Annotated in this window: 110 protein-coding genes, 2 pseudogenes and 1 riboswitch (2 of these 113 cut by a window edge); of the genes and pseudogenes, 38 read left to right on the forward strand and 74 right to left on the reverse strand. The window is 69.6% G+C overall.

The features are described 5' to 3' along the window. From pyk to ACYVLQ_RS14020, 10 genes are all read right to left on the reverse strand, one after another. A protein-coding gene (gene pyk, locus ACYVLQ_RS13975) for a pyruvate kinase (protein WP_460697877.1) crosses the window boundary here: on the reverse strand, window positions 1–524 show its start. Its footprint begins 898 nt before the window's first position; 524 of the gene's 1,422 nt are visible here — the first part of the coding sequence; its start codon is at window positions 522–524; its stop codon lies off the left edge, out of view. A 104-nt stretch (window positions 525–628) separates the two neighbouring features. Next, window positions 629–1,297, reverse strand: coding sequence for an amino acid ABC transporter permease (locus ACYVLQ_RS13980; protein ID WP_460697878.1), 669 nt, complete (start codon window positions 1,295–1,297; stop codon window positions 629–631). Between the two features lie 3 nt (window positions 1,298–1,300). Beyond that, a complete protein-coding gene (locus ACYVLQ_RS13985) occupies window positions 1,301–2,098 on the reverse strand; it encodes a transporter substrate-binding domain-containing protein (protein ID WP_460697879.1) in 798 nt (265 codons plus the stop codon). Between the two features lie 246 nt (window positions 2,099–2,344). Beyond that, a complete protein-coding gene (locus tag ACYVLQ_RS13990; protein WP_460697880.1) occupies window positions 2,345–2,830 on the reverse strand; it encodes a TM2 domain-containing protein in 486 nt (161 codons plus the stop codon). Window positions 2,831–2,906: 76 nt separating this feature from the next. Next, window positions 2,907–4,154 (reverse strand): prolipoprotein diacylglyceryl transferase, encoded by a 1,248-nt coding sequence (gene lgt / locus ACYVLQ_RS13995; protein ID WP_460697881.1) that lies wholly within the window; start codon window positions 4,152–4,154, stop codon window positions 2,907–2,909. 68 nt (window positions 4,155–4,222) lie between these two features. Next, window positions 4,223–5,035, reverse strand: coding sequence for a tryptophan synthase subunit alpha (gene trpA / locus ACYVLQ_RS14000; protein ID WP_460697882.1), 813 nt, complete (start codon window positions 5,033–5,035; stop codon window positions 4,223–4,225). Further along, window positions 5,032–6,306, reverse strand: a complete 1,275-nt coding sequence (gene trpB, locus ACYVLQ_RS14005) for a tryptophan synthase subunit beta (RefSeq protein WP_460697883.1) — start codon at window positions 6,304–6,306, stop codon at window positions 5,032–5,034. The genes trpA and trpB overlap by 4 nt, the downstream gene beginning before the upstream one ends. Next, window positions 6,303–7,127, reverse strand: a complete 825-nt coding sequence (gene trpC, locus ACYVLQ_RS14010; RefSeq protein ID WP_280267422.1) for an indole-3-glycerol phosphate synthase TrpC — start codon at window positions 7,125–7,127, stop codon at window positions 6,303–6,305. Before trpC ends, trpB begins: the two co-directional genes overlap by 4 nt. Window positions 7,128–7,277: 150 nt before the next feature. After that, entirely contained in the window at window positions 7,278–7,997 is a 720-nt protein-coding gene (locus ACYVLQ_RS14015) for a TIGR02234 family membrane protein (RefSeq protein WP_460697884.1), read from the reverse strand. Beyond that, window positions 7,994–9,556 (reverse strand): anthranilate synthase component I, encoded by a 1,563-nt coding sequence (locus ACYVLQ_RS14020; protein WP_460697885.1) that lies wholly within the window; start codon window positions 9,554–9,556, stop codon window positions 7,994–7,996. The genes ACYVLQ_RS14015 and ACYVLQ_RS14020 overlap by 4 nt, the downstream gene beginning before the upstream one ends. A 325-nt stretch (window positions 9,557–9,881) precedes the next feature. Between ACYVLQ_RS14020 and ACYVLQ_RS14025 the strand changes: the two genes are divergently transcribed. The 4 genes from ACYVLQ_RS14025 to ACYVLQ_RS14040 all read left to right on the forward strand — a co-directional run bounded on the left by ACYVLQ_RS14025 (window position 9,882) and on the right by ACYVLQ_RS14040 (window position 11,989). Beyond that, window positions 9,882–10,106 carry a hypothetical protein gene (locus tag ACYVLQ_RS14025; RefSeq protein WP_460697886.1) on the forward strand — a complete coding sequence of 75 codons (225 nt, stop codon included), beginning with the start codon at window positions 9,882–9,884 and terminating at the stop codon, window positions 10,104–10,106. Window positions 10,107–10,196: 90 nt separating this feature from the next. Beyond that, window positions 10,197–10,658 (forward strand): peroxiredoxin, encoded by a 462-nt coding sequence (locus ACYVLQ_RS14030; RefSeq protein ID WP_460697887.1) that lies wholly within the window; start codon window positions 10,197–10,199, stop codon window positions 10,656–10,658. 58 nt (window positions 10,659–10,716) lie between these two features. Next, window positions 10,717–11,322, forward strand: a complete 606-nt coding sequence (locus tag ACYVLQ_RS14035; RefSeq protein ID WP_460697888.1) for a permease — start codon at window positions 10,717–10,719, stop codon at window positions 11,320–11,322. Between the two features lie 157 nt (window positions 11,323–11,479). After that, window positions 11,480–11,989, forward strand: a complete 510-nt coding sequence (locus ACYVLQ_RS14040) for a MarR family winged helix-turn-helix transcriptional regulator (RefSeq protein WP_460697889.1) — start codon at window positions 11,480–11,482, stop codon at window positions 11,987–11,989. Between the two features lie 3 nt (window positions 11,990–11,992). On the opposite strand, the gene hisI is transcribed toward ACYVLQ_RS14040, so the two are convergent. Genes hisI through priA form a run of 4 tightly spaced genes read right to left on the reverse strand, consistent with a single transcriptional unit; the run spans window position 11,993 to window position 14,857 of the window. Further along, complete coding sequence (gene hisI / locus ACYVLQ_RS14045; RefSeq protein ID WP_460697890.1) at window positions 11,993–12,340, reverse strand: phosphoribosyl-AMP cyclohydrolase; 348 nt, start codon at window positions 12,338–12,340, stop codon at window positions 11,993–11,995. A 21-nt stretch (window positions 12,341–12,361) separates the two neighbouring features. Next, complete coding sequence (hisF, locus tag ACYVLQ_RS14050; RefSeq protein WP_460697891.1) at window positions 12,362–13,135, reverse strand: imidazole glycerol phosphate synthase subunit HisF; 774 nt, start codon at window positions 13,133–13,135, stop codon at window positions 12,362–12,364. After that, window positions 13,132–14,118 carry an inositol monophosphatase family protein gene (locus ACYVLQ_RS14055; RefSeq protein WP_460697892.1) on the reverse strand — a complete coding sequence of 329 codons (987 nt, stop codon included), beginning with the start codon at window positions 14,116–14,118 and terminating at the stop codon, window positions 13,132–13,134. Before ACYVLQ_RS14055 ends, hisF begins: the two co-directional genes overlap by 4 nt. Before the next feature lie 4 nt (window positions 14,119–14,122). Continuing rightward, complete coding sequence (gene priA / locus ACYVLQ_RS14060) at window positions 14,123–14,857, reverse strand: bifunctional 1-(5-phosphoribosyl)-5-((5-phosphoribosylamino)methylideneamino)imidazole-4-carboxamide isomerase/phosphoribosylanthranilate isomerase PriA (RefSeq protein ID WP_460697893.1); 735 nt, start codon at window positions 14,855–14,857, stop codon at window positions 14,123–14,125. 231 nt (window positions 14,858–15,088) lie between these two features. On the opposite strand from priA, the gene ACYVLQ_RS14065 reads away from it, so the two are divergent. Continuing rightward, entirely contained in the window at window positions 15,089–15,568 is a 480-nt protein-coding gene (locus tag ACYVLQ_RS14065; RefSeq protein WP_460697894.1) for a hypothetical protein, read from the forward strand. A gap of 223 nt (window positions 15,569–15,791) precedes the next feature. Here ACYVLQ_RS14065 and hisH read toward each other — a convergent pair whose 3' ends face one another. The 10 genes from hisH to ACYVLQ_RS14115 all read right to left on the reverse strand — a co-directional run bounded on the left by hisH (window position 15,792) and on the right by ACYVLQ_RS14115 (window position 26,261). After that, complete coding sequence (hisH, locus tag ACYVLQ_RS14070) at window positions 15,792–16,421, reverse strand: imidazole glycerol phosphate synthase subunit HisH (RefSeq protein ID WP_460697895.1); 630 nt, start codon at window positions 16,419–16,421, stop codon at window positions 15,792–15,794. Then, window positions 16,418–17,032, reverse strand: a complete 615-nt coding sequence (gene hisB, locus ACYVLQ_RS14075; RefSeq protein WP_460697896.1) for an imidazoleglycerol-phosphate dehydratase HisB — start codon at window positions 17,030–17,032, stop codon at window positions 16,418–16,420. The genes hisH and hisB overlap by 4 nt, the downstream gene beginning before the upstream one ends. Further along, window positions 17,029–18,162, reverse strand: coding sequence for a histidinol-phosphate transaminase (locus ACYVLQ_RS14080; RefSeq protein WP_460697897.1), 1,134 nt, complete (start codon window positions 18,160–18,162; stop codon window positions 17,029–17,031). The genes hisB and ACYVLQ_RS14080 overlap by 4 nt, the downstream gene beginning before the upstream one ends. Beyond that, on the reverse strand, window positions 18,159–19,496 hold the full coding sequence (gene hisD / locus ACYVLQ_RS14085) for a histidinol dehydrogenase (protein WP_460697898.1): 1,338 nt from the start codon (window positions 19,494–19,496) through the stop codon (window positions 18,159–18,161). Before hisD ends, ACYVLQ_RS14080 begins: the two co-directional genes overlap by 4 nt. Before the next feature lie 200 nt (window positions 19,497–19,696). Further along, window positions 19,697–20,299, reverse strand: a complete 603-nt coding sequence (locus ACYVLQ_RS14090; protein WP_460697899.1) for a maleylpyruvate isomerase family mycothiol-dependent enzyme — start codon at window positions 20,297–20,299, stop codon at window positions 19,697–19,699. Between the two features lie 453 nt (window positions 20,300–20,752). After that, a complete protein-coding gene (locus ACYVLQ_RS14095; protein WP_460697900.1) occupies window positions 20,753–20,911 on the reverse strand; it encodes a putative quinol monooxygenase in 159 nt (52 codons plus the stop codon). A 165-nt stretch (window positions 20,912–21,076) separates the two neighbouring features. Further along, entirely contained in the window at window positions 21,077–22,639 is a 1,563-nt protein-coding gene (locus ACYVLQ_RS14100; protein ID WP_460697901.1) for a serine/threonine-protein kinase, read from the reverse strand. Window positions 22,640–22,882: 243 nt separating this feature from the next. Then, window positions 22,883–24,640 (reverse strand): penicillin-binding transpeptidase domain-containing protein, encoded by a 1,758-nt coding sequence (locus tag ACYVLQ_RS14105; RefSeq protein WP_460698251.1) that lies wholly within the window; start codon window positions 24,638–24,640, stop codon window positions 22,883–22,885. 101 nt (window positions 24,641–24,741) lie between these two features. Further along, window positions 24,742–25,275, reverse strand: a complete 534-nt coding sequence (locus ACYVLQ_RS14110) for an arylamine N-acetyltransferase family protein (RefSeq protein ID WP_460697902.1) — start codon at window positions 25,273–25,275, stop codon at window positions 24,742–24,744. Then, window positions 25,263–26,261 (reverse strand): alpha/beta hydrolase family protein, encoded by a 999-nt coding sequence (locus ACYVLQ_RS14115; protein WP_460697903.1) that lies wholly within the window; start codon window positions 26,259–26,261, stop codon window positions 25,263–25,265. Before ACYVLQ_RS14115 ends, ACYVLQ_RS14110 begins: the two co-directional genes overlap by 13 nt. A 218-nt stretch (window positions 26,262–26,479) precedes the next feature. Here ACYVLQ_RS14115 and ACYVLQ_RS14120 point away from each other — a divergent pair, with 218 nt between their 5' ends. Together ACYVLQ_RS14120 and ACYVLQ_RS14125 are read left to right on the forward strand one after the other, a co-directional pair. After that, on the forward strand, window positions 26,480–27,652 hold the full coding sequence (locus ACYVLQ_RS14120; protein ID WP_460697904.1) for a winged helix DNA-binding domain-containing protein: 1,173 nt from the start codon (window positions 26,480–26,482) through the stop codon (window positions 27,650–27,652). Between the two features lie 199 nt (window positions 27,653–27,851). Next, on the forward strand, window positions 27,852–28,229 hold the full coding sequence (locus ACYVLQ_RS14125; protein WP_460697905.1) for a tellurite resistance TerB family protein: 378 nt from the start codon (window positions 27,852–27,854) through the stop codon (window positions 28,227–28,229). 5 nt (window positions 28,230–28,234) lie between these two features. Here ACYVLQ_RS14125 and nadC read toward each other — a convergent pair whose 3' ends face one another. The 3 genes from nadC to nadA are packed head-to-tail and all read right to left on the reverse strand — an operon-like array spanning window position 28,235 to window position 31,920. Next, window positions 28,235–29,095, reverse strand: a complete 861-nt coding sequence (gene nadC, locus ACYVLQ_RS14130; RefSeq protein ID WP_460697906.1) for a carboxylating nicotinate-nucleotide diphosphorylase — start codon at window positions 29,093–29,095, stop codon at window positions 28,235–28,237. Window positions 29,096–29,126: 31 nt separating this feature from the next. After that, the gene (locus tag ACYVLQ_RS14135) at window positions 29,127–30,878 is read right to left on the reverse strand and encodes an L-aspartate oxidase (protein ID WP_460697907.1); all 1,752 of its coding nucleotides are present in this window, start codon (window positions 30,876–30,878) and stop codon (window positions 29,127–29,129) included. 16 nt (window positions 30,879–30,894) lie between these two features. Further along, window positions 30,895–31,920 (reverse strand): quinolinate synthase NadA, encoded by a 1,026-nt coding sequence (nadA, locus tag ACYVLQ_RS14140; RefSeq protein ID WP_460697908.1) that lies wholly within the window; start codon window positions 31,918–31,920, stop codon window positions 30,895–30,897. 76 nt (window positions 31,921–31,996) lie between these two features. Here nadA and ACYVLQ_RS14145 point away from each other — a divergent pair, with 76 nt between their 5' ends. Both ACYVLQ_RS14145 and ACYVLQ_RS14150 read left to right on the forward strand, forming a co-directional pair. Beyond that, window positions 31,997–32,755 (forward strand): NUDIX hydrolase, encoded by a 759-nt coding sequence (locus tag ACYVLQ_RS14145; RefSeq protein ID WP_460697909.1) that lies wholly within the window; start codon window positions 31,997–31,999, stop codon window positions 32,753–32,755. Between the two features lie 66 nt (window positions 32,756–32,821). Further along, entirely contained in the window at window positions 32,822–33,097 is a 276-nt protein-coding gene (locus tag ACYVLQ_RS14150; protein WP_460697910.1) for a hypothetical protein, read from the forward strand. 65 nt (window positions 33,098–33,162) lie between these two features. On the opposite strand, the gene ACYVLQ_RS14155 is transcribed toward ACYVLQ_RS14150, so the two are convergent. The 5 genes from ACYVLQ_RS14155 to bioB form a co-directional block, all read right to left on the reverse strand. Continuing rightward, window positions 33,163–33,732: a P-loop NTPase family protein gene (locus ACYVLQ_RS14155; protein WP_460697911.1), complete on the reverse strand. Its 570-nt coding sequence runs from the start codon at window positions 33,730–33,732 to the stop codon at window positions 33,163–33,165. A gap of 34 nt (window positions 33,733–33,766) precedes the next feature. Further along, entirely contained in the window at window positions 33,767–34,303 is a 537-nt protein-coding gene (locus tag ACYVLQ_RS14160) for a DUF1353 domain-containing protein (protein ID WP_460697912.1), read from the reverse strand. Window positions 34,304–34,388: 85 nt separating this feature from the next. After that, on the reverse strand, window positions 34,389–35,066 hold the full coding sequence (locus tag ACYVLQ_RS14165) for a DUF2567 domain-containing protein (RefSeq protein ID WP_460697913.1): 678 nt from the start codon (window positions 35,064–35,066) through the stop codon (window positions 34,389–34,391). Further along, window positions 35,066–35,308 carry a biotin synthase auxiliary protein BsaP gene (bsaP, locus tag ACYVLQ_RS14170; protein ID WP_460698252.1) on the reverse strand — a complete coding sequence of 81 codons (243 nt, stop codon included), beginning with the start codon at window positions 35,306–35,308 and terminating at the stop codon, window positions 35,066–35,068. Before bsaP ends, ACYVLQ_RS14165 begins: the two co-directional genes overlap by 1 nt. Before the next feature lie 84 nt (window positions 35,309–35,392). Next, window positions 35,393–36,412: a biotin synthase BioB gene (bioB, locus tag ACYVLQ_RS14175; RefSeq protein ID WP_460697914.1), complete on the reverse strand. Its 1,020-nt coding sequence runs from the start codon at window positions 36,410–36,412 to the stop codon at window positions 35,393–35,395. 104 nt (window positions 36,413–36,516) lie between these two features. Here bioB and ACYVLQ_RS14180 point away from each other — a divergent pair, with 104 nt between their 5' ends. The 4 genes from ACYVLQ_RS14180 to ACYVLQ_RS14195 all read left to right on the forward strand — a co-directional run bounded on the left by ACYVLQ_RS14180 (window position 36,517) and on the right by ACYVLQ_RS14195 (window position 40,217). After that, window positions 36,517–37,101: a TetR/AcrR family transcriptional regulator C-terminal domain-containing protein gene (locus ACYVLQ_RS14180; RefSeq protein ID WP_460697915.1), complete on the forward strand. Its 585-nt coding sequence runs from the start codon at window positions 36,517–36,519 to the stop codon at window positions 37,099–37,101. 12 nt (window positions 37,102–37,113) lie between these two features. Beyond that, window positions 37,114–37,324, forward strand: a riboswitch (cobalamin riboswitch). Further along, window positions 37,284–38,315 (forward strand): FecCD family ABC transporter permease, encoded by a 1,032-nt coding sequence (locus ACYVLQ_RS14185; protein WP_460697916.1) that lies wholly within the window; start codon window positions 37,284–37,286, stop codon window positions 38,313–38,315. (Overlaps the previous riboswitch by 41 nt.) Window positions 38,316–38,439: 124 nt before the next feature. Beyond that, the gene (locus tag ACYVLQ_RS14190) at window positions 38,440–39,195 is read left to right on the forward strand and encodes an ABC transporter ATP-binding protein (RefSeq protein ID WP_460697917.1); all 756 of its coding nucleotides are present in this window, start codon (window positions 38,440–38,442) and stop codon (window positions 39,193–39,195) included. Next, window positions 39,192–40,217: an ABC transporter substrate-binding protein gene (locus ACYVLQ_RS14195; protein ID WP_460697918.1), complete on the forward strand. Its 1,026-nt coding sequence runs from the start codon at window positions 39,192–39,194 to the stop codon at window positions 40,215–40,217. The genes ACYVLQ_RS14190 and ACYVLQ_RS14195 overlap by 4 nt, the downstream gene beginning before the upstream one ends. Window positions 40,218–40,227: 10 nt before the next feature. On the opposite strand, the gene ACYVLQ_RS14200 is transcribed toward ACYVLQ_RS14195, so the two are convergent. The 4 genes from ACYVLQ_RS14200 to ACYVLQ_RS14215 form a co-directional block, all read right to left on the reverse strand. Continuing rightward, complete coding sequence (locus ACYVLQ_RS14200) at window positions 40,228–41,373, reverse strand: alpha/beta fold hydrolase (protein WP_460697919.1); 1,146 nt, start codon at window positions 41,371–41,373, stop codon at window positions 40,228–40,230. 221 nt (window positions 41,374–41,594) lie between these two features. Continuing rightward, window positions 41,595–42,275, reverse strand: a complete 681-nt coding sequence (bioD, locus tag ACYVLQ_RS14205; RefSeq protein WP_460697920.1) for a dethiobiotin synthase — start codon at window positions 42,273–42,275, stop codon at window positions 41,595–41,597. Beyond that, window positions 42,272–43,417: an 8-amino-7-oxononanoate synthase gene (locus ACYVLQ_RS14210; RefSeq protein ID WP_460697921.1), complete on the reverse strand. Its 1,146-nt coding sequence runs from the start codon at window positions 43,415–43,417 to the stop codon at window positions 42,272–42,274. The genes bioD and ACYVLQ_RS14210 overlap by 4 nt, the downstream gene beginning before the upstream one ends. Window positions 43,418–43,634: 217 nt before the next feature. Continuing rightward, window positions 43,635–44,903: an adenosylmethionine--8-amino-7-oxononanoate transaminase gene (locus tag ACYVLQ_RS14215; RefSeq protein WP_460697922.1), complete on the reverse strand. Its 1,269-nt coding sequence runs from the start codon at window positions 44,901–44,903 to the stop codon at window positions 43,635–43,637. 168 nt (window positions 44,904–45,071) lie between these two features. Here ACYVLQ_RS14215 and ACYVLQ_RS14220 point away from each other — a divergent pair, with 168 nt between their 5' ends. From ACYVLQ_RS14220 to ACYVLQ_RS14235, 4 genes are all read left to right on the forward strand, one after another. Continuing rightward, a complete protein-coding gene (locus tag ACYVLQ_RS14220; RefSeq protein ID WP_460697923.1) occupies window positions 45,072–46,007 on the forward strand; it encodes a bifunctional helix-turn-helix transcriptional regulator/GNAT family N-acetyltransferase in 936 nt (311 codons plus the stop codon). A gap of 181 nt (window positions 46,008–46,188) precedes the next feature. Further along, a complete protein-coding gene (glgX, locus tag ACYVLQ_RS14225) occupies window positions 46,189–48,321 on the forward strand; it encodes a glycogen debranching protein GlgX (protein ID WP_460697924.1) in 2,133 nt (710 codons plus the stop codon). Then, window positions 48,318–50,738 (forward strand): malto-oligosyltrehalose synthase, encoded by a 2,421-nt coding sequence (treY, locus tag ACYVLQ_RS14230; RefSeq protein WP_460697925.1) that lies wholly within the window; start codon window positions 48,318–48,320, stop codon window positions 50,736–50,738. The genes glgX and treY overlap by 4 nt, the downstream gene beginning before the upstream one ends. Window positions 50,739–50,964: 226 nt before the next feature. Then, window positions 50,965–52,407, forward strand: a complete 1,443-nt coding sequence (locus ACYVLQ_RS14235; protein ID WP_460697926.1) for a S1 family peptidase — start codon at window positions 50,965–50,967, stop codon at window positions 52,405–52,407. Window positions 52,408–52,429: 22 nt separating this feature from the next. Here the strand turns inward: ACYVLQ_RS14235 and ACYVLQ_RS14240 are convergent, their stop codons facing one another. Beyond that, window positions 52,430–53,626, reverse strand: a complete 1,197-nt coding sequence (locus tag ACYVLQ_RS14240) for a DUF2235 domain-containing protein (RefSeq protein WP_460697927.1) — start codon at window positions 53,624–53,626, stop codon at window positions 52,430–52,432. A gap of 393 nt (window positions 53,627–54,019) precedes the next feature. Next, window positions 54,020–55,144, reverse strand: a complete 1,125-nt coding sequence (locus ACYVLQ_RS14245) for a TDT family transporter (protein ID WP_460697928.1) — start codon at window positions 55,142–55,144, stop codon at window positions 54,020–54,022. 178 nt (window positions 55,145–55,322) lie between these two features. Between ACYVLQ_RS14245 and ACYVLQ_RS14250 the strand changes: the two genes are divergently transcribed. Further along, window positions 55,323–56,228, forward strand: a complete 906-nt coding sequence (locus tag ACYVLQ_RS14250) for a LysR family transcriptional regulator (RefSeq protein WP_460697929.1) — start codon at window positions 55,323–55,325, stop codon at window positions 56,226–56,228. A gap of 25 nt (window positions 56,229–56,253) precedes the next feature. On the opposite strand, the gene ACYVLQ_RS14255 is transcribed toward ACYVLQ_RS14250, so the two are convergent. Then, window positions 56,254–56,709 (reverse strand): hypothetical protein, encoded by a 456-nt coding sequence (locus ACYVLQ_RS14255; RefSeq protein ID WP_460697930.1) that lies wholly within the window; start codon window positions 56,707–56,709, stop codon window positions 56,254–56,256. Window positions 56,710–56,946: 237 nt separating this feature from the next. On the opposite strand from ACYVLQ_RS14255, the gene dnaE reads away from it, so the two are divergent. Beyond that, window positions 56,947–60,492, forward strand: a complete 3,546-nt coding sequence (gene dnaE, locus ACYVLQ_RS14260) for a DNA polymerase III subunit alpha (protein WP_460697931.1) — start codon at window positions 56,947–56,949, stop codon at window positions 60,490–60,492. A gap of 7 nt (window positions 60,493–60,499) precedes the next feature. Here the strand turns inward: dnaE and ACYVLQ_RS14265 are convergent, their stop codons facing one another. From ACYVLQ_RS14265 to ACYVLQ_RS14280, 4 genes are all read right to left on the reverse strand, one after another. Further along, window positions 60,500–61,108 (reverse strand): MspA family porin, encoded by a 609-nt coding sequence (locus tag ACYVLQ_RS14265; protein WP_460697932.1) that lies wholly within the window; start codon window positions 61,106–61,108, stop codon window positions 60,500–60,502. Window positions 61,109–61,165: 57 nt separating this feature from the next. Further along, on the reverse strand, window positions 61,166–62,239 hold the full coding sequence (locus tag ACYVLQ_RS14270; protein ID WP_460697933.1) for a LacI family DNA-binding transcriptional regulator: 1,074 nt from the start codon (window positions 62,237–62,239) through the stop codon (window positions 61,166–61,168). Next, window positions 62,236–62,469 (reverse strand): hypothetical protein, encoded by a 234-nt coding sequence (locus ACYVLQ_RS14275; RefSeq protein WP_460697934.1) that lies wholly within the window; start codon window positions 62,467–62,469, stop codon window positions 62,236–62,238. The genes ACYVLQ_RS14270 and ACYVLQ_RS14275 overlap by 4 nt, the downstream gene beginning before the upstream one ends. Window positions 62,470–62,928: 459 nt before the next feature. After that, a complete protein-coding gene (locus ACYVLQ_RS14280; RefSeq protein ID WP_460697935.1) occupies window positions 62,929–63,171 on the reverse strand; it encodes a hypothetical protein in 243 nt (80 codons plus the stop codon). A 90-nt stretch (window positions 63,172–63,261) separates the two neighbouring features. Here ACYVLQ_RS14280 and ACYVLQ_RS14285 point away from each other — a divergent pair, with 90 nt between their 5' ends. Further along, window positions 63,262–63,696 (forward strand): nitroreductase family deazaflavin-dependent oxidoreductase, encoded by a 435-nt coding sequence (locus ACYVLQ_RS14285; protein WP_460697936.1) that lies wholly within the window; start codon window positions 63,262–63,264, stop codon window positions 63,694–63,696. Between the two features lie 233 nt (window positions 63,697–63,929). Then, window positions 63,930–65,285, forward strand: a complete 1,356-nt coding sequence (ilvA, locus tag ACYVLQ_RS14290) for a threonine ammonia-lyase IlvA (RefSeq protein WP_460697937.1) — start codon at window positions 63,930–63,932, stop codon at window positions 65,283–65,285. 11 nt (window positions 65,286–65,296) lie between these two features. On the opposite strand, the gene ACYVLQ_RS14295 is transcribed toward ilvA, so the two are convergent. Further along, the gene (locus ACYVLQ_RS14295; RefSeq protein ID WP_460697938.1) at window positions 65,297–66,550 is read right to left on the reverse strand and encodes a serine hydrolase domain-containing protein; all 1,254 of its coding nucleotides are present in this window, start codon (window positions 66,548–66,550) and stop codon (window positions 65,297–65,299) included. 164 nt (window positions 66,551–66,714) lie between these two features. Between ACYVLQ_RS14295 and ACYVLQ_RS14300 the strand changes: the two genes are divergently transcribed. Further along, window positions 66,715–68,106: an alpha/beta hydrolase family protein gene (locus ACYVLQ_RS14300; RefSeq protein WP_460697939.1), complete on the forward strand. Its 1,392-nt coding sequence runs from the start codon at window positions 66,715–66,717 to the stop codon at window positions 68,104–68,106. Window positions 68,107–68,359: 253 nt separating this feature from the next. Here the strand turns inward: ACYVLQ_RS14300 and ACYVLQ_RS14305 are convergent, their stop codons facing one another. Both ACYVLQ_RS14305 and ACYVLQ_RS14310 read right to left on the reverse strand, forming a co-directional pair. Then, complete coding sequence (locus ACYVLQ_RS14305; protein ID WP_460698253.1) at window positions 68,360–68,746, reverse strand: DUF3459 domain-containing protein; 387 nt, start codon at window positions 68,744–68,746, stop codon at window positions 68,360–68,362. After that, window positions 68,674–69,260: pseudogene (locus ACYVLQ_RS14310) on the reverse strand (alpha-amylase family glycosyl hydrolase); the annotation flags it as partial. The gene ACYVLQ_RS14305 and the pseudogene ACYVLQ_RS14310, both read right to left, overlap by 73 nt. 108 nt (window positions 69,261–69,368) lie before the next feature. On the opposite strand from ACYVLQ_RS14310, the gene ACYVLQ_RS14315 reads away from it, so the two are divergent. After that, complete coding sequence (locus ACYVLQ_RS14315; RefSeq protein ID WP_460697940.1) at window positions 69,369–69,986, forward strand: class I SAM-dependent methyltransferase; 618 nt, start codon at window positions 69,369–69,371, stop codon at window positions 69,984–69,986. A gap of 43 nt (window positions 69,987–70,029) precedes the next feature. Here the strand turns inward: ACYVLQ_RS14315 and ACYVLQ_RS14320 are convergent, their stop codons facing one another. Together ACYVLQ_RS14320 and ACYVLQ_RS14325 are read right to left on the reverse strand one after the other, a co-directional pair. After that, on the reverse strand, window positions 70,030–70,731 hold the full coding sequence (locus ACYVLQ_RS14320; protein ID WP_460697941.1) for a response regulator: 702 nt from the start codon (window positions 70,729–70,731) through the stop codon (window positions 70,030–70,032). Continuing rightward, the gene (locus tag ACYVLQ_RS14325) at window positions 70,713–72,440 is read right to left on the reverse strand and encodes a sensor histidine kinase (protein ID WP_460698254.1); all 1,728 of its coding nucleotides are present in this window, start codon (window positions 72,438–72,440) and stop codon (window positions 70,713–70,715) included. Before ACYVLQ_RS14325 ends, ACYVLQ_RS14320 begins: the two co-directional genes overlap by 19 nt. 306 nt (window positions 72,441–72,746) lie before the next feature. On the opposite strand from ACYVLQ_RS14325, the gene ACYVLQ_RS14330 reads away from it, so the two are divergent. The 5 genes and pseudogenes from ACYVLQ_RS14330 (at window position 72,747) to ACYVLQ_RS14350 (ending at window position 76,494) form a co-directional block, all read left to right on the forward strand. Continuing rightward, entirely contained in the window at window positions 72,747–73,577 is an 831-nt protein-coding gene (locus ACYVLQ_RS14330) for an ABC transporter ATP-binding protein (protein WP_460697942.1), read from the forward strand. Next, on the forward strand, window positions 73,567–74,454 hold the full coding sequence (locus tag ACYVLQ_RS14335) for an ABC transporter permease (RefSeq protein ID WP_460697943.1): 888 nt from the start codon (window positions 73,567–73,569) through the stop codon (window positions 74,452–74,454). The genes ACYVLQ_RS14330 and ACYVLQ_RS14335 overlap by 11 nt, the downstream gene beginning before the upstream one ends. 3 nt (window positions 74,455–74,457) lie before the next feature. After that, window positions 74,458–75,507: an ABC transporter substrate-binding protein gene (locus ACYVLQ_RS14340; protein ID WP_460697944.1), complete on the forward strand. Its 1,050-nt coding sequence runs from the start codon at window positions 74,458–74,460 to the stop codon at window positions 75,505–75,507. 450 nt (window positions 75,508–75,957) lie between these two features. Further along, window positions 75,958–76,074 (forward strand): annotated as a pseudogene (locus ACYVLQ_RS14345) (TetR/AcrR family transcriptional regulator); the annotation flags it as partial. A gap of 6 nt (window positions 76,075–76,080) precedes the next feature. Then, window positions 76,081–76,494: an acyl-CoA-like ligand-binding transcription factor gene (locus ACYVLQ_RS14350; protein ID WP_460697945.1), complete on the forward strand. Its 414-nt coding sequence runs from the start codon at window positions 76,081–76,083 to the stop codon at window positions 76,492–76,494. A 16-nt stretch (window positions 76,495–76,510) separates the two neighbouring features. Here ACYVLQ_RS14350 and ACYVLQ_RS14355 read toward each other — a convergent pair whose 3' ends face one another. The 3 genes from ACYVLQ_RS14355 to ACYVLQ_RS14365 are packed head-to-tail and all read right to left on the reverse strand — an operon-like array spanning window position 76,511 to window position 77,213. Continuing rightward, window positions 76,511–76,708 carry a hypothetical protein gene (locus tag ACYVLQ_RS14355; RefSeq protein WP_460697946.1) on the reverse strand — a complete coding sequence of 66 codons (198 nt, stop codon included), beginning with the start codon at window positions 76,706–76,708 and terminating at the stop codon, window positions 76,511–76,513. Then, window positions 76,705–76,962: a hypothetical protein gene (locus tag ACYVLQ_RS14360; protein WP_460697947.1), complete on the reverse strand. Its 258-nt coding sequence runs from the start codon at window positions 76,960–76,962 to the stop codon at window positions 76,705–76,707. The genes ACYVLQ_RS14355 and ACYVLQ_RS14360 overlap by 4 nt, the downstream gene beginning before the upstream one ends. A gap of 8 nt (window positions 76,963–76,970) precedes the next feature. Continuing rightward, window positions 76,971–77,213: a hypothetical protein gene (locus ACYVLQ_RS14365; protein ID WP_460697948.1), complete on the reverse strand. Its 243-nt coding sequence runs from the start codon at window positions 77,211–77,213 to the stop codon at window positions 76,971–76,973. Between the two features lie 286 nt (window positions 77,214–77,499). Here ACYVLQ_RS14365 and ACYVLQ_RS14370 point away from each other — a divergent pair, with 286 nt between their 5' ends. Both ACYVLQ_RS14370 and ACYVLQ_RS14375 read left to right on the forward strand, forming a co-directional pair. Further along, window positions 77,500–78,387, forward strand: a complete 888-nt coding sequence (locus ACYVLQ_RS14370) for a helix-turn-helix domain-containing protein (protein WP_460697949.1) — start codon at window positions 77,500–77,502, stop codon at window positions 78,385–78,387. Next, window positions 78,384–78,596: a DUF397 domain-containing protein gene (locus tag ACYVLQ_RS14375; RefSeq protein WP_460697950.1), complete on the forward strand. Its 213-nt coding sequence runs from the start codon at window positions 78,384–78,386 to the stop codon at window positions 78,594–78,596. The genes ACYVLQ_RS14370 and ACYVLQ_RS14375 overlap by 4 nt, the downstream gene beginning before the upstream one ends. Before the next feature lie 175 nt (window positions 78,597–78,771). Here ACYVLQ_RS14375 and ACYVLQ_RS14380 read toward each other — a convergent pair whose 3' ends face one another. The 3 genes from ACYVLQ_RS14380 to rarD form a co-directional block, all read right to left on the reverse strand. Next, the gene (locus tag ACYVLQ_RS14380) at window positions 78,772–79,167 is read right to left on the reverse strand and encodes a VOC family protein (RefSeq protein WP_460697951.1); all 396 of its coding nucleotides are present in this window, start codon (window positions 79,165–79,167) and stop codon (window positions 78,772–78,774) included. A 132-nt stretch (window positions 79,168–79,299) separates the two neighbouring features. Further along, window positions 79,300–79,515 (reverse strand): hypothetical protein, encoded by a 216-nt coding sequence (locus ACYVLQ_RS14385; protein WP_460697952.1) that lies wholly within the window; start codon window positions 79,513–79,515, stop codon window positions 79,300–79,302. A 103-nt stretch (window positions 79,516–79,618) separates the two neighbouring features. Then, window positions 79,619–80,515, reverse strand: a complete 897-nt coding sequence (gene rarD, locus ACYVLQ_RS14390; protein WP_460698255.1) for an EamA family transporter RarD — start codon at window positions 80,513–80,515, stop codon at window positions 79,619–79,621. A 237-nt stretch (window positions 80,516–80,752) separates the two neighbouring features. On the opposite strand from rarD, the gene ACYVLQ_RS14395 reads away from it, so the two are divergent. After that, on the forward strand, window positions 80,753–80,908 hold the full coding sequence (locus tag ACYVLQ_RS14395) for a hypothetical protein (protein ID WP_460697953.1): 156 nt from the start codon (window positions 80,753–80,755) through the stop codon (window positions 80,906–80,908). Between the two features lie 13 nt (window positions 80,909–80,921). On the opposite strand, the gene ACYVLQ_RS14400 is transcribed toward ACYVLQ_RS14395, so the two are convergent. Next, entirely contained in the window at window positions 80,922–81,530 is a 609-nt protein-coding gene (locus tag ACYVLQ_RS14400; RefSeq protein WP_460697954.1) for a TetR/AcrR family transcriptional regulator, read from the reverse strand. A 144-nt stretch (window positions 81,531–81,674) separates the two neighbouring features. On the opposite strand from ACYVLQ_RS14400, the gene ACYVLQ_RS14405 reads away from it, so the two are divergent. Next, entirely contained in the window at window positions 81,675–82,781 is a 1,107-nt protein-coding gene (locus ACYVLQ_RS14405) for an FAD-dependent monooxygenase (protein WP_460697955.1), read from the forward strand. Continuing rightward, on the forward strand, window positions 82,778–84,427 hold the full coding sequence (locus ACYVLQ_RS14410; protein WP_460697956.1) for an MFS transporter: 1,650 nt from the start codon (window positions 82,778–82,780) through the stop codon (window positions 84,425–84,427). The genes ACYVLQ_RS14405 and ACYVLQ_RS14410 overlap by 4 nt, the downstream gene beginning before the upstream one ends. Before the next feature lie 60 nt (window positions 84,428–84,487). Here the strand turns inward: ACYVLQ_RS14410 and ACYVLQ_RS14415 are convergent, their stop codons facing one another. The 5 genes from ACYVLQ_RS14415 to ACYVLQ_RS14435 all read right to left on the reverse strand — a co-directional run bounded on the left by ACYVLQ_RS14415 (window position 84,488) and on the right by ACYVLQ_RS14435 (window position 89,319). Beyond that, window positions 84,488–84,805: an SDR family oxidoreductase gene (locus ACYVLQ_RS14415; RefSeq protein ID WP_460697957.1), complete on the reverse strand. Its 318-nt coding sequence runs from the start codon at window positions 84,803–84,805 to the stop codon at window positions 84,488–84,490. Continuing rightward, window positions 84,802–85,098 (reverse strand): SDR family NAD(P)-dependent oxidoreductase, encoded by a 297-nt coding sequence (locus ACYVLQ_RS14420; RefSeq protein WP_460697958.1) that lies wholly within the window; start codon window positions 85,096–85,098, stop codon window positions 84,802–84,804. The genes ACYVLQ_RS14415 and ACYVLQ_RS14420 overlap by 4 nt, the downstream gene beginning before the upstream one ends. A 71-nt stretch (window positions 85,099–85,169) precedes the next feature. Further along, a complete protein-coding gene (locus tag ACYVLQ_RS14425) occupies window positions 85,170–85,988 on the reverse strand; it encodes a PhzF family phenazine biosynthesis protein (RefSeq protein WP_460697959.1) in 819 nt (272 codons plus the stop codon). Between the two features lie 124 nt (window positions 85,989–86,112). Continuing rightward, on the reverse strand, window positions 86,113–88,536 hold the full coding sequence (locus ACYVLQ_RS14430) for a cation-translocating P-type ATPase (protein ID WP_460697960.1): 2,424 nt from the start codon (window positions 88,534–88,536) through the stop codon (window positions 86,113–86,115). Window positions 88,537–88,743: 207 nt separating this feature from the next. Continuing rightward, window positions 88,744–89,319, reverse strand: a complete 576-nt coding sequence (locus tag ACYVLQ_RS14435) for a helix-turn-helix domain-containing protein (RefSeq protein WP_460697961.1) — start codon at window positions 89,317–89,319, stop codon at window positions 88,744–88,746. A 13-nt stretch (window positions 89,320–89,332) separates the two neighbouring features. Here ACYVLQ_RS14435 and ACYVLQ_RS14440 point away from each other — a divergent pair, with 13 nt between their 5' ends. Next, window positions 89,333–89,851, forward strand: coding sequence for a GNAT family N-acetyltransferase (locus ACYVLQ_RS14440; protein ID WP_460697962.1), 519 nt, complete (start codon window positions 89,333–89,335; stop codon window positions 89,849–89,851). 113 nt (window positions 89,852–89,964) lie between these two features. On the opposite strand, the gene ACYVLQ_RS14445 is transcribed toward ACYVLQ_RS14440, so the two are convergent. The 3 genes from ACYVLQ_RS14445 to lspA are packed head-to-tail and all read right to left on the reverse strand — an operon-like array spanning window position 89,965 to window position 92,211. Continuing rightward, window positions 89,965–90,654, reverse strand: a complete 690-nt coding sequence (locus ACYVLQ_RS14445; protein WP_460697963.1) for a hypothetical protein — start codon at window positions 90,652–90,654, stop codon at window positions 89,965–89,967. After that, window positions 90,647–91,573: an RluA family pseudouridine synthase gene (locus ACYVLQ_RS14450; protein ID WP_460697964.1), complete on the reverse strand. Its 927-nt coding sequence runs from the start codon at window positions 91,571–91,573 to the stop codon at window positions 90,647–90,649. Before ACYVLQ_RS14450 ends, ACYVLQ_RS14445 begins: the two co-directional genes overlap by 8 nt. Further along, window positions 91,570–92,211, reverse strand: coding sequence for a signal peptidase II (lspA, locus tag ACYVLQ_RS14455; protein ID WP_460697965.1), 642 nt, complete (start codon window positions 92,209–92,211; stop codon window positions 91,570–91,572). The genes ACYVLQ_RS14450 and lspA overlap by 4 nt, the downstream gene beginning before the upstream one ends. 191 nt (window positions 92,212–92,402) lie before the next feature. Here lspA and ACYVLQ_RS14460 point away from each other — a divergent pair, with 191 nt between their 5' ends. Together ACYVLQ_RS14460 and ACYVLQ_RS14465 are read left to right on the forward strand one after the other, a co-directional pair. Beyond that, on the forward strand, window positions 92,403–93,299 hold the full coding sequence (locus tag ACYVLQ_RS14460; RefSeq protein ID WP_460698256.1) for a hypothetical protein: 897 nt from the start codon (window positions 92,403–92,405) through the stop codon (window positions 93,297–93,299). 149 nt (window positions 93,300–93,448) lie between these two features. Then, on the forward strand, window positions 93,449–93,907 hold the full coding sequence (locus ACYVLQ_RS14465) for a VOC family protein (protein WP_460697966.1): 459 nt from the start codon (window positions 93,449–93,451) through the stop codon (window positions 93,905–93,907). Window positions 93,908–93,917: 10 nt separating this feature from the next. Here ACYVLQ_RS14465 and ACYVLQ_RS14470 read toward each other — a convergent pair whose 3' ends face one another. From ACYVLQ_RS14470 to ACYVLQ_RS14480, 3 genes are all read right to left on the reverse strand, one after another. Then, window positions 93,918–97,196, reverse strand: coding sequence for an arabinosyltransferase domain-containing protein (locus tag ACYVLQ_RS14470; protein WP_460698257.1), 3,279 nt, complete (start codon window positions 97,194–97,196; stop codon window positions 93,918–93,920). A 152-nt stretch (window positions 97,197–97,348) separates the two neighbouring features. After that, window positions 97,349–97,861 (reverse strand): hypothetical protein, encoded by a 513-nt coding sequence (locus tag ACYVLQ_RS14475; RefSeq protein WP_460697967.1) that lies wholly within the window; start codon window positions 97,859–97,861, stop codon window positions 97,349–97,351. Between the two features lie 99 nt (window positions 97,862–97,960). Beyond that, a complete protein-coding gene (locus ACYVLQ_RS14480; protein ID WP_460698258.1) occupies window positions 97,961–99,340 on the reverse strand; it encodes a DNA polymerase IV in 1,380 nt (459 codons plus the stop codon). A 428-nt stretch (window positions 99,341–99,768) separates the two neighbouring features. Between ACYVLQ_RS14480 and ACYVLQ_RS14485 the strand changes: the two genes are divergently transcribed. Beyond that, window positions 99,769–100,647: a UTP--glucose-1-phosphate uridylyltransferase gene (locus ACYVLQ_RS14485; protein ID WP_460697968.1), complete on the forward strand. Its 879-nt coding sequence runs from the start codon at window positions 99,769–99,771 to the stop codon at window positions 100,645–100,647. Between the two features lie 242 nt (window positions 100,648–100,889). Here ACYVLQ_RS14485 and ACYVLQ_RS14490 read toward each other — a convergent pair whose 3' ends face one another. The 3 genes from ACYVLQ_RS14490 to pruA all read right to left on the reverse strand — a co-directional run bounded on the left by ACYVLQ_RS14490 (window position 100,890) and on the right by pruA (window position 104,885). Further along, entirely contained in the window at window positions 100,890–101,432 is a 543-nt protein-coding gene (locus tag ACYVLQ_RS14490; protein ID WP_460697969.1) for a C40 family peptidase, read from the reverse strand. Between the two features lie 734 nt (window positions 101,433–102,166). After that, window positions 102,167–103,132: a proline dehydrogenase family protein gene (locus ACYVLQ_RS14495; protein ID WP_460697970.1), complete on the reverse strand. Its 966-nt coding sequence runs from the start codon at window positions 103,130–103,132 to the stop codon at window positions 102,167–102,169. A 97-nt stretch (window positions 103,133–103,229) separates the two neighbouring features. Then, entirely contained in the window at window positions 103,230–104,885 is a 1,656-nt protein-coding gene (gene pruA / locus ACYVLQ_RS14500) for an L-glutamate gamma-semialdehyde dehydrogenase (protein WP_460697971.1), read from the reverse strand. An 88-nt stretch (window positions 104,886–104,973) separates the two neighbouring features. Between pruA and ACYVLQ_RS14505 the strand changes: the two genes are divergently transcribed. Next, window positions 104,974–106,632 carry a PucR family transcriptional regulator gene (locus tag ACYVLQ_RS14505; protein ID WP_460697972.1) on the forward strand — a complete coding sequence of 553 codons (1,659 nt, stop codon included), beginning with the start codon at window positions 104,974–104,976 and terminating at the stop codon, window positions 106,630–106,632. A gap of 301 nt (window positions 106,633–106,933) precedes the next feature. Here ACYVLQ_RS14505 and ileS read toward each other — a convergent pair whose 3' ends face one another. The 5 genes from ileS to ACYVLQ_RS14530 form a co-directional block, all read right to left on the reverse strand. Then, window positions 106,934–110,089, reverse strand: coding sequence for an isoleucine--tRNA ligase (gene ileS / locus ACYVLQ_RS14510; protein WP_460697973.1), 3,156 nt, complete (start codon window positions 110,087–110,089; stop codon window positions 106,934–106,936). A gap of 314 nt (window positions 110,090–110,403) precedes the next feature. Then, complete coding sequence (locus tag ACYVLQ_RS14515) at window positions 110,404–110,607, reverse strand: hypothetical protein (RefSeq protein WP_460697974.1); 204 nt, start codon at window positions 110,605–110,607, stop codon at window positions 110,404–110,406. Window positions 110,608–110,718: 111 nt separating this feature from the next. Next, the gene (gene wag31 / locus ACYVLQ_RS14520; protein WP_460697975.1) at window positions 110,719–111,552 is read right to left on the reverse strand and encodes a DivIVA-like cell division protein Wag31; all 834 of its coding nucleotides are present in this window, start codon (window positions 111,550–111,552) and stop codon (window positions 110,719–110,721) included. A gap of 78 nt (window positions 111,553–111,630) precedes the next feature. Beyond that, the gene (locus ACYVLQ_RS14525; RefSeq protein ID WP_460697976.1) at window positions 111,631–111,927 is read right to left on the reverse strand and encodes a YggT family protein; all 297 of its coding nucleotides are present in this window, start codon (window positions 111,925–111,927) and stop codon (window positions 111,631–111,633) included. Between the two features lie 125 nt (window positions 111,928–112,052). Beyond that, window positions 112,053–112,545 carry the 3' portion of a cell division protein SepF gene (locus tag ACYVLQ_RS14530; RefSeq protein WP_460697977.1) on the reverse strand. It continues 314 nt past the right edge of the window, so only the last 493 of its 807 coding nucleotides appear in the window; its start codon lies off the right edge, out of view — the gene reads right to left on this strand; its stop codon occupies window positions 112,053–112,055.

The following is a 112,545-nucleotide window of genomic DNA, read 5'->3' on the forward strand; positions in this document are numbered from 1 at the left end:
GCGATGTCCTTTTCGGACAGGGCCGGGACCGATACGTCCATGCCGGGCAGCGAGACGCCCTTGTTGTTGGAGACCGGGCCGCCCTCGGTGACGCGGCAGACCACGTCGTTGCCGTCCACGCGGACCACGGTCAGGCCGACCTTGCCGTCGTCGACGAGCAGGCGGTCGCCCGCCTTGGCGTCCTCGGCCAGCTGGCCGTAGGTGGTGGAGACGCGATCGTGGGTGCCCTCCACGTCGTCGACGGTGATGCGCACCTCCTCCCCCGTCGCCCAGGTGGTCTTGCCTTCGATGAATCTGCCCAGCCGGATCTTCGGTCCCTGCAGATCCGCGAGAATGCCTACGGCGCGGCCCAATTGGTCGGCGGCCTTGCGGACCTTCCGGTAGTTCTCAGCGTGATCGGAGTGCTCGCCATGGCTGAAGTTCAACCGGGCCACGTCCATGCCGCTTTCGACAAGTTCGCGAATCCGGTCCTCGGAGGCGGTAGCCGGTCCGAGGGTGCAAACAATTTTTGTCCGTCGCATCACGAGTCGAGCGTAGTCCTGCCGAACGAGCCGCGCTGACTGGGCATACCCTTCGCTATCAATAGTGCGAACCTATGATCCCGGTCACTGGACCTATATGACCGGCGTCACCTGGCGACATGCCGCGCAAGCCGGGTTTCCAGGCGCGTTTGCGCGAATCCGAGGATGAGGCAGATTACCCAGTAGTAGATTGCCGCGACCCCGTAGAGAGCGAAGAAATCGAAGGTCGGCGCGGCCGCCAATTGCGCCGTCCGCAACAGTTCGGTTACCAGGATGGTGGAGGCCAGCGACGTGTCCTTCACCAGCGAGATGAGCGTGTTCGACAGCGGCGGCACCGCGATGCGCGAGGCCTGCGGCAGGATGATCGAGCCCAGGGTCTGCGCCTGCGACAGGCCCAGCGCCTGCGCCGCCTCCCACTGGCCGTGCGCGACCGACAGAATCGCCGCGCGAATCACCTCCGCCGCGTAGCCGCCTACGTTGAGGCTGAAGGCGATCACCGCCGCAGGGAACGGATCGATGACGATATTCAGCTGCGGCAGCGCGTAGAACACGATGAACAGCTGCACCAGCAGCGGCGTGCCGCGAATGATCGAGATGTAGAACCGGGCCGCCGCCGCAACCGGCCACACCTTCGACATCCGCGCCAGCGCCACGAACAGCGCGAGCACCAGGCCGATCGAGAAGCTGACGGCGGTCAGCGGCAGGGTCTTGGTGACCGTCGCCTGCAGCATCGGCTGCAGGTTGTGGCGAATGAGTTCCCAGGTGGCGGGGTCCATGCGCTACTTGCTGACGTCGGTTCCGAAGTACTTGTCGGAGATCCGCGCCAGGGTGCCGTCGGCGCGCAGCGCGTCCAAGGCGCCGTTGACGTCGGTGGTCAGGCCGCCGGAATCCTTGCGGGCGGCGAAGGCCTGGCGGCTGGTCTCGCCGGTCTTGCCCGCGACCTTCACGCTGCCCTGGCCGTTCTGCTTGGTGTAGGCGCCGACCGCCAGCGTGTCGTTGACCGTGGCGTCGACGCGGCCGTCCTTCAGCAGCTGGACGGCCTGCACGAAGCCCTCCACCGCCTCCACCTTGCAACCGACGCCCGCGGCGACCTTGCTCCAGTTGCTGGTCGAGGACTGCGCGCAGGTCTTGCCGTTGAGGTCGCCGAGGGCGGCGATGCCGGAGTTGTCGGCGCGGGTGACGATGACGCCGTCGGAGGTGGTGTACGGCTGCGACAGCGAGTACTTCTGCTCGCGCTCGGGGCTCAGGGTCACCTGATTGGCGACCAGGTCGAAGCGCTTGGACTCCAGGCCCGCGAAGATGGCGTCCCACGGGGTCTGCACGAATTCGACGCGCTTGCCGAGCTTCCCGGCGACCGCCTGCACCACCTCGACGTCGTAGCCGGTGAGATTGCCGTCGGGCCCCTGGAAGCTGAACGGCGCGTAGGTGCCCTCGGTGCCGACCTTCAACACGTTCGGGTCGTTGCTGCTACAGGCGGCGGTCAACCCCGTGGCGGCGGCGATGGCGAGCACGGCGGCGAACAGCTTGCGGCGCAATGGGGTACCTCTCCAGCGGGCGCGGGCAGTCCCCACGCGCACGACACAGAACCGCCACAGCCTACGACATGCGACAACACCGACACACAATTACACGCACCCCGAGCGATTCAGCCACACACACCCTGAGCGATTCGGCTACACACCCGAGCCATTCGGCCACACACCCCGAGCCACACGGCCACTCAATCTCTTGCATTCCCCGCCTCTCGGCCCCCTGGGGCCGTGAGGCGGGGATCAGGTTACTCACGCGGCGCAGGTACGGGGGACGCTCAGCGCCGGACCCGTTCAGCTTTCCTGGAGGGGCCTGCCGTATTGGTCGCGGACCTTGCCGGTCAGGATCATGATGCCGTCTATGAGGGGCCAGATGCCGCCGAGACCGCAGGTCAGCCAGGTGACCGCGATCTGGCCGACGGCCAGGCCGGGGTAGCCGAGATAGAAGCGGCCGACGCCGAAGCTGCCGAGGAAGATCTGCAGCAGGCCCGCCACCATCTTCGACTTGTCGGAGTACGGCTCGCCGTACATATTGCGGCCGAACGGCGCCTCCGGGTCCATGCCCGGCATGCCGTACGGCGCGGGGGGATAGCCGCCGGGCGCGCCGTAGGGCTGGCCGTACTGCGGCTGCCCGTAAGGGTTCGGCTGGCCGTACGCATCCATGGGCGGCCCGGCGGGTTGCCCCATCGGCTGCTGCCCGGGCTGCCCCATGCCCGGGCCGGTTCCGGGCGCGCCGTACTGCGGCCCGTATCCCGGCTGCTGCTGGTAGGGGTCGGTCACTCAGGTCCTCCTAGTTTGCCCGGGCCCGCCTCGACGGCCCGGTCTCCCGTCCCGCCGCACGGCCGCGGCAGTCGGGTCAAAGCTTGCCCGACTCCGGCGGTTTCGTCGCGCCGGACGCCCCACCGTGGGCGGCATTCGCTGAATTATCGCTGGCGTCGGCGGAATCGTTGCGGTCGGTCGTGGACTCGGCCACTCCGCCCTCGGACTCGGCCGCTCCGTCTTCGGACTCAGCTGTTCGGCCCTCGGGCTCGCTCGGCCGGTCCGGCTCGGCAGCGTCGTTTTCGGATGCCTCGGGGCCGGGCCCCGCCGACTCCTCCGAGGTCTTCTCGTCTTCGATCGAACCAGCCTCGGGGGCAGTAGCTTCCGATTCCGCACCCGCCCGGCGGAGGGCGCCGAGCTGCCATGGCCACGGGCGGTGGCCGCCGGGCTCGAGCTGCGCGGCGGTCTCGCGGCCCTTGGTGGCAAGCGCGAAATAGGCGATGGCGCACAGGAATACCACCGCCGAGGTGAAGGAGTTGATGCGAATTCCGGCGATGTGCGTGGCCTCGTCGTCGCGCAGCAGTTCCACCCAGAACCGGCCGAAGCAGTAGATCGCGACGTACAGCGCGAACAACCGGCCGTGGCCGATGCGGTAGCGCTTGTCCACCCAGACCAGCACCAGCACGCCGAGCAGATTCCACACCAGCTCGTAGAGGAACGTCGGCTGCACGGTCTTTTCCACCACGCCGGTGGAGACGCCGTTCATCATGTCGAGCTGACCGTTGTCGTCGAAGCGCAGGAAGATCTGAAGGCCCCACGGCGCATCCGTGGCGCGGCCGTAGAGCTCCTGGTTGAAGTAGTTGCCGAGGCGGCCGATCGCCTGCGCCAGCAGGATCGCGGGGGCGATCGCATCGCCCAAGGCGGGCAACGGGATTCGGTACACCCGGCAGCCGATCCAGGCGCCGACGCCGCCGAGGAACACCGCGCCCCAGATGCCGAGGCCGCCCTCCCAGATCTTCAGCGCGTTCATCGGATGGCCGTCGTCGCCGAAGTACTTCTGCCAGTCGGTGGCGACGTGGTAGAGCCGACCGCCCACCAGCCCGAAGGGCACCGCGAACATGGCGACGTCCAGCACCGCGCCCGGCTGCCCGCCGCGCTCGCGCCACCGCCGCTCGCCCCACCAGATCGCGGCGACGATGCCCACGATGATGCACAGTGCGTAGGCCCGCAGCGGGAACCCTCCGACGTACCACACCCCGCGCGGCGGGCTGGGTATATAGGCCAGCACCGCGGCCTGCGCTCCACCGTGCGCAACAACACTGTCTGCCAGGACTGCAAAAGTCACGGCCCCACCGTAACGGAACGGAAGCCGAGAGCATGTGCTGCCCTGCACTCGGCGCGGAAACGGTTAGCTCAGGACGAGACCGGGGCCGAGCGCACGCCCTCGGCGAGTTCGGCGGTGAGGGCGCGGATCCGATCCATGCCCTCGCCGGCCGCGGAGACCAGGGCCGAGCCGACGATGACTCCGTCTGCGTACGAGGCGATTTCGGCGGCCTGTGCGCCGCTGCGCACGCCGAGACCGACGCCGATCGGGATGTCGGAGTGGGCCCGGACGCGCGCACACAGCGCGGGGGCCGCGGAGGACACCGCGTCCCGGGCCCCGGTCACGCCCATCGTGGAGGCGGCGTAGACGAATCCGCGGGTGGCGTCGAGGGTCTTGGCGAGCCGCTCCTCGGTCGAGGAGGGCGCCACCAGGAAGATGCGGTCGAGGTCGTGGGCGTCGGAGGCGGCCATCCACTCGTCGGCCTCCTCGGGAATCAGGTTCGGCGTGATCAGCCCGAGCCCGCCCGCGGCCGCGAGGTCGCGGGCGAAGGTGTCGACGCCGTACTTCAGCACCGGATTCCAGTAGGTCATCACCACGGCCTTGCCGCCCGCGTTGCTGATCGCCTCGACCACGGCGAACACGTCGCGCACCCGCACGCCGCCGCGCAGCGCCTGTTCCGTGGCGGCCTGGATGGTGGGCCCGTCCATCACCGGATCGGAGTAGGCGATGCCGACTTCGATGATGTCGCAACCGGATTCGACCATCGCTGTGCACGCGGCGATGGAGCCGATCAGGTCCGGGTACCCCGCGGGCAGATAGCCGATGAGAGCGGCGCGGCCCTCGGCGCGGCAGGCGACGAAGGTACTGCCCAAGCGACTCACGGCCGTCGCACGCTCGCTCACTTCGCGTCCTCTCCGTACAGCCCGAACCATTTGGCCGCGGTATCCATGTCTTTGTCACCACGCCCGGACAAGCTAACGAGAATGATTGCGCCCTCGCCCAATTCGCGGCCCAGCTGCAGCGCGCCCGCCACCGCGTGCGCGGACTCGATGGCCGGGATGATGCCCTCGGCGCGGGAGAGCAGCAGCAGCGCGTCCATCGCCTCGGTGTCGGTGATCGGCCGGTACTCGGCGCGGCCGGTGTCCTTGAGATAGGCGTGCTCGGGGCCCACCCCGGGATAGTCCAGACCCGCTGAGATGGAATGCGATTCGATGGTCTGGCCGTCGGAATCCTGCAGCAGGTACGAGTACGCACCCTGGAACGCGCCCGGGGCGCCGCCGGTGAAAGTGGCCGCGTGCCTACCGGTTTCGACACCGTCGCCCGCCGCCTCGTAGCCGACCAGCCGGACGCCGGGATCGTCGACGAAGGCGTGGAAGATGCCGATCGCGTTGGATCCGCCTCCGACACAGGCGGTCACGGCGTCGGGCAGTCGCCCCGTCCGGTCCAGCACCTGCGCCCGCGCCTCCAGGCCGATGACACGCTGAAAATCGCGCACCAGCAACGGGAACGGATGCGGGCCCGCGGCGGTGCCGAAGCAGTAGTAGGTGTCGTCGGCGTTGGTCACCCAGTCGCGCAACGCCTCGTTGATGGCGTCCTTCAGCGTCTGCGAGCCCGTGGTCACCGAGACCACCTCGGCGCCCAGCAGCCGCATCCGCGCCACGTTGAGCGCCTGCCGCGCGGTGTCGACGGCACCCATGTACACGATGCAGTTCAGCCCGAGCAGCGCGCAGGCGGTGGCGGTCGCCACGCCGTGCTGACCGGCGCCGGTCTCGGCGATGACCCGGGTCTTGCCCATCCGCTCGGCGAGCAGCGCCTGCCCGAGCACATTGTTGATCTTGTGTGAACCGGTGTGATTCAGGTCCTCCCGCTTGAGCAGGATCCGGGCGCCCCCGGCGTGCTCGGCCAGCCGCGTGCACTCGAACACCGGCGACGGGCGCCCGGCGTAATCGCGCTGCAGGCGGTCCAGTTCGGCGAGGAACCCCGGATCGACCCGGCATTTGTCGTACTCCGCGGTGACCTCCTCGATCACCGCCATCAGCGCCTCGGGGACGTGCCGCCCGCCATAGACGCCGAAGTGGCCGCCCAGGTCGGGCTCGTGGCTGCGCTGGGCGACGCCCGCGCTGGCCGGAGGCAGCTCCCCGGTGGTGTTGCCCGGTTCCTGCGTGCGAGTCATCGCGCCGCACCCCGGCGCAGCGGCCGCGGGCAGGAGGGATGGGTTCCGGCGGTCACCAGCTCCGAGACCGCGGCGCGCGGGTCGCCGCTGGTCACCAGGCTCTCGCCGACGAGCACCGCGTCCGCTCCCGCCCCGGCGTAGGCCAGCAGGTCGGCGGTGCCGCTGATGCCGGATTCGGCGATGCGGATGACCTCGGTCGGCAGGCCGGGCGCGATGCGGGCGAACACGTCGGTGTCCACCTCGAGGGTCTTCAGATTGCGGGCGTTCACCCCGATGACCGACGCTCCGGCCTCCAGCGCGCGGTCGGCCTCCTCCTCGGTGTGCACCTCGACCAGGGCGGTCATGCCCAGCGATTCGGTGCGATCGATCAGCGAGGACAGCACGTCCTGCTCCAGCGCGGCCACGATCAGCAGGATGACGTCGGCGCCGTGCGCGCGCGCCTCGTGGATCTGGTACGGCCCGACGACGAAGTCCTTGCGCAGGATCGGCACGTCGACCACCGCGCGCACCGCGTCCAGATCGTCCAGCGAGCCGTTGAAGCGGCGGCCCTCGGTGAGCACGCTGATGATGCGGGCGCCGCCGTCCTCGTAGGCCTTGGCGAGGCTGGCCGGGTCCGGGATGTCGGCCAGCTCGCCCTTGGAGGGACTGGCGCGCTTGACCTCGGCGATCACGCCGACACCGTCCTGATGCAGGGCGGCGTACCCGGGACGGGGCGAGGGCGCCGCGGCGGCGGCCTTCTTGACTGCCTGGAAATCCAGGACGGCTTCCCGAGCGGCCACATCCGCGCGGACCCCGTCGAGAATCGAGTCGAGTACCGTCATCTGGCTCGAATCCTTTCTGGGGAGACCGACTTGCTGCCTGAGAATCCCCCAAGGCGCTGTCTCACCGATGCAGGTAAAGAGTAAATGGCTAGGTTCCCGACACCGACGGCGGGGTGTTCCGCATCGCATCCGTCCCGACTGGGATAATGCTCACCTTCCGGGCTGATCGTCGGTGGGGTCGGCGCCCGCGTCGAGGGCGTCCCACAGCACACGTTCGGAGAGCTGGTCCGGTGCGGCGGAGTCCGGCTGGGACGCCCCGGCTTTCGCGTCCCCGCCCGGCTGCCGCTCCGCGGTTTTCGCCTGCTGCGCCGCCACCTGGTCGGCGGCCGCGGCGCGCCGGAACACCGGGTTGTCGTACTTGCCCGACAGCCGCGCCGTCTCCCGGGGCATGCGGGCGAGCAGCACGCCCGCCCCGAACGCCGCCACCGCGCCGACGAGGCTCAGCACCGCCGGGAACGAGGCCGAGGTCACCTGGTCCACCTGGGCGCGGGCGGGCAGTTCGGCCAGTGTGGCGGCCCGTTCGGCGAGCTGGCCCCGGCCGGTCACCAACGCGTAGCCGGGCACGGCGGCCACCGCGGCGAGCAGCGCGATCACCACGCCGAGCACCCGGCGCAGCCAGCCGCGCGTGGCGAATACCGCGGCGATCGCCGCCACCAGCACCAGGGCGAGCGGTGTCAGCGCACCGAACCATTCCCCGCCGTTCAACCTGTGCGTTCGAGGCTGCGTGAGCCCGTCGGACGAGACCAGCGTCACCCACGCCATCCGCGAGGACGCCCACAGCGCGATCGCGGCCACGGCGAGCAGGAATGCGGGGCCGACGGGGTATTTGCGCGGAGGCGCTTGCGCCGGTTCGGGTTCCGAGGAGTTCATAGCTGCTTACCGTCGGGGTGGTCGGGGGTGAAGACGCGCACGGTCTTGGCCGCGGCAATGGCTTTCAACACAGCCATCGCCTTGTTGCGGGCCTCGTCGTCCTCGTATTCGGGCACAGAGTCGGCGACGATGCCCGCGCCCGCCTGGACGTAGGCGGTGCCGTCCTTGAACAGCGCGGTGCGGATGGCGATCGCGGTATCGGCGTCGCCCGCGAAGTCGAGGTAGCCGACCACCCCGGCGTAGGTGCCGCGGCGGGTCGGCTCCAGCTCCTCGATCAGTTCCATCGCGCGCACCTTCGGCGCGCCCGACAGCGTGCCCGCCGGGAAGCAGGCCCGCACGGCGTCCAGGGCGATCTTGCCCGGCGCCAGCCGCGCCGACACCGTCGACACCAGGTGCATGACGTGGCTGTAGCGCTCCACGTGCCGGTACTCGGTGACGCGCACCGAGCCCGGCGCGCACACCCGGCCCAGATCGTTGCGGCCCAGGTCGACCAGCATCAGGTGCTCGGCGTTCTCCTTCTCGTCGGCCAGCAGGTCCTTCTCCAGCAGCTGGTCGTCCTCCTCGGTGGCGCCGCGCCACCGGGTGCCCGCGATCGGATGGGTGGTGGCCACGCCGTCCTTCACCGTGACCAGCGCCTCCGGGCTGGAGCCGACGATCGAGAAGGCTGTGCCGCCCGCGCCGTCCGGGATGTGCATCAGATACATGTACGGGCTCGGGTTCGACGCCCGCAGCATCCGGTACACCTCCAGCGGACTGCCGTCGTAGTCCATCTCGAACCGCTGCGACAGCACCACCTGGAACGCCTCGCCCGCCTCGATCTCCTTCACCAGGCGGCGCACCCCGGCGCCGAACTCCTCGGTGGTGCGCCGGCGGCGGTAATCCGGTTCGGGCCGGTCGAACACCGACACCGTGGAGGCGGCGGGGGCGGCCAGCGCGGCCGTCATCCGGTCCAGCCGGGCCACCGCGTCGTCGTAGGCCTCGTCGACCCGCTCGTCGGTGCCGTTCCAGTTGACCGCGTTGGCGATCAGCGTGATCGCGCCCTCGTGGTGGTCGAACGCGGCCAGGTCGGTGGCCAGCATCAGCACCATCTCCGGGAGCTGCAGGTCGTCGGTGGTCAGCTCGGGCAGCCGCTCCATACGGCGCACGATGTCGTAGCCGAGGTAGCCGACCAGGCCGCCGGTCAGCGGCGGCAGGCCCGGCAGCCGCTCGGTGCGCAGCAGCTCCAGCGTCTCGCGCAGCGCGGCCAGCGGTTCGCCGCCCGAGGGCGCGTCCGCGGGGGTGGTGCCCAGCCAGGCGGCCTGCCCGTCCACGACGCTCAGCGCGGCCCGGCTGCCCGCGCCGATGAACGACCAGCGCGACCACGATCGGCCGTTCTCCGCCGACTCGAGCAGGAACGTCCCCGGCCGTTCCGCGCCGAGCTTGCGATAGGCCGACAGCGGAGTCTCCGAGTCGGCCAGCACTTTTCGGGTGACCGGAACCACGCGGTGCTCGGCCGCGAGCGCGCGGAACCGCTCACGAGTCGTAGTGGTCCCCGGGCCGTCGGTTGCTGCGCCGTGCATCCCCTCATCATTTCAGGCGGTATGCCGTGCCGACGTGTGCGGGGTGGCCCCGCCGGTCGCCAGGCTACAAATCGGCCACGGTGGCCAGCCACGCCGCACGCGGCCCCGAATGACTGGGGCGAACCGCCGTGCCGAGGCGCGGCAATTCGGCATCGCCGCGCTCACTAGACTCGCGACGTTCCAAGTCGCACGCGGTATCCCTTGCAACGAGAGGAGTTCAACACAGATGTACCCCTCGCAGCCGGTCGCACCGGAGGGTCCCCGGCACGCAGCCCCACCCACGATCGGAGGCCCCCTGCCCGGTCAGCCGCCCCGGATGGTGAACATGAACCACTCCTCGAGCGGCCAGAACCCGGGCAAGCACAATGCGCTCGCGTCGTTCGTGACCTACGTCAAGGCCATCGAGAACCTGGACCGCAACCGGTTCCCCGACGAGTACGCCGAACACACCGACCGGATCCGGGAGCTCAAGCCGTTCCTGAAGGCGCACGGCATTCTCGACGTCATGCAGATCAAGAACCCGGAGGTCGCGGGAATCCTGGGCGTCTGATTCCGGCCAGAAGCATGCCGGAATGACGGGACGCCGTACGGCCCTGCCGACAGTACCGGGCGCATTCGGGGCCCGGTACTGTCGCTTCCTATGAAGGCTGGCCAGCGCGCTCCCCAGTTCGATCTTCCCGACCAGGCCGGGATCGCCCGCTCTCTGGATTCCCTGCTCTCCGGTGGCCCGCTGGTGCTGTTCTTCTTCCCCGCCGCCAACACCCCGGTCTGCACCGCCGAGGCGTGTCACTTCCGGGATCTGGCGGGCGACTTCGCGGCCGTGGGCGCCTCCTGCGCCGGTATCAGCGCCGATTCGGTCGACACCCAGGCGGGCTTCTCCGACAAGCAGCGGCTGGGCTATCCCCTGCTGTCCGACCGCGACGGCGCGGTGGCCGAGCGGTTCGGGGTCAAGCGCGGCCTGCTCGGCAAGCTGGCCCCGGTCAAGCGGCAGACGTTCGTCATCGATACCGACCGAACGGTCCTGAAAGTGATCACCGGTGAACTCCGGGCGAATATCCACGCCGATCACGCCCTGAGCTTCCTGCGCGATCGAAACCGCTGATCCGAAACGCCGGGCCGAGACATTCCCCCGCACCGGGCGGTGCACATACGCTGTTGCTATGACTTCGCGGAGTGTGGAGCAAACGTCCGGCACTAAGCCCGCCTCAACCACGTGGCGCAACCGGATCATTGCCGGGGTCGCCGTCGTGGCGGTACTCGTGGCCGCCTACTTCATCCTCGCGGCGTTCATTCCGCGCTGGTGGGCACAGCGCATCGCGAACATGTCCGGGCACGGCAGCTTCGCCAAGGGCATCTGGTCCGGGTTCGCGCTGGGCTTCGTGTGCACCCTGGTACCGCTGCTGCTCCTGCTGTTCGCGGTCACCGTCTGGAAGCGCCGGGGCGGCCGGTTCCTCGCCGGTGTGGCGGCGGTGCTGGCGGTGGCCGCGGCGCTGCCCAACCTGATGACCCTCACCATCGTGCTGGGCGGCAACAACGCCGCACACGCGGGCGAGCGGATCCTCGATGTGGACGCCCCCGGCTTCCGCGGCGCATCCCTGATCGCTGCGATCGTCGCGGCGGCGATCTTCCTGCTGTTCGTCTTCGTGGTCGTCCGGCGCCGTTATCGCAAACACCGCGCGGCCAAGCAGGCGCAGCGGCCACAGCCCGCCGAGCCGACCCCGCCCACCGAGGGTTTCCAGCCCCGGGAAGACCCGCCGACGCACTGAGGACCCACGTGATAGGTGTCACGTCATTGACTACACTCGTGACCCTCGAGCGAAATCATGGCAAACTTGATATCTGCCGGTGACCGATTTGAAGTTTCAATTTTCGCTAGCCCTGCTAACGAATAGGCGTCACGCGGCTGCATTGAGAGGGCGCGATGTGACGAAGTGGCTGAATCCCATCGAACAGCGAGCTTGGCGGACTCTTGTCGCGCTGACGACTCGGCTACCAGCAGCGATGGATACGCAGCTGCAGCGCGAGTCCGGCGTGACGCATTTCGAGTACTTCGTGATGGCACTGCTGTCGGAAGAAGCTGGCCATCGGCTGCAACTGAGCGAGCTGGCCTACAAAGCAAATGCTTCGCTATCTCGACTGTCCCATGTGGTAACAAAGTTGGAGCGTCTCGGCTGGGCGCGCCGGGAAACCATGCGCGGACGACGCGGCGCCTACGCAGTCCTCACCGACGCCGGGTACCGCAAGGTGGAGGACGCCACGCCCGGATACCTCGAGGCGGTCCGCGGGCTGGTGTTCGACGGTCTCGACGCCGAGCAGACCGAGCGGCTGGTCCAGCTCGGCGAGGCGCTGGTGGATCAGATGGAAGCCGGGATCAACCGCGGCATCGGCCGGTCGAACGGCCATCCGGGCCCGCCGGACGACGGCCAGGAGTAGCGATCACGCCTGGGCGGTCAGCAGCACGTCGCCGTCCCAGCAGGTGTGGGTGCCGGTGTGGCAGGCCGCGCCCTCCTGGTCCACGATCAGCAGCACGGCGTCGCCGTCGCAGTCCAGGCGCACCTCGTGCACGTACTGCGTGTGCCCCGAGGTCTCGCCCTTGACCCAGTACTGCTGCCGGGACCGGGAGTAGTAGGTCGCCTTGCGGGTTTCGAGGGTTCGGGCCAGCGCCTCGTCGTCCATCCACGCCATCATCAGCACGTCGCCGGTGCCGCGCTCCTGCGCGATCGCGGCGACCAGCCCGGCCTCGTTGCGCTGGAGACGGGCGGAGATAGCAGGATCCAGACTCATGCAGACCTTTATATCAATGCGTCAGCGGACGATGATTCCGTCGACCCGCATCGCGTCCTTGACCTGGCCGATGGTGAGGTCGCCGAAGTGGAAGACGCTGGCGGCCAGCACGGCGTCCGCGCCGGTCCGCACCGCCGGGGCGAAGTGCTCGACGCCGCCCGCGCCGCCGCTGGCGATGATCGGCACGGAGACCGCCTTGCGGACCGACGCGATCATCGGCAGGTCGAATCCCGCCTTGGTGCCATCGGCGTCCATCGAGTTCAGCAGGATCTCACCGACGCCCAGTTCGGCGCCGCGCAGCGCCCATTCGATCGCGTCGATGCCGGTGCCGCGCTTGCCGCCGTGGGTGGTGACCTCCCATCCGGACGGCGTGGGCGGATTGCCGTCGGGCACCAGGCGCGCGTCGACGGACAGCACGATGCACTGGGAGCCGAACCGCTGCGACATCTCGCGCAGGATCTCCGGATTCGCGATCGCCGCGGTGTTGACCGAGACCTTGTCGGCCCCGGCGCGCAGCAGCCGGTCCACGTCGTCGACGGTGCGCACGCCCCCGCCGACGGTGAGCGGGATGAAGATCTGCTCGGCGGTGCGGGTCACCACGTCGATCATGGTGCCGCGGTCGCCGGTGGAGGCGGTGACGTCGAGGAAGGTCAGCTCGTCGGCGCCCTGGGCGTCGTAGGCGGCGGCCAGTTCGACGGGATCGCCCGCGTCGCGCAGGTTTTCGAAGTTCACGCCCTTCACGACGCGGCCCGCGTCGACATCCAGGCACGGAATCACGCGTACCGCCAGTGTCATGGCGCCTCCGAATTCTCCGAGTCGTTGTCCTCGCGCCCTGCTCCCCCGTCGTCCTCGCGCCCCGCTCCCCTGTCGTCCCGGCGAACGCCGGGATCTTCGTGCTGCACGGTGTCACCCGGCGCGACTCCCGGGGGACGGGTCACGGCCGCGCTGTCGATCAGTTCCAGCAACTCCCCGTGCACCCCGGGCGCGGCGGCGAGCACCGACCCCGAGGTGATGGTCCACGGTTCGCCGCGCAGATCGGTGACCACTCCCCCGGCCGCGCGCACCAGGGCGACGCCCGCCGCGTTGTCCCAGGGGTGATGGCCGAATACCACCGCGCCACCGAGCACCCCGGAGGCGGTGAACGCCAGGTCGATTCCGGTGGAGCCGTGCATGCGCACCCGGCCCGACAACCGGCTCAGCGCCCCCAGCAGGTCGAAACGGAAGCGGCCGGGGATGCGGCCGTGACTGTCGATATTGAACGCGCCGAAGCCGATCATGGCGTCCGAGAGCCGCCCGGATTCCAAGGGCGGCAGCGGTTTTCCGTCGAGCAGCACCGGGCCGCCGACCGCCGCGGCGTAGCGGCGTCCCAGCAGCGGCAGCCAGGTCAGCCCGAGCACCGGTGCGCCGCCGTCGACCAGCGCCAGCAGCATCCCCGACAGCGGATGTCCCGCAGAGTAATTGAAGGTGCCGTCGATCGGGTCGAGGACCCAGGCGGTGCCCGAGGTCAGCTCCGGGCCGCCGAATTCCTCGCCGTGCACCGGGATTCCGGTCCGCTCGCGCAGCTGTGCCGAGAGCGTGCGCTCCAGCTCGAGATCCAGTTCGGTGGCGAAGTCGCCGCGACCCTTGGCGACCGCGCTCGGCGCGCCGACGCCCTCGACGAAACGCGGTGTGGCGGCATCCAACAACTCGCTCGCGACGGCGAGCAGTCCGTCGAGGTCGGCGCCCGCGCGCCCCGGGTGTGAGTCCACGTCCGCGTGCCCGTCGCTTGCCTCGCCCATACCCTCAGCTCACCGCTGCGAGCGCCTCGGGCAGCGTGAATCGCCCGGCGTACAGGGCCTTTCCGACGATCGCGCCCTCCACGCCCTCGGGTACCAGCCCGGCGATGGCGCGCAGGTCGTCCAGGGTGGAGACGCCGCCGGAGGCGATCACCGGGGCCTCGGTGGCATTGGTGACCTCGCGGAGCAGGTCGAGGTTCGGGCCGGTGAGGGTGCCGTCCTTGGTGACGTCGGTGACGACGTAGCGCGCGCAGCCGTCGCGCTCCAGGCGTTCGAGCACCTCCCACAGGTCGCCGCCGTCGCTGACCCAGCCGCGCCCGCGCAGCCGGTACTCGCCGTCGTCGATGATCCGCACGTCCATGCCGACGGCGATGCGGTCCCCGTATTCGGCGATGGCGCGGGCGCACCACTGCGGGTCCTCCAACGCCGCGGTGCCGAGGTTGACCCGGGCGCAGCCGGTGGCCAGGGCCGCCTTCAGCGACTCGTCGTCGCGGATGCCGCCGGACAGCTCGACCTTGACGTCGAGCTCGCCGACCACCTCGGCGAGCAGATCCCGGTTGGAGCCGCGGCCGAAGGCGGCGTCCAGATCGACCAGATGTACCCACTCGGCTCCGGCCTGCTGCCAGGCCAACGCGGCCTCGCGCGGCGATCCGTAGCTCGTTTCGCTGCCGGCCTCGCCCTGAACCAGGCGCACGGCCTCACCATTGGCGACATCGACGGCAGGAAGCAGCACTAAACTCACGCCAGTAGCCTACTGGGCAGCGTTCCTGGTCCCGGCGCCGGGATGACGCAAATAGGACGCCGGTCACGGCCGTGTGGCGCGATCTGCGAGGTTTGCCCGGCCCTCCGGCGGGCTATACGAACAACGTTGTGCCGACCCACCGGCGAAAGTCCGGTCACACGCCGAGCGTGCGTATCCTGGGGTCCGGCCACCCATAGGTCCCATGTACGTCGACGAACAAGGATTTCAGTCATGCCCCGGATCACGCTGCGCCGCTTCGTGATTGCGCTGCCCGCGGCGGCGGTCGCGGTGGCCGCGCTGACCGTGGTTCCCCCGGCGGCCGCCGCGCCCACCGACCCCGCCCAGCTGGCCGCGTGCGATTTCGGCCGCCAGCTCAGCACGTTCGACTTCAACGCCTACGACGACTACGACCGGCGCGTGCTGGACCGTTCCACCGGCCCGTTCCACGAGCAGTTCCAGGCCTCCGCCGCCGAGCGCCGCGCCCGCGCCACCGGATCGCACACCATCGCCGAGGCGCGCACGGTCGAATGCCGCACCGAGACCTCCGATCCCGAGCACGCCGAGATCATGGTGACGGTCGACCAGTCGACCCGCAGCGACGTCACCCTGGGCCTGCCGCAGCCGATCCGCTCCAGCATGCGGGTGTACCTGGACAACGTCGAGGGCCGCTGGCTGGCCAGCCGGGTGGACCCGGTGCAGGCCATGCGGTAGTACCGGCCGGAACCCTCCGGAGTCAGGAGTCGGCCGAGCCCGTAGCGATGTAGCCCACCCATCGGGGGATGTCGAACAGGGTCGCGAGCAGTGCCGGAATGTCGCCCATGGCAGTCCCTTTCCCGCTGTGTCGTGCCTCGTCCCCGCGACGATAGCGGATCGGTAGCCGAAAGGACCGTAGCCCCACGCGGGGGTGCGTGATGTGGCTGCCCCGATCGAATCGCTAGAGCGACTTCACCCAATTGCGGAGGAGTTGCGCGCCCGCGTCGCCGGACTTCTCCGGGTGGAACTGGGTGGCGCTGAGCGGGCCGTTCTCCACGGCCGCGAGGAACGGGCCGCCATGTTCGGACCAGGTGAGCTGGGCCGGGGCGAGGGGGCCGCCCTCCGGCAGCTCCCAGGCGCGGGCCGCGTAGGAATGCACGAAGTAGAAGCGGGTCTCGGGATCCATGCCGCCGAACAGCACCGAATCCGCCGGTGCGCGCACCGTATTCCAGCCCATGTGCGGCAGCACCTCGGCGGGTAACCGGTCCACGGTGCCGGGCCATTCCGCGCAGCCGTCGGTTTCCACGCCGAATTCGACGCCGCGCTCGAACAGGATCTGCATGCCCACGCAGATCCCGAGCACGGGTCGCCCACCGGCGAGGCGCTTGCCGATCAGGCGATCACCGCGCACCGACAACAGCCCCGCCATGCACGCGGCGAAGGCGCCGACGCCCGGAACCACCAACCCGTCCGAATTCAAGGCGATTTCCGGATCCGCGGTCACCGTGACGTCGGCACCGGCGCGGACCAGGGCGCGATGGGCGGAGTGCAGGTTGCCGGAGCCGTAATCCAGCAGCGCCACGGTCGTCACAGCGTTCCCTTCGTCGACGGCACCCCGGTCACCCGCGGGTCGAGCTCCACCGCGGCGCGCAAAGCCCGTGCCACGGCCTTGAATTCGGCCTCGGTGACGTGGTGCTGGTCGCGGCCGTAGAGCACCCGGACGTGCAGTGCGATGCGGGCGTTGAGCGCGATCGACTCGAAGACGTGGCGGTTGAGCACGGTCGAGTAGGGCGCGCCCGGGCCGTTCGTCGGGACCACCGTGTGCAGCAGGTGATCCGGCTCGCCGGTGTGCACGCAGTACGGCCGCCCCGATACGTCGACGGCGGCGTGCGCGAGGGTCTCGTCCATCGGGATGTAGGCGTCGCCGAAGCGGCGGATGCCCTGCTTGTCGCCCAACGCCTGGGCCAGCGCCTGGCCGAACACGATCGCGGTGTCCTCGACCGTGTGGTGCGCCTCGATCTCGATATCGCCCTCGGCCCGCACGGACAGGTCGAAGCTGGCGTGTGCGCCCAATGCGGTCAGCATGTGGTCGTAGAACGGGACGCCGGTGGCGATATCGGTGCGGCCGGTGCCGTCGAGGTCCAACTCGACGACGATGCTGGATTCCTTGGTGGTGCGCTCCACCCGTGCGGTTCGGTTCACAGTCGCCCCTCCAGTGCCGTGGCGGCCAGTTTCGCGCTGACGCGCAGGAATACGTCGTTCTCGGCGGCCAGCCCGATGGTGACCCGCAGGTGCCCGGGGATGCCGACATCGCGGATCAGCACGCCCTCGTCGAGATATCGCTGCCAGGCGGCGGGCGCGTCGGCGAAGTGGCCGAACAGCAGGAAGTTGGCGTCGCTGGGCGAGACCCAGTAGCCCATCTCGCGCAGCGCGGGCACCACCCGGTCCCGCTCGGCCGCCAATTCCGCGACGCTGCCCAGGGTTTCGTCGGCGTGCCGCAGCGCCGCCCGCGCCGCCGCCTGCGTGACCACCGACAGGTGGTAGGGCAGCCGCACCAGCAGCATCGCGTCGATCACGGCCGGGGCGGCGGCCAGGTAGCCGAGGCGGCCTCCGGCGAAGGCGAAGGCCTTCGACATCGTGCGCGTGACAACCAGTTTCGTCGGGAACCGGTCGATCAGCTCCATCGCGCTGGGCGCGCCGGAGAATTCGCCGTAGGCCTCGTCCACCACCACGAGACCCGGTGCGGCGTCGAGGATTCGGACCAGGTCGGGCAGCGCGATGCTGTGCCCGGTCGGATTGTTCGGGCTGGTCACGAAGACCACGTCGGGGCGGCGTTCGGCGATCGTCAGCACCGCGTAGTCGATATCGAGGGAGAAGTCGGCGCTGCGCTTGGCCTCCACCCATTCGGTATCGATGCCCTCGGAGATGATCGGGTGCATCGAATACGACGGTACGAACCCCAGCGCGCTGCGCCCGGGCCCGCCGAAAGCCTGCAGCAGCTGCTGCAGGATCTCGTTGGAGCCGTTGGCCGCCCACACGTTCGCCACGTCGAGGACCACCCCGGTCTGCCTGGTCAGGTACGCGGCCAGGTCGGTGCGCAGGGCGATCGCGTCGCGGTCCGGGTAGCGGTGCAGATCGGCCGCCGCGGCCCGGATCGACTCCGCGACATCGTCGATCAGGGCGCGAGTCGGCGGATGCGGGTTCTCGTTGGTGTTCAGCTGCACCGGCACGGTCAGTTGCGGTGCGCCGTAGGGCTTCTTGCCGCGCAGGTTGTCCCGCAGCGGCAGATCGTCGAGCGTGATGACGGCGCCCGGAACCGGCTGCGCGGTCACGACAGCGCCTCGAACCGCGCCCGCACGGCCTGGCCGTGCGCGGGCAGATCCTCCGCGTTGGCGAGCGCGACCACGTGTCCCGCAACGTCTTTCAGCGCGGTCTCGTCGTATTCGACGACGTGGATGCCGCGCAGGAACGTCTGCACGCTCAGACCCGAGGAGTGCCGGGCGCATCCGGCGGTCGGCAGCACGTGGTTGGAACCGGCGCAGTAGTCGCCCAGGCTCACCGGGGACCAGGCGCCCACGAAAACCGCTCCGGCACTGCGGATCCGGGCCGCGACGGCGGACGCGTCGGCGGTCTGGATCTCCAGGTGCTCGGCGGCGTAGGCGTTCACCACGCGCAGCCCCTGCTCGATATCGTCGACGAGGACGGTGCCGGACTGCTTGCCGGACAAGGCTTCCGCCACCCTGTCGCGGTGTTTGACGACCGCCAGCTGGGTGGTGATCGCGGCATCGACGGCATCGGCCAGCTCGGCGCTGGCGGTGACCAGCACGCTGGCGGCCAGCACGTCGTGCTCGGCCTGACTGATCAGGTCGGCGGCCACGTGCACCGGATCGGCGGTGGCGTCGGCGAGGATCGCGATCTCGGTCGGCCCGGCCTCGGCGTCGATGCCGACCAAGCCGCGGCACAGGCGCTTGGCGGCGGTGACATAGATATTGCCCGGGCCGGTGATCATGTCGACCGGCGCCAGCTGGGCGCCGTCGGTATCGGTGCCGCCGTAGGACAGCAGCGCGACCGCCTGGGCCCCGCCGACCGCCCAGACCTCGTCCACGCCGAGCAGCTTCGCCGCCGCGAGAATGGTCGGGTGCGGGAGCCCGCCGAACTGCCGCTGCGGCGGCGAGGCCACCACCAGCGACTCGACACCGGCGGCCTGGGCGGGCACCACGTTCATCACGACGCTGGACGGGTAGACGGCATTGCCGCCGGGCACGTACAGGCCGACGCGCTCGACCGGCACCCACCGCTCGGTCACGGTGCCGCCGGGAACCACCTCGGTGGTTGTGTCGGTGCGCCGCTGGTCCGCGTGCACCGCGCGGGTGCGCGCGATCGCGACCTCGAGCGCCGCGCGCACCGGTGGATCCAGTTGCTCCAGCGCCCGGTCCAGTTCGGCGGCCGGGACGCGCACCGACGTTGGCGCCACGCCGTCGAACTTCTCGCTGAACTCCTGTGCCGCCTCGACACCCCGGTCGCGAATCGCCTCCACGACCGGCCGCACATGAGGCAACACCGAGTCGACGTCGACTCCCCCGCGCGGCAGCGCGGTGCGCAGCTCGGCGGCGGTGGGAGTGCGACCGCGCAGATCGACGCGGGCGAGCTCGATGCGGGATGTCATAGCGGCGCGGAATCCTTGTCTGTGCTGGTCATCACACCGAAGCCGGAAGGCCTCGGGCCGCCTACCAGACTATCGGGTCGGCCCAGTGATCTATCCCGCCGCCTCCGAACTTCCCGCACCCCGCGTTCGCCCACGCACCCCCTACAACGCTTGTAGGGGGTGCGTGGGCGTGCCAGGGGTGCGGGAAGTGTGTGCGCCGGTCAGGTGAGGCGTTGGCGGAGGGTGGGGATGCCTTCGCCCTCGAGGTCGGGCAGGGCTGCGGGGCGGCCGACCATGGCGAGTGCCAGGGCCTCGGCGGGGCCGCGGACCTCGGGGCCCGCGCCCTGGGTCCAGTCGAGGTCGGTGGCGGCGAAGCGGAGGCCTCGGGTGTAGCGGCGGGGGAACGCGAAGGGATCGGGATTGGCCAAGACGGCCCGGAGCCGTTCCGGCGGGACCTCGCGTTCGCGGCCGAGCGGGCGGCGGATGTCCTGCTGGTGCACGAAGGTGTCGGCAAGGGCCAAGCCGGGCGACATGCGCGAGAACCAGCCATCGGGGCCCGCGAGCCGGTCGGTCAGGGTCGCGGTCGGCAACGAGGCCATCTTGCGCACCAGGAGCTCGTTCACCCGGTCGACCGAGAACCGCCCCCGCACCAGGAGCGCGGTGTAGGACGACAGCGTGACCGTGTCGGTCTGCAAGTGCGCCACCACATCCCGCACCCGCCAGCCCTCGCACAGCGATGGCGACTCCCACTCCTCCTCGGACAGGCTGCGCAGCAACGAGACCAGCTCGGCACGCTCCGCCCTGAGCATCAGCCGTGTATTCATCACGAAAGGCTAACCGGCGCAACGAGTTGGGCGATACCCATGGCGCTTCCGGGAGTGGGCGAGATCCCGTCGTCGCGGCCCCAGGGGGCCGCGACGACGGGAAATGAGGGAGCCGGACGGGGCGCACCAGGGAGTTGGGCGTGTCCGAGGGGAACGGGCGTGTCGGAGAGGAACGGGCGTGTCCGAGAAGAACGGGCGTGTCCGAGAAGAACGCACGTGTCCGAGAAGAACGCACGCGCACGAGAAGAACGCACGCGCACGAGAAGAACGGACGTGTCGGAGAAGAACCGCACGCGCACGAGAAGAACAGACGTGTCCGAAGGGAGCAGACGCGCCCGGGGGTATCCGAGGGGAGCGGGCGCGTGTCCGAGGGGAACGGGCGTGTTCGGGAGGAGCGGATGGGTTGGGCCGGGAATGAGGGAGTCGGGGGGAGCGGGTGGGCGGGGTGTTGGGTTACTCGGGGTGAGGCGGTGGAATACCAGGTTCGGCCAGGATCTCGTTGAACACCTTGGTTGCGTGGTGGAAATGCTGGGTGGTGGAGTGGGCTTCCAGGGCGGCGGCGTCGGTCCACTCCTCGACCACGATCAGGTGCGCGGGGGCGTTCGGGTTCATGAACGGCTGGTAGCAGGTAGGAGGACCCACGCCGAAAAGAAGGCAGGAGGACCCCACGCCGGGGTGAGGGTAGGAGGACCCCACGCCGGGGTGAGGTAGGAGGGCCCTACGTCGGGGTGATCCTGTCCTGAATTTCCGGCGCGCTCTTGGCCGGAATCCCTACCCCTACTTGGTGTCGCTGTCGATGAGGAGGCGGCCGCCGCCCGCGTCGACGACGCGCAGCTGTGCTTCCTTACTCTTGCCGCCGTAGCTGACATTGGCCACCGACATGTCCACGGAGCCATCGGAATTGGTGCTGCTGCCGCCGCGGGCGCCCTCGATGGTCGAGTATCGCGTGATTCGATTCTGCGTCCAGTAGGTCGAGAAGGCCTGCTGGCTGCCGTAGACCTGCTGGGCCGCCGGGGTCAGCCGGTTCCAGGCATCGGAGAACTGCTGTTCGACGAGTTCGCCGTAGAACTTGTCGATCATGTCGGCGGCTCCGCCGACCGTGGCCTGCCCGACGCTCTTGGTCTGCCCGAGCGCGCCCGAGTTGGGCGCGCTGCTGCGGGCGGGGGCGCTGGTGGCGGCCGAACCGCCCTGCGACGGGCTGGTGCCGGTGTTCGGCGGGGAGAACAGGAAATACAGTGCGGCCGCGACGATTCCGAGGCCGACAACGAATCCGCCGACCAGCGCCCACCGGCGGCCGGGGGCGGGAGCGGCGGGGGGCGGCGCGGAGGGCACCGGATTCGAGCGGGTGGCCGGATGCGCACTGCCGCGGGCGGGCCGCACCGGCGGCAGGTCCGGCTCGGAAACCGGTGCGGCCGTGGCCATCATCTCCGCGGTGGAGATATCGGCCTGGGCCGCACGGCGATCCAGGGTCGGGGTGGCGTGGCGGCGCGCAGTGGTCCGGTGGGTGGCCAGCATCCGGGTGGTCTCGTCGCCCGCTCCGAATTCGGCGAAGTCGGCCAGCTCGTCGCGCACCTCGGTCATGCTGGGCCGGTCCTCGGGCTCGAAGCTCAGCAGCGACAGCAGCAGATCGGTGAGCGGGCCCGCATTACGCGGCTCGCTGAGCTGACCGTTGGCCGCGGCGTACAGCAGCGCCAGCGGATTCGGGTTGGTGCCGTAGGGGGGTTCACCCTCCAGCGCGTGGAAAAGCGTTGCGCCCAGGGCGAATACGTCGGCGGCGGGGGTCGGCTCCGCACCGCGGGCCACCTCGGGCGCCAGATACGCGGCGGTGCCGGAGATCAGGCCGGTGGCCGTGAGGGTGACATCGCCCTTCGCCTTCGAGATGCCGAAGTCGGTGATCTTCACCGTGCCGTTCTCGCCGAGCAGCACGTTGCCCGGCTTGACATCGCGGTGCACGATGCCCGCTCGATGCGCGGCCACCAGGGCCGAGGCCACCTGCTCACCGATCCGGGCCACCTGCGGCAGCGGCAGCGTGCCCTGCGACGACAGCACCACCGCCAGGCTCTGCGACGGCAGGTACTCCATGATCAAGCAGGGATCACCGCTGTGATCGGTGATGTCGAAGACGACGATCGCGTTCGGGTGCTGGAAGCGGGCGGCGTTGCGAGCCTCACGGGAGGCACGCTGCCGCACGATCTCCTTCTCGCCCGGCGGCAGGCTGGGCTGGGTGAGGATCTGCTTGATGGCGACGGACCGTTCCAGCCGCTCGTCGACGGCACGCCAGACGACGCCTGTGCCGCCGCTACCAATCCGCTCGACCAGGCGGTAATGCCCTGCGATCACTTGGCCGGTTTCGATGGCACTACTCCGAGTTCTCCGCGATCCGTGACTTACCGCGCACGGGGTTGCCCGCGCGTTCCTCGGACGAGTGTAGCGGGCCGGACGGGCGGGTCTGTCGCCGGAGCGACATCCGTGTGAAATATGTACGAATGCGCTGAGATGCGGGTGAGATCACCGTGCGACAGAGCTGAGATACGGTGTGTCCTATATCACTTTCGGGTCACTGTTGCTCTGAGATCACAGGAGTCAGCGCTGGGCCCGCAGGAAGCGGCCCGCCGCATCCACCGCCGTGCCGGAACTGCCCGCGTCGCTGACGAATACGGCCACCGCCAGATCGCCATCGATGCCGACGAACCAGCCGTGCGCGTGTTTGTCATCGATGTACTCCGCGGTGCCGGTCTTGCCGAGCATGCCCGGGATATCGCGCAGCTGGGTGGCGGTGCCGTCGGTGATCGTCTCACGCATCATCGCCTTCACCTGATCGGCGACGGTCCGCGGGAGGGGTTCCGGGGTCCGGTCGGGTACGCCCGGCCTGCCCGCGACGATGGCCGGGGCGGGCACCGAACCGTGCGCCAGCGACGCGGCCACCAGCGCCATGCCGAACGGTGTGGCGGTCACCTTGCCCTGTCCGATCCCCTCCTCGACGCGCAGGGCGGGGGTGTCGGCGACCGGCACCTTGCCGGTGACGGTCGTCATGCCGGGCGCCGTGTAGTCGATGCCGAGCCCGAGCTGAGCGGCCGCCTCGGTGAGGCCGTCCGGCGGCAGGTTCACCGCCAGCCGCCCCATCGTGGTGTTGCAGGACCGGGCGAACGCCGTGTGCAGCGGCACCGTGCCGAGGTCGAAATTGTTGTCGTTGGGGATCTGGCGGCCCTCGATGTTCGAGGTACCGGGGCAGGCCACCATCGTGTCGGGGGTGACCTGGCCGGTCTGCAGCGCCTCCGAGACGGTCACCGTCTTGAAGGTCGAACCCGGCGGGTACAGACCGGTCAACGCGATCGGGCCCTGGGCGTCGGCGGGCGGGTTCTGGGCGAGGGCGAGCAGACTTCCGGTCGAGGGCTGCATGACCACCATGGCCGCCGGGGTCGGGATCGGCGCCAGGGCCGCGTCCGCGCTGCGCAGCATGCCGGTATCGAGGGTGCTGGGGATGTCGGCGACCGGTTTCGGATCCTCCCCACCGACCCGCTGCGTACCGCCCGCGGTCGTGGCACGCACCGCCCAGCCCGACGCCGCGTCGGTGTTCTGCTGCCACAGCTCCGACAACCCCGACAGCGTCGGCGAGTTCAGCTCCTTGTCGGCGGCCAGCAGCCGGGTCTGCGGGGCCAGGGTGACGTTCGCCAGCGCGGCCAGCCGGTCCTGGATCGGATCCAGGTCGGCCTGGCGCAGCGTAACCGCGGTGACCGGTTTGCCCTGCGCCCCGGCCAGTTCCGACTGCAGCGACGCGGCGCTGATGCTGGAGTCGAGCGGATTCAGCAGCGCCGCAACGGCATTCACGTCGGCGCCCGGAGCGACGTTGACCAGGGTGACGACCTGCTCGGTCAGCAGGTCGGCGCCGGTGCGATCGGTTACGCGCGCAGCGGGATTCGGGGCCACGGCGCTGTAGCTCAGTGGCCCGGCGTCCGAGCCGGGGGCGACGGTCGCCGGATTCCAGCGGATCTTCCAGTCGTCACCGGACTCGTCGGCCGCGCCGGTGGTTCGATACGTCCACTGGTTCTTGCCGTCCGGGCCGAGCTTCCAGGTGGCGGCGAGGGAGAAGGTGGCTCCCCCGTCGGCCTTCTCGATCTTGTCGACCTGGAAATGCACGTCTCTGCCGAGGCTGTCGTACAGCTTGGCGAGGGTGTCCGACGCCCGCGCCGGATCGGAGGTGACGGCCGCCGCGGCGGCGGCATCGTTACGGTTGAGGGCGTCCGCGAAATCGTTCACGGTGCTGTCGAGGCGGTCGGCGGACTTGTCCGAGCAGGCGGCCAGGGCCAGGACCGGGGTGGCGAACAGGGCGAACAGTTTCATACCGGTGCGCACGCGCCCGACCCTACCGGCTGAACGGCCCGTGCCCGGGAGCGCTCGCTGGGTGCCACGCGATCAAGTCGGTGGTCCAGCCCACGCTCGGCTCAGTGGTACAGCGCGGGCGACGCGACGAGCGTTGCGATGTCGGCGTCGTCGAGTTCGATGGCGAAGACCTCGGCAAGCGTCTTCGGCAGCTCGGACGGTTCCAGTTCGCGAGACTGCGCGCTGCCGTCCGGGTACTCCGACATCCAGGTGGTGCCGTCGATGACGTGATGCACCTCGGGCAGGAAACGCTGCACGTAGGGGCGGGTCACGAACGGTGACCGCGGTGAGGTGGAGACGAAGTGGTTGCCGACCACGTAGTCGATACGGTACTGCGGGTTGGTCGTGAAGGTGTAGCGCGCGACCCAGCCGTCGCGCGCGAAGTGGTGCACGGCCCACAACTCGCTGTCGAGTTCACCGCGAGCGCGCTCCACGCGCAGCCGCCACTCCCCCGCCTTCACCTCGCCACGGTCGGAGTTCAGTTCCAGCGGCTCGAGCGGTCCGGCGCCGAAGCCCACGTCGCACAGCCACACTCGGTCGTCGTCGGCCGCGGTGACCCGCGCCAGCGCGTGGGTGGCCGGTGTCAGGCTGCGCATTTGGCGGCGGGTGGTGGCGGTGGCGCTGTGGTGATGTCGCGGGCGATATCGATGAGGTAGTCGCGGTTGCCGCCGTCGATCGGTTCAGTGTCGCCGAGGAGGCACTCGACGACGCAGCCGCTCTCGAAGAAGGGCGGGCCCACGCCGTGGTCGCCGGGGACCACCGTGCCGGACAGGTCGGTGCCTGTCGCGATCGTGTAGAGGGAGGTCGGCCTGCCCGCCGCGGTGAGTGCCGCGCGCATTTCCAGGCTGTTCTCATAAGGCACGAGGCTGTCGGCGGTGCCGTGGACCATGAAGGCGCGGCGGACCTCGATCTTGTGGGCCTGCAGGGCGGGCGAGCGGTCGGCGTAGGCCTGCGGGCAGGCTACCGGCGGGCAGCCTCCGGCATCGCGTTCGATCTGCCCACGCAGGTCCGGGGCGATCCGGTCGGCACGGGCCCAGGCGGTGAAATCGTCTGCGGGACCGAAGGCGTCGACCCAGTAGTCGAACAGGCCCGGCGGTGCGGACGCCGCGGCCAAACCGCTCGTGGCGCCGCCCTGGCTCCAGCCCCACAGCACGGTCCGCGCGATCGAGGGGTGCTCCTCACGGTAGCGGCGGGTGGCGGCGAGCACGTCGTCGCGGCCCGCGCGCAGGTTCCAGTCGCCGGTACGCCAGACGCTGTCCGCGCTGCGCATATCCATCGACAGCAGCGGCGTCTCGGTGCGCCGCACCAGCGCGCCGAGATAATCCGCGAAGTCGGCGGAGGTGTTGTCGTGGCCGTGCACCGCCACGACGAGGCCCCGGGGCGCCGTATCGCCTTCGGCGCATCTGTATGGCTCGTAGACACGGCCCGTGGCAGGTTCACCGTCCACGGTGACCGTCACCGGCCGCACCGCGACCCGCACCGCACACCCGGGTTCGGCCGAAGCCTGAGGCGCCACAACGCCTGTCACCGCCAGCACAGCCAACAGCAGCAACCGCACCGGTCTGCCGTATCCACGCCTCACGACCGCATCATCGCACCCGGAGCCACCGGCACCGACACGACTCGACCCGGCGTGCCTCTACCCCTGCGTTATTTCCGGCATGCTCTTGGCCGGAATCCAGGTGCACGGCAGGATTCCGGCCGAAAGCGCGCCGGAACGACGATGGGCGACCAGGACCGGTCCCCGTGGATGTTCCTGGTGGGTGACGAGCGCGGGTGTTGTGCGCTTAGGATTCGTTCATGCGTTCGATGGACACTGGGCAGCGGCGGGCACGCGTCGGCGTGCGGCATTTGCTGGCGCATGCGGCGAGGGTTGACGATGCCGCCGCAGTTGCCGAGGCGATGGTGGCGTTGCATGCCACCGATCCGGCGACGGTGTACCTCTCGGTGGCCGCACGCAGCCGCGGGCTCGAGCCTTCGCACGTGGAGCGGGCGCTCTACGAGGATCGGACGCTGCTGCGCATGCTGGCCATGCGGCGCACCATGTTCGTGGTCCCGGTCGATCTGCTGCCCGCGCTGCAGTCCGCGGTCGCCGACGGGCTGGCGGACAAGCAGCGTCGCACCTATGGGCGCTATCTGGAACAGGCCGTCGACGGCGATATCGCGAGCTGGCTGGCGGAGGTGGAGCAGGAGACACACCGCGAGTTGCTGGCCCGCGGCAGCGCCACGGGCGCGCAGCTGTCCGCCGCCGTGCCGCGGCTGCGGACCCAGGTCGACACCGCGCCCGGCAAGGCGTATTCCAAGCCGACCAACATCACCACCTGGGTGCTGGTCATGCTCGGCTGCGCGGGACATATCGTGCGGGGCCGCCCCAACGGCAGCTGGGCGAGCAGCCAGTACACCTGGGCCCCGATCGAATCCTGGCTGCCCGCAGGGGTTTCCGCGGTTCCGATCGAGCGGGCCCGCACCGAACTCGTGCGCCGCTGGCTGCACGCCTTCGGACCGGCGCCGATCACCGACCTGAAGTGGTGGACCGGATGGTCGCTGGGCGACGTGCGAAAGTCCCTGGCGCACCTCGACATCGCCGAGGTCGACCTCGACTGCGGCACCGGCATCGCACTGGCCGACGACCTCGAGCCGGTGGCCGCGCCCGAGCCGTGGGCGGCGCTGCTGCCCGCGCTGGATCCCACGCCGATGGGCTGGCAGTCGCGCGACTGGTTCCTCGGCCCGCACGCACCCGCGCTGTTCGACCGCAACGGCAATATCGGCCCGACCGTGTGGTGGGACGGGCATATCGTCGGCGGATGGGCGCAGCGCAAAGACGGCGAGATCGTGTGGCGGCTACTGGAAGACGTCGGCGCCGACGCGCGGGCGCGGATCGCGGCGGAGTCCGAGCGCATGGGCGCGTGGTTCGGCGAGGTGCGCGCGATACCCCGGTTCCGCACGCCGCTGGAGCGCGAGCTGACCGCCTGAGCCGAGACCGATCGCCCCGCAGCGAGCGCGCTTGTGGCCGGGAGGCTCGGCGCCCCCATAACATCCGGGCTTTTCCTGTCGGTGATCTCTGTTAGCGTCTGCCTGTCGATGTTCAGGTCCGATAGCCAGGTCATGCGGGGTCACCGGGCAGATCCAGGGGGTTAGTACCATGCCGCTTGCCAGCGCTACTCCGAAAGTCTTGCGCAACACCATGTTCCGCGACGCCGCCGTGGGCGTGTGCGCCCTGGTCAGTGCCACCGGCGCCGACCCGGCCGATCGGAGGCGGGTCGCCCACCGTGTCGGCGCCGCACCGGTGCTGGACCACTTCCCAGCGCAGGACCTGCGAAACCTGTTCGAGGACAACTGGCTCCGGCTCACCCTCGATCCCGCCTTCGGGCGGGCCTATGTGCTGCACCAGGTCGCCCGGGTCACCGAGCGCCCCGTCCAGGCTCGCGCGGCGGTCCGGGCGGGTATCGAAATCACCGAATCGACAGGCGCGTTCGACGCCCGCGAGACCGCCGCCCTGCGCGAATGCTGCGGCGTACTGCGACTGGCCCCAGGCGAGTTCGGGCTCTGAGCGGGCTACATGTCGAGCCCGAGGTCGAGCACGCGCACCGAGTGGGTGAGCGCCCCGACCGCGAGGTAGTCCACGCCCGTGCGGGCGTAGTCCGCGGCGACGTCGAGCGTCAGCCCGCCCGAGGATTCGAGCTTCGTCCGCGGCGAGCGGGCGTCGCGACGCTGCACCGCCGCCTGGGTGGCCCACAGCGGAAAGTTGTCCAGCAGCACCAGTTCCACGTCCTCGGCCAGCACCTCATCGAGCTGCTGCAGGCTGTCCACCTCGACCTCGCAGGCGATATCCGGGGCCAGCTCCCGCACCGCGCGCAGCGCCGCGACCACCGAACCGGCGGCGACCACGTGGTTGTCCTTGATGAGCGCCGCATCGCCGAGGCCCATCCGGTGGTTGACCCCGCCGCCGGCGCGCACCGCGTACTTCTGCAGGGAACGCAGGCCCGGCAGCGTCTTTCGGCTGTCGCGGACCCGGCAGCGCGTCCCGGCCACCGCCTCGACCCACGCGGCGGTGACGGTGGCGATGCCGGACAGGTGACACACCAGGTTCAACATGGTGCGCTCGGCGGTCAGCAGCCCGCGGGTCGGCGCGACCAGATCCAGCACCGCATCCCCGGGCGCCACCCGGGCGCCGTCGGAGACCCGTTCGGTGATCTCGTAGGCGCCCGCGCCGATCACCTCGTCCAGTACCAGCAACCCCACGTCCAGACCCGCCACGGTCCCGTGCTGTCGCGACACCATCGACGCCTTCACCGCGGCGTCCGCGGGAACCGTTGCCGCCGTGGTGATATCGGGTCCGTACCGCAGATCCTCGTCCAGCGCGGCGCGGATCAGCGCCAGCACCTCGTCCCGGTCGAGTCCGGCATCCAGGGCCATTACTGCACTCCTTTGTTCCACTGCGGGCACGTCACACTCGCGACGCCGCGAGGTGATCGGGTTCGCCGGTCGGCCCCGCCGCGTCGGTGGCCAGTTGCGGGCGGCCGTCCGGCCCGAGACGGACGGGGAGGCTGCGGCGCAACTCATCGCGGGTGTCGGCGTGATCCGAGCGGGTGTGGCAGCCCCGGCTCTCGGTGCGGGCCGTCGCGGCGACCAGGAGTGCGCGGGCGGCAAGGGTGAGGGCGGCATCCTCCAGTGCGGTGACCACCCGCGCGGTCGCCCCGGCCCCGTCCGGTTCTGTCCGCTCCCTCGAATTACCTTCCACCCGTGCGTCCTCCGATTCCCGAATCGCGAGATCGCGCCCCTGGGAAACGACCCGAGCACCGGATCCCCGACCCCGGCGGTCGGCATCCGCCACCGGGGACAGGCTGATCGGCTCCGACAGCAGTTGCAGCAGCCGCAGCACCGCCGAGCGCAAGCCGTCACCGTCACGCACGACCGACGCGTGCTCGGTCATCAACTCCCGCAAGAACTTCCGATCCGCCCGGGGGAAGGTGACCGCACCGAGTTCGCTGATGCGCCCCGCACCGCCGCGCCGCTCCGCCGCCGCGGCACCGGCACGCTCGCCGACCACCAGGCCTTCGAGCAGACTGTTGGACCCGAGGCGATTGCCGCCGTGCAGGCCGGTCCGGGCGACCTCCCCCGCGGCGTAGAGCCCGGGCACCGCGGTGCGGCCGTGGGTATCGGTGACCACGCCGCCGCACTGATAGTGCGCGGCCGGTGCCACGGGGATGAGATCCGTACGCGGGTCGAGCCCGGCGGCCGCACACGACGCCGTGATCGTCGGGAACCGCCGCGCGAAGCCGTCGATCATTCGTGCGTCGAGAAAGACGTGATCGGCGCCGAGCGCGTGCATGCGCGCGGCGATCGCCCGCGACACCACATCGCGCGGGGCCAGGTCGCCGCGCGGATGCACACCGGCGGTGACCGACCTGCCCTCCGCGTCGACGAGGACCGCGCCCTCGCCCCGCACCGCCTCGCTGATCAGCGGCCGCTGGCCGAGCCCGCCGGCGGCGAACAGCACCGTCGGATGGAACTGCACGAACTCCAGATCGGCCACCGCCGCACCGGCCCGCAGTGCCAGCGCGATCCCGTCCGCGGTCGCACCGGCCGGATTGGTGCTGCACGCGTACAGCTGCCCCAACCCCCCGGTCGCCAGCAGCAGCGCCGGGGCGTGTACGACACCGAAACCCTTGTCCGACACCGCGATCACGCCGCGCACGCCCCCGGACCCGGTGACGACATCCACCGCGGCGGCGCCGAACAGCACCGGCAGCCCGGCCGTATTGAGTGCCCGCTGCACCTCCGCGCCGGTGGCATCGCCGCCCGCGTGGATGATGCGCCGGGTGCTGTGCCCGCCCTCGCGCGTGCGCGAGATCTGGCCGTCGCGACCCAGGTCGAACACCGCCCCGAGATCGGTGAGCGCGGCCACCGCGTCCCGGCCGCCCTCGACGATGGAGCGCACCGCCCCCGGATCGCAGAGGCCGACGCCCGCCGCGAGGGTGTCCTGCACATGCGCGTCCACCGAATCACCCTGCGGCGCGACGACGGCGATGCCGCCCTGGGCGTACTGCGTGGAGGTGTCGGCCGGGCCGCCCTTGCTCAGGGTCAGCACCCGCAGTCCGCGCAGCGAGGCCGTGCGGGCGGCGGTGAGGCCGGCGACCCCGCCGCCGACCACCACCAGGTCGGCGTCCGCCTCCCAGGCGATCGACGGGATACTCATCGCGCGGACGCCCTGTTCACTCGCCGCCGCCGGGATTGCCGATGGCGATCATCCGCCGCACCGAGCTGCGGCCCAGCGCGGCGGTCTCGGGATCGACGTGCACCTCGTCGCGGTTCTCCACCAGGCAGCGCAGCAGTGCCGCCGGGGTGATCATCTTCATGTACTTGCAGGAGGCGCGGTCGTTGACCGCCTGGAAGTCGATTCCCGGTGCGGCCCTGCGCAATTGGTGCAGCATGCCGACCTCGGTGGCGACCAGCACCTGATTCGACTTCGCCGCCCGGGCCGCGTCGATCATGCCGCCGGTGGACAGGATGTGCACCCGGTCGGCCGGGAAGGCGCCCTCGCCAGCCAGGTACAACGCCGACGTGGCGCAGCCGCATTCGGGATGCACGAACAGTTCCGCGTCCGGGTGGGTGCGCGCCTGCTCGGTCAGCTCATCCCCGTTGATGCCCGCGTGCACGTGGCATTCACCGGCCCAGATGTGCATGTTCTCCCGCCCGGTCACGCGCTTGACGTGCGCGCCCAGGAACTGGTCGGGCAGGAACAGCACCTCGCGGTCCGGGTCGATGGACGCCACCACGTCCACCGCGTTCGAGGAGGTGCAGCAGATGTCGGTGAGCGCCTTCACCGCGGCGGTGGTGTTCACGTAGGACACCACCACTGCGCCGGGGTGTTCGGCCTTCCATGCGCGCAGATCGTCGGCGGTGATGGAGTCGGCCAGCGAGCACCCGGCCCGCTGGTCCGGGATCAGCACGGTCTTCTCGGGACTGAGGATCTTGGCCGTCTCCGCCATGAAGTGCACGCCGCAGAACACGATGGTGTCCTCGGGCGCCTCGGCCGCGATGCGCGACAGCGCCAGCGAGTCGCCGACGTGGTCGGCGACGTCCTGGATCTCGGGCAGCTGGTAGTTGTGCGCCAGGATGGTCGCGTTGCGCTCGCGCGCGAGGCGCTGGATCTCCTGCGCCCACTCCGGGCCGGCCTCCACCCCCGAATATCCCGACGGACCGTCCGTGACGCGCCCGGCAAACGTCATAGTCGCCATGGCATGGCTCCTTCCTCATGCGCTCGGCAGCCTCGCCGATTCGCATCCACCAGGTTTTCGACTTACAATCGAAAACGTGGCCCATGGTAGCACCATTCACGAATCGCTCACCGCGGTGTTCCAGGTTCGTCGCTTCCCCGACACCATCACCGCAGGTCAGGACGCCAGTGCACCGGTAGACCCCGAGGTGCCGCGGTGTGCGCCGGGCTGGCACACCGAACTGGCGGTGTTGCTATGGGAGCGGGCGATGGAGCCGCAGACCGGCACCTGGTCGCTGCCCGGCGGCCGCCTGCGCGACGACGAGGATCTCGACGTCTCGGCTCGCCGACAGCTCGCCGAGAAGGTCGACGTGCGCGAGCTGTGGCATATCGAGCAGTTGTCGGTCTTCAGCGATCCGGACCGCGTTCCCGGCCCGCGCCGCATCGCCTCGGCCTATCTCGGGCTGGTGCCGCTGTCCGCGGACCCGCACCTGCCGCCGGACACCCGCTGGCAGTCGGTCTCGTCGCTGCCGAACATGTCCTTCGACCACGGCACGGTCGTCCATCACGCCCGCACCAGGCTGGCGGCCAAGCTGTCCTACACCAATATCGCCTTCGCCCTGGCCCCTTCGCGTTTCACCATGTCGACGCTGCGCGAAATCTATTGCGCCGCCTTGGGATACGAGGTGGACACCACGAACCTGCAACGAGTCCTGAGCCGCCGCAAGGTGATTACACCCACCGGCGACACCGCCTCCCCCGGCAAGGCGGGCGGCCGACCCGCCGCCGTCTACCGTTTCACCGACGACGAGATCCGGGTGACCGACGAATTCGCCGCCCTGCGACCGCGCGGCTGAACCTTTTTATCTCGCCATATTCTGATGTACCGTTAACTAACGGCACAATAAGCGTCAGGAGGCGAAATGCTCGGTCTGGAACGTCGGCTCGGCCGACGGCGGCAACCAGGTCTGGAACATCGGCTCGCCCAGCTCATCGAGGAGACGAGACGCTCGGGCGACGGGGCGACCGTCGAGCGGGTGAGGGGTCTGCGGGACACCCTCGGCTTCCTGGACCAGGAGCTCGCGGCCACGACCGGCACCACCGCGCGGCGTCGCGAACTCGGCAGGCTGCGCCGGGAGGTGGGGCTACTGCTGGCCGAGGCCCACGCCCGCGCGGTGCTGGCGCGCGATTTCGGGTGAGCGGGATCCCGCAGGATCCGCAAGCAGCCAGCGATTTTCGGACCGTCGTGTCCGCCGGGGGCGGTTCAGCGGTCGCGGTCGACGCGTCGCGGCTCCTCGAGCCCGACGAGAAATGCCTCGGCATCACGGTGTGACCGCAGCCGGACGAACTCGAGGTGCCGGTAGGCCGGGTCGGCCTGCGCCGTCGCGTAGCGGACGCGATTTCTGGCGTGCGTTGTCCAAGCCCACATGATCACCGATCGTTCGGGGTTGGGCGACAACATGTTTCGCCAGTATTCTCGATTACCGTTCCACAGTTCACGGCCGGTCAGCGATCGACCCGCGGTGCGCTTGACGATCTGCAGCATGACCTGCGGGCGCGGCAGGTCGAACCAGACCACCGTGTCGGCGCGGCGCCACACCAGGTCTCCGAGCTTGCCCTGGTAGTTGCCGTCGACCACCCATGCGCCATGCGCGATCCGCGCGGCGACCGCGGCCCGGAACTCGGCCTCGGGCATCGGCGTCCAGTCCGCCTGGTGATGGATGGCGTCCAGCTCGATGTGCGGGATCCCGAGCCGCTGCGCGATACGGCGAGCCAGCGAACTCTTCCCGGAACCCGACGTACCGACCACCGAGATCCGACGCTGTACGGTCACCGACGCATTATCCACTCGGGCGCCCGCGCGCCACTCAGGTGGTCATGCGGACTCGGGGTTTCGGGGGTGGGGTGGTCGTGCGGCCGGTGAGGCGGCCTGCCGACCAGAAAATCGCCTCCACCACCCAGAACAGCAGCAGCCAGAGTTGGACGACGAGCACCGGGATCGCCAAGAAGACGGTGGACGGGATCGCTATGAGGAGGACCAGGGCGATGTCACCCGCGGTGGCGCCGCGCAGACCCGAGGCCAAGCGCACCGCGGCCCACATCATCCAGCGCTGCGGGACCGTCACGCCGGTCTCGCGCAGGGCGCGCCGGAACAGTCCGTCGGCGTCCGCGCGGCTCACCTCGCCGCCGCGGGTCAGATAGTCGTGCAGGATGGCGGCGCGGGTGAAGGCGCCATAGCGCGGGACCAGCCACACCAGGGCCCGGGGCACGGACGCGAAGTCGGTGCGGAATCCGGTGGGGACGATGAAAGTCTGGTACTCGCCCCGGTATTCGATGGGTTCGCGGACGCGCCAGGACTCGGCGTCGATGGCCTCGACGACCGGTCCGGTCCCGATGAACCCCACGGCCCGCCGCCTTTCCGAGGGTGGTGTGACTTCAGCCTACGGCGCGCCGGGAAACCTTCGGCAACGGATCGGCCGCGGCCCGGCGTCAACGCGGCGAACCGGAGTCGGCGCCCTGGAACGGACCGAGATGTATGGCCTGCGAGACCGGCGTGCCGTACGGCCCGTAGGTGACGTCGGACGCGTAAGGCCGCGCGCCGTCGGCCGACTCGCCGGTGCGTCCCGCGCCGGAGCCCAGGTCCTCGGAGGTGCTGAGCGCGGCCAGCACCAGCACCACCAGCGAGGCGATCAGCGGCTGCACCGCCAGCTGGGTCCAGCCCGTGACCTCCGAGGGCACGATCGCCGGGGCCAGCTCGACGATCGCCTGCACGGGCGGGTTCGCCGGGCGCGGATGCAGCAGGCCCGCCACCTGGTCACCGACCCAGGACATCAGCCAGGCACCGGCCAGCGATCCGAACAGCAGGCCGCCCTGCAGCAGCGGACCGCGCAACCGGCGCAGCCGCCACACCGCCGCGGCGCTCAGCAGCCCGGCGATCGCACCGGCGCAGACGAAGATCGCGACGGCGTCGAATCGGTGCGCGCTCTCCCCCGGCAGCGCCGCTCCCCTACCCGGCTCGACCACGAGCACCTTCTCCACGGGCGCCAGCACGCCCCACACCGCGCCGCCGATCGCGCTCACCAGCAGCACGGCCGCCGCCACCCACAGCACGGCGCGCAGCTCGCGGCGCCGGGTGTCGGACGGCTCGACCGCGCTCTGATGCGCCATCACCGATGTTGTTCCAGGCTCGTGGAATCCACCACCCCGTGCCGGGAGCACTTGGCCCACCAGCCGTCCGGGCTGACTTGAACGACCATGCGCCGTCCGCACTGCTCGCAGAAGCGCGGCGGCTCGAGACCCAGCAGCGCGGCCGCCGGTACCGCATCGTGCAGGTTCGGAACGATCCGCTTACCCGTGAACGGGTTGTAGCGCTCCGCCGAGGGATCGGCCCCCGGCTGTCCGGCTTCCATGATGTCCACGATCACCTCGAAACGTGCAGCTCCTGGGCTGCCGACAATACCTGAACCGCACCGATTCTCCGCGCAGCGGTGCGGTCACAGCGTCTCGTTGAGCGCCTTGATCGGCATCTTCAACTCGCCGAGCAGATCCAGGTCCGCTTCGGCCGGGCGGCCCAGGGTGGTCAGGTAGTTGCCGACGATGACGGCGTTGATGCCGCCGAGGATGCCCTTCTTGGCGCCGAGATCGCCCAGGGTGATCTCGCGGCCGCCCGCGAAGCGCAGCATGGTGCGCGGCAGCGCCAGCCGGAACGCGGCAACGGCCCGCAGCGCGTCGGCGGCGGGCAGCACCTCGAGGTCGCCGAACGGAGTGCCCGGGCGCGGGTTCAGGAAGTTCAGCGGCACCTCGTCGGGCTCCAACTCGGCGAGGTTGGCCGCGAATTCCGCACGCTGCTCCAGGGTTTCGCCCATGCCGAGGATGCCGCCGCAGCAGACCTCCATACCCGCCTCGCGGACCATGCGCAGGGTGTCCCAGCGCTCCTCCCAGCTGTGTGTGGTGACCACGTTCGGGAAGTGCGAGCGCGAGGTCTCGAGGTTGTGGTTGTAGCGGTGCACGCCCATCGCGGCCAACTGGTCGACCTGTTCCTGGGTGAGCATGCCCAGTGAGCAGGCCACCTGGATGTCGACCTCGTTGCGGATCGCCTCCACACCCGCGGCGACCTGCGCCATCAGCCGCTCGTCCGGGCCGCGCACGGCCGCGACGATGCAGAATTCGGTGGCGCCGGTCTTGGCGGTCTGCTTGGCCGCCTCCACCAGGCTCGGGATATCGAGCCACGCGGCGCGCACCGGCGATTGGAAAAGCCCGGACTGCGAACAGAAGTGGCAGTCCTCCGGGCAGCCGCCGGTCTTGAGCGAGATGATGCCCTCGACCTCGACCTCCGGCCCGCACCACCGCATCCGCACCTCGTGCGCCAGCGCCAGCAGTTCCTCGAGCCGGTCGTCGCCGAGGCGCAGCACCTCGAGCGTCTGCTGTTCGTCGAGGCCGACGCCGCGGTCGAGCACCTGCTCGCGGGCGGTCGCCAGAATGTCGGTGTCGGTCCTGACGGGTGCCTGGGTCATGCGCACGAATCCCTTCGTCCGGCCGGGTCGGCCGTGCAACTTGAACGGTGTTCAGGCTAGGGTAGCGTGGGACGCGAGTCAAAGCACGAAAGGGTTGTCGCCAAGTGCAACTGCATCGCACCGACGTCGTCGACGGCGCCATCGCCATCCTCGACCAGTACGGGCTGGCCGATCTCACGATGCGGCGCCTGGCGACCGCGCTGCATGTGCAGCCCGGCGCGCTGTACTGGCACTTCCCCAACAAGCAGGCCCTGCTGGGCGCGGTCGCCGACCGCATCCTGGCGCCGCTGGACGAGGCCGTCGCCGACGACGAATGGTCCGCGCAGGTGGGCGAACTGGCGCACCGGATGCGCTCCTGTCTGCTCGCCTACCGCGACGGCGCCGAACTGGTCTCGGCCACCTACGCCTCCCGCCTCACCACCAGCAAGGGCCGCGAGCGCGTCGCGGGGGCGCTGATCCGCGGCGGCATGACACGCGAGGAGGCCGATCTGGCCGCGTACACACTGCTGTACTACGTGCTCGGCGAGACCGTCGACGAGCAGTCGCGGATGCAGATGGATTCGGCGGGCGCGCTGGCGGAGGAGTCGTCGCCGCTGTATGAGAACACCAGCGCCACCGCCCGTTTCGACTTCGGGCTGCAGCTGTTCGTCGGCGGTGTCCGGCACCTGCTGGGCAGCCGGGTGCGCTGACGCAATGAACCGGACGGTAAAGTTCGTTTCCGTCCCTGCCGGGGAGTGCGGGAATCCGGTGTAATTCCGGAACGGTCGCGCCACTGTGACCGCGGGCGGCACCCGAGTGCGCCGCGGAAGTCAGACCTCCCTCACCCGGCACAGCTCTGCAGAGGTCGCGAGGTGCCCATGGAGTATCGGCGATGATCCGTGCGCGGATATCGGTGGTAATCCCCGTCGTCACGGCGATGCTGGCGGTCGCCATGGTCGCGGCGACCGGGTTCGGCGCCGAAAACCTGCCTCTCGCAACGGTGTTCGAGGTCTTGCGCGGCCATCTCACCGGCCCCGCCGGAGCCGACCCGGGCATGGACACCATCGTCTGGGAACTGCGGGTGCCGCGCACGGTGCTGGCCGCCGTGGTCGGCGCGGGCCTGGCGCTGGCGGGTGCGGCGATGCAGACGCTGGTGCGTAATCCGCTCGCCGATCCCTATCTGCTCGGGGTGTCGTCCGGAGCCGGGGTCGGGGCGGCGGGGGTGATCACGTCCGGGCTGTTCGCCGGGGCCGGGGTGTGGGCGCTCTCGGGCGGGGCGCTGGCGGGCGCCTTCGTAGCGGCCGCGCTGGTCTTCGCGATCTCCGTCGCGCAGGGCGGGCTCACGCCGCTGCGGCTGGTGCTGACCGGCACCGTCCTCGGATCGGCCTTCGCGGCCCTGAGCAGTTATCTGATTTTCCGCAGCTCGGATCCCGCGGCGGCGCAGTCGGTACTGTTCTGGCTGCTGGGCAGCCTGGCGGGCGCGGACTGGACGCGTATCGCGCTGCCCGCGTGCGTGGTCGGTGTCGCCGCGGTGGCGCTGCTGGCGGCCAGCGGCTGGTTGGATGCCCTGAACCTCGGTGCCGATACCGCGGCCTCGGTGGGAGTTCCGGTGCGCGCCTTGCGGATCGCGTTGTTCGTGGGGCTGGCGATCCTGGTCGGTGTGCTGGTGGCGGTGTCGGGTGGCATCGGGTTCGTCGGGCTGGTGGTGCCGCATGCGGCGCGGCTGCTGGTCGGGTCGCCGCATCGGTTGCTGCTGCCGGTCTGCGCGCTGTGCGGGGCGCTGTTCCTGGTGGCGGCGGACGCCGCGGCCCGAGTGCTGGTGCGGCCCACCGAGATTCCGGTGGGCGTGCTGACCGGGCTGATCGGCGCGCCGGTGTTCCTGGTCCTGATGGGGCGGCGGCGCTACAGATTCGGTGCGTCGTGATCGCGGGGAGGTTCAGCGGCGCGCGGGGAACGAGCGGGCTGCGATGAGACAGAACACCCCTGCCGCCGCCCTCGAGACTCGCGGCCTCGGTTGTGGCCCCGGGCGATGGGCAGTGCTCGAAGACGTGTCTTTCACGGTCCGGGCCGGTGAGACCATCGGCATCGTCGGGCCGAACGGCAGCGGGAAGACCACACTGTTGCGGACGCTGGCCGGGCTGCTGCGACCGCATCACGGCAACGTGCTCGCCGATGGTCGTGACCTGCACCAGCTTTCGCCGCGGCGGCGGGCGCACATGGTCGCGCTGGTCGCCCAGGACGAGCAGCCGCCCGACGATCTGCGGGCCGGTGAGGTGATCGCGCTGGGCCGCACGCCGTATCTGCCACCGTGGGGCCCGGGTGGTCCCCGCGAGCGCCAGGCGGTCGAAAGCGCCCTGCACGCAGTGGATCTCGACGGCTTCGCCGACCGCCCGGTGCACCGGATGTCCGGCGGTGAGCGGCAGCGGGTGCTGCTGGCCCGGGCGCTGATCCAGTCCACTCCCCTGCTGCTGCTCGACGAGCCGACCAACCATCTCGACATCACCCATCGGCTGGCGCTGCTGGAACAGATTCGCACCCTGGACCGGACCGTGGTGCTGGCACTGCACGATCTGACCCTGGCGGACCGCTACTGCGACCGGGTGCTGGTGCTGCGCGACGGCCGGGCGAGCGCGCTGGAGCCGCCGGAGGTCGCACTGACCCCCGACATGCTGAGCACCGTGTTCGGTGTCCGGGCCGCGCGAGTGCGCCACCCGGATACCGGCGCGGTCCATCTGCTGCTCGACTCGAACCCGGCCCATCGTGATCCGGCTGAGGCGTCCACCCTTACAGAAAGGCAGCCATGAGACACGCAACTCTGGCCCTCACTCTCCTGACCACCGCCCTGACGGTGGCGGCATGCGGCCCGTCACCGACGGCCGGCGGCAACCTCACCGTCCGCAACTGCGGACAGGAGGTGCGCTTCCCGTCGCCCGCGCGGCGCCTGTTCGTCAACGACAGCAATATGATCTCGATGGCGCTGGCCTTGGGCGCCCAGGACTCGGTGGCCGCGGTGTCGAGTATGGGACGCGACGCCGACACCCTGCGACGGCACTACGGTGACGTGGTCGACCGGCTGAAACAGGTTGCGCCCCAGAAACCCTCGCGGGAGACGGTGCTGGCCCAGCATCCCGACGTCATGGTCGCGGGCTGGAACTACGGATACGAGGAGGCCACCGACCTCACCCCGGACTCGTTGCGCAAGAACGGTATTGCCGCCTACGTACTCACCGAGAGCTGTCGGCGGGCCGGGAGCGAGCGGGCCCGCGGGGTCGTCGAGCCGTGGACGGCGCTGCGGACCGACCTGGACAATCTCGGCGCGATCACCGGCCGCACCGAGCAGGCGAAGGGGCTGCTCGCGGACCTCGATCGGCGGCTGGAAGCCCTGCACCGGGCGCCGCAGGCCCCGCGCCGCCCGAATGTCTTCGTCTTCGACAGCGCCAGCGACACCGTCTTCTCCAGCGGAAAATTCGGTGGGCCGCAGGCGATCCTGGATGCCGCGGGCGCGCGCAACATACTCGACGACGTCAGCGACACCTGGACCAAGGTCTCGTGGGAGCGGCTCGCGAACTCCGACCCGGACGCCATCGTCTTCGTCGACTATCCGCCGCAGTCGTTCCAGGAGAAGGTCGATCTGCTGCGCGCCAAGCCGGGCATCAACCAGCTGCGCGCGGTCACCGAGCAGCGCTTCCTCAATCTGCCCTACGCGCTGTGGACCAGCGGGCCGCTCAACATCGACGCCGCCGAGCAGATCCGCGCGCAGCTGGAGCGCTGGAACCTGCTGCCGCCCTCGGACATCCGGCCCCGGATCGACGACACGGTGCGCTGACCCCTGCTCGTCATCGGGCCGTCGAGACCAGCTCCTGGCTGCGTACCAAACGCATGAACGGCACCACCTGCTGCTCGACGACCTTGTTGTACTCGCCCGGCTGCTGCCGCGGGTTGGCGTGCCCGGTGCCGCGCGTGAGCACCACCAGCAGCGTCCCGTTGACGCCGCCCGCCTGTTCGATCAGCACGCGGTGGGTGGCCTCGACGTCGACGACCGGGTCGCGTTCGGGATTGTGCGGCCGGATGAAGGCGATCGCCGGTCGCGGCTTGCCGTGCGCGGGCTTGGCCAGGGCGCGCAGATCGTCGACGGCGCCCCCGGCCACGATCGCCCGGAACTGCGATTCGATCAGTCCGTTGCTGGCCGCGTCGCGGCTGGCGATCTTCTGCCGCAGCACATCCTGGACCGCGTCCCGGAACCTGTCGGCGCGGATCCCCGGCGGAAAGGTGGACTGGTCGACGAAACGCTCACGGCGGGCATAGGTTTCGGCGATGATCCGCAGGCCGCGGCTCTCCCGTGTCCCGGGCAGCCATCCGGTCCACCGCAGCAGGTCCTCGCCCTGGTCCCGGCTCTCCGGGCGGACCGCGTTCAGGTCCACCGGCGTGCAGTCCAGCAGGATTCCCGCGAGGGTCTTGGGGCTGTCGGCGTGGATGTGCTTGCCGATCTCGAGCGCGATGACGCCGCCCATGCTGTGCCCGACCAGCACCACGTTATCGATCTTCGCGGCCTCGGTGACCTTGAGGATGAGGTCGCTGATGACCTTCGTATCGATACCGGAGTTGTCGTAGCGCACGGCCCACACCGAACCCAGTCGGGTCAGCGACGGGAGGGCGCGCGCGGTATCGGTGGCATCCAGCGTGCCCAGGCCGGTCAGATCGAAGACGGCGGTGTTGCGGGCCTCCGGTGCGGGGGCGGCGATCGGCAGCACCGCCGGTTCGGTCCTGGCCAGCCGGGCGCGCTCGGGGGCGACGTCGACGGCCAGGTACTGGGCGAACGCCACGAGCAGGACGAGCGGAATCAGCACGATCCCCAGCAGCGCCTTTCGCGTACACCGCAACCGCACCCAGCCGTGTCCGGGCCTGGTCTCGGCCAGCCGCGCCCTCCGCCGCGCGTCGTCGAAGTCCGCGACGGTGGACGGGTGCCGGTCCTCCAGAAGCATCTTCACCCACTGTAGGACCGATCGGCCGTCACGATCATCCGCGGCAGCGCCCCGGTGGCCCGTGCCACACCCGCGCGTTCCGCGCTATCCCCCCGCCCGAGTGCTCTCCTTCGCGCACGCCCTGCGTGTTCCCGCACTCCCCACAGGCGCTGCAGAGCGTGCGGGAACGAACCAGGCGTGCGGGAACCGCTGTGGTCGGCCGGGCGCGTCGCTATCGGTGCTCAGCTGAGGTAGCGGGTGCGCCAGTGCGGGAGGAACCAGTCGGTGGCGGTGGCGGCGAAACGTTGCGGCTGCCAATGGGCGACGCCCTCCGGGACGACGCCGACCACCTCCTCGCCCGTGACGGCGGGCAGGTCGACACGATTGCATTCGGCGGCGAGGTCCGGGGCGATCGGCCACGACCCGATGGCCAGGCCCGCGCAGGGCACGCCCGCGGCGGCCAGGGCGCGGGTGGTCAGCTCACTGTGATTGAGGGTGCCGAGCCCGGCGGCGGCGACCACCAGTACGGGCGCGCCCAGCTTCTGCGCGAGATCGACGATCGTGAATTCGCCCAGCCGGACCAGCAATCCGCCCGCGCCCTCCACCAGGGTCAGATCCGCGTCGGCCAGCGAATCGATGGCGCCGGCCGTCTCCCCGAGCGTCAGCAGCGGCTGCCCGGCGCGGCGCGCGGCGGTATCGGGCGCCAAGGGATCGGGATACCGCGCCAGTTCGAGGCTGCGGGTGACACCGGCGAGCCGCTCGACCTCCGCGAGGTCTCCGGGCTCACCCGGCCCCATCCCCGTCTGTGCCGGTTTGCACACCGCCACCGAGCGTCCGGCGGCCAGGGCGGCGGCGGCCAGCGCCGCCGTGACGATCGTCTTCCCGACCTCCGTGGAGGTTCCGGTCACTATGAGCACGCTCATGCCGGGACCGCTCCTCGAGCCGTGGTCAGCACATCGGCGAGAACCGTTGCGATGGTGTTCATTTCGGCGTCGTCGAGGTCGGCCCGGGCGGTGAGACGCAGCCGCGAGGCGCCCTCCGGCACGGAGGGCGGCCGGAAGCACCCCACGCTCAGCCCTCGGGCCCGGCAGGCCTCGGCGGCGTCGTAGGCGACCTGCGCCTCACCGAGCACCACCGAGACCACGGCCGAATCCGGTTGCGGCACACCGGCGATCCGTGCGATGGCCGCGGACCGGTCCAGGACTCGGCCCGCCATCGCGGGCTCGCGGCGCAGCAACCGCAGGGCGGCCCGCGCCGCGCCGACGGCCGCCGGCGCCAGCCCGGTATCGAAGATGAAGGTGCGCGCCGCGTCGATCAGATGGGCCCGCACCCGCTCGTCGGCGAGCACGACGCCGCCCTGGGCGGCCAGGGCCTTCGAGAGCGTCGCGGTGACGACCAGGTCGGGCGCACCGGCCAAACCGAGTTCGTGCACCAGTCCGCGGCCCCCTGCGCCGCGGACACCGAGGCCGTGCGCCTCGTCGACGATGAGCACCGCACCGTGCGCGCGCACCACCCGGTGCAGATCCGCCAGCGGCGCGAGATCCCCGTCGGCGCTGAAGACCGAGTCGGTCAGCACGACCGCCCGCTCCTCGGTGCGCGCGGACAGCAGCCGCGCCACCGCGGCGGCGTCGCGGTGCGGCGCGATCTCCACGCGGGCGCGCGACAGGCGGCAGGCGTCGACCAGCGAGGCGTGGCTGCCCGCGTCCGACACCACCAGCGCGCCGCGCCCGGCCAGCGCCGTCACCACCCCGAGATTGGCGGCGTACCCCGAGGCGAATACCAGCCCCGCCTCGGCGCCGACGAATTCCGCGAGTTCGTCCTCCAACTGCTCGTGCTCGACCGTCGTCCCGGTCACCAGGCGCGATCCGGTCGATCCGGCGCCCCATTTCCGCACCGCCTCGACCGCGCCCTCGATCACCTCGGGGTGTCGCGACAACCCCAGGTAGTCGTTGGACGCCAGGTCGATCAGCCCGGTCTCCGGCGCCCGCGCCCGCAATTCCCGCCGCAGCCCGGCCCGCACCCGCTCCCCGGCCCGCACATCCAGCCAACCCAACGGATCACTCACAGCACAGCAGCATACTTGAACGCCGTTCAGGAGGGCGGCGAGGGCGCACATTCGTCGACCACAGCTCGCCCAATCCGCCGAAGCCGCCCAGTATTACGAAGCGGCGAGCCTGCTGAAGAAGGTCCGCGACGCGGTCCTGGTATTCGTGCTCGTGGTGCAAGGGCGCGGCACTGACGGCGGCGCCGACCATGGCGCGGCACAGGCAGGTTCGCCGCCGTCAGGTCGCGGCGGCGGCGACCACGGCGGCCGCGATCTGCGCCACGTCCTCGTCATCGCTGATGAACGGCGGCATGGTGTAGATCAGATTGCGGAACGGTCGCAGCCACACCCCCGCCTCGACGGCGGCGTGCGAGGCCTTGCGCATATCCACCGGGTGCTCGAGTTCGACGACGCCGATCGCGCCCTGCACCCGCACATCCACCACGCCCGGAACCTGGTGTGCGGCAGCCAGTCCCGTGGTCAGCCCCGCCTCGATACCGGCCACCTCCGCCGCCCAGTCGCGCGACAGCAGCAGCTCGATCGAGGCGACCGCGACCGCGCAGGCGAGCGGATTGCCCATGAATGTCGGCCCGTGCATCAGCCCGCCGTGCCCGGCGCTGATGGTCTCCGCGATCGTCGCGGTGCACAGTGTGGCGGCCAGCGTCAGGTATCCGCCGGTGAGCGCCTTGCCCAGGCACAGCACGTCCGGGCGCACGCCGACCCGGTCGGACGCGAAAAACGTTCCGGTGCGGCCGAATCCAGTGGCGATCTCGTCGAAGACCAGCAGCACCTCGTGCTCGTCGCACAGCCGCCGCAGTTCGTTCAGGTAGCGCGGATGGTGGAATCGCATCCCGCCCGCGCCCTGCACGACCGGCTCCACGATGACCGCCGCCGTCTCCCCGGCGTGCGCCTCGAACAGGCGCTCGAGTTCGCGAACGTATTCGGGCTCATAGTCTTTCGGCGGGGCCGGCGCGAAGATCTGCTCGGTCAGCACATCGGTCCACAGCGCGTGCATGCCGCCGTCGGGATCGCAGACGCTCATCGGCGTGAACGTATCGCCGTGATACCCGCCGCGCCAGGTGAACAGCCGCCGCTTGGCCGGACGCCCCAGGGCCCGCCAGTACTGCAGGCACATCTTCGCGGCGACCTCCACCGACACCGAGCCGGAGTCGCACAGGAACACCTTGTCCAAGCCGTCCGGGGTGATCTCGACCAGGAGCCGCGCCAGCCGCGCCGCGGGCTCGTGGGTCAGACCGCCGAACATGACGTGACTCATCCGCCGCGCCTGCGCCGTCAGCGCCGCGTCCAGCACCGGGTGCCGGTAGCCGTGCACGGCGGCCCACCACGAACTCATGCCGTCGACCAGTTCGCGGCCGTCGGCCAGGGTCAGCCGGGTACCGGCCGCGGACGCCACGACGAGCGGCTCCGTGCTGGCGGGAAACCCTCCGTACGGGTGCCAGACGTGAGCGGCGTCGAGGGCGGTGATCTCGTCCGGGGTGAGGGCCAAGGGAATCCTTCGCGGAGGCGTATTGAACGCCGTTCAAGTTACCACGATGAGGCGCGGCGACAGAAATCCCGCAACGCGGAGCCCACCGGTGAGATAACCTTTGACTCAGTCAAAGGACCGTCCGGCCGATCCGGGCTACCGATCCGAATCCGAGCGAGGCACAGGGATATGAACACCGCCACCGCCGCATCCGTCGGCGCCGACCACATCGCCGCGGTCCGCGAATTCAACCGCCGCTACACCCGCCTGATCGGGGTGCTGCACGAACACCTGGTCGACAGCGAATTCTCCCTGACCGAGGGCCGAATCCTGTTCGAGCTCAACCATTTCGGCCCGGCCGAGGTGGTCACGCTGCGCCAGAGCCTGGGGCTGGACCCCGGCTACCTCAGCCGCATCCTGTCCCGGTTCGAGAGCGCCGGGCTGGTGCTGCGGCAGCGCTCCGAGACCGACGGGCGCCGCCAGCTGGTCCGGCTCACCGAGCGGGGCGCGGCCGCCTTCGCCGACCTGAACGAGCGGTCCAGCCACGACGTCGCCGCCCTGCTCGCGAGCCATCCCCCCAACGATCGAGACCGCCTCGTCAACGCCATGCGCACCATCGAACACATCCTCGACGGCCGCGCCGGCGCGCCGTTCACCATCCGCGACCCGCGCCCCGGCGACTACGGCTGGGTCATCGGGCGCAACGCCGCCCTGTACGCCGCCGAATACGGCTGGAACGGCGATTACGAAACGCTCGTCGCGCGGATCGTCGCCGACTTCCTCGAAACCCGTGAGCCACAATCGGAGCGCGCCTGGATCGCCGAACAGGACGGCGAGCCGGTCGGCTGCGTCTTCTGCGTGCGCGAGGACGACACCACCGCGCGGCTGCGGCTGCTGCTGGTGGAACCCTCCGCACGCGGCCTCGGCGTCGGCCGGGCGCTGGTCGAGGAATGCCTGCGCTTCGCCACCAACGCCGGTTACCGAAGCATGGTGCTCTGGACCAACGACATCCTCACCTCGGCCCGCCGCATCTACGAAGCCGCCGAGTTCGAACTCGTCGAATCCGAGCCACACCACAGCTTCGGCAAGGCCCTCACAGGCCAGACCTGGCGACGAGCACTCTGACTCCAGCAGCACACCTCCCCAACTCCCGGACCCGCCGATCCAACACCCCGGGTCGACCTCGGCGGCCTCGCCGTCTCGGCTACGAACGGCGCTGGCCGCCGGACCGACAGGGCGCCATCGGGAACCAGCGCTCCAACACCGCACGCACCGCTCGGTCCGCGCTGCCGTTAGTGTCGGTGGCATGGTTTCGCCCAATCCGCTCGGGGACGTGGCACCGCTGGGCGTGTGGCCCGGCGCCGCGTACCCGCTGGGCGCCACCTACGACGGAGCCGGAACCAACTTCTCGGTGTTCTCCGAGGTCGCCGAGCGGGTGGAGCTGTGCCTGATCGACCGCGCCGGGGCCGAGACCCGCATCCCGCTCGAGGAGGTCGACGGGTACGTCTGGCACGCCTACGTGCCGACCGTCGCCCCGGGCCGCCGCTACGGATTCCGGGTGCACGGCCCCTACGACCCCGAACGCGGACTGCGTTGCGATCCGAGCAAACTGCTGCTCGACCCGTACGGCAAGGCCTTCGCGGGCGAGTTCGACAACGATCCGTCGCTGTACACCCACGGCCGGGATTCGCTGGGGCACACCATGACCGGCGTGGTGATCAACCCGTTCTTCGACTGGGCCGACGACCGGGCGCCGCGGCGGCCCTACCACGAGACCGTCATCTACGAGGCCCACGTCAAGGGCATGACGATGACCCACCCGCAGGTGCCGCCCGAACTGCGCGGCACCTACGCGGGCCTGGCGCACCCGGCGATCATCGAGCACCTGAAAGCGCTGGGCGTCACCGCGATCGAGCTGATGCCGGTGCACCAGTTCCTGCACGACCGGCTGCTGCTGGACCGGGGGCTGCGAAACTACTGGGGCTACAACAGTTTCGGCTACCTCGCCCCGCATCACGAGTACGCGGCCGACCCGCGCGCCGGGGCCGCGGTCACCGAATTCAAGGCGATGGTGCGGGCACTGCACGCGGCGGGAATCGAGGTGATTCTCGACGTGGTCTACAACCACACCGGGGAAGGCAACCACCTGGGTCCTACGATCTCGCTGCGCGGCATCGACAATGCGGCGTACTACCGCCTGCTAGAGGACGACCCCGCGCACTACATGGACTACACCGGCACCGGCAACAGCCTCGATGTGCGGCACCCGCATACGCTGCAGCTGATCATGGATTCGCTGCGCTACTGGACTCTCGAGATGCACGTCGACGGCTTCCGCTTCGACCTGGCCGCCACCCTGGCCCGGGAACTGCACGACGTGGACCGGCTGTCCACCTTCTTCGACCTGGTGCAGCAGGATCCGGTGGTGAGCCAGGTGAAGCTGATCGCCGAACCGTGGGATGTCGGCGAGGGCGGCTACCAGGTCGGCAACTTCCCGAGCCGATGGACGGAGTGGAACGGCAAGTACCGCGACACGGTCCGCGACTACTGGCGCGGCGAACCGGCGACGCTGGGCGAGTTCGCCTCCCGGCTCACCGGCTCCTCGGACCTGTACGAGGCCACCGGCCGCCGCCCCGGCGCCAGCATCAACTTCGTCACCGCGCACGACGGGTTCACGCTGCGGGATCTGGTGTCCTACAACGAGAAACACAACGAGGACAACGGCGAAGACAACCGCGACGGCGAAAGCTACAACCGGTCCTGGAATTGCGGCGTGGAGGGCCCCACCGACGATCCGGAGATTCTCGGACTGCGAGAACGCCAGAGCCGCAACATGATCGCCACGCTGGCCCTGTCGCAGGGGACGCCCATGCTGCTGCACGGCGACGAATTCGGTCGCACCCAGCGCGGCAACAACAATGCCTACTGCCAGGACTCCGAGCTGTCGTGGATGGATTGGTCGCTGGCGCACAAGAATTCGGAGCTACTGGAGTTCACCCGCAACGCGATCGGATTGCGCACCGCGCATCCGGTGTTCCGGCGCCGCCGCTTCCTGGACGGGCGCCCCGCCCCCGACCACGACCGACCGGGCGATATCGCCTGGCTCACCCCGTCCGGCGAGGAGATGACCGCCGCCGACTGGGAGACCGGCTTCGCCCGCTCGCTCGCGGTGTTCCTCGACGGCGACGGCATCGCCGAACCCGGCCCGCGCGGCGAGCGCGTCCGCGACGACTCGTTCCTGCTGTGCTTCAATGCCCACGACGCCCCCATCGACTTCACCGTTCCCGGCCCGGACCACGGCGCCGACTGGTCGATCGCACTCGACTGTTCGGCGCCCACCGGGCTGACCCGAGCCGAATATCCCGCCGACGGCACGGTCGGGGTTCCGGCCCGCTGCCTGCTCGTGCTCCGCCGCCCCGCAAGATCGACATGGAAATGAACGACACCACCCCCGAACACCGCACCGGCCCGATCACCCGCAAGACCTCCGTGCGCAGCACCTACCGGCTGCAACTGCGCCCGGACACGCTGACCTTCGCCGACGCCCGCACCATCGCCGAATACCTGCAGCAGCTGGGCGTCTCGCACCTGTATCTGTCACCGATCATGACCGCGATGCCCGGTTCCACGCACGGCTACGACGTCACCGACCCGACCACGGTGTCCGCCGCGCTGGGTGGGCCGGGCGGGCTCAAGGCGCTCTCTGACGAGGTGCGCAGCCGCGGCATGGGACTGATCGTCGACCTGGTGCCCAACCATGTGGGCGTGGGTGACGCGCAGCACAACGCGTGGTGGTGGGATGTGCTGCGGCGCGGCAAGAAATCGAAGTTCGCCCACTGTTTCGACATCGACTGGAGCCCGGGCAACGGCGCCGGCGGCCGGTTGGCGCTGCCGGTGCTGCAGAGCGAGAACGACCCGGCCGCGCTGACCGTCGACCGGAGCGGCGCCGAGCCCATGCTGTCGCTGCACGACCTGCGCTTCCCGATCGCCCCGGGCACCGACGGCGAGAACGCGCTGCGCATCCACGACAAGCAGCACTACCGCCTGGTCAGCTGGAAGGCCGGGATCTGCACGTACCGGCGGTTCTTCGCGGTGTCGAGCCTGGCGGCGCTGCGGCAGGAGGACCCGGTGGTGTTCGAGCTCACCCACCGGGAGCTGGCCGCCTGGTGTGAACACGACCTCATCGACGGCGTCCGGGTCGATCACCCGGACGGACTGGCCCAGCCCGCGGCGTATCTGGCGAAGGTGCGCCGCATCATCGGGCCGAACCGGCTGCTGCTGGTGGAGAAGGTGCTCTCCAGCCGGGAGCCGCTGGACGCCACACTGCCCATCGACGGCACCACCGGGTACGACGCGCTCGCCGAACTGGGCGGAGTGCTGGTCGATCCGGCGGGCGAATCGACGCTCACCGGCCTGTCTCGGGAATTCTGCGGGCACGGCAGCAACGCCGCCTGGATCGGCAACAACGAGCACCGCATCAAACGCGCCGTGGCCGAACGGCTGCTGGTGCCGGAGGTGCGGCGGCTGGTCGCCGCGATCAAGCGCGACGCCGTGATCGGCGGGTTCGACGCCGCCGCCATCAGCGATGTGGCCCTGACCAACGCCACCGTCGAGGTGCTGGCGTTCATGCCGGTGTACCGCACCGACTACGCCCCGCTGACCGGGATGATAGGCAATGTCGTGGCCAAGGTCGGCAAGCGCCACCGCGAACTCACCGTGCCGCTGTCGGTGCTGGTCACGGCGCTGTCGGCGGGTGGTGAGGCGGCGGTGCGGTTCCACCAGGTGTGCGGCGCGGTGACCGCGAAGGCCGTCGAGGACACCATGTTCTATCAGGCGGCCCGGTTGGTGTCGCTGCAGGAGGTCGGCAGCAATCCGGCCCGGTTCGGCCATTCGGTGTTGGAGTTCCATCTCGCCAATACCGAGCGCGCCACCCGCTGGCCCGCGACGATGACCACGCTGTCCACCCACGACACCAAGCGCGGCGAGGATGTGCGCGCCCGCATCGGGGTGCTGTCGCAGGCCCCCGAGGCGTGGGCCAAGACGGTCAAGGCCGCGCACGAGATCACTCCCCCGCCCGACGGCGCGACGGCACTGTTCCTGTTGCAGAACATGTTCGGGGTGTGGCCGGTCGACGGCCGCGCCGCCGCCGCGCCCGGGCTACGCGAGCGGCTACATCTGTTCGCGGAGAAGGCGGTTCGCGAGGCCGGGACCAAATCCTCCTGGGAGGAGCCGGATCTGGAGTTCGAGACCGAACTGCACCGGTGGTTGGACGCGGTGATCGACGGGCCGGTCGGCGCCGAACTGTCCGAGCTGGCGACCCGGCTGGCGCCACACGCCTGGTCGGATGCGCTGGCGCAGAAGGTGTTACAGCTGTGCGGCCCCGGCATCCCCGACCTGTACCAGGGCAGCGAGCTGTGGGAGGACTCGCTGGTCGATCCGGACAGTCGCCGCCCGGTCGACTTCGGCCACCGGCTGGCGATGCTGCAATCGCTCACCGGCACACCGGAATTGGACTCCACCGGCGCGGCCAAGATGTGGGTGGTCGCCTACGCGCTGTGGCTGCGCCGCGAACGCCCCGACTGCTTCGTCGGCGGCGCCTACACCCCGCTGTTCGCCACCGGCGAGCGCGCCGACCACCTGATCTCCTACGCCCGCGGCCGCTCCGGCGACGCCCCGCAGGTACTGGTGGCCGCCACCCGCCACAGCGCGGCCCTGGCCGAGACCGGTTGGGGGAATACCACTTTGGATCTACCCGAGGGATCCTGGACGGACCGGCTGACCGGCAACACCTTCTCCGGACGCGCCCGCTTGGAGAAGGTGTTCACCCGCCTCCCCGTCGCCCTGCTGGTGCGCTGAGTAAGTCTCCCGTTTGGCGGACAACCGCGGCGTCGATCGGTGTCAGCCTGCGTATCTCGGCCGAGCCGAATATGACCGATGGTGACAAACACACCGCGCGCGCTCGGGCGGGATCAGCCTCCGACCACCTAGAGTGCTACTGGTCACAAACCAGTAGGTCTCGTCAGCGTGGTGCCCGCACTCCGATGCCGAGGTGTGGTCGCCGCCGGACTCGTGAGGTGGGCGCATGCGTGCAGGCACGGCGGTTCGAGGGGCGGTCGGCTGCTGCGTCACGCTGGCGGCCCTGATCATTCCCCCGGCGACGGGTGTGGCCGAGCCGCCCGGCCGCGGCGCCGAACTGCCCGCGGATCTGGTCGCAGCGATCGAGCGAGACCTGCGGGTGACTCCGCAGCAGTACCTGAGGCGCGCCGCGCAGTCGCAGCGCCTCGCCGATTTCGCCGTCTTCGCGCGGATCGCCTACCCGAGCGCGTTCGCCGGGGTGCACATGGACGGGGATCGCGCCGTGGTCTCGCTCGCCGACGGGGCCGGGGTCGCCGATGCCCGGCAGGTCGTGCAGCAGGCCGGATTCGACGTCGCCATGGTCGCCGACAGCGAGGCGGCGCTGCGCGCGCGGCGTGCCGCGTTCGAGCGGTGGCTCGCCGCCCAGCCCGCCGCCGTCGTCGACAACATCCGCAGCTACGGCATCGATGTCGCCCACAACGCCCTCGCCGTGCACCAAGTGCGGGACGCCCAACTCCCCCGCGACCTCGGGCCGATACGGTCGGTCGCGGCATCGGGGCCGAAGACCGGCCCCGATACGAATCCGCCGGGTCCCGGTGTCCTGGCCACGACGCCCGAGTCGCCGTACATCGGCGGGACGCCGTACGGCGTCGCGTACGGCGACAACACCCCGCGCTGCACGCTGGGGTTCAACGGCACCGACGGCGCGGGCAACGCCGTGAACATCACGGCCGGGCACTGCAATCCCGGTAACTGGTTCGATCCCGCCGCGCGAGCCCGGGGAATACACCAGATCTACGACATGCAGGGCGGGCAGCGCGGCGAGGCCATCGGCGAGTTCGCGACCTCCGAACTCGGCCCACACGACTACGCGGTCGTCCGCATTCACGACGAGTACGCGCCGCGCTTCCAGAACAATCTCGTGTCCGTTCAGGAGATCGATGCCCCGCGGCCGTCGGTGCCGAGCGGTTCGGGAGGCAGCGCCGCGCTGCCGCCCACGGGTAGCGGCGGGGTGCGGTCCGGGAGCAGCGCACCGGACGGGCTCGTCCCGGTGGCCATGACCGCCGACAAGACGCTGCGCATCGAGGGAATCGCCGAGCCGGTGGCCGGGGCCGATGTCTGCAAGATGGGCATCATCACCGGATTCGCCTGCGGCAGGGTCACCGGCGTCGGGCAGAAGTTGATCACCAAGGGTGTGCCGGGCGACGAGGAGCGGGGCATCGCGATCGAGGACATGTTCGTCACCAACCTCTGTACGCACCGCGGCGACAGCGGCGGCCCCGTGTTCACCCTCACCGAGCAGGGCGCGCAGGCCATGGGCATGACCAGCTCCGGCAGTCCCGACACCGATCAGCCCGCACCGGTCTGCGGCCCCAACCCGATGCACGTGGTGCAGCCGATCGGTTACGTCCTCGGCAAGCACCAGGGGCTGTCGGTCCGCACCGGGTGAAACGGGCCGTCGATGGCTCCGCTCAGGCCCGCACCGGCTCCTTGATCTCGGGCTCCTCGATCTCGGGGTCCTCGATGCTCAGCGCAGGTCTGGCGACGACGTTCGCCACCGGCTCGCTCGGCAGCGGCTTGCCCTGCTGCTCCAGCTCACGCTGCCACCGTTCGAGATTCGGCGGCCGGTAGTCCTCGCAGACCTGGACGGTCGAGGACAGGTACACCTTCTTGTCCTCCGGCGCCGACATGCGCCGCCAGAAGTCGGCGTAGTATCGCTGACTGCGCGGATTCACCAGCAGGCCCAGCAGATTCAGGATTCGATACCCGATCGGCAGCTCGTTGTGCGGCCGCACGGAGTTGTCGAACACGGGGCTGCGCGCGATCAGTTGCTCGAGGCGTTCGCGGTCGAACAGCAGGCCCTGGACGGCGGCCTCGTCCACCATCCAGCGCAGCGTGATGTCCGACAGCCGAGTGTCGGTGTTCCCGCCGCCGATATCGCCGTGCCCGCCCTTGAACCAGACCTGCTTGACCCGGTCGGGACGCTGCTGTTCCACGTCCGCCTCGTCGGTGACCTCCCACAGGCAGGGCGCGAAGATGCGGCGGCGCTCATCGATCGCCAGCGCCTGTCGCGCGCAGTGCACATGCGGCGACAGCCGCACGTCGTGGAAGCGGTACCGCCACGAGGTCACCCCCGGCACGCCCATCGCGCCGACGGTGTCGAACACCCCGATGAACTTGATCGGCACCGGGTAGACGCAGTTCTCCTCGCGGAAGTCCGCCCAGTGCTGGGGTTCCGGCTCGTCGGGGTGCCGCTTGCGCTCCCGGTAGATCTTCAGCGCCTCCGGGTAGCGCTTGTCGATCATGGCCTCCGGCTTCAACAGCCCGAGCCGGTGGATCATCCCGGCGACGCTGCGCGCGGTGTAGGCGCCGCGGCTGAAGCCGAAGATGAAGATCTCGTCGCCGGGCTCCCAGTTCAGCGCCAGCTGCCAGTACATGGTGGACACGTTCGCGTCCAAGCCGAGCCCGAACGCGCCGCCGAGCAGCTTGTCGGCGAGGTATCCCTGCGATCCGGGACCGTCGGCGTAGAAGACCCGCTGTCCCACATGTTCGCCCGTGTCCAGAGTCGTGCCCAGCCGCACCGACTCCGCGATCTTGACGACATTGCTTACGGTTGGGTTGCTCTCAGAGCCCCAGGTGCCATCACAGCACACCACCAGACGTTTCATGGACCGATCCTCCCGCCCCGTATTCCACGGATCCTGCGTAGCGAACTACTCGATTCATCGCTGCGGGCCCGCGCGGGCGTTAATTATCCCCGCACATTCGTTCCGCCGCAGCCAGATTTCCCGCACAGTCGCGCCGTCAGGCTAGCGGTCCTCTCGGGCGCGCGTCGCGTCGAGCGCAGGTCTGACGAATGCGTTCCACGGGCCGACCCTCGCCGTTGCCGCGCCGGACACCGGGCCGTCACTCCCGGCACGGACCACCGCTGTCCCGGGCGCCCACCACCCCTGGCAGCTCTAGGCCGAGGTCTGCACCTAGGGCGTAGTGGATCCCGGCCGAAAGCGCACCGGGAATGACGAGGACCGCGCCGGGGCTGGAGATCCAGCGTCGCGCGACGCTCAGGCCGGGCGGAGCAGGGTGCCGCCGAGCAGGCCTTGGAGGGTGCGGGTGGATACCACGACCCAGGCACCGATCAGCAAGACGTACAGGCCCAGCGCGGTCGCGGCGAAAAGCACGGCGCCGGTGTGGTGATAGAGGGCGGTGCTGCCGGTGACGCAGGTGCCGAGCGGGAAGGTGAAGCCCCACCAGGTCAGGTTGAACCGGAGTTCGCCCGCGCGCAGGGCGCGCACGGTGACCGCCAGCGCCAGTGCCACCCACAGCATCGCGAAGCCCCAGGTGACCACCCCGTAGATGACCGAGAACACCACCAGGCCCTGGGATTCCAGCGGCGGAAGCGCCATGGGACCGGCGTCGGCGAGCAGTCCGGCCGCCGTGATCGACTGCCCGAGCGGGCCGAGCACGATCCACAGCGTGGGCGCCATCCCCGACGGCGGCGTGCCGAAATGCACCAGCCGCGACCAGATCATAGTGATGGTGACCAGCGCCGCGATCAGGCTGAGCCCGAACATCGCCAGGCACAGCAGGATCAGGGTGAGCCGCCACTGCCCGGCCGGGGTGTACGGCACCAGCAACGCACCCGTCGCGGCCGACACCATCGGCGGCACCACCGGCATCAGCCAGCCGCCGAACGCCGCGTCCGGGTCGATCCGATGCCGGGTGAACATGCGGTACGGCACCACGGCGGCGGTCAGCAATCCGAGCACGGTGCCCAGGGACCACAGCACCCAATCCACCGTGACCGCCGCGGCCGTGCCGATCACATCGCTGCCCAGCAGCAGCGTGCCCGCGCCGACGGTCAGCAGGGCCATGGGCGGCGCGCCGAGGAAGTGCGCCATCACCGGATGGTCCTGATGGCCGCGGGCGGTGGCCGGATAACGCCGCCAGTGCAACACGGAAGCCCCGCTGAGCGCGACCAGCAGCACCGCGGCCAGCGCCCACACCACGGTCGCCGCATCCCGCAGCCCCGGAAACCGCCACGGCAGCCCGGCCGCCGCGGTGGCGACGATCCCGGTCCCCATTACGGCGGCGAACCAGTTGGGCCCCAGATGCCGCAGTGCATCGCGGGACTCCACGGGCGCGACACCGGCCGGGGCGGCGGATCGATGGCTCAGGGTTGCGGTCATGCACCCAGCGTCGCGCTCCACACCCACCCCGGGTAGCTGCGCCGTTTCGATGGATCCATAGATTGGTTCTATCCCGGCCACAAGTGTGCCGGGAATACCGGGGAGCGACCGCGGCTGGTTTTATCAGCTCTGCACCCCTGGTAGCTGCGGTGATTCGGCCAACACATAGGGTCGGCCTATGCCGTTGTCGCCTCGGGTTCCGGATCTGGCCGCCCTCGATCTGCTGCTGTCGGTGATAGAACTGGGCAGCCTGGGGCGGGCCGCGCAGGCACACGGCATCAGCCAGCCCTCGGCGTCCTCGCGCATTCGGTATCTGGAGAAGCTGGTCGGGGTGCCGGTGCTGGAGCGCACCACGCTGGGGTCGCGCCCCACGGCGGCGGGCGCACTGATCGCCGAGTGGGCGCGGGCGGTGATCGATGCCGCCACACAGCTGGATGCGGGCATCGATACCCTACGCGCCCAACGAGATTCGCGACTTCGGGTGGCCGCGAGCCAGACCGTCGCGGAGTATCTGTTCCCGACGTGGCTGACGCGGCTGCGCGCCGACAGCCCCGACACCACGATCGCACTGGAATCCGGCAACTCCACCGAGGTGTGCGCGGCGGTGCTGGACGGCCACGCCAGCATCGGTTTCATCGAAAGCCCGCGCGCCGCACGGGGTTTGCAAAGCCACCCGGTGGCACGCGATCGCTTGGTGGTCGTCGTGCCGCCGCGACACCCGTGGGCCCGCCGCGGTGCGGTGACGCTCACCGAACTCGCCGCGACGCCGCTGATCCAGCGCGAATCCGGCTCGGGCACCCGAACCTGGTTCGAGCGCGCGGTCGCGTCCGGCGCGCCCGGCACGCAGCCGCGGGTGGCGCTGGAGCTGTCGTCGACGACCGCCATCAAGTCGGCCGTCGCCTCGGGTGTCGGTCCCGCGGTGCTCAGCTCGCTCGCCGTCGCCGCCGAGGTGGCCGCGGGCACCCTGGTATCCCCGACGATCACCGATGCCGACCTCACCCGCACCCTGCGCGCGATCTGGCCGACCGGCCAGCAGCTCACCGGTCCGGCCCGCGACCTCTACGGCATCGCCCGCCGCGCGTGATCGAGCAGGGTATGCGCGGCTACGCCTACCCCCGGTACTGCTGGACCGAGAACCGCACCTCGCCGGGCTCGGGGATGTGCGCGGCACCGACGGTGACGGTGCCCACGAAGTCGCCGTAGACACCCGGGCTGAAGATCGAGCCGCGGCCGTCGGTCCCCCAGTAGCCCGGCCCGTTGGCGCGGCGGGTCACCGTGCCGGTCTGGCCCGTCTCGACGTGGCGCCAGTTCAGGGTCACGTCCAGCGAGCAGCTGCCGACACCGTACATCGTGGTGCTGACATTGAACGCGGCCGAACTCGGATACGCGTTGCCGGTGACCGAGGAGTCGACGACCGCGGCGCAGGGGCCGTTGGCCAGGGAATACACCCTGGTGAACTTGCCGCCATCGGCCTCCGCGGAAGCCGGTGCGGCAGTGACGATTACGGTGGCGGCGGCGCCTAGAGCAGCGGCCGCCAGGGCGGCGCGGGATCCGATCGAACGCATCATTACCCCCAGAGCGGTTGGTGATGGTCAAGCCGATACGCCGCGCGACGCTACCAGCCACACCGTCGCCCCACCACCGATCTCAGCGGACTCGCACCCCTACTTCCCGACCGCGACATCGAGCACCCCCGTCCGCCGACCGCCCTCCGACACGACTTCACCGCTACCACATGCGCTTTCGCGCGAGGGAAACCCAGATCCCCGTTTCTTGTCGGTGGCGGGGCATAATCTCAAGCCGTGTCAGCCTCGGGATTCGTTCACCTCCACAACCACACCGAGTACTCGATGCTCGACGGCGCGGCCAAGATCACGCCGCTGTTCAAGGAGGCCGAGCGCCTGGGCATGACCGCGGTCGGCATGTCCGACCACGGCAACATGTACGGCGCCTCTGAGTTCTACAACTCGGCGAAGAAGCAGGGCATCAAGCCGATCATCGGCATCGAGGCCTACATCGCGCCCGCCTCCCGATTCGAGACCAAGCGCATCCAGTGGGGCGACCCCGGCCAGAAGAGCGACGACGTGTCCGGCTCGGGCGCCTACACACACATGACGATGGTCGCCGAGAACGCGACCGGCCTGCGCAACCTGTTCAAGCTGTCGTCGCTGGCCTCCATCGAGGGCCAACTCGGCAAGTGGGCGCGCATGGACGAGGAGATCATCGCCCAGCACGCCGAGGGCATCATCGCGACCACCGGCTGCCCGTCCGGCGAGGTGCAGACCCGGCTGCGGCTGGGCCACGAGCGTGAGGCGCTGGAGGCCGCGGCCAAGTGGCAGGAGATCTTCGGCAAGGAGAACTTCTTCCTGGAGCTGATGGACCACGGGCTGTCCATCGAGACCCGGGTGCGCGAGGGCCTGCTCGAGATCGGCCGCAAGCTCGACATCCCGCCGCTGGCCACCAACGACTGCCACTACGTGCACGAATCGGACGCGACCAATCACGAGGCGCTGCTGTGCATTCAGACCGGTAAGACGCTGTCGGACCCGAACCGGTTCAAGTTCGGCGGCAGCGGCTACTACCTGAAGTCCGCCGAGGAGATGCGCGCCCTGTGGGACGCCGAGGTCCCCGGCGCCTGCGACAACACGGTCCTGATCGGCGAGCGCGTGCAGTCCTACGAGGAGGTGTGGGCCCATCGCGACCGGATGCCGATCTTCCCGGTCCCCCAGGGTGAGGACCAGGCCAGCTGGCTGCGCCACGAGGTGATGCGCGGGCTGGAGCGCCGGTTCCCGAACGGCGTCGGCCAGGAGTACATCGACCGCGCCGAGTTCGAGCTGAACGTCATCATCCAGATGGGCTTCCCGGCGTACTTCCTCGTCGTCGGCGACCTGATCAACCACGCCAAGGAGGTCGGCATCCGGGTCGGCCCGGGCCGCGGTTCGGCGGCCGGGTCGCTGGTCGCCTTCGCCATGGGCATCACGAACCTGGACCCGATCCCGCACGGTCTGCTGTTCGAGCGCTTCCTCAATCCGGAGCGCGTGTCGATGCCCGATATCGATATCGACTTCGACGATCGCCGCCGCGGCGAGATGGTCCGCTACGCCACCGAGAAGTGGGGCAGCGACAAGGTCGCCCAGGTGATCACCTTCGGCACCATTAAAACCAAGGCGGCGCTGAAGGATTCGGCGCGCGTGCAGTTCGGTCAGCCGGGCTTCGCGATCGCCGACCAGATCTCCAAGGCCCTGCCGCCGCCGATCATGGCCAAGGACATCCCGCTGTCGGGAATCATGGATCCCGAGCACGAGCGGTACAAGGAGGCCACCGAGGTCCGGGAGCTGATCAACACCAACCCGGACGTCAACAAGATCTACGAGACCGCCCGCGGCCTGGAGGGCCTGATCCGCAACGCGGGCGTGCACGCCTGCGCGGTGATCATGTCCTCCGAGCCACTGATGGACGCGATCCCGCTGTGGAAGCGCGCCCAGGACGGGGCGATCATCACCGGCTGGGACTACCCGTCCTGCGAGGCCATCGGCCTGCTGAAGATGGACTTCCTGGGCCTGCGCAACCTCACCGTGATCGGCGACTGTCTGGAGAACGTCAAGTCCAACCGCGGCATCGATCTCGATCTGGAGAACCTGCCGCTGGAGGACAAGGCCACCTACGAGCTGCTGGCCCGCGGCGACACCCTCGGCGTCTTCCAGCTCGACGGCGGCGCCATGCGCGACCTGCTGCGGCGCATGCAGCCGACCGGCTTCGAGGACATCGTCGCCGTGCTCGCGCTGTACCGCCCCGGCCCGATGGGCATGAACGCGCACAACGACTACGCCGACCGCAAGAACGGGCGGCAAGAGGTCAAGCCCATCCATCCGGAACTGGAAGAGCCGCTGCGCGACATCCTGGCCGACACGTTCGGTTTGATCGTGTACCAGGAGCAGATCATGCAGATCGCGCAGAAGGTGGCCGGGTACTCGCTCGGCCGAGCGGATATTCTGCGCCGCGCCATGGGTAAGAAGAAGGCCGAGGTCCTGGAGGCCGAATTCGAGGGCTTCGAAAAGGGCATGCAGGACAACGGCTATTCCAAGGCGGCCATCAAGGCGCTGTGGGACACCATCCTCCCGTTCGCCGGGTACGCGTTCAACAAGTCACACGCCGCCGGGTACGGCCTGGTGTCGTTCTGGACCGCGTACCTCAAGGCCAACTACAAGGCCGAGTACATGGCGGGCCTGCTCACCTCCGTCGGCGACGACAAGGACAAGGCCGCGGTCTATCTGGCCGACTGCCGCCGCCTCGGCATCCAGGTGCTGCCGCCCGACGTCAACGAGTCCGAGCACAACTTCGCCTCCGTCGGCAACGACATCCGCTTCGGCATGGGCGCGGTGCGCAACGTCGGCACGAACGTGGTGGCCTCGATCATCGCGGCGCGCAAGGAGAAGTCGAAGTTCACCGACTTCTCCGACTACCTGAACAAGATCGATGCCATCGCCTGCACCAAGAAGGTCACCGAATCCCTGATCAAGGCGGGCGCCTTCGATTCGCTCGGGCATCCGCGCAAGGGCCTGATGCTGGTGCACTCCGATGCCATCGACTCGGTGATGGCCACCAAGAAGGCCGAGGCGATCGGCCAGTTCGACCTGTTCGGCGGCCTGGACGACGGCGACGACAGCGTGTCCTCGGTCTTCGACGTCAAGGTGCCCGACGAGGAATGGGATACCAAGCACAAGCTCGCGCTGGAGCGGGAGATGCTCGGCCTCTACGTCTCCGGGCATCCGCTCGACGGCGTGGCGCACGTGCTGGCCGCGCAGACCGACACACCGATCCCGAGCATCCTCGACGGCGATGTGAAGGACGGCGCGCAGATCACCATCGGCGGCATCCTCGCCTCGGTCACCCGGCGCATCAACAAGAACGGCATGGCCTGGGCCTCCGCACAATTGGAGGATCTCACCGGTGGTATCGAGGTGCTGTTCTTCCCGCAGGCCTACTCGGTGTACGGCATGGACGTCGTCGAGGACGCGGTGGTGCTGGTGAAAGCCCGGGTCTCCGTGCGCGACGACCGCATCTCGCTGATCGCCAACGACCTGGCGGTGCCCGACCTGTCCTCGATCGGCGTGGAAAAGCCGCTGGCGGTGACGATTCCGACGCGCCTGTGCACCCCCGACAAGATCGGCGCGCTCAAGCGGGTGCTGTCCAGCCACCCCGGCACGGCCGATGTGCACATCCGCCACCTCGGCTCTCGCGAGAAGACGACAATGCTGAGGGTCGCCGACAACCTGCGGGTCTCACCGTCGTCGGCCCTGATGGGCGACCTCAAGGCACTGCTGGGCCCGGGCTGCCTGATGAGCTAGGGCTGGCCTACAGCCAGGTAGATTCGCCGAAAACAGCCCCGCTGTCGTCGACTTCGGCGGACTTGGCGTACAGGTAGGTGAACTGCCTGATGGCGACGGGGCCGCTGCAGGCGTTCACCACGATGTGGAAGTCGCGCGTCACGATCTGTACGTCCTTGCCGGGGATCAGTTCCTTCTCCGCGACCGCCAGCTCCTTGACCTCGCCCGGGGTGAGGTTCACCGTCGCCACCGGCCCGAGGTCGCCCAGGGCGTGCGGGATCGGCGTCTGCGCGCCCTCGATGCCGCCCTCGAGCTCGGGCGTGACGCCCACATTTCCGGCGCCGATCGTGACCGCGCACCCGACGTGGTAGCCGGTCCTCAGCTTCCCTCCCGCCGGTCCGTCGATCCGCCCGTAGGTGACGTTGCCGACCAGCGCCTCGCGCGTGGTGCCCATCATGTTCAGCGGCGGGATCCGGTTGACGGTCTCGTCGCGGCTGCCGACGGTGAAGCTGCCGAACGGCGAGGGGAAGGTCTTCTCGTGCGGGGGCAGCGATTCGGGCTCCGCGCCCGCGACCGGCGCACCCGCCAGGAGGGCGGCCGCGGCCGCCAGGCATACCTTCCACCAGACACGCGACATGGGCCGGACATTAGTAGCCGGGGGCTATTTCCCCTGCGCGACACACACGATGGTGTTCTAGCTGCAATGTGTGCCCGCACCGTGGCGAGGCGCCGCCGAACTCTCCCGCACCACGAGCGTCGGCACGACGGGCGGCGGGGCCGGGACCTCGCCCTCGGCCTCCAGCAACCGCAGCAGCAGCGCCATGCTGCGGCGGCCCACCTCGTCGAAGTCCTGACGCACGGTGGTCAGCGGCGGCGACAGATAGGCGGCCTCGGGAATGTCGTCGAACCCCACCACCGACACGTCATCGGGCACCCGGATCCCCCGCTCGGCGAAGGCGCGCAGCAGTCCCAGCGCCATCTGGTCGTTGGATGTGAACACCGCGGTCACGCCGGGCCGCGCGGCCAGCATCAGGCCCGCCTCGTAGCCCGAGCGCGCGCTCCAGTCGCCGCCGATGGGCGGCGGTACCGTCGCGCCCGCGGCGGTCAGGGTGCGCCGCCAGCCGTCGATCCGGTCGCGGGACTCGAGCGAATCGCTCGGTCCCGACACATGCCACACGGTGGCGTGCCCCAGGTCCAACAGATGCTGCACGGCCAGGCGGGTGCCCTCGAACTGGTCGACGGCGGCCGACGGCAGCGGCGCGTCCTGACCTGCCTCGACGGCCACCGCGACCGGCCGCGGTGGCAGATTGTGCAGCGCGGCCGCCGCGGCGATCTGCGGCGCGATGATGATCACCCCGTCCACGCCCTGATCGGCCAGGGTGTCCACCGCAGCCAGCACACCGGCGCGGTCGACCCGTTCCAGGGTGACGATGCTGACGCCGTAACCCGCTGCGCGCGCGGCCCTTTCGATGCCCAGCATCATGCAGGCCGGACCGTACAGGCAGGTGTCGAAGGTGACGACGCCGAGCACGTTGGAGCGGCGGCTGACCAGCCCGCGCGCCATCGCGTTGGGCCGGTACCCGAGTTCGGCGACGGCCCGCAGCACCTTCTCCCGCGTCTCGGGCCGCACCTGCGGACTGCCGTTGAGCACCCGCGACACCGTCTGGTGGGACACACCCGCCAGCTTGGCGACATCGGTCATCACCGCGGGCCGCTGCGCCTGCTGCGGAGCGCGCGGCGCCGACGATTCACTGGCGAGCCCGCTCATGGCGCCGCCTCGCCCACGCTCAGTCCGGTCATGAACGAGCGCGACGCGCCACTGGTCCATCCGCCGAGCTGCCCGCCCACGACTCCGCCCTGCCACTCGATCCCCGACCCGGCTACGCCGCCGCCGTATCCGCCGATCCGCCCGCAAGCTCGTTCATCGCTCGCCGCCACCCACCCCGTCACGAGCGACTGCCCGGCTCTGTTCTTCGGTTCGCTCGCAAGCTCACTCACGCCTCCACCTTCCGGACCGCCGTACCGCACGGCCCCGGTCGTTCCCGAATTCAGGTTAGCGGTGCCACCACCGAACCCTCGCCCACGGCAACAGCGGACCGCCGAAACCGCTTGCCGGTCAATACCTGTCGACGCGCACACCCACCCTCACCACCCAGCCAGTGTTAACGCTAACACCGCCCCCTCCCCGATAGTCACCGATTCGACGACCTCCCGCCCCGACGAACTGCATTCCACCCTCACCTTCCGCCCCACCCGGCCCACGGGCGCGCAAGCACGCCACACGCCACCACCCCGGCACACGCGGCCCCTTCGTCATTCCCGGCACGCTTTTGGCCGGGATCCATACTGTTAGAAGCGGGATTCCGGCCAAAAGCGTGCCGGAATGACGAAAGGGCGCGGAGGGGCGAAGCTGGGCGCATCCCGGGCGGCAGCGATCAGCAGAACACCGCGGTGGTGTCAGCGGCCTGGGCGATCGACCGTGGCGCCGCGCACGGTGCCGACGATCCAGCGCAGAGCCCCCACGGCAGCGGCGGTCAGCACCGCGACCTGCAGTGATCCGGTGATCAGGGCCAGGATCAGGCAGGCGACCACTGCGAGCGCGAGGGCCTCGAGTTTGTAGACAGGCCACGGCGTGCCCGCGATATCTACCGCCTGCCGAGAGGCGACCGCGGGGCGCGAGGTGGGGTCTACCACTGCCATGTCGTCAGGTTACACGGACAGCGAAGTTCGGGCCAACGAACATTTTTCCTCCGAGGAATAACTTCCGACGCTCCTGGCATTGTGAGGGACATGCCACTTACCGGAGAGTACGAACCCAGCACCTCGGATTGGGCCCGTGAGCAGGCCGAGAAGTTCGAATCGTCGAACGGCGCCGAGGCCAACACCCTCCAGGGCGTCCCGATCATCCTGCTCACCACGCGCGGAGCCAAGACCGGCAAGCTGCGCAAGACCGCGCTGATGCGGGTCGAGCACGACGGCGAGTACGCGGTCGTCGCGTCGCTGGGCGGGGCGCCGAAGCATCCCGTCTGGTACCACAACATCAAGGCCGATCCGCACGTCGAACTGCGCGACGGCGCCGTGGTCAAGGACTACCTCGCGCGCGAGGTGTTCGGCGAGGAGAAGGCCCTGTGGTGGGACCGATCCGTCGCGGTCTGGCCCGATTACGCGGAGTACCAGAAGAAGACCGACCGCCAGATCCCGGTCTTCGTCCTCACCCCGCAGTAGCGCCGGGCTCCGCCCTGTGCGGCCCGCTCCCGGCGGGCCGCACAGGCGTGTGCCTCGAGCCCGGCCATCCCGAAACTTGTGGTCTTCGCCCGAGCCCAGCCCCGCCCCGATCGGGGCCAGGGACTCCCGATCGGTGTGCGCTGCCCCATCGGGCCCAGGAGTCCCGGGCCGTCACCCCGATGACCGCAGGACCGTGGGCATCGGCGAGCGGGGCCGCCAGCTAGCATGATCGGGTGTCCAACCCGCTTGATGTCGCACAGAAGATGTCCGGTCCGCTGCCCGAACTGAGCGCGGACGAGATCGATGCTGCCGCCAAGCGAATTTCCGACATCATCGAGCCGACGCCGCTGCAGCGGATCGAACGGTTATCGACCACCTCGGGCGCGGACGTCTACGTCAAGCGCGAGGACCTGACCGCGGTGCGCTCCTACAAGCTGCGCGGCGCGTACAACCTGATCGTGCAGCTGTCCGAGGCCGAGCGCGCCGCGGGCGTGGTGGCGGCCAGCGCGGGCAATCACGCCCAGGGCGTGGCCTTCGCCTGCCGCTCGATGGGCATTCAGGGCCGCATCTACGTGCCCACCACGACGCCCAAGCAGAAGCGCGATCGGATCCGCGCGCACGGCGGCGTGTTCGTGCAGCTGATCGCCGTCGGCGACACCTACGACGCCGCGGCCGCCGCGGCCGCCGACGATGTGGCCCGCACCGGCGCCACCATGGTGGCGCCGTTCGACGATCCCCGCACCGCCGCCGGTCAGGGCACCATCGCCGCCGAGATTCTCGAACAGCTCGGCACCGCACCGGATTTGGTGATCGTGCCGGTCGGCGGGGGCGGCTGCCTGGCCGGGATCGGCACGTACCTGCGCGAAAGGTCGCCCGCCACAGCGATTCTCGGGGTCGAGCCGGGCGGTGCGGCGTCGATGACGGCGGCGCTGGTGGCCGGTGGCCCGGTGACGCTGCCGGAGATCGATCCGTTCGTCGACGGGGCGGCGGTGCGCCGCATCGGCGAACTGCCGTACGCGGCGGTGTCGCGGTTCGGCAGCCGGATCCGGTCGCATGCCTCGCTGCCGCTGCTGATGGCGACCGAATCCCCCAGCGGCGCAGGCTCGTTCCGCCTGATGCAGGTGGACGAGGGCGCGATCTGCACCGCCATGCTGGAGCTCTACCAGAACGAGGGCATCATCGCCGAGCCCGCCGGTGCGCTGGCGGTCGCGGCGCTCGCCGAGATCGCGGTGGATCCCGGATCGACGGTGGTGTGCCTGGTGTCGGGCGGCAACAACGACGTGTCCCGCTACGGCGAGGTGATCGAGCGCTCGCTGGTGCACCAGGGCCTGAAACACTATTTCCTGGTGGACTTTCCGCAGGAGCCGGGCGCACTGCGCCGCTTCCTCGACGAGGTGCTCGGCCCCGACGACGACATCACCCTGTTCGAGTACGTCAAGCGTAACAACCGCGAAACCGGCGCCGCCCTGGTCGGCATCGAACTGGGCTCCCCCGACGGCCTCGACGCCCTCCAGAAGCGCATGCACGACTCCCCCGTCCAATGCGAACGCCTCGACCCTGGCTCCCCCGCCTACCGCTATCTCACCTGACCCCTCCGGCGTCAGGCGGCCTGCTGGTCGGGGAGGCCGAGGGGGCGGCGGGCGGCCGTGCGGGCGCCTCGGACGGCCAGGGGTAGTACCCAGCCCGCGGCTAGTTGGTCCCAGCTCAGCTTGTTGATGCTCAGGCGGTTGTGTACGAAGCCGACCGACAGGCCCGAGCGCGGTTCGGCCCAGCCGAAGGAGCCGCCCAGGCCGATATGGCCGAAACCGGTGCGAGCGCCGGGGACGGGCAGCGAGTGGTAGCCCAGGTGCCACATCATCGGGATGTAGAACAGGGCGTGGTCGAGCCGGTAGCGTTCGATGCGGCGGATCGCCTTCATGGTCTCCGGCGACAGATAGCGCCGCCCGGCCACCATCCCGTCCGAGGCGAGCGCGCCGTACATCGTGGCCAGGCCGTTGGCGGTGCAGACCCCGTTGCCCGCGGCCAACTCGGTGTCCAGGATCGGCGGGTCCTCGCCCTCCAGCAGCGCCTCCAGGCCGGGCAGGAACAGCGCCCGGGCCACGGCGCCGGCGGCCCCGGGAATGCCGTAGGCGCGCCCGAGGAACATGGCGGCCACCGGCGCACCCACCAGCGCCAACCGACTTCCGGCGAGCGGCGCCACGGTGGTGGGAGATCCGGCGGGCGGGCGGCCGAGGTGGATACCGTCGACGCCGAGCGGTTCGGCGACCTCGCCGCGGAACAGCTCGGCCATGCTGCGTCCGGTGAGCGCGCGGGCCAGCCCCGCCAGCAGCCAGCCGAAGGTAAGCGCGTGATACGTCGGAGTGCCGAGCAGCGCATCGGGTTTCGCGGCGGCCAGGCGCTGCTGCATCAGCTCGTGATCGAGCACCTCGTCCAGCCCGCCCGCGATCAGCGGCAGCCCGGACAGCCCGGCGCTGTGCGTCAGCACCTGCCGCACCGTGATCCGCTCCTTGCCCGCCGCCCCGAACTCCGGCCAGTATTCGGCTACGGGCGCGGCGTAGTCGAGCAGCCCGCGATCGGCGAGCCGGTGGATGACCGTGGCGGCGACGCCCTTGCTCGCGGAGAAGACGATGCCGCCGGTATCGCGGGTCCACGGGGTGGTGGCCGACGCCGAACCGGTCCAGATGTCGACCAGCGGCTCACCGTGGCGGTACACCGCCAGCGCCCCACCGGCGCCGGGCCGATCACCGACGAATCTGGCGAAGGCGCGTGCCAGCGGCTCGAAACCCGGGGCGGCGCGACCGGCCACCCCGGCGGGTAGGTCCCCCGGACCGAAAGTTGAAGCGTCGTTGCTCACATATTCACGGTACGGCCGCACGATAGCGTACGGCAATGATGTTGTCCGACTGGTGATTTCCCGCGCCGGGCCGATATCGCGCCCGAGAGCCCCGCCGAGCCCGCGAATCCTGGGGTTTCCCGCAACCCGGCCCGGCGACCGGACCGGAAAACCTATGGTGAGTTATGCGATCGTTGCGATCCTTGGCGGTGGTGCTGCTGGTCGCCCTGGGCGCCTGCACGACGTCCGGCGCCCCGACGCCCGCACCGACCACCACGGATCGGGCCCTGATCGGCGACTGGCACACCGAGCTGGCGTCGCCCCATCGGCCGGTGCCGCTGGGGCTGACGTTCGGCGACGCGACCGCCACCGTCTCGGTGCCCGCGCAGGGCATCTACGACCGTCCGGTCGAACATCTCTCCGCCAGCCCCGACCATGTCGAATTCACCATTCCGGGACTTCCCGGCACGCCGACCTTCCAGGGCAGATACGACCGTGGCACGGACACCATCGCCGGTACCTTCGTCCAATCCGAGGAGCCGCAGACGCTGACCTTCACCCGCGGCGAGGTTCCCGTCCCGCCGCGACCGCAGGAGCCGCGGCCGCCGTTCCCGTACCGGGCCGAGGACGTCACCTACGGCAACGGCGCGGTGACCCTCGCGGGCACCCTCACCATGCCCGCGCCGCCGGGACCGTATCCGGCCGTCGTGCTGATCACCGGCAGCGGTCCGCAAGACCGCAACGAGGAACTGCTGGGCCACAAGCCTTTCCTGCTACTGGCCGACACCCTCACCCGCGCCGGTTATGCCGTGCTGCGCACCGACGACCGCGGGGTCGGCGGCTCCGGCGGCGCCCTGGACCGCGCCACCTACACCGACCTGGCCGACGATGTCGTGGCCGGAATGGACTTCCTGCGCGGCCGCGCCGATATCGACGGAAATCGGATCGGCCTGCTCGGCCACAGCGAGGGCGGGTATCTCGGGCCCCTGGTCGCGGCCCGTCCCGGCAGCAGGGTCGCGTTCGTTATCCTGCTGGCCGGTCCCGCCGCCGACGGCGCCGACGTGCTGATGGAACAGACCCGCGCGCAGCTGACCGCCCGCCATGCCTCGGTATCGGAGAACCGCGATCAGATCGGCTTCGTCAGCACCCTGTCGGCCCTGGTCCGCACGGGCGATACCGAGGAGCTGCGGCGCTGGCTCACCGCCCGCAATACGGCCCGCCCGCCCGAACAACAGCTGCCGCCCGACGCGATGGACGAGTTCACCAGCCTCTACTTCACCTCGCTGATCACCTACGACCCGGCGCCCGCGCTGTCGGCCCTGCGCATCCCCGTGCTCGCCGTCTACGGCGGCAAGGACCTGCAGGTCCCGCCCGCCCAGAGCGAACCGCTGGCCCGGCAGCTCCTCGCCGCGAACCCCGGCGCCGACATCCGCGTCTTCGACGGCCTCAACCACCTCCTGCAGCCCGCCGAGACCGGCGAGCCCGACGAATACCCGCAAATCGAGACCACGATGGCCCCGGAGGCCCTAGCCTACATCACCACCTGGCTGACCCAACGAATCCCACCCGCGCGTTGAGCCCGCTCACAGCGTGCGGATGAGGCGGCATGGGCTGCCCGCGGCGAATACCTTTTCGGGGAGGCCGCGGGTGACGACGGTGTTCGCGCCGACGGTGACGCCGGGCACACGATGACGCCGCCGAACCAGACGTTGTCGCCGATCGTGATCGGGCGCGGTCCAGGATGATCGCGTCGTGGTTCAGGAAGTTGTTGTGGCCCAAGCGGATCGGTTGGCCGTCGTCGACATGCCGCCGATCTTGCCGGAGGGCGGATCAGGCACCGGTGGCGGACTCCAGGACGGCGAAGGAGTGGGCGGGCAGGGTTGTGGTGGTGGGAGTTTGGTGAATCGGGTCCCAGGTCAGCAGCGGCGTGCCGGTGAACGGGACCGTGGCCGGTGTCTCGGCGAGATTGCAGAGTATGCGGATTCCGTTGCGGTGCAGTGCGATCCAGCGATCGTCCTCGTCGAAGTCGACGCGCAGGCGCGGGAGCCACGGATCGGTGAGGTCCGGGTGGGTGCGGCGCAGCGCGAGCAGATCGCGGTAGCAGCACAGCAGGCGGGCATGCGACGGTTTCGACGGCTCGGACCAGTCGAGTTTCGATCCCCGAGGGCGTGCACGGCATCCAATCGCGGTGCGTCGATATGGAATTCGCGGAACCAGCGCAGCGCGTATCGATGATGAAGCGCCGTACCTCATCCGATCCCGGGCCGTCGAGGTTGATGTTCTCACCCCAGGTGTTGCGGTCCTCGCTCAGATACGGCCCGAACCGCGGCAAGTAGTTGCCCGACGGCCCGAGATGATTGTAGACGACGTCGAGCGCCACCGCCAATCCCATTGTGTGGCAGGCATTCACGAACCGCTGCAGTCCGTCCGGCCCGCCGTACGCCTCGTGTACAGCGAACCACAGCACACCGTCGTAGCCTCAGTTCCACACCCCGTTGAACGCATTGACCGGCATCAGCTCGACCGTCGTGACCCCCAGCCGCACCAGATGATCCAAGCGTCCGACCGCGGCATCGAACGTCCCCTCGGGAGTGAACGTACCGATATGCAGCTCGTAGAACACCGCCCCGGCCAACTGCCGCCCGGTCCACCCGGCATCGGTCCACGCGCCCGGATCAACCCGGTAGACCGCCGACCGCCCGTGCACCCCATCCGGCTGCCGCGCCGAGCGCCGGCTCGACACTCGGCAAGCCGAGCCATGCCCGGTCCGTGGGTGGCGCCCGGAAATCAGGGTGGGTTCGGGGTGGTGTTGGAGGGGGTGCGTTGTCACAGTTGGGGGGTGGGAATTTATAGCGAGCAGGTTTTGCCTCGGATTATCGATGTGGCCTGTGGGTTGCCCGCCAACGAGCGGCTGCGGCGGCGGGTGTGTGGCGGGCTGAGCGATCGGGTGGTGGAGATCGGGTTCGGGTCGGGTCACAACGTGCCGTATTACCCCGCGGCGGTGAAGTCCGTGACGGCGGTCGAACCGGCCGACCTGGGCTGGCGGCTGGCGGCGAAGCGGCTGGCGCGGTCCGCGGTCGCCGTGCAGCGGTCCGGGCTGGACGGGCAATCGCTTCCGTTCCCGGACAACAGCTTCGATGCCGCGCTGTCGACCTGGACGCTGTGCACGATCCCCGACATGGCTGCCGCGCTCGCGGAGATCCGGCGGGTTCTGGTGCCGGGCGGCACCTTCCACTTCGTCGAGCACGGACTGGCGCCCGACGCCGAGGTGCAGGCCTGGCAGCACCGTCTGAACCCGGTGCAGAAGACGCTGTTCGGCGGCTGCAATCTGAACCGCGACATCGCCGACGCGATCGAGGCCGCCGGTTTCGAGGTGCGGGAACTGGACCGGTTCTATGAGGAGCAGGCCCCGAAATTCCTCGGATCGCAATATCTGGGTCTCGCGGTATCGCCCTGACCCCCGAACTTTGGCGCAAAGTCGACTGACCGGGCCGCCGAGATCACTCGCCCGCCGCGGCGCCTCCCCCTCGAACCCGGGACGGCCCGGCCGAATACTCCTGTTCGGGGCGGCCGGTGCTGCCGTAGCGCAGTTGCATGCGCAGGGCTCCGGAGGCGACCAGATTGGCGAGGTAGCGCTGGGCCGTGGCGCGGGAGACCCCGGTCGCGCCGGATACTTCCGCCGCCGACATCGGGGCCGTCGACTGCCGCACGGCCTGCAGCACCAAGTCTTTGGTCGGCGAGGCCGGGGCCGCGGCCGACCCGCCCGGCCCGGCAGGTCGCAACGCCTCGACGGCGGCATCGATATCGCGGGCCGTGACCACCGGGGCGGCGAGCAGACGACGGTAGCGGGCGTAACCGGCCAGCCGCGTCGCCAGTGCGGCATGGTCGAACGGCTTCACCAGATAGCCCAGCGCACCCGCGGACAATGCCGCGCGCACCGTGGCGGCTTCGGTGGCGGCGGTGAGCATCATGGCGTCGCAGTCGATCTCGCGCACCAGGTCCACACCCGATCCGTCGGGCAGGTAGACGTCGACCAGCGCCAGATCGAACGCTGTCTCCGCGAGCGCCGAGCGCGCCGCGGCGAGCGTCGTCGCCGTGCCACCGACGGTGAAACCCGGTAGCGCCGAGACGATTCCGGCGTGCAGGTTCGCCACCCGGAAGTCGTCGTCCACGACCAGCACGCTCAGATCGGTTGTGCCCATACGGCTTCTCCCTCCACCAGCACACCGGGCAGCCGGGCGATGAACTCCGCCCCGCGCAGCGGCGCCTCACCCCCGCCCGGACTCGACAACACCACATCCCCGCCCAGCGCCCGCGACACCTGCCGCGACAACGCCAGCCCCACCCCGCGCCCGCCCGGCGCCCCGTTGTCAGGCCGCGTCGAAACCCCCTCCGCGAAAACAGCTTCCACCAGATCCGCCGCGACCCCGGCTCCGCTGTCGACCACGGTGATGTGCAAGGTAGCGCCCTCCTGAACGAGTTCGACCTCCACATGGCCCACCGGCGCCCATTCGTCCCCTGAATCGCCTCCGGTCCGCTCCGGCGATCCGTCCTCTGTGGTCCGTCCGTGGCGCTCGGCACGCGCCGCCTCGATGGCGTTGTCGAGAAGGTTGCCCAGGACGGTCGTGACGTCCACGGGCACAGCGAGATTCGCGTCGACCCAGGTGTTGGGGCCGAGGCGGAGTCCGATGCCGCTCTCGCGCGCGTGCGCGGCCTTGGCGGCGAGGAATGCCTGGAGGTACGGGTCGCGGATCGCGTCCATGCCGGGCAGCGCCGCACCGAGCGGACCGGAGCCCAGCAGTTCGTCGATGTACTGCGACGCCTCGTCCGTCCGGCCGCCGTGCAGCAGACCACTGAGCAGGTGCAGCCGGTTCGCGAACTCGTGGCGCTGCGCGCGCAGCACGGTGCTCATCGACCGCACCGCATCCAGTTGGCGCGTCAGCGATTCGACGTCGGTGCGGTCGCGCACGCTCAGCACGGCGCCCAAGTCGCGCCCGTCGCGGCTGACGGTGCGGGCGGTGACCACCACGAGACGATCGCCGACCGCGGTCTGCGCGGGCCGGGCGGCGGCGGCCCGAAACACCTGCAGAACCCTTGGGGGCAAACCGATCTCGTCCACCGGAGTGCCGTTGGCGCCGTCGATGCCGAGCAGCCGCCGGGCCTCGTCGTTGACGACGGTGAGACGCCACCGGGTGTCGACGGCGACCACGCCTTCGCCGATACCGTGCAGCACGGCCGCCTGCTCGCGCACCAGTTCCGCCAGTTCCGGCGGCTGCAGGCCAAGGGTCAGCCCGTGCCAACGCCGGGCCAGTAGCATCGACCCGATCACTCCGGCCAGCAGCGCGGCCGCGGCGAACAGTCCGGCGCGGCGCAGGTCGGCCAGGAGTTGCTCGCGCACGGCCGTCGTCGAGATGCCCACGCTCACCTCCCCCACGATGCTGTCGCCGTCGGGCCGCAGCACCGGCACCTTCGCCCGCACCGATTCGCCGAGCGTGCCGCGCTCCTGGATCACCACCTCCGATCCGGCCAGCGCGGCCGACGGGTCGGTGCTCACCATCTCCCCCAGCCGCCGAATGTCCGGGTGGGCCAGCCGGATTCCCGCGTCATCGGTGATCACAACGTAGAGCGCCCCGGTGCTCCGGCGGGTCTCCTCGGCGCTGCGCTCGAGCGGACCGTCGGCGAGCGAAGCGGCGAGTCCCGAATTCTCGGCGAAGGTAGCCGAAGTGTAGCTAGACGTCTCCGACCGCACCTGCGGATCGGCCGCCACGGTGCGCGCGATCGCCAGCGCCCGCTGCCCGTACTCCCCGGACAGCCGCTCCTGACCCACATGGGCGAACACGCCGAACGCGATACCGAGCGTCAGCGCAACAAGCACGACCTGCAGCAACACGATCTGTGTCCGCAACCGCACCCCGCGGCCGAACACGTTCACCCCGCCAGTTCTACACGCCTGAGCTAAATGATCACAACCCTCCGCAACGATTGCACACCATTCGCCCCCCACTCACCTTCACGCACCCCGCATTCCTTCCCGCACCAGCTACAACCGCTCGAGCGGATGCGAGAACGAGTTGCCCGCCCCTGCACAAAATGAGCACAACGCCTGAATTGCAGCTTGCGCCGGTTGTGCGCACAACCCGGTGCGGTGTGACCCGGCGCACTTATTGTCGATCGGCGGTCACACATCACACGTGCGGCCTGAAGTTCAGGAGACCTCATGACCAACCTCATGGACCGCCCCCACGGCGACCCGTGTATCGAGTTCCGGGGCGCGACCAAGCGCTTCCCAGGCTCCGGCGGCGGCATTCACACCGCGGTGAAGAACCTCCACTTCACCGTGGCCCCAGGCGAATTCGTCGCCGTCGTCGGCCCCACCGGCTGCGGGAAGTCGACCACGCTGTCGCTGGTGTCGGGACTGGAGCGGACCTCCGCCGGGCGAACCCTGGTGCGCGGCGAGGATGTCGACGGCATTCCCGACGGCATCGGCTACATGTTCCAGCAGGACGCGGTGCTGCCGTGGCGGACCGTGCTCGACAATGTAGCGCTCGGCCCCCGGTTCCAGGGCGCGTCGAAGGCCCGAGGGCGGGAACGCGCCGCGGAGTGGGTGCGCACGGTCGGGTTGGCCGGGTTCGAGAAGTACTACCCGCATCAGCTCTCCGGCGGTATGCGCAAGCGGGTCGCGCTGGCGCAGACGCTGGTCAACGATCCCGAGATCCTGCTGATGGACGAGCCGTTCAGCGCGCTGGACGTGCAGACCCGCCAGCTGATGCAGGACGAACTGCTGCGGGTGTGGGGCGGCAGCGGCGCCGCGGTCATCTTCGTCACCCACGACCTGGAGGAGGCCATCGTGCTCGCCGACCGCGTGGTGGTGATGACCGCGAGTCCCGCCACCGTGTGCGGTGACTTCCGCGTCACCCTGGACCGCCCGCGTGACGTGGAGGAGGTCCGCCTCACCGACGAATTCCGCCGCCTGTACAGCGAGATCTGGGGCACGCTGCGCGACCAGGTCGACGCCGCCCGCGAGAAGGGAGCCGACCGTGTCGCCTAGCACCATCGACCAGATCTCCACCGACGCAACGGTTGTCGAGACCGAGACCGAGGAGGCGATCCTCGCACGCGCACGCGGCCATGCCCGCCGTACGCGACTGCGCACCTGGGGCCTGCGCATCGCCCTGATAGCGCTGTGGCTGGGCTCCTGGGAGCTGACCGCCTCGCTGTGGATCGACCCGTTCTTCTATTCGAAGCCGTCGCTGATCTGGCAGCGCATCGTCGAATGGTTCACCGAGGGAACGCAGTTCGGCTCGATCTGGCTGCAGATCTTCACCACGGTCGAGGAGGCGGTGCTCGGCTTCGCCATCGGCACGGTCGCCGGTGTGGTACTCGGTGTGCTGCTGGGCCGCAGCCGCTACTGGGCCGAGGTGCTGGCGCCGTTCATCAAGGCGCTCAACGCCGTTCCGCGCATCGTGCTGGCCTCGCTGTTCATCATCTGGTTCGGCCTGGGCCTGGAGTCCAAGGTCGCGACCGTGGTGGTGCTGACCTTCTTCGCGGTCTTCTTCAACGCCTTCACCGGTGCTCGCGAAGTGGACGGCAATGTCATCAACAATGCCCGCATCCTGGGCGCCAGCCGCTGGCAGGTGCTGTCGCAGATCGTGCTGCCCAGCGCGACGACCTGGATCCTGTCCAGCCTGCACACCGCCTTCGGCTTCGCCCTGATCGGCGCGGTGGTCGGCGAATACGCCGGCGCCAGCAAGGGTCTGGGGCTGTTGATCTCCAACGCGCAGGGCACTTTCGACGCGGCGGGCATCTATGCGGGCATGATCATCATCACCGTGGTCGCGCTGCTGGCCGAATGGGGTATCGGATTCGCCGAAGGGCGGCTGCTGAAATGGCGTCCGTCGCAGGCACAGTCGGGACACGGGATCTGAGCCATGAAGTATCGCAAGCATATTGCCGTCGTCTTGCTCGCTGTCTGCACGCTGCTGCTGGCGACGGGATGCCGGGATTCGCGCAAGATTCCGATGGCGGACGGGCGGCCGCAGATCACCATCATGGTCGGCGGGCTGGAGAAGGTGATCTACCTGCCCGCGATGCTCACCGAGCGGCTGGGCAATTTCGCCCGCAACGACATCGACGTGAAGCTGATGGGTGAGCAGTCCGGCGCCAGTGCCGAGACCGCGCTGCTCACCGGTGACGTGCAGGCCGTGGTCGGGTTCTACGACCACACCGTCGACCTGCAGGCCAAGGACCAGTGCCTGAAAACCGTCGTGCAGTTCGCGGACGTACCGGGCGAGGCCGAGCTGGTGTCGAAGGCCCAGGCCGGGAACATCAAGTCGCCCAGTGATTTCCGCGGCAAGAAGTTGGGCGTCACCTCGCTGGGGTCGTCCACCGACTTCCTCACCCAGGCGCTCGCCGGACAGGCGGGCATGACCACGTCCGACTACGACCGGGTGAAGGTCGGTGCGGGACAGACGTTCATCGCGGGCATGAACCACGGCGGCATCGACGCGGGCATGACCACGGATCCGACGGTGGCGCAGATGGTCAAGTCCGGTGATGCCGAGATACTGGTGGACATGCGCACCGAGGCGGGCACGCGGGCCGCGCTGGGCGGGCTGTATCCGGCATCGTCGCTGTACATGAAATGCGATACCGTGCAGTCGCATCCGGAGATCGTGCAGAAGCTGGCGACGGCGTTCGTCCAGACCCTGCAATGGATCAAGGGGCACACGCCGGAGGAGATCGCGGCGCAGATGCCCCCGCAGTACGCCGCCGCGGGCAAGGACCTCTACGTCCAGTCGATCCGCGACTCGATCGGCATGTTCAACGGCGACGGCCTGATGAAACCCGAAGGCGCCCAGAATGTCCTGAACATCCTCGGCAAGTACTCCCGCAACGTGGCCCCGAAGCGCGACAGCATCGAACTCGAGAACACCTACACCAACGAGTTCGTCCAGAAGGCGCTAAAGGGGAGGCAATAGAGAGGATTCCGGCCAAGAGCACGCCGGAACATAAGGAGGACTTGCCCGGCCGCGCGAGGGGCGGCCGGGCACCCACCACACCGTCCTCATTCCCCGTCGCCGCCGCGCAGCACCCCATTTCCCGTCCTCATTCCCGACGCCACTGCGCAACACACCCTGCTTCCCGTCCTCATTCCCCGCCGCCACGGCGCAGCACACTCTGCTTCCCGTCCTCATTCCCGCCACGGCGCAGCACTCCCCATTTCCCGTCGTCATTCCGGCGCGCTTTTTGCCGGAATGACGACGGGACCCCGCTCACCCCGTGCTGACCGCAGGATCGTAGTGGTCCAACCACACCACCAGATCCAGGAACTGTTCGAGGTCGATTCGTTCGGGCAGGGTGAGGCCGTCGGTGGGGCGGTCGGCGAGCTTGGCGACGGCTGAAGAAGGAGCGCACCCCGCCGCGCACTGCTGGAAGCGGCCTACCGCCTGTTCGAGGAGAAGGGCTACGACAAGACCACGACGGTCGAGATCGCCCGTGCCGCAGAGGTTTCCCTAGGCACGTTCTTCAACTACTTCGCCACCAAGGAGGAGTTGGTCTTCGGCGACCGGACCGAGATCGTCGAGTCGGGCCTGCGGGTGCTGAGCGAGCCCGAGCCCGGTGAGACTCCGGCCGATCTGGTACTCCGCAGTTTCGGCGCGATGCTGGCGACCGAGCAGCGCGACGATCCCATCGAAGAACTCGGCTCCTCGCGGGCCCGCCTGCTGTTCACGGTGCCGTCGCTGTACGGCGCCATGCTGCAGCGCACCTTCGCCACCCAGGAGCGGATGGCCGCGACGCTGCGGCGCAGCTACCCGGAGGACCTCGACGACATTCGGGCGGCGATCGTCGTCGGCGCGTTCGTCGGCGCGGGCATGGCCGCCATTCGCGCCGCGGCGGCCGGGGGCGAGCCCCTGAAGCCCGCGCTGCTGGCGGCAGTTCGCTTGGTAGCGGACAACTTCGGCTGATCGAGCCGGGGGCGGCTCATTCGCCGAGCCACTGGTCGATCTCGTCCAGGGTCAGCGCCGAGTAGAGGCATTCGCCGTCCTCCAGGTCCAGCAGGAGCCACCGGTTGGGTGGCGTCGTGTCGCGCACCAGGCGGTAGCCGCCGCGGGTGGCGCGTGCCGACACCTGCCGGACCTGGGGTACCGGGTCGTCGTTCATCAGCCGCCGCTCGGTCATCCGAGCCACCGCGTGGAGTGCGCGGCCGGGAACGAGCGCGAGGAAGGAAAGAACTCGCGCCAGAAATCGCGCCGGACCGCATCCCACAATCGGCTCAATTCCGGCAATCGCTCACGCGCCTGTGCCAGGTCCGTGCCCACGGTCCTCAGCGTACCGTCAATCATGTTGCGTACGTTCATAATTCCAACCCCTTCCTGATCGAATCGCCACTGTGCTTCCATCCCGTCCACCTCGGTCCGGTACACACCGTTCATGCCCTCGCCTATCGAGGCAGTACGCGGGAGGCGGCGGCGGTTCGGCCCAGATCCGTGATGCGCCACCGCGATCGCCGATGCGCCGGCGCGACCAGCGCGCGACGCTCCAGCCAGGCGACCGCCGCGCGGGCCGCCCACCCGGTGAGCCCCGCCTGCTCGGCCAACTGCCGAACCGTAAGCAGCCCACCGGGTTCCAGCACCGCCAGCACCGCCAGTTCGGCCGCGATGCCGGTACTCCGTCGTGTGATCATGTCCTCGACCCCGCAAATATCCGTGGTGTGTTCCGGGCGGCAGCCGAGACGGGGCGCGCGGTCCGCGCCGCGTTTCCCGTCGGAGGTGAGAGCGTTCCGGTCTCCCACCGCAAACGGCGCCGTCTCGACTGCCGAACCCAGGAGACCACGCAAAACCGCAGGAAGCGACCCGATTCGCGTGTCCCGACCCAATCCTTCGGAATCACCAGGAAATGGTCCGCAACCGTTGTAAAGTCCGACCCAGATCCAGGAGGGAATCCGACCCGAATCAGCAGGGGGTACGCGCATGACCGAGGACGATCAACCATCGACACTGACGAGGCGGCAACTCGGTCGCCTCTTGCGTGAGGCACGTGAGGGCATCGGCCTCACGATCCAAAAGGCCGCGCCCCTGGTCGAACTCAGCAAGTCCGCCCTACAGCGGATGGAGGCCGGTGAGATCGTGCGCATCCGCGTCCGTGATGTCCAAGCGCTCTGCGAGCTGTACGAGCTGTCGCCGGAGGAGACCGAGCATGCGGTCCAGCTGGCCAAGCAGGCCCAGGTGAAGAGTTGGTACACCGCGTTCGGTGGGCTTCACAGCGACTCGACTTTCAAGATGTACGTCGGGCTCGAGTCGGCGGTGGAGCATCTGATCGTCTACAACGAGATCATTCCCGGCTTGCTGCAAACGGCGGACTACGCACGCGAAATCATCGGCGCTTACCTTCAGCACAACGATCCTGAAGACATCGAACGTCGTGTCGAGCTTCGAATGCGGCGTCAGGCAATCATCACCCGCAAAGCTGTCCCCGTGGAACTTGAAGTGCTGCTTCATGAATCCGCTCTACACCGTGTGGTCGGCGACCCACGGGTCATGGCCGCCCAACTGCGGCATATAGCAGAGGTCAGCAAGCGAACCAACGTCAGCCTGCGCATCCTGCCGTTCTCGGCCGGGGTCATATGGGGCTTACTCCCAGAAACCTTCTCGATCCTCAGCTTCGGCACCGATGCGAAGGGAAAACCGGTGGAACCCCCGCTGGTATATCTGGAAGGATCAACGAACGACCTTTATCTGGAGAAGCCCGACGACGTGCTGCAATACCAGAAGCTCGCTTCGGCGATGCGGGACGCGTCGCTGGATGAAACGAAATCGCGGGACCTGCTCCGGCAGGTGGCTAGGAGATACGAAGCGTGAACATCGACCTATCCAGAGCATGCTGGTTCAAGAGCAGCCGTAGCGCTGGCAGGACCGAATGCGTAGAGGTGGCCTGGCTCGCCGAAGGCAAGGTCGGCGTGCGTGACTCCAAGCATCCCACCGGCCCCGCCCTGATCTTCACCCCCGGCGAGTGGGACGCCTTCACCGCAAGCATGCGGGACAGCGAATCCCACCGTCCCCCTGCGTAATCCACCGCCTACCGGTCGGCAGGGCCGACGGTTCCCGCACCCCCTGGTCATTCCCGCACCGATTACAGCACATGTAACCCGTGCGGGAACTTGCGAGGGGTGCGGGAATTGGGTCCCGATGGGTCCGCCCCAGTCGTGCATCACCAGGGTGATCCCTGTGTCGGTGATCGCCGGACTACTCGGGCCAGCCACCGTACGGGACGGTCAGCATCTCCAGGTAGTGGCCGTTGAGGTCGAGGAAGTACACTCCGCGGCCCCCGTCGTTGTGGTTGATCTCGCCTTCGTGGGCTTGCCGGGGATCCGCCCAGAAGCGCAGGTCCCGGGCCTGAATCCGCGCGAAGGCCGCGTCGAATTCCTCCTCCGAGACCAGGAAGGCGTAGTGCTGCGGCTGGATCTCGGTGTTGCCCGGCGGGACGACCGCGAAATCGAAGGTGACTCCGTTGGCGACCGTGACCGGAACGAACGGCCCCCACCGCGGCCCTACCTCCAGGCCCAGAATGTCGGCCCAGAATTCGGCGGACTTCTGATTGTCGTGACACCCGACAATGGTGTGATTGAACTGAACGGACAAAGGATTTCTCCTGTGCTCGTGGCGATCCCGACCCCGGACCGGTACCAAGTCGGCCTACGGGAGCACCGCCACGAGACAGAACGTATCCCACCCGGAGGAGATCCGGCAACCCGCGGGTCACCGGATTCACACCTACAGGGGCAGGTTGGGCCCGGAGGAGATCGACGCCGACAGCGACGACAGCAGGCACGGCAGGCTCGGCGGGTACTGCTGGGTGCAGATGATGGCGACGGGCCGCGATTCCTGTTCGGCCTGCTCCACCGTGACGGCCGAGGCCGGTGCGGCGGCGGCCAGCGGCGCGGCGGCGAACACACCGGCGAGGAGTGCGAAGCGAATTCTCTTGGGCATCATGGATCCTTTCCGAACGGTGGCCGAGGGGTGGCTACGCGTTCGCCCGGACGGTACAGCCGCCGCACGCGCACCGACAGCCCCGAGAACCACCGGCCCCGGATCAGTGGGCGGCGGCGCGGATTTCGGCCGCGCGGCGCGCACGGCGCAGGGCATCGGCGGTGAAGACCGCCAGCGCCAGCCAGATCAGCCCGAATCCGGCCCACCGCGACGGCGGCATCGCCTCGTGGCCGACCAGCACGCCCCACGCCATTTGCAGTGCGGGAGTGAGGTATTGGAGAATTCCCATGGTCGACAGCGGAACCCGGCCCGCCGCGAAGGCGAACAGCAGCAGCGGCACCAGGGTCACCGGACCGGTCGCCATCATCAGGGCCGTGCCGCCCACGCCGTCCCCGAACGCGGACTGCCCGGTCAGCACGAACACGAGCGCCACCACCAGCGCGAACGGCGCCGACACCAGACCCTCGGCCGCGACGCTGCGCATCGGGTCGAGCCGGATCACCTTCTTCACCAGCCCGTAGGTCGCGAACGAGCAGGCCAGCACGAGCGCGATTACCGGCGGTTTGCCGTAGTCGACGGTCAGCACGACCACCGCGGCGCCGCCCAGCCCCAGCGCCGCCCACTGCGGCCAGACCAGCCGCTCCCGGAAGATCGCCACGCCGAACAGCACGGTGACCAGCGGGTTGATGAAATATCCGAGAGCGCATTCCACGACATGCCCGGAGGTGACCCCGTAGACGTACACACCCCAGTTGAGCGCGATCGCCGCGCCCGCGACGGCGGCCAGCCGCCAGGTCCGGCCGTCGATGCCGCACAGCTCCCGGATCCGCCCGGCCAGCAGCAGCCCGATCAGCACCACGACCAGCGTCCACAGAATCCGCTGCGCCACGATCTCGACCGGGTTCGCGAACTCCAGCAGGCCGAAGAACGCCGGGAACGCACCCCAGCACAGGTAGGCGCCCGCCCCGACGGCGACTCCCCAGTTACCCGTCCGCCGCACCCGGCTCGCCGCGCCGCCGGAGCCAGGGATCACAGCCGACGACCGTTTCCGAAACTGCACCGCCAAGACGGTACTTCCGCCCGGTACCACTGTCGAGCAGCGCTCGCAGGCACCCGCCTACTGTGAAACCGAGTGCGACGAGGTGGACGCGGCCCACCCGGAAGGGACGGGTTCGGATGAGCCTTCGGCAGTACGAATACGCGCTGGCGGTCGCCGAGGCCGCTCAGGGGCTGGGGGGTGACGCTGGTCCCGGCGTCCGCGGTTCCCCCGGCCGTGTCCCAGCCCGTCATCGCGGTGGTCCAGCAGGATCCGGGACCCGCCGAGACGGCCCTGCTCGAACTCCTGCGCCAGGAATCCTGGTCCGGCACAGCCGCTTTCGCACCGGTGGCCTGAACACTCTCACTGGTCAATCTTGCGGCGCCGTGGCGCGGATGCCCGCGAGCACTACGTCGACGATGCGGTCGGCGTCCGCGCGGGTGAACCGGCGCATACCCCGGTTGACGATGAGACGCGCTGGGCCCGAGATCATTTCGCCGAGGAAGGCGCTGTCGACCGGGGGCAGCTCGCCCCGATCGACCGCGGCGTCGACACGGCGTCGCAGCGCGGCCTGGCGCTGATCGAGGATTCTGACCAGCGCTTGCCGGACGGTGGGGTTCCGGCGCGCGGGCTGGACGGCCTGTTCCAGCGTGACGCCGAACGGCGTTTCCAGGCCTCCGGCGAGGGCCACCAGGTAGTCCGCCAGGTCCCGGTGGATATCGCCGGTGTCGGCCACCGAGGCGAGACCTTCGGCGTAGCGCAGGACGGCCTCGACCACCAGCTCCTCGCGGTCGGGCCAGTTGCGGTAAACGCTGGTCTTGTTCACGCCCGCGAGCTCGGCGACCTCCTCGTACCGGAAGCCCGCGATGCCGTCGCGCGCCACGAGTTCGGCGGTCGCGGCGAGGATCTGCGCGCGCACCCGCGCGTTGCGGCCGCCGGGGCGCCGTGCGGGCGGCCGGTCAGCGGACTCGTCGGCCATCGCCGCGCTCACCTCCTGCTCTCTGCTCGGGTGCCGATTGTCGCGCAGCCGCGTCGTTGCGGTGCGAGCCGGTCGTCGGTAGGCTTCATTAAAGCAACAGATTTTCTCTTTTAGTAGTCCATTGTCTGAACCTGGAGCGCACCCGTGAACATCCTCATCTCCGGAGCCGGGATCGCCGGGCTCGCGTGCGCGCTCGAGTTCGGCGCGCGCGGCCACGATGTCGCGGTCGTCGAGTACGCCCGCGGCCTTCGGATCACCGGTACCCCCATCGATATCCGCGGCGACGCGATCGAGGCCGTCGACCGGATGGGGCTGCTCGCGCGGATTCGGAAACAGCGGATCAGGATGTCCGAACAGACCCGATTCGTCGACTCCGCGGGCGCGCCGGTGGCACGGATTCCCTTGGCGGAGGTGAACGACTCCGACGACGACCTCGAGATCCTGCGCGAGGATCTCGTGCGCATCCTCGCCGATGCGCTTCCGGACACCGCGGCGATCCGCTTCGGCGAGTCGATCGAGTCCCTGACCGACGACGGCCGCGTGCGTTTCGCTTCGGGCCGCACCGGGCGGTATGACCTGGTGGTCGGCGCAGACGGCCAGTACTCGGCGGTGCGCCGGCTGGTGTTCGGGCCTACGGCGGACTACCTCCGCCACCTCGGCGTGTACTTCGCCCTCGCCGATCTGCCCGGCGAGCGCAGTTGCGCGGGCGGTAACTCGATCTACAACGTCCCCGGTCGCATGGCGGGAGTGTTCCGGTACGGGGGCAAGGCCGTCGCGGTCTTCCAATTCCGCTCCGAGCCAATCGATTACGACCACCGCGATCCGGAGGCCCAGAAGCGGATTCTCATCGACGCGTTCGCGGGGCACCGGTCGTGGCGGATTCCGGAGTTACTCGATGCGGCCCGGGCCGACCCGGGGTTCTACTTCACCTCCGCGAGCCAGATACGGATGCCCTCCTGGCATCGCGGCCAGGTCGTGCTCGTCGGGGACGCCGGATACAGCCCGGCGTTCCTCTCCGGCCGCGGCACTTCGCTCGCGCTCACCGGCGCTCGTTTTCTCGCCGAGGAGATCCAGCGGTGCGGTGACGATCTCACCGCCGCGTTCACGGGATACGAAGCGCGGCAACGCCCCTACGTCACCTTCGCCCAGGGCCGCGTCCACGGCGGGCGCGACCGCATGTTGCCGACCACCTGGGAGGCCATTGCCGCCCGCAACGAGGCGTTGCGGGGTCTCGGGGAGAACGCGTCGTGAGCGGCCTGTCCGACGATTCGGATCCTGTTGTCCGGGAACATCGTTGGAGTCGGCGGCTCATTCTCTGGGCCGCCGTCCTCACGCTCGCCAACGTCCTGGCCGATGTGGTGATCGGCTCGCCCTTGATGGTGCTGCCGCAACTGCTGGAGCATTTCGACACCGATCAGGCCGCGTGGCTCAATGCCAGTGCGATGCTGGCCGGGGCGATCTGGTCGCCGCTGCTCGCGAAGAGTTCCGACCTCTTCGGCAAACGCCGGATACTCGTCGGGACACTGCTGCTCGCGTGTGCGGGAGCGCTGATCTGTCTTGCCGCGCCCAATGTCTGGATCTTCGTGGTGGGGCGTTTCTTACAAGGCGCTGCCTTCGCCGCGGTGTTCCTCACAGTCGTTCTCGCACGCCAGATTTGCAGTCCGGGGGTGGCGATGGCGGTGGTCGGACTGGTGACGTCGGGATCGTCGCTCGTCGGGATCATCGAGCCGTTCCTGATGCAGCCGGTCATCGATGTGTTCGGCTATCGGAGCGTATTCGTCGTCGCGGCGGTGCTCGCGGCGGTGGCAGCGCTCTGCGTGCGTTGGTTCATCCCGGAGTCGCCGATTCGCGGGGCCGGCCGGATCGACGTCGGCGGGGCGCTGCTGCTCGGCGGCGGACTCGGCGCGGTTCTCGGTTACGTCAGTCTCGGCAAGGATTTCGGATGGCTGTCCGGAGGTATGGTCGCGCTACTGGTGGCCGGTGTCGCCGCGCTGGCCGGGTGGGTGTTCCGCGCGCTGCGGGTCGACGAGCCCCTCATCGATATCCGGGCTCTCGGCCGCCCGATCCTGTTGACCCTGCTGGCACTGGTGCTCGCCGCGGGTTCCTTCCGGAGCATGCTGCAGCTGACCGGCATCATCGCCCAGGTGCCACCTGACCTGGGGCTCGGTTACGGGCTGGGGCGCGGCGAAGCGGTCGCGGTGCTGCTCGCCGCGCCCAACGTCGGCATCGTTGTCGGCGGTACCTGCGCGGGATGGATGGCGGGGCGCGTCGGTCCCGCGTTACCGCTGCTCGGCGGCATCACTATCGGCGCGGCGGCGAGCCTGGCGATGCTGGCGGGCGTCTCGGTGCTCCCGCTGGCGGTCGCCTGCGGCGCCATGGTCGGCGTGGCCGCCGGTGCGATCGGCGCCTCCGGATACAACTTGGCCACCAGTCTCGAAGTTCCTCGGCGGCAAGGCACGATCGCCGGTCTGGTGTCGGTGGTACTAGCCCTCGGCTCGGTCGTATTCAACTTCGCCGGTGGCGAGGTGCTCCGGGCGACCCGCATCCCCGGCACCTTCGCAGACGGCGCCCCGGTAAGCACAGCAACCGGCGTATACCTCTACGTCGCGATGGCGGGACTGCTGTTCATCCTCGCCGCAGTGCCCGCAATCATGCTGGCACGCAACAGATCTGGCACTCCCAGCACCCCAACAGCACTCACTCCACCACCCTCTTCCCGGCAACCACCACCTTCCCCACACGCCACCGTCACCACACACCCGACAAGCACCACCACACTCCCGACAACAAGCACCACCACACACCCGGCAAGCGTTACCCCCATATTCCCGGCATGCTCTTGGCCGGGATCCCCACCTCCCCACCGTGGATTCCGGCCAAAAGCGCGCCGGAAATAATGGAGGCGATACCCCGATCGGCACGCGCCACCACCGCATCACCCGACATCCGGAATACCCTCAGCCCCTGGGGAATTCGCCGCCGTCCACGACGAGGCTGCTTCCGGTCAGCCAGCTCGCCCGGTCGGAGACCAGGAACAGGACCGCGTCGGCGATATCGTCGGGCCGCCCGTCACGACCCAGCGGCGGCGCGGAGTTGTCCTGGCCCGGGCCCTCGTTGATGCGCGCCCACTGTTCCCGCGTCGCCTCGCCGCCGGGAGTCGCCAGCTCCGCGGCCAGCCCGCGGCTGTAGTTCTCCAGCGCCGCCTTCGCCGCCGTGTAGTGCAGGAACGGCGGCGCCACGGTCGGGGTGGCCGCCGAGGAGATATGCACGATCATGCCCCGACCGCCGTTCCCGCATCCCCTATGCCAGCAGCCAGCAGCGCGTCCAGCCGCACCGACGTCAGGAAGTTCAGGTTCAGCGCGTCCTGCCACTCCTCGTCGGGTATGGCGAGGGCACCCCGGTGCGGCCCTTCCCCGCCCGCGTTGTGCACCAGGATGTCCACCCCGCCGAGCACCTCCCGCACGGCCGTCGCGAGCGCCTCCGCTCCCGCCCGTGTCCGCACATCGGCCGCCACGAACACGGCCCCTTCCGGCACCGCACTCGTCGCCGACCGAGCGGTCGTGAGCACCTGTGCACCCGCGGCGAAGACGACATAACAGCGGCCGCTATAGGAAATCCCTGTACCGCCCGAACCTTCGGTCAATCCGGTAGGCGCACAACACCGTCCAGGTAGCGGTGGCAGCGGCCGGTGAGCAGGACACGGTCGGCGGCGAGGGTGCAGCGGAGGCGGCCGCCGCGGGCGGACAGCTGGTGGGCGGTCAGATCGGCGCGGCCGAAATCGCCGCTCCAGATCGGGGTCAATTGGGCGTGTGCCGAGCCGGTGACCGGATCCTCCGGGATGCCGACGCCCGGGGCGAAGAAGCGGGAGACGAAATCGGCGGTGTCGCCGGGTGCGGTGAGGATGACGCCGCGGGCCAGCTTCGGGAAGGCCGCCAGGTTCGGCCGGGCCGCGCGGACCTCCCGCTCGGAGGCCACGATGATCACCTCGTCCTGGCCGGTCAGGGTGCGCAGCGGGCGCACGCCCAGCGCGTCCACCAGGTCCGGGTCGGCCACCACGTCGAGGGAGGCGACGGCGGGGAGGTCGAGCACGAGTTCGTCGTCGTCGGTGCGGTCGACGGTCAGCCAGCCGCTGCGGGTGAAGAAATGCACGCGGTCGCCGCCGGGATGCATATCGTCGAGGATCTGCGCGGCCGACGCCAGCGTCGCGTGCCCGCACATGTCGACCTCAACCGCGGGCGTGAACCAGCGCAGGTGAAAGGCCGGTCCCGTCCCCGGCGCCGCCCCCGCCTCCGGCGGCAGCTCGGATACGTAGAAGGCGGTTTCGGCGAGATTGTTCTCCTCGGCCAGTTGCTGCAGCAGCTCGTCGGGCAGCCACTCGAGCAGCGGCATCACCGCCGCGGGGTTGCCCGTGAACGGCGCGTCGGCGAATGCATCGATCTGATGCAGCAGGACCTCCATACTGCCGAAGGTACCCGTGTTCCCAATAGACACGCGGGACAACACCGTTCACGGCGCGCCATAGCATGCGACCAGTTAGCCGCCCGAAAAACCGCTGTAGTCAGCCGCTTTCGCAGGACCGGTGTCAGGCATTCTCCCCTGGCGAATCCGGCATCAGGTGCCGCTGCTCACCCGCCATCGAGGCGCTCGCCCACCAGGCCACCTCCACCAGCACGATCCCGATGGCGCCCAGTACGAACGCGGTCGTGGTCAGGGCCGCGTTGGACGGGTCGAGCCGGAAGAACTCCCTCGTGAACGGGATGGTGAACAGGATCAGGTAGCCGAGCACCGAGCCGCCGATGAGCACGATCTTCCACCAGTTCCACGGCCGCGCCACGATGGCCAGCACCCATACCGCGATGATCAGCAGCGTGATCAGCGCGGTCGTGCCCGCCTGCACCTTCTGCACATCGCTCTGCTGCGGGCCCTGGTAGGCGATCAGGTAGGCGATGAACGTCATCACGCCGATGACGACTCCGGACGGGATCGCCAGCCGCAGCACCCGGGGTACGAAACCCGTTCGCGCCCTTTCGTTGTTGGGCGCCAGCGACAGGATGAAGGCCGGGATGCCGATGGTGAACCAGGCCGCGATCGTCACGTGCCGCGGCAGGAACGGGTACGGCACCGGTTCGTAGTGGAACAGCTGCGAGCCGATGCCCGCCACTCCGACCAGGAACGCCAGCAGCACCGAGTACACGGTCTTGGTGAGGAACAGATTCGAGACCCGCTCGATATTGCCGATCACCCGGCGGCCCTCGCCCACCACGTAGGGCAGGGTGGCGAACTTGTTGTCCAGCAACACGATCTGCGCCACCGCGCGAGTGGCCGGGCTGCCCGCGCCCATCGCCACGCCGATATCGGCGTCCTTGAGCGCGAGCACGTCGTTGACGCCGTCGCCGGTCATGGCGACGGTGTGGCCGCGCGACTGCAGCGCACCGACCATGGCGCGCTTCTGATCCGGGCGCACGCGGCCGAAGGTGGTCTCGTCGTCGAGTACGTCGGCGAGTTCGTCGCGCTCGGTCGGCAGGGTGCGGGCGTCGACGGCGTGATTGCCGCCGGGCAGCCCGAGCGACGAGGCCACCGCGCCGACCGACACGGCGTTGTCGCCGGAGATCACCTTGATCGAAACATCCTGGCTCTCGAAGTATTCGAGCGTCGGCCGGGCGTCGGGACGCACCTTCTGCTCCAGCACGACCAGCGCCTGCGGGGTGACCGCGCCGGGCGCGTCCGGGGCGTCGACCGGGCGGTCGCCGGTGGCCAGCAGCAGCACCCGCAGGCCCTGCGAGCCGACCTCCTGCGCGGCGACGGCCGCCTCCGACGCCGGGTCCAGCAGCACATCGGGCGCGCCGAGCAGCCAATTGCCTTTGTCGCCGTAGGAGAATCCGCTCCACTTCCTCGCCGAGGAGAACGGCGCCACGGCCGTCGGCTGCCAGCCGGGCGAGTCCGGCAGCGCCTCGCCGATGGCCGCGACGCTGGCGTTCGGCCGCGGATCGTCGGAAGCCATGGCCGCCAGCACTTCTCGCAGCCGCTCCTCGGGGATATCGCCCACCGTGCGCAGTTCCGACAGGCGCATGCCGTTCTCGGTGAGGGTGCCGGTCTTGTCGGCGCACACCACGTCCACGCGGGCCAGGCCCTCGATCGCGGGCAGTTCCTGCACCAGGCATTTGCGCTGGCCCAAGCGCACGACGCCGACCGCGAACGCGATGGACGTCATGAGCACCAGGCCCTCGGGCACCATCGGCACCAGCGCCGCCACCATGCCGTTGAGCGCGCTGCGCCACGACTCGTGGCTGGAGAACAGTTGGTTGTAGATCGTCACCAGACCCGCCGGGATCAGCAGGTAGGTGATCACCTTCAGGATGGTGTTGATGCCGTTGCGGAGCTCGGAGTTGACCAGGGTGAACTTGCTGGCCTCGTCCGCGAGTTTGGCGGCGTAGGCGTCGCGGCCCACCTTGGCGGCCCGGTAGGCGCCCGAGCCGGAGACCACGTAGCTACCCGACATGACCTGTGCGCCAACGCTTTTGTCGATCGGGTCGGCCTCGCCGGTGAGCAGCGACTCGTCGACCTCGAGCAGTTCGGACTCCACCACCTCGCCGTCGACGACGATCTGGTCGCCGGGGCCGAGTTCGATCAGGTCGTCGAGGACGACGTCCTTGGGGCCGACCTCCTCCGAGCGACCGGCGCGGCGCACCATCGGCTTGGCCTGCCCGACGATCGCCAGCTTGTCCAGCGTCTGCTTGGCCCGCACCTCCTGCACGATGCCGACGACGCTGTTGGCGACGATCAGCAGGCCGAACATCCCGTCGATGATCGACCCGGTGGCCAGCACCAGGATGAACAGCACACCCAGGATCGCGTTGATCCGGGTGAACACATTGGCCCGCACGATGTCGGCGACCGACCGACTGGCCCGATCCGGCACATCATTGGTCTGCCCGTCGCGCACGCGCTGCTCGACCTCAGCCGCGGAAAGCCCCGGCGCCCGCGCCGCCTGCTCGGTGATCGACATGCCGACAGCCTAGAACGTCCCGCCCCGCCGAGCGCCGAGGCGCGTCCCGACGACGCTTATTCGCCCATCCGCACTGCTCCCGGCCAAAAGCATGCCGGGAAACAAGTATGGATGCGAGCGCGCCGGGGAAAGAATATGGATTCGCCGAGGCAAGGACGTACCTTCGAATGCCCAACCGGGCTCTCTTCATTCCCCGCCTTCTTCGCGCTAGCGGAGAGGGCGGGGGCTTCGGGAGCGCATGATCAAAGCCGCTACGTAGTAGGTGCAGGGGTGGGCGGTGTGGTTGGCGTAGTGGAGGGTGCTGTCGGCGGCGAGGTAGATGGAATCGCCCGCGCCCAGTTCGACAACCTGCTCTCCGTCGATGGTCAAGGTGACGGTGCCCGATTCGGCGTAGATGAACTCGTGGGAGCCCGGTGCGTAGGAGGGGTATTCGCCGGGCACGCAACCGGGCGGCAGGGTCGAGCGGATCCATTCGAAATTCACCCCGGGCACCACGGGAGTGAGAATCGTCCGCTCCCAGCCCGATTCGTCGATGACATCCTGTTCGGCGGCGCGGCGGACGATGATCCGCTCACTGTCCGGCTCGGAGACCAAGGCGGACAGCCGGATTCCGAGACCGGCGGCCACGCGGTCCAGCACCACCACCGTCGGCGCCTTGTCACCGCGTTCGACGGCGGACAGCATGCTCACGCTCACCGACGACAGCTCCGCGAGGGCCTGCAGCGTGAGCCCGCGGTCGTGGCGCAGGCGCTGGATGCGCTGGCCGAGTGCGACGAGGTCCATCTACACTATAGTAGTGACTGATTCTCCTATAGCGAAACTCCGGACGGTGCGCGCCGGTACCGACGCCGACCTGCCCGCGGTCACCGAGATCTACGCGCACTACGTCACCGAGACCGTATCCACCTTCGAACTGCAGGCCCCCGATCTCGCCGAGTGGCAGCGCCGCTTCGCCGCGATCACCGCCGCCGGGCTGCCGTTCCTGGTCGCCGAGGAGGACGGCCGCATCGCCGGATACGCCTACTGCGCGCCCTGGAAGACCCGGCCGGCCTACCGGCAGACGGTGGAGAATTCCATCTACCTCGCGCCGTGGGCCCTCGGCCGCGGCCTCGGCGGAAGACTCCTCGACGCACTGCTGGACGCCTGCCGCACCCGCGACCTGCGCGAGGTCATCGCCGTCATCGCCGACACCGGAAACTCCTCCTCCCCCGCCCTGCACCGCAGCCGAGGCTTCACCGACTCCGGCCACCTCCGCCGAGTCGGCTACAAACACAACCGCTGGATCGACACCCACCTCATGCAACTCAGCCTCTGAATCTCCAACTCCCGCACCCCGCGTTCATCCCCGCACCCGCTACAGCGCTTGCACCAGGTGCGTGAACACGCACGGGGTGCGAGGGGGCTGTGCCGGGGCCTGGGCGGGGCGGCTCAACGTTCGGGCACGGGGCCGTCGTCCGGTCCCGGGACGGCCGACTCCTGTTGTTCGGGGAGGAGGGGCACTACGGCGAAGGCGCCTGCGGCGGCGTCGGGGGGCAGGGCTTCGACCGCGCGGATGTTGTTGTGCGAGGGCAGTTCTCGCAAGCGTTCGAGGGAGCCTCGCACGACCGCGCCGACGACGCAGGGGCATTCGGCGCGCAGGCGCGCGGCGACCACCGCCGCGGTCCGGAGGGCGCGGTCGTCGGCCGAACGCGCCGGATCGGTCGCGACATATTCCATCGCGCCCGCGGCCGCACGGCCCGAAGCGATGGCGGCAGCATCGCCCGCTGCGACCGGCACAGAGATCAACGGGGTGAACACCCGGTCGATCGGCACGTGGTAAAGCACCTGCGAGATCCGCAGTCCCGCAGCATGTTCCGGAAGCCGCGCGGCTGCCACACCAGAGGCGAACGACACCAGCGCCCAGCGCTCGCCGCTCTCGAGCGAAGCGGAACCGTTGCCGCCCAGCGAGTCCCGCGCGCGAGCCAGATACTCGGCGACCGGCTCCCCCGACTCCGGCCCGAGCCGGTCGGTCGTCACAACCGCCGGACGCGGCGGGATCGCAAAGCCCAGCACCACGACCACAACAACTAAAACAACTGCGGCACAGGCGATTCCGAGCGTCCGCAGTCGATCACGCATTGCGCAGGACGTCGAGCGCATGCTCCAGATCCGCAGGATACTCGCTGGTGATCTCGAGCCACCGCCCGTCGGCGGGATGGGCGAAACCCAGAGAGCGCGCGTGCAGCCACTGCCGCTCCAACCCGAGCCGCTCGGCCAGCCGCGGATCCGCACCGTAGGTGAGATCGCCGCAGCAGGGATGCCGAACCGCGGAGAAATGCACCCGAATCTGGTGGGTGCGACCGGTTTCCAGGTGAATGTCGAGCAGGCTCGCCGCCTGGAACGCCTCCACCGTGTCGTAGTGGGTGACGCTGGGGCGGCCGTCCGCGGTCACCGCGAACTTCCACTCGTTACCGCGCGCCCGCCCGATCGGCGCGTCGATGGTGCCGCTGGAGGGATCCGGATGTCCTTGCACCAGAGCGTGATACCGCTTGTCGACCGTGCGCTGCTTGAACGCGCGCTTGAGCACCGTGTAGGCGTGCTCGGACTGCGCCACCACCATCACGCCGGAGGTGCCGACGTCCAGCCGGTGCACGATGCCCTGCCGCTCGTGCGCGCCCGAGGTGGAGATCCGGTAGCCCATGGCGGCCAGCCCGCCCACCACCGTCGGCCCCGCCCAGCCCACACCGGTGTGCGCGGCCACTCCGACCGGCTTGTCGACGGCCACGATGTCGTCGTCGGCGTAGAGGATCTTCATCCCCTCCACCGGCGTCACCTCCACCGTCAGCTCGCGCTTCGGCTCCGGGAACTCGACCTCCAGCCACGAGCCCGCGACCAGCCGATCCGATTTGCCCGCGGGGGTGCCGTCGATCTGCACCGACCCGTCCTCGGCCAGCGCGGCGACGGCGGTGCGCGACAGGCCCAGCAGCCGCGCCAGCCCGGCGTCCACGCGCAGTCCGTCCAGGCCGTCGGGGACCGGCATGGCGCGCGTCTCCCTCATGCCTGGTCACCCGCGGCCGAGGCCGCCTTGTCGCCCGAGTTCCGGGTGCGGGTGCCGTCGGGCTCGAACCCGAACAGCGTCAGCACGACCAGCAGGATCGCCCCGCACACGATCGAGGAGTCGGCGACGTTGAACACCGGCCACCACTTGGTGACGGAGATGAAATCCACCACATGCCCCTGCAGCGGTCCGGGCGCGCGGAACAACCGGTCGACCAGGTTACCGAAGGCGCCGCCCAGCACCAGGCCCAGCCCGACCGCCCAACCCGGCGACCGCAGCGAGCGGCCGATCCTGATCACCCCGACGACGACTGCCGCGGCGACCAGCGTCAGCAGCCACGTCATGCCGGTGGCCATGGAGAACGCGGCGCCCGCATTGCGCACCAGGGTCAGCCGCACCACGTCGCCGACGATCGAAATCGGTTCGCCCGGCGTCATTTTCGCCACCACCAGCACCTTGGTGCCGAGATCCAGCGCGAAGATCACCGCCGCCACCGCCAGCAGCGCGGGCAGGCGGCGCGGCGCCCCGGACGCGGCATCGCCCGCCGACGCGCCGTCGGACGGGGTCACGTCCCGCGGTATCTCGTCGTGATCGTCGGGGTCCTGCTCGCGCGGCCGGTCGGTACTCACAGCAGACATCATCCCCTATACGGATAGCGGCCTCGTCGCTCGCCGGGTACACCGGCCCCCGGCGCCGTGCGGCCCGGTCGCGTCCCAGCTGATTTTCAGGATCCGGCCGTACTCTGTTCGACGTGACGGTGTTGTCTTCTCCATCTCGCGCCGCATCCGAGGCGCGATCCGCATCGGCTGCCCGTTCCGCCCGCTCGGGTGTGTTGCTGGTGGTTCTCGCGGTCGCGTTGTCGGCGCTGGGCGTCGGCTGCGGCGACGCCTCGGACTCCGGCGGCGACGCCGAGGTGGAGCCGTCCGGATTGGGCAAGGAGGTCACGGTGCCCATCGCGGCGACGGTGACCTCGGTGGCCCACCCCGGCGACGAACCGCGCTCGATCCTGCGGCCCGGTTTCGAGACCGACACCGCCCAGCAGGTCACACTGCGCACCGACCACCACATCGAACAGCAGATCGATGACCAGGCGGCGCGCGATTTCTCCCCCCCGGCGGTCACGATCCCGCTGACCGCGCGCACCGGCCACGACGGCGTCGACCTCACCCTGGGCTCGGCCAGCTCCACCGATCCGGCGCTCGCCCAGCAGTTGCTGACGGCCGACGGCTCGCACGCGGGCTTCGAGATGAGCGAGATGGGCGTGATCACCGCACTGCGGATGGCGCCCAAGCCAGCCACCCCCGACGCGGCGCGCGCGGCGCTGGAGCAGGCCTTCTATCAGGCCGTGTACCAGTCGGTGGCGTTCCCGGTCGAACCCGTCGGCGAGGGCGCGGTGTGGACGGTGCGCCAGCAGGTGTCCGGCGGGGTGCCGCTGGATCAGACCACCACCGCCACGCTGACCAAGCGCGACGGCAACCTGCTCACCATCGAACTGGACGTCACCCAGACCCCGAAATCCCATGTCTGGCAGCTGCCCAACAACGCGGGCTCGCTCGATATCGTCGACTACGTGATGCACGGCACCGGCACCGTCACCGTCGATCTGGGACTGCCGCTGCCGGTCTCGGGCTCGGTGACCGTCGGCGGCAAGCAGTCCTACCGGGATCCGCGCAGCGCCGTGCTGCTGCGGCAGAACATCAGCACCCAGGTGCGATGGGGCGAGTGAGGCGAACGGCGCACTGCTGGCGGGTGTCGCGCCCGCAGGGTGTCCTCGGCCCTGAGCACCCATGATCAACTCCGGATTCCGGCCCTGTTCGCGGGCCCGCCGCCTAGGGTTCGAGGGGTCCGCTCTCGATCCCTGATCGGAGGATTCCGATGTCCGATATCGCACCCATCCCCGAGGGTTACCCGGTGGTCTGCCCGGGCCTGGCCGTCGACGGCGCCGCCGCCGCGATCGAGTTCTACAAACGCGTGTTCGGCGCCACCGAGCGGATGCGCATGCCCGGCCCCGACGGCCGGGTCGCGCACTGCGAGATGATGTTCGGCGATTCGATGGTGATGCTCGGCGACGCCGTGCCGCAGCTGGACTTCCTGGATCCGAAGGCGATCGGCGGCACCCCGGTAAACCTGCACGTCTACGTCGAGGACGTGGACACCACCTTCGCCGCCGCCCTCGGCGCGGGCGCGCGCGAACTGATGCCGTTGACCGACGAGTTCTACGGCGACCGCACCGGCAGCTTCGAGGACCCGTGGGGCCATCGGTGGACCGTGGCCAGCCACATCGAGGACGTCTCGCCGCAGGAGATGGACCGCCGCCTGTCCGAACTGGGCTGACCGGCGCGGGTCACCAGGCGGTATTGATCGGCCCCGGGCTGAACAAGCCGCCGTGCGTCTCCTGGGTGACCTCCGGAACCGCGAGCCCGGCCGCGGAGTCGAGCGGGATCAGCCGCTGCAGCTCGCCCCAGTCCTGGCGCCAGTCGTCGCGCAGATAGGTGGCCAGGGTCTGGGTGCGGAGCAGTTCCTTGCTCCAGCCCAGCGGGCCGCCGCCGTCATGGCTCTGCCACAGGTTGGTGTCGTGGGCGGCTGCGCGGTCGGGCAGGATGCGCCAGCCCGGAATCTGCGCGATGCCGTCCTTGTGGTCGAACGGCCGCTGGCACGGGAACTGCAGTCCCACCGCCCAATCCAGCAGCACCGGGTCCTTCGACCCGATCAGATCGTTGAGCGTCTGCGTGTGCGGGATGCGGGGCGGCGTCAGCGCCATCCACTGCTTCGGGTCCAGCGTCTTGTCGCTGGCCACGATGCGAATCACGTTGGCCTGGGCCGGAATCTGGTCCAGCGGCACCCGCAGGTTCCGCCACGACGGCGCGGGCCCGATATCGATCGGCGTCACCCGCCCCTCCGGTCGCGCGTCGGTCGCCGAATCCGTTGTGCCGTATTCGATCTCGATCGGCTGCCCGGGAAATACCGAGCCGTCCTTGTGGATCGCGCGGAAGCGCCCGGCCGCGGTGAGCGCGATGATGCCGCTGCGATCGCCGGGATCGGGCAGCCGGTACCAGCCGGTGGTCAGCTCGGACGCGGCCTGCTGGCCCGCCGTGCCGAGTTCGGGCGTACTGGCGGTGTCGAGCCCGAACGGCAGTGGCGCACCGCCGGTCTGGGTGCCGGTGGTGCCCCCGGACTTGTCGTTGAAGGCGTTGGAGATACTGCTGCTGCTGTTCTCCGGCTCGTCGTCGGGGGTGAGGTCGCCGACGCCGTTGGGCACGAAACCCTGGTTGCTGCCCGCGAAGGTGGAGAACGGATCACCGGACAGCGGCGGCAGCATCGAGGCGTTGGGATCCGATTCCACCAGCACGTCGTTGGCCAGGCCGCACGGATGTCCCATGACCGCGTTGACATTCGAGCGCGCCAGCGAGAACGCCGGATACTGCGCGACCGCGGCCTGGGCGAACGAGACCACCATGAACACGACGATCAGCGCCGCCGCCACGGTCAGCGGCGGGATCTTGGCCAGCCGCCACGCACGCGGCGAAATCCGGTGCGGCGTACCGGGTTCCGGCGCGCGCAAGTGCCACCACGCGGCCAGCACCAGGCACAGTCCGGCGATGATCAGGAAGATCTTGCTCAGCCCGATGCCACCGATCGACGGCGCCCTGTCCCACCACGGCACCCCGTAACTGGACACGTACCACCACTCGTTGACGCTGGTGAAGATCTGCGCCAGCGCGATCGCCACGATGGCCGCGAACAGCGCGCGGTTGCGCGGCGAGCGCATCACCCGCGGCCCCACCGCGACCGCGGTCACCACCGCGACCGCACCGGCGAGCCCGGCGTAGACGCCGTTGTGGTGGGTGAACTTCGTCGGGACGGTCGCCATCAGCAGCATCGCCCCGAAGGTGATGCACAGCAGCCGCTTCGCGGGGCCGGCGGCGACCAGCGGGATCCGGCCACCCTTGCGCAGCGCCTGGAACGCGCAGGCCAGCAGCCCGAGCCACATCGCGACGATCCCGAACCGGCGGCCGATCGAACCGTCGGCGCTGGGCATGAACAGCCACTGATAGGTCAGATAGTCGTCGAACCACGGCACCGAGGGGCCGACAGCGTTGTGCACGCGCTTCATCTCCGACAGCGCCGACAGCGGCTGCACGCCGAATGCGAAGACCAGCACCACCGTCCCGGCCGCGGCGAGCGGGGCCAGCAGGGTGGCGTAGGCCTTGACCCGGGACCACTCCGAGACCTGTTCGCCCGAATTCGCCCGCCCGGCACCGTAATTCGTGGCCAACTCGCGCGCCCGCGGGATGGCGAACCGCACCACCGATCGCGCGCCCGCCAGCAGCGGCGCCACGCAGATGATCCCGGAAGGCGCGGCGGTGAGACTGAACGCGGCGATCAGAATCGCGATCGCGTACGGCAGCAGCCGCCGGGTCGCGATGGCCCGCTCCACGAAACACCAGCTGAGCAGCACGCAGACGGCGATCACCGGTTCCGGGCGCAGTCCGTTGTTATAGGGCAGCCAGACGGCCAGGAATCCCAGCGCGCCGGTCCATATCGCCACCTTGTCGTGGCGCACCGCCACGCCGAGCCGCGGGATCACCTCCCGGCTCAGCGCCAGCCAGGTGATCACACCCGCCAGCAGCGTGGGCAACCGGATCCACGGACTGGCCGTACTGATCTCGGTCATGTGCGCGATGATGTCGTAAGGCGGTGTGCCGACCGGGTTTTCGGGCACGCCGAAGAATCGGAAGTAGTTGGCCATATACCCCGACGCCAGCGAGGTGCGGGCCATGCCGAACTGATAGCCGTCGTCGGAGGTGGTGGAGCCGATGAAATGCCACACCGCGAGCGTGCCGAGCACGAGGGCGTCGACCTTGGTGAAGACCCACCAGCGCTGCGGCAGCAGGCGCCGCACCCGGCGGCCGTCGAAGCGGTCCAGCCGGAACAGCGCCGCCAGCGCGATCAGGGTGAACACCACCGCCAGCACCGTGGCCGCCCGCTTCAACAGCGTCGGTTCCACCGAGAATCGGCTGTCCACCTCCGCGGAGACCGACGTCCCGCCCGCCTTGGGCAGGTCGCTGAACACGCCGACCAACTGCGGCCGGAAATCGCCCCACAGCGTCACCGGTTTCGCTCCCGTACCGGTCAGCTCCGCCTGCGTCGACGACATATCGGAATGCACGGTGAGGGTGGCGTCGGCGAGGCCGTCGACCGGCACGCTGAACATCGACTGGCTGCGCAGCACCACCTCGAGCCGGGCGGGCTTGTCGCCCTGCGCCGGGCGCACCCGCGCGACGAATCCGTACTTCTCGAGGTTGGGAGCATCGGCGGGCATGGTCGCCGCGGCCAGGCCGCCGCGCTCGCCCAGTTGTTCCAGCGCCCGCCCGGGGATGGTGGCGTCGAAGGTCAGGGGCGCGTAGGACACCAGCGGCGCGGTGATGCTGCGCGTCGAATCGTGTTGCGGCCACGAGAGAGTCGTCTTGTCGACCCGCACCGGCAGCAGCGGTACCGCGAGGGCCATCAGCGTCGCGAGTAATCCGGCGACGATGGCCACCGGCTTGGCCCACCGCCCGCGTCCAGGCCGGGTAACCCCCGGTTCCTCGCCTGCTGCGGGCGCCTCGTCCGCCCTGACCATCGTGTCCGTCACGGGGGCCGATCGTAGCGTGACGCAATCGTGACCGGATAAATCGTCCGAAGGATTCTCAGCCTGCACTTAACTTCCCGTCGGTTCGCAGACATGCGAACGGGGCCGATGTCCGATGGACTCCGGCCCCGCACAACACGAAACTACGAGCAGGCGGGCGAGCTCTGGCCCAGGTTCTGAATACCGGCGCACGCCCAGCTCTTCTGCAGGACCCACTTGCCGTCCTGCGCCACGAACGGCACGCTGGCCTCCGACGGCGCGCCGCCGTTGACGGAGAAGTTGGCCGTCGCGGTCAAGGTGTCGCCGCCCAGGTACGTGACGTTCGTCACCTCGATCTTGGCGTTGTTCTGCTGGTACGCGTCGGTCAGCTTCTTGATCATGTCAGGGTCCTGCTGCAGGGCCTGCTGACCGTTCTCGAGGTACTGCACCTTCTGATCCGCGGGCACGTTCGGATCCAGCGCCTGCGACAGCTCGGTGTTCAGATCGGCGACGGTCGGCACGGGCGGCACGTTCTCCGCCGAGGCGGCGGCGGCCTTGGTCGTGGTCTTCGGCTTCGAGTCCCCGTCCTTGTCACCGCTGCCACAGGCCGACATGCCGAGCGCGGCCACGACCGCCAGGGTGGCGACCGCGATGCGTCCTGTCCTCTGAAGCTTCAATGCTCGTCCTTTGCGTTCGAGTTGGTCTGATCGGTGCACGTGACAGCCTCCACCCGACCGGCAGCGCTGCACGAGTGGCCTTACGCTACCCGCCAAAATTCAACGAAGACTAAGGAGCGGGTCCGCCGGAGCGAGGTCGGCATCATCGGCGGCAAAGGTATACGCCGGGCCGGGCCCTGTCGAGCGGGTCTCGAAACGCACCGTGACACGGCCGTGTCCGGAGCCCTGCACCCAGCCGTGCCCGTGCTCCCGATGCGCGACATCGCGCCCCGGATACCAGAATTCGGTGGTGTACGACCGCGTGGCGGGCGGCACCGCGGCTGCGGGTCCCGACGGCTCGGCCACCTCCGCCGGAGCGAGAGTCGGCTCCGGCGCGACGAATTCGTCGAGGGCGCTTGCCGGACCGACGTCGCGAGGACGGCCCGTCGCGGCCAGCGCCTGATCCAGTTCGGGGAACAGCGACTCCTGCCGCACCGTCGACAATCCGCCGAAACCCACGCCCACCAACCGGATCGCCCCGAGTTCGCCCGGGTCGATGGCCGAGCGCAGTGCGGCGGCAGTCAGCGTGGCCAGTTCCTCCGTCGCATAGGGCAGGGTGAACGAGCGGGTCACGATGCTCATATCGGTGCGCTTCAGCTTCAGCACCACCGTGCGGGCGGCCCGGCCGTCGGCGATCAGGCGGCGATGCGCGGACGCGGCCATCTCCTCGATGGCAGGGCGCAGCTGGGCGAGGGTGACGATATCGCTCTCGTAGGTGGTTTCGGCGCTGATCTGCTTGGCCTCGGCGCGCTCGGCGACCGGGCGGTCGTCGATGCCGCGAGCCAGCCGATGCAGGGCCGCGCCCACGCTGCCGCCCAGTAGCGATACCGCCTCCTGCTCCGGCAGGGCGGCGAACGCGCCCACGGTCTCGATGCCGACCGAGCGCAGCCGCCCCTCGGCCACCGGCCCGATCCCCCACAGCGCGCGCACCGGGAGCGCGGCCAGCATCCGCTGCTGTTCGGCGGGCGAAACCACCCGCACCCCATCGGGTTTGGCCAGCCCGGAGGCGATCTTGGCCAGCTGCTTGCCGGTGCCCGCGCCGACCGAGGCGACCAGGCCGGTGCGCTCGCGGATCAGGGCCCGCAGTTCCTCACAGAACGCCAGCACCTCGCCGACCGTGGCGCCCGCCAGGTCGGCCGGCTCGCCGAAGGCCTCGTCGAACGACAGCGTCTCCAGGACCGGGATGCGCGAGCGCAGGGCCTCGAACACCTGCCCGCTCACCTCGCCGTACACCACCCCGCGCGGCGGCACCACCACCGCCGTCACCCCGACCAGCCTGCGCGCCTGATGCATCGGCATCGCCGACCGCGCCCCGAACACCCGAGACTCGTAACTGGCCCCGGCCACCACCCCCCGCGCCCCGGTCCCCCCGACCAACACCGGCCGCCCCCGCAAGGTCGGCCGAGTCAACTGCTCCACCGACGCGAAAAACGCATCCATATCGATATGCAGCACCCACCGCCGCGCCCGCACCTGATCCGTACTCCCGGCACACTCCCGCCCCGCCACCTCCACACCCCCAGCACGCTCCCCCTCCGCCAACTCCGAACCCCCGGCACGCTCCCGCCCCGCCACCTCCACACCCCCGGCACGCTCCCACTCCGGCGCCCTCGCATTCCCGGCATGCTTTTGGCCGGGATCCCCCCGCCCCGCTCCCGGGCTCGCCCCCGAGGCTGGGAGATTGCTGCCGGGTATCTGCGAATCGCGGCCACCCTCAGTGAGGGCAGCGGCACCCGGCGCAACCCCGGCCGATGCGCGCTGACCAGGCACGAGCTCTGTCGTAGCCGGGTCGGACGCGGTGCACATGACAGGGAATCTACGCGCGGCTACCGACATGATCCGCGACACGAGTATGTGATGATCGGACCATGACCATCCGCAAGGCCGTGATTCCCGCCGCCGGTATCGGCTCCCGCCTGCTCCCGCTGACCAAGGCCATCCCCAAGGAGATGCTGCCGGTCGGAGACAAGCCGGTGATCGAGCATACGGTCCGCGAGCTGGTCGCCTCGGGGATCACCGACATCACGATCGTGGTGAGCGCCGGAAAGTCGTTGATCCAGGACCATTTCCGCCCGAATCCGGCGCTGGTGGCCCAGCTGCGGTCCGACGGCAAGACCGCCTACGCCGACGCGGTGGAGGAGGTCGGCGAGCTCGGCCGCCTCGGCCACATCACCTACCTGGACCAGCACGGCCCGTACGGCAACGGCACGCCGGTGCTCAACGCGGCGCGCGCCCTGGGCGACGAGCCGATGCTGGTGCTGTGGCCCGACGACGTGTTCGTCGCCGAGGTGCCGCGCGCCCAGCAGCTCATCGACGCCTACAACAAGACCAACTCGCCGGTGCTGGCCCTGCTCCCCATGGATCCGGCCGAGTCGAAGCGCTACGGCGTGCCGGTCGTCGAGGAGACCTTCGATCACGGGCTGATGCGCATCACCGGGCTGGTCGAGAAGCCCAAGCCCGAGGACGCGCCCTCGGCCTTCGCCGCGATCGGCGGCTACGTCGTCACCCCGGGCATCATCGAGGAGCTGCGCAAGCAGGTGGCCGACTGGTACACCCACCGCACCGGCGAGGTGTACCTGACCGACGCCATCAACGCCTTCGCCGCCTCGAATGCGGTGTACGGCCAGGTGATTCGCGGCAACTGGTACGACACCGGCAATCCCGGCGACTACCTGGTCGCCCAATTCGCCTCTGCCCTCGCGCATCCCGAGTACGGGCCGCTGCTGCGCGCGCTGGTCAAGGAATAACCAACGCTCGGTACTCCCGTATTTCCGGCGTGCCGGAGATGTGGGTGGCAGCGAGCTGGTAGTGCCGGCTTCGGCGGCAGGATCTCGAGCCTCGCGCTGTGGTTCGCGGCGGGCCTGGTGCTCATCGCGGGCACATACGAGCGCCGGTCCCACACCCGAGTTGTCGGCCGGACCGGCCGCCGAGCGGGATCGTGCCGCCGAGGAGGAGGCGGTCGGCGTCTGAGCACCGACCGCCCGCCTCGTCAGTAGAACCGCCGAATGGCATAGATTTCGAACTCGCTGAGCGGCGTCATCACCACCCCGACGCCCGGCGAGTGGGCGTTGAGCAGCTGCCCGCCCCCGGCGTAGATGCCCTCGTGCGAACCGTCGTTGTTCACCACCACGATGTCGCCGGGCTGGAGGGCGCCCAGCGGTACCGCGCTGCCCGCCTCGGCCTGCTGCCAGGTGGTGCGCGGCAGCATGATGCCCACCTGCCGGAACGCCCAGAGCGCCAGGCCGGAGCAGTCGTAGGTGTCGGGGCCGGTGGCGCCCCAGACATAGGGCTTCCCGGCCTGTGTCTGCGCCAGGCCCAGCGCGATCTGCGCCCGCGGGCTCGGGATCGGCAGATTGGCGGAGCCGCTGGCACTGCCGGAGCCGGACCCGGAACCCGACCCCGAGCTGCTGCCGGTGCCCCCGGAACCGGTCGCGGCGACCGCCGTACCGGCCAGGGCCGATACGGCCAGCAGGCCGGTCAACGCCGCGAATAGGAGTCTGGTGATTCTGTTGCGCGATGCAGTTGTCGCCATGTCTTGCCCTTCGGTTCGGCGCACACCACCCCGACGGCGAGCGTCCGGCGACAACTCAGCACACACGAAATTCGCGGGATGACCGCTTCCCCACGGGCATCTCATCCGGACGCTTGCCTGGCAGTGCGGTTTCTCAGCTGGTCGAACGGACGGAACACACAAGCTCAACTAGACATTCACAGTTGCTGTGACATAGCTGTTGTACCGCAAATCACATGCGCCCCACAAGATCCAATTTTCACCCCGCGCCCCCGTACCAGGTCAGAGCGCTGCATCGGTCGTCCAGCCGCTACCCCGCACCATCCCGCATGCTTGTCATCAGCAGCTACCCCTCGCCATCCCGGCATCCTTGTCGCCCAGCCGCACCCCCTCCGCCAGCCCGGCATCCTTGTCACCCAGCCGCTGCCCCTTGTCATCCCGGCATGCTTTTGGCCGGGATCTCACGGTGGATTCCGGCCAAACCACGCCGGAACGACGTGAACACGGTCGGCTCAGGCCGATCCGAACCAGTGACCACAACGACGGGCGAAACCTACCCGGGACTGGCGTGTCCCGGGTGACACCCGGCGGCGAGGGCCAGGGGTTTGCGGTGGACCCGAAGCGCGGGTTGTCGCGCAATGTTCACCGTGCTCGGCGGGGACGGCCAGCGGGCGTCACTGTGGGTGTGCCGTCACCGCCGAGCAGCGGCTTCACTTCCCCCGGCATCGGAGTCCGGGAGAAGATCGCGGGGCGGGTCATGTCGTGGTTGCCGCCGAGCGCAGGAAGAACATCAGGTTCGCCGGGCGTTCGGCCAGCCGTCGCACGAAGTAGCCGTACCACTGGTCGCCGAACGGGACGTACACCCGCAGGTGCTGGCCCAGCGACACCAGTCGTTCCTGCTCGGCGGGCCGGATGCCGTAGAGCATCTGGTATTCCACGTCGTCGCGGCCACGCCCGGCCGCGGTGGCCAGCAGCGCCGCCGCCTCGATCATCGCCGGGTCGTGCGTGGCGACCATCGGATATCCCTTGCCCGCCATGAGGATTCGCAGACAGCGCAGGTACGAGGCGTCGACGTCGCGCTTGCGCCGAAAGGCCACCGAGCCGGGCTCGCTGTAGGCGCCCTTGCACAATCGGATGCGCGCGCCCTCGTCAGCGAAGGCGAGGCAGTCGTCCTCGGTGCGCCGCAGGTAGGCCTGCAGCACGGTCCCGACGGTGTCGGGGTGGTCGCGGCGCAGCTCGCGGACGGTGGCCAGCGCGGCATCGGTGGTGGTGTGGTCCTCGGCGTCGAAGGTCACCCAGATGCCCGCTGCCGCGGCCGCTTCCACGATGGCCCGGGCATTGTCCAGGGCGAGAGCCGAACCCAGGGACTGCCCCAGCGCGGACAGCTTCACCGAGACTTCCAGCGGGCGTGCCCAGCTCTCCCCGGATTCAGCCGGAAGGCCGGCGAGTTCGGCAATCACGGCCACATACTCCTCCACCACCCGCCGCGCTCGCGCCGGGTCGGTGGTGTCCTCGCCGAGATAGTCGATGGTGACGAAGCGGTTGCGCCGCACCAGATCCCGCACCGAGGACAACGCCGCGTCGCGACTGTCACCGGCAACGAACCGATCGACGAGGCGTCTGGTCACCGGCATCCGGGTGATCCCGCGCTCGGCACGCGCCGAACGCGCGGCGGCCAGCAATGCGGGGCGCAACGGATTGGCGAGAACGGGAGCGCTCATGATGCCCTGCCTCCTGCTCGTGGCTTCGGTTGTCGGTGATACGCCGGGACGACGGGTGAGGCGGCCCCGCCAGCACGGAGGGGCGCGGATCGGCGCGTCATCCCTTCTCCCCCGGATCCGGGGCCTGGTGCGGATATTCGTGGCTCGTCGGCGCGACGAACGTTTCCTTGATCGAACGGGGCGAAGTCCAGCGCAGCAGGTTGAGCGGGGAGCCCGCCTTGTCGTTGGTGCCGGAGGCGCGAGAGCCGCCGAACGGCTGCTGACCCACCACCGCGCCGGTCGGCTTGTCATTGACGTAGAAGTTCCCTGCCGCGAACCGCAGTGCGTCGCTGGCCTTGTCGATGGCGGCGCGGTCGCGGGCCATGACCGCGCCGGTGAGCCCGTAGGCGGCGCCGGAATCGACCAGCCGCAGCGCCTCGTCGAAGGCGTGGGCACGCGAATCGTCGTAGACGTGCACGGACAGGATCGGGCCGAAGTACTCCGTGCGGAAGGCCTCGTCGGCGGGATCGTCGCCGAGCAGCAGCGTCGGGGCGACGAAGTAGCCGACGCTGTCGTCGTAGCTGCCGCCCGCGGCCACGGTGAGGCCGGGCGTCGCCTTGGCGCGCTCGATCGCGGCGACATTGCGGTCGAAGGCACGCCGATCGATCACGGCCCCACCGAAATTCGCGAAATCTGTGACATCGCCGTAGGCCAGCGCGCCGACGCGGTCGATCAACTCGTCGCCGATCCGGTTCCACACCGATCGCGGGACGAAGGCGCGCGAGGCCGCCGAGCATTTCTGGCCCTGGTATTCGTAGGCGCCCCGGATCATCGCCGTGGCCAGCACCTCCGGATCGGCCGACGGGTGCGCCAGGATGAAGTCCTTGCCGCCGGTCTCCCCGACCAGCCGCGGATAGGTGCGGTAGCGGTCGATATGGCCGCCGACCTCGCGCCACAGGTGCTGGAAGGTGCGGGTGGATCCGGTGAAATGGATTCCGGCCAGCCGCGGATCGCGCAGCGCCACCTCCGAGACCTCCGGTCCGTGCCCGTGCACGAGGTTGATGACGCCCGGCGGCAGACCGGCGGCCTCCAGCACGCGCATCGTGTGATACGCGGCCACGGCCTGGGTCGGCGACGGCTTCCACACCACCGTATTGCCCATCAAAGCCGGTGCGGTGGGCAGGTTTCCGGCGATCGCGGTGAAGTTGAACGGTGTGATCGCGTAGACGAAACCCTCCAGCGGGCGGTAGTCGCTGCGATTCCACACACCCGGCCCCGATATCGGCTGCCCGGCGAGCAACTGCCGCGCGAAGCGCACGTTGAACCGCCAGAAGTCCACGAGTTCGCAGGGCGCGTCGATCTCGGCCTGGTAGGGCGACTTCGACTGCCCCAACATCGTCGCGGCGGCGATGGTTTCGCGCCACGGCCCCGCCAGCAGATCGGCCGCGCGTAGGAATACCGCGGCCCGCTCATCGAAAGGCAGTGCGCGCCAGTCGGATCCGGCCCGGACGGCGGTGTCGACCGCATCGTGCACGTCGCCGGGCTCGGCGACGCTGAAGCTGCCGAGCACCGCGGCGTGGTTGTGCGGCTGTACGACATCGATCCGCGCTCCGGCGCCGGGGCGGTGTTCGCCGTCGATCACGTGGCAGACCTCGGTGGGGGTACCGGCCAGCTCGCGCAGCGCCGCCCGCAGCCGGGCGCGTTCCGGGGTACCGGGCGCGTAGGAATTGACGGGCTCGTTGGACGGTGCGGGAACCGTGGTAATCGCGTCCATGGCAGGAAATAAACCGCATCCGACGATGGTGGAAGTTGTCCTATCCGACGAATTGCGGCGGCGGTTTTCGTCCGATTGAATGAAGAGTGTGAACCGCTTCATACCACTCTCGGAGCTGCTATCAGCGCTGACCAGCGCCGTTGTCACGCTGGTCGACGCGCCCGCGGGCGAGGACGTGGTGGTCGATTCCGTGGCGTTCATGGACGTCGACGACCTGGCCGTGGACATGCCGCCGGGGCGCGCCCTGCCGGAGGTGTACCTGCAGGTCGGGGTCGGTGACGACGACGCGACCCGGTGGCTCCGGGACCTCGGCGAGCGCTGCCCCGCCGAGCACCGCCCGCGGGTAGTCTTCTCCAAGAGCACGTCCACGCAACTGCGGTCCGTCGCCCACGACGCCGGTATCGCGCTGGTGGCGGTGCATCCGCACGCCCGGTGGGAAATGGTGCACGCGCTGATCGAGCGGATCACCGGGCACGGCGCAGGGCGGCGGGCGGCCGTGGCCTCCGCGCCCGCGCTGGACACCGATCTGTTCGGGCTGGCGCAGTCGGTCGCCGAATCCACCCGCGGGCTGGTCGTCATCGAGGACGACCAGTCGCGGGTGCTGGCCTATTCGGCCGACAGCACGACCTCCGCCGATACGGTGCGACGGCTCTCGGTGCTCGGGCGGCAGGGCCCGGCCGGATACCTGCACTGGTTGCAGCGGGAGAAGGTATTCGACCGATTGCGCAATACCGGTGATGCCGTGGAGGTTCCGGCCCAGCCGGAATGGGAGACGCGGCGCCGCATCGCGATCGGGATCCGGGAACCGGCGCGTGACGGCGGCCGCTCACCCATGGTGCTCGGCACGATCTGGGTGCAGGAGGCCACCGAACCACTGCACGGCGACAGCGCCAAGGTGCTGCGCGGCGCGGCATCCATTGCGGGGAGGGCGATCTGGCGCACCCGCCAGGCGCCGACGACGGATGCGCTGCTGGTGCAGCGGTTGTTCGGCGCGCACGGGGGCGACGTCGACCTCGCGGCCTTCGCCGACACGTTCGGCATGGCGGCCGACGGCCAGGCGGCCGTGGTCGGGTTCGCGCGGCACGCGCCGCGGGAGTCGGCGGAGGAGGCGATGCACCGCGGGACGGTCACGCTCCGCCTGCACGCCAGCGCCTTTCGGCAGGACTGTGTGACCACCCGGATCGGCGATCGCCTGTATGTGCTGTTCCCCGAGCATCGTTCGGTCGACCGCGTCACGTCGTGGACCCGGCAGGTGATCGGACAGCTCGACGACCGCTCGGGCCTGACGCTGCGCGCGGCCATCGCCGCCCCCGTCGCGGGTCTCGGGGATGTCGCGCGGGCCCGCGCCGAGGTGGACCGGGTGCTCGACCGCACCGCGAATCTGCCCGCGGCCGAACCGGTCACGACGCTGGCCCACTCCCGCACGACCGTGCTGCTGGCCGAGATCCTCACCCTGATCGGCGACAACCCACAGCTCCGCGACCCCCGCCTGGACACCCTGATCGACTACGACACCAAATACTCCGCCGACCTGCGCGCCAGTCTCGACGCCTACCTGACCCACCGCGGCGACGTCCGCACCGCCGCCACCGAACTCCGCATCCACCCCAACACCCTCCGCTACCGAGTCCGCCGCGCCACCCAACTCATGGGCCTGGACCTGGACTCGTCCCCCGACCGCCTCCTCCTCGAGATCCAGCTCGCGGTACACCGAAATGTGAATGTGCCTGAACGCCAGGAGAATTGACTGCCCCGACCGATTTCCGGCATGCTTTGGCCGGAATCTCGCCAGGATCCCGGCCAAAAACATGCCGGGAAATAATGCAGGGCGAGACGCACGCCGAGTTGGAGCGCGCACGCCGGGCCGAGCGTGCACACCAGACGCAACGACCACACGCCAAGCCGAACGTGCACACACCAGACGCAACGACCACACGCCAAGCCGAACGTGCACACACCAGACGCAACGACCACACGCCAGGCCGAGCGTGCACTCTCGGGGGGCTGGCGCGCCCGTTGCGGGCGAGAAGTGCACGCTCGGGGCGGGGTCAGGCCTTGGTGAGGGAGACTCGGACGCCGCCGACCACTTCGGCGGCCGCCGGGCCCGCGTCGCCGAAACTAAGGTCGGTGGCGAGGATTTCGCCCGCGATGAGGTCGCGGTGGGTTTCGGCCCACTGCTTGCGATCGGTGGGGACGTCCAGGACGACCGTGATGCGGTCGGATACGTCCAGGCCCGCGGACTTGCGGGTCTCCTGCAGGTCGCGGATGAGATCGCGGGCCCAACCCTCGGCCTCCAACTCCTCGGTGACCTCCGAATTCAGCACCACCAGACCGGCATTGCCGGGCAGGGCGGCGGTCGATTCGGGTTCCGCGGCGACCAAGCGCTGGGTGTACTCCTCCGGCAGCAGGTCGATTCCGGCCGCGCCGACCACACCCTCGGGACTCTCGGTCCACTCCCCGGCCTTCACCGCCTTGATCACCGTCTGCACGTCCTTGCCCAGCCGGGGCCCGGCGGCGCGCGCGTTGACGACCAGTTCGAAGCGGCCGTGCGCGGCGACGTCGGTGGTCAGATCCACCTTCTTGACGTTCACCTCGTCGGCGACCAGATCCGCGAACGGCGCGAGGCGATCGGCATCCGGTGCGGCGATGGTCAATTCGGACAGCGGCAGCCGCACCCGCAGGTTCTGGGCCTTGCGCAGGCTCAGCGCCGTCGAGCAGACCGCGCGCACCTCGTCCATCGCCGACACCAGCTCCGGATCCTTCGGCAGCTCCGTCTCACCCGGCCAGTCGGCCAGGTGCACCGAGCGGCCGCCGGTCAGCCCGCGCCAGATCACCTCGGTGATCAGCGGCAGCAGCGGGGCCGCCAGCCGCGTGGTCACCTCCAACACGGTGTGCAGGGTGTCGATGGCGGCGCGGTCCTCCTCCCAGAACCGCGAACGCGACCGGCGCACATACCAATTGGTGAGCGCGTCGGCGAACGAGCGCAGTTCGTCGCAGGCCGCGGCGATGTCGTAGGCCTCGAGGGCCGCGGTGATCACATCCCGCGCCGAGGCCAGCTTGGCCAGGATGTACCGATCCAGCACATGCGTCGAATCCGTGCGCCACGCACCGGGTTCCGACGCGTACAGCTGCAGGAACGTCCAGGCGTTCCACAGCGGCCGCAGCGCATGGCTCACGCCCTCGCGGATCCCGCGCTCGGTGACGACGAGGTTGCCGCCGCGCAGCACCGGCGACGCCATCAGGAACCACCGCATGGCGTCGGAGCCGTCGCGATCGAACACCTCGTTGACATCCGGGTAGTTGCCCTTGGACTTGGACATCTTGAGCCCGTCGTCGCCGAGCACGATGCCGTGCGCCACAGCGGTTTTGAACGCCGGACGATCGAACAGCGCGGTCGACAGCACGTGCAGGTTGTAGAACCAGCCCTTGGTCTGCCCGTTGTACTCGACGATGAAATCGCCGGGGCTGTGCGGTTTTGCGTCGTGCGTGCCCTCGAACCACTCCTTGTTCTCGAACGGGTAGTGCACCTGGGCATAGGGCATCGACCCGGACTCGAACCAGCAGTCCAGCACCTCGGGCACGCGCCGCATCATCGACTTCCCGGTCGGGTCATCGGGATTCGGCCGCACCAGCTCGTCGATCGCCGGGCGGTGCATATCGGCCGGGCGCACGCCGAAGTCGTGCTCGAGCTGGTCCAGGGAGCCGTAGACGTCGGTGCGCGGGTACTCGGGATCGTCGGACACCCACACCGGGATCGGCGCGCCCCAGTACCGGTTGCGGCTGATGTTCCAGTCGCGGGCGTTCTCCACCCACTTGCCGAACTGGCCGTCGCGGATATGCCCGGGCACCCAGTCGATCTGCTGGTTCAGCTCCATCATCCGGTCGCGGACCTTGGTGACCGCGACGAACCAGGACGGCACCGCCATGTAGATCAGCGGCTGTCCGGAACGCCAGCTGTGCGGATAGGAGTGCTCGATCGTCTCGTGCCGCAACATCTTTCCGGCGGCCTTGAGGTCCTTGATGATGACCGGGTTGGCGTCGAACACCATCAGGCCCTCGTACGGCGGCACCATCGAGGTGAACTTGCCGCCCGGGTCGAGCGGCTGCACCAGTTCGATGCCAGCCTCGGCGGCGACCGCCATGTCCTCCTCACCGAAGGCCGGGGCCAGATGCACCACCCCGGTACCGGAGTCGGTGGTGACGTAGTCGGCGTTCAAGACCCGGAACGCGTTCGGGTGCCCGGCGAAGAAGTCGAACGGCGGGGTGTAGCGCAGGTCGGCCAGCGCCGCGCCCGCGTGCTCGGACAGCAGGTCCAGCTGCTCGCCCAGCTCGCGCGAATAGTGCGAGACCCGCTCGGAGGCCAGCAGATACCGCTTGCCGTCCGCGCCGCGCACGTGCGCGTAGGTGAGGTCCGGGTGCACCGCGATCGCGAGGTTGGACGGCAGCGTCCACGGCGTCGTGGTCCAGATCAGCGCGTTCGCGCCGTCCAGTTCGCGCAGCGGATGATCGTCCGGAACGGACAGGGTCATGTCGACGGTGACCGCCGGATCCTGGCGCATCCGGTAGGCGTCGTCGAGGCGCGACTCCTGGTTCGACAGCGGCGTCTGCTCGTACCAGCTATAGGGCAGCACGCGGAAGCCCTGATAGATCAGCCCCTTGTCGTACAGCGACTTGAACGCCCACATGACCGACTCCATGAAGTCGGGATCGAGGGTCTTGTAGTCGTTGTCGAAGTCCACCCAGCGGGCCTGACGGGTCACATACGCGCGCCACTCATTGGTGTAACGCAACACAGACGATTTACATGCGGCATTGAATTCCGCGAGACCCATCGCGTCGATCTGTGATTTGTCCGTGATACCGAGCTGCTTCTCCGCTTCGATTTCCGCGGGCAGGCCGTGGGTGTCCCAGCCGAACCGCCGTTCCACCTTCTTGCCTCGCATGGTCTGGAAACGTGGGATCAAATCCTTCACGTACCCGGTGAGCAGGTGACCGTAATGTGGCAACCCGTTGGCGAACGGCGGTCCGTCGTAGAAGACGAACTCGTCTCCGCCGGAACGGTTCTCGATGCTGGCGCGGAAGGTGTCGTCGGCGGCCCAGTACTCGAGCACGCGCTCCTCCAGGCGCGGGAACGACACCTGCCCACCGGCGCCCAGATCCACGCGGGGGTAAGCGGCGTTGTTGCTGGAAGTCTCGTCCGCCATATCGGGCAGTGGTCTCCTCGTGCCGACGCGCCGTGCTGGGCGCGTATCCGTGGGCACGGGGACGATCCTCGGCGCCGGTGTGCCGAGACCGCGGTACCACCCCGCTTGTCCGTGCCGGGCTCGATGCGCACGGACCTCTCGTCGCGAGCTGTGACGGGCTCACCCGTTCGGTTCTACTGAGCGCGAACGCCGTTCTTCCGAAGGCTCCCCGGTGATTGCCGGATCAGTGCCGTCTTACAGGTTTGATTGTAGCCCCGACGGGCAATGTTATTTCCGGGCCCCAGTGGCGTGGCCCAACCAGCCATGGACAGGCCTCATCGCTTCGCATGCCGACCGGGGCGCGACGACGAATCGTCGTCGCCGGAGTCGCGCATCGATAGCGCACTAACCAGTAGCAGTACGGCACCGATGACACATACCACGATGCAACCCCACGCCCAGATCACCGAGCCGGTGGTGAGTGCGGTCACCAGCAGGGCGAATCCGATCGCGGCCAGGACGAGCGTCAAGACGAGCATGGTCACCCCCTAGGCGGGCCAAGTGGCTCGACGAACCTGCGGACCACACGACTGCGCTGCGCGCCGCTCCCGGGACTGCCGCGGAGTCGGCGAGCATCCGAACGAACGGAACTACTTGCCGCCCTTCGCGAACTGCGCCGGTGCGTGGTTGTTGGTCCCTGCGCCGTCGAAGGCCTCACCGCCGTCGACCGGCACCGCCGAGCCACGATTCTCCAGCTCCTCGAGCTGCGATTCCAGATACGACTTCAACCGCACCCGGTACTCCCGCTCGAAGGTCTTCAACTGCTCGATCCTGCTCTCCAGCACGCTGCGCTGCTGGGTGATCGTCGCCATGATCTCGGTGTGCTTGCGCTCGGCATCGGCCTGCAGGGCGTCGGCCTTCTCCTTGGCCTGACGCAACTGGTTGTCCGACCGGGTTTGCGCGTCCGACAGCATGGTCTCGGCCTTCTGGCGGGCCTCGGAGATCATGCCCTCGGACCGGGTGCGCGCATCGCTGACCAGTCGCTCCGAATTTGCTCTGGCGTTCGACAGCAGCTGTTCGGCCTCGGTCTTGGCGTCGCTGGTCAGTCGGTCGGCCATTTCCTGGGCCAGGCTGAGCACCTTGGCGGCCTGTAGGTTCGCGTCCGCGGCGTCCTTCGGGGCGGCGGGCGGGGCGGCCGGAACGGGGACCGGCGGGGCCACCGGCGCGGGCTTCGGCGGTTCCGGCTGCGGCGGAGCCTGTTTCACCGCCTGCGGCGCCGGGCGTGGGGCCTTCTTGGCCTCGGTCAGCTCCGTGTCGAGCTCGGCAACCCGCTGGCGCAGATCCGCATTCTCCTCGATGAGGCGTGAGAGTTCCTGCTCGACCAGGTCGAGGAAGGCGTCGACTTCATCCTCGTTGTAGCCGCGCTTCCCGATCGGCGGTTTGCTGAACGCGACGTTGTGCACATCGGCTGGGGTCAGCGGCATGGAAGGATCCCTTCACGCTTCGTACGGAGATCTAGCGGTAGATCTAGCAAGCTAAGTTCACGGCCCATTCTGTCACACCTAGGCGACCGGCTGTCCGAGCCTGCTGGTCACCGACATCAAGATGAACACGATGAAAAGCAGGACCATAATCGACAGATCGAGCCGAATTCCACCCAGGTTCACGGGAGGTATCAAGCGCCTCAGGAGTTTCACCGGAGGATCGGTGATCGTGAAGATCACCTCCAAGACGACGACAACCGCTCCCCGGGGATGCCAGTCTCGTGCGAAGTTGCGGATGAACTCCACGATCACTCGGCTGATCAACAACAGCCAGAAGAGGAACAGGAGTACATACAGCACCTGGAACAAGGCCACCAGACCACTTTGCCTCAGAATCGGTGTCCTGCAAACTCCCCGCGCCGTCCGACCCCGGCGCGACTCCCCCGCTCGCGGCGTGTCGACCGGGGCGGCGGCCGCGGCGTCACTCCCCGGTTTCGACGCTATTTCTGGTTGTAGAAGCCGGTTTCGGCAATCCGGCGGCGCTCCTCGGCCGATACGTCCACATCGGCCGGTGAGAGCAGGAACACCTTGGTCGCGACCTTGTCGAACGAGCCGCGCAGCGCGAACGCCAGGCCCGCGGCGAAATCCACCAGCCGGCGCGCGTCGGAGTTGCTCATCTCCACCAGGTCCATGATCACCGGCGTGCCGTCGCGGAACCGCTCACCGATGATGGCGGCCTCGGCGTAGGTCCGCGGGCGCAGCGTCGTGATCTTGGACAAGGGGCCTCCGTCCTCGAAGACCGGGGTGCGGCGCGGCGCGGGTTCGAAGCGGGCCCGCTCCTCCATGCGCCGCTCCTCCATCCGCCGCTCGGCCTCCGGATCCACCGCCAGCGCACCGTGTGTCGTGCCACGCACCATCGAGGCGCCGCCGCTGCCGCCGCCGATCCGGTCCATCGACCGCGCGCGCCCCGACGGCGCGGAGTCGATGCGGGTC

Source organism: Nocardia thraciensis (assembly GCF_054782435.1).

Excerpts from the sequence above, each read along its gene's own strand:
- bioB (WP_460697914.1), bottom strand. The coding sequence starts at position 36,412 with ATGACCCAGGCACCCGTCAGGACCGACACCGACATTCTGGCGACCGCC.
- ACYVLQ_RS14110 (WP_460697902.1), bottom strand. The coding sequence starts at position 25,275 with ATGCGCAGCCTGACACCGGCCACCCACGCGCTGGCGCGGGTCACCGCG.
- ACYVLQ_RS14385 (WP_460697952.1), bottom strand. The coding sequence starts at position 79,515 with ATGCCCAAGAGAATTCGCTTCGCACTCCTCGCCGGTGTGTTCGCCGCC.
- ACYVLQ_RS14265 (WP_460697932.1), bottom strand. The coding sequence starts at position 61,108 with ATGTCGCGTGTCTGGTGGAAGGTATGCCTGGCGGCCGCGGCCGCCCTC.
- bioD (WP_460697920.1), bottom strand. The coding sequence starts at position 42,275 with ATGAGCGTGCTCATAGTGACCGGAACCTCCACGGAGGTCGGGAAGACG.
- wag31 (WP_460697975.1), bottom strand. The coding sequence starts at position 111,552 with ATGCCGCTGACCCCAGCCGATGTGCACAACGTCGCGTTCAGCAAACCG.
- glgX (WP_460697924.1), top strand. The coding sequence starts at position 46,189 with ATGGTTTCGCCCAATCCGCTCGGGGACGTGGCACCGCTGGGCGTGTGG.
- ACYVLQ_RS14485 (WP_460697968.1), top strand. The coding sequence starts at position 99,769 with ATGACCATCCGCAAGGCCGTGATTCCCGCCGCCGGTATCGGCTCCCGC.
- ACYVLQ_RS14020 (WP_460697885.1), bottom strand. The coding sequence starts at position 9,556 with ATGCACGGCGCAGCAACCGACGGCCCGGGGACCACTACGACTCGTGAG.
- ACYVLQ_RS14480 (WP_460698258.1), bottom strand. The coding sequence starts at position 99,340 with ATGGATGCGTTTTTCGCGTCGGTGGAGCAGTTGACTCGGCCGACCTTG.
- ACYVLQ_RS14195 (WP_460697918.1), top strand. The coding sequence starts at position 39,192 with ATGAGACACGCAACTCTGGCCCTCACTCTCCTGACCACCGCCCTGACG.
- ACYVLQ_RS14495 (WP_460697970.1), bottom strand. The coding sequence starts at position 103,132 with ATGAGCGCTCCCGTTCTCGCCAATCCGTTGCGCCCCGCATTGCTGGCC.
- ACYVLQ_RS14030 (WP_460697887.1), top strand. The coding sequence starts at position 10,197 with ATGAAGGCTGGCCAGCGCGCTCCCCAGTTCGATCTTCCCGACCAGGCC.
- ACYVLQ_RS14240 (WP_460697927.1), bottom strand. The coding sequence starts at position 53,626 with ATGAAACGTCTGGTGGTGTGCTGTGATGGCACCTGGGGCTCTGAGAGC.
- ACYVLQ_RS14300 (WP_460697939.1), top strand. The coding sequence starts at position 66,715 with ATGCGATCGTTGCGATCCTTGGCGGTGGTGCTGCTGGTCGCCCTGGGC.
- ACYVLQ_RS14415 (WP_460697957.1), bottom strand. The coding sequence starts at position 84,805 with ATGATCGTGCATATCTCCTCGGCGGCCACCCCGACCGTGGCGCCGCCG.
- ACYVLQ_RS14320 (WP_460697941.1), bottom strand. The coding sequence starts at position 70,731 with ATGGGCACAACCGATCTGAGCGTGCTGGTCGTGGACGACGACTTCCGG.
- ACYVLQ_RS14355 (WP_460697946.1), bottom strand. The coding sequence starts at position 76,708 with ATGACCGAGCGGCGGCTGATGAACGACGACCCGGTACCCCAGGTCCGG.
- hisD (WP_460697898.1), bottom strand. The coding sequence starts at position 19,496 with ATGACATCCCGCATCGAGCTCGCCCGCGTCGATCTGCGCGGTCGCACT.
- ACYVLQ_RS14065 (WP_460697894.1), top strand. The coding sequence starts at position 15,089 with ATGCCCCGGATCACGCTGCGCCGCTTCGTGATTGCGCTGCCCGCGGCG.
- lspA (WP_460697965.1), bottom strand. The coding sequence starts at position 92,211 with ATGTCTGCTGTGAGTACCGACCGGCCGCGCGAGCAGGACCCCGACGAT.
- ACYVLQ_RS14245 (WP_460697928.1), bottom strand. The coding sequence starts at position 55,144 with ATGACCGCAACCCTGAGCCATCGATCCGCCGCCCCGGCCGGTGTCGCG.
- ACYVLQ_RS14025 (WP_460697886.1), top strand. The coding sequence starts at position 9,882 with ATGAACCACTCCTCGAGCGGCCAGAACCCGGGCAAGCACAATGCGCTC.
- ACYVLQ_RS14450 (WP_460697964.1), bottom strand. The coding sequence starts at position 91,573 with ATGAGGGAGACGCGCGCCATGCCGGTCCCCGACGGCCTGGACGGACTG.
- ACYVLQ_RS14135 (WP_460697907.1), bottom strand. The coding sequence starts at position 30,878 with ATGAGTATCCCGTCGATCGCCTGGGAGGCGGACGCCGACCTGGTGGTG.
- ACYVLQ_RS14120 (WP_460697904.1), top strand. The coding sequence starts at position 26,480 with ATGCGTTCGATGGACACTGGGCAGCGGCGGGCACGCGTCGGCGTGCGG.
- ACYVLQ_RS14255 (WP_460697930.1), bottom strand. The coding sequence starts at position 56,709 with ATGCGTTCGATCGGATCCCGCGCCGCCCTGGCGGCCGCTGCTCTAGGC.
- ACYVLQ_RS14430 (WP_460697960.1), bottom strand. The coding sequence starts at position 88,536 with ATGTCGATCACCGAGCAGGCGGCGCGGGCGCCGGGGCTTTCCGCGGCT.
- ACYVLQ_RS14490 (WP_460697969.1), bottom strand. The coding sequence starts at position 101,432 with ATGGCGACAACTGCATCGCGCAACAGAATCACCAGACTCCTATTCGCG.
- ACYVLQ_RS14250 (WP_460697929.1), top strand. The coding sequence starts at position 55,323 with ATGCCGTTGTCGCCTCGGGTTCCGGATCTGGCCGCCCTCGATCTGCTG.
- ACYVLQ_RS14470 (WP_460698257.1), bottom strand. The coding sequence starts at position 97,196 with ATGGTCAGGGCGGACGAGGCGCCCGCAGCAGGCGAGGAACCGGGGGTT.
- ACYVLQ_RS14270 (WP_460697933.1), bottom strand. The coding sequence starts at position 62,239 with ATGAGCGGGCTCGCCAGTGAATCGTCGGCGCCGCGCGCTCCGCAGCAG.
- ACYVLQ_RS14105 (WP_460698251.1), bottom strand. The coding sequence starts at position 24,640 with ATGAAACTGTTCGCCCTGTTCGCCACCCCGGTCCTGGCCCTGGCCGCC.
- ACYVLQ_RS13980 (WP_460697878.1), bottom strand. The coding sequence starts at position 1,297 with ATGGACCCCGCCACCTGGGAACTCATTCGCCACAACCTGCAGCCGATG.
- ACYVLQ_RS14235 (WP_460697926.1), top strand. The coding sequence starts at position 50,965 with ATGCGTGCAGGCACGGCGGTTCGAGGGGCGGTCGGCTGCTGCGTCACG.
- ACYVLQ_RS14280 (WP_460697935.1), bottom strand. The coding sequence starts at position 63,171 with ATGGCAGTGGTAGACCCCACCTCGCGCCCCGCGGTCGCCTCTCGGCAG.
- ACYVLQ_RS14035 (WP_460697888.1), top strand. The coding sequence starts at position 10,717 with ATGACTTCGCGGAGTGTGGAGCAAACGTCCGGCACTAAGCCCGCCTCA.
- pruA (WP_460697971.1), bottom strand. The coding sequence starts at position 104,885 with ATGGACGCGATTACCACGGTTCCCGCACCGTCCAACGAGCCCGTCAAT.
- ACYVLQ_RS14370 (WP_460697949.1), top strand. The coding sequence starts at position 77,500 with ATGACCGAGGACGATCAACCATCGACACTGACGAGGCGGCAACTCGGT.
- ACYVLQ_RS14360 (WP_460697947.1), bottom strand. The coding sequence starts at position 76,962 with ATGAACGGTGTGTACCGGACCGAGGTGGACGGGATGGAAGCACAGTGG.
- trpC (WP_280267422.1), bottom strand. The coding sequence starts at position 7,127 with ATGACGGTACTCGACTCGATTCTCGACGGGGTCCGCGCGGATGTGGCC.
- hisI (WP_460697890.1), bottom strand. The coding sequence starts at position 12,340 with ATGAGTCTGGATCCTGCTATCTCCGCCCGTCTCCAGCGCAACGAGGCC.
- ACYVLQ_RS14220 (WP_460697923.1), top strand. The coding sequence starts at position 45,072 with ATGAACACCGCCACCGCCGCATCCGTCGGCGCCGACCACATCGCCGCG.
- ACYVLQ_RS14200 (WP_460697919.1), bottom strand. The coding sequence starts at position 41,373 with ATGCTTCTGGAGGACCGGCACCCGTCCACCGTCGCGGACTTCGACGAC.
- hisF (WP_460697891.1), bottom strand. The coding sequence starts at position 13,135 with ATGACACTGGCGGTACGCGTGATTCCGTGCCTGGATGTCGACGCGGGC.
- ACYVLQ_RS14340 (WP_460697944.1), top strand. The coding sequence starts at position 74,458 with ATGAAGTATCGCAAGCATATTGCCGTCGTCTTGCTCGCTGTCTGCACG.
- ACYVLQ_RS14095 (WP_460697900.1), bottom strand. The coding sequence starts at position 20,911 with ATGAACCCGAACGCCCCCGCGCACCTGATCGTGGTCGAGGAGTGGACC.
- ACYVLQ_RS14400 (WP_460697954.1), bottom strand. The coding sequence starts at position 81,530 with ATGGCCGACGAGTCCGCTGACCGGCCGCCCGCACGGCGCCCCGGCGGC.
- ACYVLQ_RS14055 (WP_460697892.1), bottom strand. The coding sequence starts at position 14,118 with ATGGGCGAGGCAAGCGACGGGCACGCGGACGTGGACTCACACCCGGGG.
- ACYVLQ_RS14285 (WP_460697936.1), top strand. The coding sequence starts at position 63,262 with ATGCCACTTACCGGAGAGTACGAACCCAGCACCTCGGATTGGGCCCGT.
- ACYVLQ_RS14425 (WP_460697959.1), bottom strand. The coding sequence starts at position 85,988 with ATGGAGGTCCTGCTGCATCAGATCGATGCATTCGCCGACGCGCCGTTC.
- nadC (WP_460697906.1), bottom strand. The coding sequence starts at position 29,095 with ATGGCCCTGGATGCCGGACTCGACCGGGACGAGGTGCTGGCGCTGATC.
- trpB (WP_460697883.1), bottom strand. The coding sequence starts at position 6,306 with ATGACTCGCACGCAGGAACCGGGCAACACCACCGGGGAGCTGCCTCCG.
- ACYVLQ_RS14330 (WP_460697942.1), top strand. The coding sequence starts at position 72,747 with ATGACCAACCTCATGGACCGCCCCCACGGCGACCCGTGTATCGAGTTC.
- ACYVLQ_RS14150 (WP_460697910.1), top strand. The coding sequence starts at position 32,822 with ATGCTCGGTCTGGAACGTCGGCTCGGCCGACGGCGGCAACCAGGTCTG.
- ACYVLQ_RS14515 (WP_460697974.1), bottom strand. The coding sequence starts at position 110,607 with ATGCTCGTCTTGACGCTCGTCCTGGCCGCGATCGGATTCGCCCTGCTG.
- ACYVLQ_RS14165 (WP_460697913.1), bottom strand. The coding sequence starts at position 35,066 with ATGGCGCATCAGAGCGCGGTCGAGCCGTCCGACACCCGGCGCCGCGAG.
- ACYVLQ_RS14435 (WP_460697961.1), bottom strand. The coding sequence starts at position 89,319 with ATGGACCTCGTCGCACTCGGCCAGCGCATCCAGCGCCTGCGCCACGAC.
- bsaP (WP_460698252.1), bottom strand. The coding sequence starts at position 35,308 with ATGGAAGCCGGACAGCCGGGGGCCGATCCCTCGGCGGAGCGCTACAAC.
- ACYVLQ_RS14445 (WP_460697963.1), bottom strand. The coding sequence starts at position 90,654 with ATGCGTGATCGACTGCGGACGCTCGGAATCGCCTGTGCCGCAGTTGTT.
- ACYVLQ_RS14465 (WP_460697966.1), top strand. The coding sequence starts at position 93,449 with ATGTCCGATATCGCACCCATCCCCGAGGGTTACCCGGTGGTCTGCCCG.
- nadA (WP_460697908.1), bottom strand. The coding sequence starts at position 31,920 with ATGGCGACTATGACGTTTGCCGGGCGCGTCACGGACGGTCCGTCGGGA.
- ACYVLQ_RS14185 (WP_460697916.1), top strand. The coding sequence starts at position 37,284 with ATGATCCGTGCGCGGATATCGGTGGTAATCCCCGTCGTCACGGCGATG.
- ACYVLQ_RS14015 (WP_460697884.1), bottom strand. The coding sequence starts at position 7,997 with ATGAACTCCTCGGAACCCGAACCGGCGCAAGCGCCTCCGCGCAAATAC.
- ACYVLQ_RS14090 (WP_460697899.1), bottom strand. The coding sequence starts at position 20,299 with ATGAATACACGGCTGATGCTCAGGGCGGAGCGTGCCGAGCTGGTCTCG.
- ileS (WP_460697973.1), bottom strand. The coding sequence starts at position 110,089 with ATGGCGGACGAGACTTCCAGCAACAACGCCGCTTACCCCCGCGTGGAT.
- treY (WP_460697925.1), top strand. The coding sequence starts at position 48,318 with ATGAACGACACCACCCCCGAACACCGCACCGGCCCGATCACCCGCAAG.
- ACYVLQ_RS14365 (WP_460697948.1), bottom strand. The coding sequence starts at position 77,213 with ATGATCACACGACGGAGTACCGGCATCGCGGCCGAACTGGCGGTGCTG.